A 109491-nucleotide genomic window follows, 5' to 3' on the forward strand; every position below is an offset into this window, starting at 1 on the left:
GGGCCCTGCGCGGCACCGGCGACCCGCGCACCCTGGACCAGCTGCGCTGCGACCTGGCCACCGAGGCCCTGCTGCGCAACGCGCTCACCACGAGCAGCGTCGCCCCTCCGACCACCGAGGCCACGACAGCGACGGGGTCCTCGAAGACGCCCGGGGCCGCCGAGGCTGCCGAGGCTGCCGAGGCCGCTGCCGAAGATACTGCCGCTGTCGACGTCGATGGCATCCCGGCGCCCGCGCCCGTGCCCTTCTCCGGAGTCGCCGCAGCCCGGGTGTGGCTGGTGGTGCCGTTCGAGGTCGCCACCGGCGCCTCCGACACCGGCTGCGAGCTGCCCGGGCACGGCTGGGTCACCGCCGCCCACGCCCGCGAGATCATGACCCGCCCCGGCTCCGTCTGGCACACCCTGCCCGTCGACATCGCCACCGGGGCGGCGATCACCGGCCCCACCACGGCCTACCGGCCCACCCGGGCGATGGTCGAGCACGTCCGCGCGGTCGACGGCACCTGCCGCGGCCCCGACTGCCACGTCCCCGCCACCCGCTGCGACCTCGACCACGAGACCCCCTGGCCTGTGGGCGAGACGTCCGTGACGAACGTCTTCGCCAAGCACCGGCTGCACCACAACCTCAAGACCCACCACATCTGGACCAGCACCCAGATCGCGCACGACGGCGGCCTGCAGTGGACCACCCTCACCGGCCGCACCTACACCACCTACCCCAAGAACTGGCGTGAAGGACTCGACCCACCTCCCCGTGACCCACGAGCCGGCGCGGACCCGTCACCGAGTCCCACTGAGGGAGAGGAACACTCGTCGCACAGTCGTCGGGCTCGCCGAGCCGCGGACGACGACCCGCCACCGTTCTGACGCGCGGTCGAGCAGCGCGCTGGGCGCGAGTGCGCTCCCGACCGCACGAACCGGTCGGGAGCGCACTGCGCCTGGGCAGGCATACCCGCACAGGTCCGGGAGCCACAGTCGGCTGCTCAGTCGGTGTCAGACAGGGCAGCCGCGTCCGGCACACCGAGGACGATGCGCGTGCCGGGCGGGGCCGACTGCACGAGCCGCAGCGCAGCCGTCTCGGCGCGTGCCGCCTCGAGCTGGGCACGCCATCGCGGCTGCTTGCCCGCCCCGCCTCTCAAGGGTGACGCGTCGACGCGGCTGGGCGCGAATGGTTTTCGGGTGCACGCTCGCCCGGGGCCTCGTCAGCGGTGCTGGCTCGCGACGTGGTCGCGCGCTTTCCTGAGCCACGCGCTCCGCTCGCCGGACGGCATACGGGCAGGAAGGCTTCGGTACGCCTTCATCTGCCGGGTGCCCATCATGAGGGTTCCCGATCCGGGCACCGCGTCGAGCTCGGCGAGCGCGTCGGGGCTCAGCTTCACCCCGATCTGCTCGCCCATGGCCACGGCGAACACGTGGCCGTCGACGAGTGCGGCGAGCGTGCCGAACATCGGCCGCAGCTCGACGGAGCCGTCGTCGCCGACGAGCTCGCGCAGCTCGTCGCGCGCCGCGTCCTCACCGGTGGACACCCGGTCCTACCTCTTGGGCTTCTTGACCTTGGGTGGCAAGGTGGCGACGTGGTCGCGCGCCCGGTCGACCCAGGCTGTGCGGGCCTTGTCGTCGATGTCCGCGGGCAGCGACAGGTAGCCGCCCATCGGCCGCTCGGCCGGGCCGAACGGTCCACTGCCGGGCAGGGCCCGCAGCTCGTCGAGCCCCGCAGGATCGAGCTTGACCCCGACGTTCTCGCCGAAGAGCCCGGCGAACATGTTCCCGTTGACGAAGGCACCGAGGCTGCCGAACATCGGCTTCACCTCGACGCCCGGAGCGTCGTTCACGAGGGACCGGAAGTGGGCCTTGGCCTCGTCGCTGTGCTTCGGCATCTGCATGGCTCCATCACACCACTCGCCGCCGACGGGCGTCAGAGATCGAGGTCCGCCCACACGGCGGCGTGGTCGGACGCTGCGTCCTGCTCCCGCGTCAGCGTGGGGTACATCGGCCATCGCCCCGAGGCCGTCCACACTCCCTTCCGATGCACCCCTGCGGCGGTGATGCGGTCGAAGAGGGCGGGTGAGCACAGGATGTAGTCGATCTTGTTGCCCTTGTTGGCGGTCCCGTAGGTTCCCGGCCAACCGCCGTCGTCGAAACCGGCAAACGCCGACACGTCGCGCAGGTCGCTCGGAGTCGCCGCGACGCCCGTGCCCCCGGCCCCGAGGAGCGGCGACAGCGGGTCACTCGTCGGGGTGTCGTTGAGGTCGCCGACCACCGCGACGAGATCGTGCCCCTCGGCACGGCGCTGCTCGTAGACCTCCCGGATGCGCTGCGCCTGTCGCTTGCGCCGCACGTTGGCCTCGGACCCCCCGTAGCCCTTCGACTTGAGGTGGTTGACGAGCACGAGCAGCCGGCGGCCGCCGGGCAGCGCCAGCGTCAGCTCCGGGCAGTCCCGGCTGAAGACCGGGCCCGCGAGGTCGGCGTCGTCGACGTGGCTCACGATCCCGGTGATCTCGATGTCGCCGCGGGTGAGCAGGCCGACGTCGATGCCGCGCTCGTCGTTGCCGTCGATGAGCATGACGTGGCCGTACAGACGCCCACCGAGTGCGGCCAGCTGGTCGGCGTTGAAGTGCTTGAGCGCCCACCGGTCCTCGGCCTCGACGACGCCCAGCACGTCGGCCTGCAGGTCGTGCACCACCTGGGCCGTGTGCCGCACGGCGAGGTCTGTGACCGTCTCGCGCTCGAGCTCGAGCCAGCCGATCCAGTCGCCGCGCCCGTCGGCGACGACGGTGACCGTGCCGTCGCGGGAGCGGCTCACGAGACGTCCGCGGTTCTGCCTGAGGCGCACGTAGGCCGCGTCGTCGGATTCCGCGAGCCCGAGCTCCCGGAGCAGGCGCACGATCGCCCGCTTGTCGTCAGCCGAGTACGCCTGCTGCTGAAGGATCTTCGTCAGCTCGGTGTACGCCTCGAGAAGTGTGCGGTTCGTCTCCCAGTCGTTCGACGCGAGCAGTCTGGCCCGGTCGAAGAGGTTCTCGACGTTGTACGAGGCGAGTCGCATGGTCCAACCGTCCCGCCTCAGGCCCTCGGGCGCGACTCCGACGCGTGGACGACGAGGAGGAAGACGGCCGCCACGAGCGCCGTCACGCCACAGATCGCCCACACCGTCATGTAGCCCGCGAGCGATGCATGCGCCGTGGCCTCCGCGTCGACCGACCCCGTCGAGGCCAGGGCGATGGCGAACACGCTCGAGGCGAAGGCGCCACCGATCGTCTTCGTCGTGTTCGTCATCCCGGTCGTCAGGCCCGTGTGGGTCGGTGGCGCCTGCGCCGCCGCGGCCGTGGGCAGGCCGGCGACGAGGGCGCCTGACCCGAGACCTGCGACCATCATGTTCGTCAGGGTCTGCGCGAGCGTGTCGTGGAACGGCAGGAACAGCAGGTAGCCGACGGCCACGAGCACAGCGGCGACGACCATCGCGAGGCGCGTGCCGACCCGTCGCCCGAGCACGTGCAGCAGCAGGGCACCGACCGCCAGGGACAGCACGTAGCCGCCGATGATGATCGACACCCGTCCGGCGCTCGCGCCGAGCCCGTAGCCCGTCACCGCCGGGTCGGTGCGCGCGAACGTGGACAGCGGGATCTGCGCGCCGAGCACCGAGACACCGAAGAGGAAGGCCGTGGCCTGGACCGGCCACTGGCCACGAGCCGACATGATGCGGAGGTCGACGAGCGGCCACGAGCACCGGAGCTCCACCCGCGCGTACGGCACGAACGTCGCAGCGCCGAGCAGCATGACGACCCATGGCCACACGTTGCCCGGACCCTGGATGCGCACCATGACGAGACCGGCCATGACGAGCCCGAGGGCCAGCGTCAGCAGCGCGAACGCCCGCCAGTGCACCCGCCCCTGGCCGAGCCCCGGGGCGTCCTCGACGCCGAACCAGATCGCGGCGAAGGCAAGCGTCACGACCAAGGCCGGCAAGGCGAGGAGGCCTGTCACGCCGAGCGACTCGGCCAGGGCGCCACTCGTGAGGGCACCCGCGATGACACCGAGCTCGAGGCCGGCGACGAGCAGGCCCGCAGCTCCGCGCACCCTGCCCTCCGCTCCCCCGGTGCGGCTGTGGATGATGGCGACCTCCATCGGCAGCCACACGACGTAGAAGCCCTGGATGGCCCAGGCGACGAGGAACGTGCCGAAGCTCGGCGCGAACGCCACGCCCCACGACGCGACCGCAGTGACGACGGTCGACAGGAGCAGCACCTTCCGATGGCCGACCAGGTCACCGAGCCGGGCGAGCAGCGGCACCACCAGGGCCGACACGACCAGCTGCGCCGCCTCGAACCAGTTGACGTCGGCGTCCTTGATCGACAGGTGCCGGGCGATGTCGGTGAAGATCGGCGTGTAGTAGCCCTGCAGCACGCCACTCGCGAGCTCGACGCAGATGAGGAAGCCGACGACCTTGGCGATCGGGCTGCGGGCCATCGCGCGTGCGGCGTCGGTGACGACGGTGCTGTCAGACATGCGGATCCTGTTCTCGTGCAGAGTGTTCGGGATGTCAGAGCTGCTCGATGAGGCGGCGGTACCACGCGATCCCGTCGACGAGGTCGACCACTCCGATGCGTTCGTCGACGCCGTGGATCGAGGCCCGCTGGGCGTCGCTCATGCGGAACGGGGTGAACCGGTAGACGCGCGGCCAGACGCGGTGGAAGTGGCGCGAGTCCGTTGCCGCGAGCATCACGTAGGGCACCGCCACCGTGCCGGGGAAGACGTCCGTGACCGTCGACTCGAGGAGGGCGTATGCCGTGTCGTGCGTCGGTGACACCGGGCTCGGTTCGTCGCCGCTCACCAGCGAGACCTCGACGTGGTCGTCGTCGACCGTCCGGCGGATCCGCTCGATCGCACCGTCGACGGTCTCGCCCACCATGACCCGCATGTTGACGTGCGCCCGGGCCGTCGCGGCGATGACGTTCGCCCCGGGCGAGCCGCTCAGCTGCGTCACCGCGACGGTCGTCCGCGTGAGTGCGGCCGTCTCGTGGCCGAGCCGAGGCAGGACGCGGGAGAGCAGCGGACGCAGCCGGCGCGCGTTGCCGAAGACCGCGGCATACGGCATACGGGCGTGGGCGCCGGCGCGCTCGAGCATGTCGACGGTGGCGTCGGGAAGGTGGCTGGGGAAGGGCTTGCGCTCGAGGCGGAGGATGGCGCGAGCCAGCCGTGAGGTCGCGCCCATGCGACGCGGCGCGGAGGCGTGCCCGCCGTCGCCGCGCGCGACGAGGTCGACGTCGACCGTTCCCTTCTCGGACACCCCGATGACGGCCATCGGGGCGTCGACGCCGGGGAGCGCCCCTGGACGATCGCACCACCCTCGTCGATGACGAACCAGGGCTCGACACCCCGCTCTCGCAGGAGCGCCACGGCGTCCTTCGCGGCGCGCCCCGAGACCTCCTCGTTGCAGCCGAACGACAGCCACACGTCGCGGCCGGGCACGACCCCGTCTCCGATCAGAGCCTCGACGGCTGCGCACGTAGCGACGAGTGACCCCTTGCAGTCGAGCGCCCCACGGCCCCAGACGAACCCGTCGTGCAGCTCGGCCGCGAACGGCGGGTGCGTCCACGCCGACGGGTCGTCGACCGGCACGACGTCGAGGTGCGCCATGAGCACGACCGGCGCATCACGAGCGCGCCCCGGCCACCGCACGAGCAGCGCGTCGCCGCTGATCCGCTCGACCTCGCACGAGGCGTGCAGCCGCGGGAAGCGCTCGCTCAGCTCCGTGATCATGGCGTCGAAGACCGCGCGGTCCTCCTTCGCGGGGTCCCAGTCGGACACGGTCGGGATGCGGATGAGGGCGCGCAGCGCCTCGACGGCAGCGTCCCCGGTCATGTCCCGGAGCGTATGCCACCCTGACCGCATGGACTATGGGCACGAGCTGCAGTTCGGGGTGTTCGCGAGCCCGGATGCCTCACGCGTCCACGCGACGCTCGAGCTGGCGCAGCTCGCCGACGTGCTGGGCCTCGACCTGTTCACCGTGCAGGACCACCCGTACAACGCGAAGCACCTCGACACCTCGACCCTGCTCACGGCGGTCGCCGTCCGCACGACCTCGGTCCGCGTCGCGGCCAACGTCGCCAACCTGCCACTGCGCCCGCCGGTCGGGCTCGCCAAGCAGGTCGCGACGCTCGACGTCCTCAGCGGCGGCCGGGCCGAGCTCGGTCTGGGGACGGGCGCCTTCTGGGACGCGATCGTGGCGTCGGGCGGCGAGCGCCGGTCACCCGGGGAGGCCGTGGACGCTCTCGTCGAGGCCATCCACATCATCCGGGCCGCGTGGGGACAGAGCCCCGACCAGCCCGGCGCCCGCTCGGTCACGGCGCTCGGCGAGCACTACTCGGTCAAGGGCATGCACGCCGGGCCGTTCCCCGTGCACCCGGTCGAGATCTGGCTCGGCGCCTACAGGCCGCGCATGCTCCGTGTGACCGGGCGGCTCGCCGACGGCTGGCTGCCGAGCCAGGGCTACGCGGAACCCGAGTCGCTGGCCGGGCTCAACGCCGCCATCGACGAGGCTGCCGACGCGGCCGGCCGCGGACCGCAGGCGATCCGACGGATGTACAACGTCTTCGGCCAGTTCGGTACGGGCAGCGGCTTCCTGCGCGGCACCGCCGACGACTGGGCCGAGCAGCTCGCCGGGCTGAGCCTCGACGCCGGCATGAGCACCTACGTCCTGGGCACCGACGATCCGGACCTGCTGCGCCGCTTCGCCGGCGAGGTGGCACCGGCGGTGCGCGAGCTCGTCGACGCCGGACGAGCCCGGCGCGCCAGCAGCTCCGGGCCGACGCGGGTGACGCCCACGTCGCTGTCGACGCCGGAGAGCACACAGTCCGCCACCGGGACCGATCGTCACCCCCTGGCGGTGCGTGCGACTCCCGACGGCCCCCGGCTCACGGCGCAGCTGCCCTGGCGCGAGGACGACCGTCCGGTGTCCGCGAAGCCCGACGAGGCGGCCTACACGGCGGCCGAGCAGGCGGTGCCGCAGCACCTCGTCGACGTGCACGACCACCTCCGCGGCGAGCTCGCCCAGCTGCGCGACATCGTCGGGCAGGTGCGTCGTGGCGCGCTGTCGACGGGCGCGGCGCGGTCGGTCCTCAACACGATGGCCATGCGGCAGAACAACTGGACGCTCGGCGCCTACTGCGAGACCTACTGCCGGCTCGTCACCGGGCACCACACCCTCGAGGACCGCAGCATCTTCGTCCACCTCCGCACGGCCGAGCCCGAGCTCGGGCCGGTCATCGACCGGCTCGAGCAGGAGCACCACGTCATCGCCGACGTGCTCGAGCAGGTGGACGAGGCGCTCGTCGGGCTGGTGGGCACCGATGGCTACAGCCACGCCGGCGAGGCCGCGCTCGACCAGATCGAGCGCGCCCTCGACCTGCTCACCGACACGCTGCTGTCACATCTCGCCTACGAGGAGCGCGAGCTGCTGCACCCCTTGGCGCGCAACGGATTCGGCTGAGCTGCCGGCGAGGCGGGTCAGGCCGACCTCGCGGCCGCCCCGTGCTCCAGGGCCTCGACCACCGCGCCGCAGAAGTCGGGCAGGTCGTCGGGCTTCCGACTGGTGATGAGGTTCTCGTCGACCACGAGCGGCTCGTCGACCCACTGACCGCCCGCGTTGCGGATGTCGGTCTGCAGGCTCGGCCAGGACGTGAGCCGGCGTCCCTTGAGCACGTCGGCCTCGACGAGCGTCCACGGCGCGTGGCAGATCGCCGCGACCGGTTTGCCCGACGCCACGAACTCGCGAACAAGCGCGACAGCGTCGTCGTGCGTGCGCAGGTTGTCGGGGTTCGCGACGCCGCCGGGCAGCACCAGCGCGTCGAAGTCGTCGGCCTTCGCGTCCGCGACGGTCACGTCGACCGGCTTCGTGTCGCCCTTGTCGAGGTGGTTGAACATCTGCACCTCGCCGCCCTCCGGGCTGACGAGGACCGCCTCGTGCCCGGCGTCGGTCACCGCCTTCCACGGGTCGGTCAGCTCGACCTGCTCGATGCCCTCGCTCGCGACGAGGAATGCCACTCGCTTGCTCACGTCGTCCTCCTGGTGCCGCCTCGGCGGGCGGATGGTCGGGGTCGTGGCGGCGTCGGCCGCCACCTTCGGCCCCTACCCGAAGCACCCCGGTTGCATCACCTGTCCGCGAGGCCCCGACCCGACTATCGTCGGCCCATGGCCGGGACCCTCGTCGTCCAGCTCGCGCCCGACGTGTGGCGCATCCCCCTCGTGCGCGACTTCGTCAACGGTTTCATCCTGCGCGACGACGACGGCCAGGTGACGCTCGTCGACATGGGCGTCAAGAGCTCGGGACCCAAGGTGATGGCCGCGCTCGCGGTCATCGGGTCGGCCCCCTCCGACGTGACCCGGCTGCTGCTGACGCACGCCCACCCCGACCACGCCGGTGGTGCCGCGCACGTGGCCCGCGAGACCGGCCGCGCGTTCACGCTGCACCACGACGACGCGGCATACGCCATGGAGGGGTCCTCGCCCCCACGCGACCGCAGCTTCCTGCTCGGCCGGCTCGTCGACCGCCTCTCGCGCCCCGGCCGCGACTTCGAGCCGGTCCCCGTCGAGCGCGAGCTGGTCGACGGCGAGGTGCTCCCGGTCGCGGGCGGGCTGCGGGTCGTGCACACGCCGGGGCACTCGCCCGGGCACGTCTCGCTGCTGCACGAGGACTCGCGGCTGCTCATCACCGGCGACGCGATCTTCAACGTGCGCGGTCTGCGCTGGCCGGTCAAGGCCTTCTGCACCGACTTCCGGATGACCCAGCGCACGGCGCACGTGCTCGGTGAGCTCGACTACGAGGTCGCCGCGTTCACGCACGGTCCCGAGCTGCGCGACCGTCCCCGCGAGGCGATCCGCCGGTTCCTCGCCCGGCACCGCCCGGACTGAGATCCACAGGACGTCCACAACTGTGGACAAAGGTTGGACGACAGGGATCGGGCCGGACGGGTACGTCGCGGTCGTGACGAACTTCGGATACACCCTGATGACCGAGCAGAGCGGCCCCAAGGACCTCGTGCGCTGGGCCGTGGGCGCCGAGCAGGCGGGCTTCGACTTCGAGGTGAGCAGCGACCACTTCTCTCCCTGGCTCACCGAGCAGGGTCATGCCCCGTACGCGTGGGCGGTGCTCGGCGCGGTCGCCCAGGCCACCGAGCGGGTCGAGCTCATGACCTACGTGACGTGCCCGACCATGCGCTACCACCCGGCAGTGGTGGCGCAGAAGGCCGCGACCCTCCAGCTGCTCGCGGACGGGCGGTTCACCCTCGGGCTGGGCAGCGGCGAGAGCCTCAACGAGCACGTCGTGGGCGACGGGTGGCCCGGAGTCGACACCCGGCAGGAGATGCTGCGCGAGGCCATCGAGGTCATCCGCAGGCTGCACTCGGGAGACCTCGTGACCCACCACGGTGAGTACTTCGACGTCGACTCGGCCCGCATCTGGGACCTGCCAGACCTCACCGTCCCCATCGCGGTGGCCGTGAGCGGCGACGCCTCCATCGAGCGCCTGGCCCCCCTGGCCGACCACATGATCGCCGTCGAGCCCTCGGCCGACCTCGTGTCGGAGTGGAACCGCACCGACGGTGCACCGCAGGTCGGCGGCGAGGCGCGCGCGGTCGGCCAGATCCCGATCTGCTGGGACCCCGACGAGAGCGCCGCGGTCCAGCGCGCGCACGAGCAGTTCCGCTGGTTCGGCGGCGGCTGGTCGGTCAACTCCGACCTGCCCACCCCCAAGGGCTTCGCGGGCGCGACGCAGTTCGTGCGTCCCGAGGACGTCGCGTCGTCGATCCCGTGCGGACCCGACCTCGACAAGATCGTCGATGCCGTACGCGTGTGGTGGGAGGCCGGGTTCACCGACGTCGCGCTCGTCCAGGTCGGTGGGGACGCCCAGGAGCGCTTCCTCGACGAGGCGGCGGGTCCGCTCCTGGAGAAGCTGCGCGCTGCCGCCGGCTGACGCCTCAGGCAGCCCTCAGGCGGCCGCGGCTCGCTCGGCCAGCAGCCGTTCGCGCCGCTTGGTGATGTCGGCGCACTCGAGGCACACCTCCTCGGGCACGAGCCCGATGCGCATCAGCCCGGAGAAGAGAAGGCACCCGACGCAGATGCCGAAGATCGACTCGAGTGCCGGGAAGACGACCATGACGGCCCCGATGGCGATGACCCAGCCTGCCGCGACGGACGACCCGGTGGTCAGGCTGACGATCCAGAGCACGGTCGCGGCGACCGTCATGAGGGCACCGATGGTCGCCGCGAACCGCTTGGGCGGACCGGCCGTCGGACGCTGCTGCGCGGCGACGGCGGGTCGGATCCACCGCTGCACGAGCCGGGCGACCGGGCTGGCCTTGGGTCCGAGCGCTGCCCGCAGGGAGAAGTCGACGGCGAGGACTGCGTACAGCCACCACTGCCCGGTGGCCAGTGCGATGACGCCGACGACGAGGACGACCGCCGCGATCAGCCGGACGGTGACGTCGTCGACCACGGCGGGGAAGCGGGAGGAGCTCATGCAGACATTATTGACTGCATAAGGGTTGCTTATGCAAGGGCTCCATGTTCCGGACGGGACCCCGCTCGCGTGCGACGTGCGTGCACGAGGTGCTCGCCCAGGTGGAAGAGCAGGTCGAGCGCGGTCTTGAGGCCCATGAGGAGCGCGACCACGCCGAGGTCGTCGGCGGTGCGACCGTGGGGTCCGCCCAGCAGGAAGAAGCCGGTGATGACCGCGACGTGCAGCGCGATCATCCGCGGGTACGGCGCCGCCATGGCCCAGCCCGGGCTCACGGCCCCGCGCTCGCCGCCGCCCAGCCAGTGTAGCCCCAGCGAGAGCAGGTGGCTGAGCAGGATCGCCCCTCCGGCCGCCACCCAGTCCAGCAGTCCGCCACGCACGCCCGAGAGGCCGGCGAGCACGGCGGCGAAGACGCCGTGGACGAGGGTGAAGAGCCCGAAGTGCAGCGCGAAGAAGAGCGCGAGCGCCGGGTCGCCGGTCACCCACGTCTTCGCTGCGAGGGTCGACTCGAGGCCGCCGAAGTCGCCCCGGCGCCCGCCCGGGCCGCGCAGGAAGGGCCGACGGGCCGGGCGGCGGGCCGTGAGGATGCGCATCGTCGTGGCGAACCAGATGACGACGTTCTCGAACCAGTAGACGAGCAGCACGTCACCCATGCCGAGCCGTCCCTCCACCACCGCCCAGACGGGCAGGAGGTTCGCGCCGACGAGCATCAGCCCGCTGACGAGACGGGCCGCCGGCGCCGGAAGCCGTCGGCCCAGCCGGGCCATGAGCTCGACACCGAGGATGCGCAGGAGGGCAGTCACGGGCGCCCATCGTGCCAGAGCACGGGGCGCCCGTCCTGCCGGGGACGATGTCCGCGACTCTGCTCCTCAGCGGCTCCGCAGCACCCGCAGGGCGGCCACCGCGCACACCACGAACATCGTGGCGCCGACGCCGGCGACGACGTTGAGGCTGGTCGAGAACGCTGCCTGCGCGGCGGTGACGAGCTCACGGGCTGCCGCGGCGGGCAGGGTCGTCGCTGCCTGGACGGCGCCGGCGAGGGAGTCGAGGGCGGAGGTCGTGGCGTGGCCGGCGTGCGCGGCGGCATACGGCTCGAGCTGGCCGCGGTAGACGAACGTCGCGAGCGAGCCGAGGCCGGCGACGCCCACGGCGATCCCGAACTCCGCCGACGTCTCGGACATCGAGGCGACCGAACCGGCGCGCTCGGGCGGGGCGGACTGCATCATGACGCCCATCGTCAACGTCGAGGGGACCATGATCCCGAACGAGGCCAGGCACATCCCGAAGACGAGCAGCCCGAGCCCGGCAGCCGCGCCGACCTGCGTGTAGAGCGTCAGACCGGCGGCGCAGACGAGAAGGCCGAAGGCCATGCTGCGGGCGGTGCCGAGCCGACCGGCGATACGGGCCGAGGTCGACGAGCCGAGCAGCAGCGCGATGTTCGCCGGGAGCATCCACAGGCCGGCGCCGAGCGGCGAGAGGCCTGCGACGAGCTGCAGCCACTGCGAGCCGAGGAAGGAGACACCGGCCATGACGACGCCACCCACGAGCATGATCGCGAGGGCGGTCGAGAAGGCGCGGCTGCGGAAGAGGGCCAGGTCGACGAGCGGGTTGGCGATGCGGCGCTGGCGGCGCACGAAGACGATGGCCATGGCCAGGCCGACGCTCACGGTGGTGAGCGCGACGGTCGTGTTGCCGCCCCGGGCGATCTCCTTGAAGCCGTAGATCACGGGCAGCGTCGTGGCGAGCGAGAGCACCGAGCTCGCGACGTCGACCTTCGTGCCGGCGTGACGCTCCGACTCGGGCAGGACGCGGCGTCCCACGACCACGAGCAGCACCATGAACGGCACGCCGAGCAGGAACGCCGAGCCCCACCAGAAGTGGGCGAGCAGGACGCCGCCGACGAGGGGACCGACGGCCATGCCGCCCATGAAGCACGAGTACCAGACACCGATCGCGGTCACCATCTGCTTCTCGTCGCTGAAGATCGTGCGGATGAGGCCCATCGTCGAAGGCATCAGGGTGGCGCCGGCGATGCCGAGCACGGCCCGCCAGAAGATGAGCTGGCCGGGGCTGCTCGCGTATGCCGCTGCAGCGCTCGCGACACCGAACGCCACGGCTCCGGCGAGGAGGAGCCGCTTGCGACCGATGCGGTCGCCGACGGCGCCCATCGTCACGAGGAAGCCGGCGAGGACGAAGCTGTAGATGTCGAGCATCCACAGCTGCTGGGTCGTGCTGGCGCCGAGGTCGGCGGACAGCTCCGGCAGTGCGAGGTAGAGCACGCTGACGTCGAGCGACAGCAGCAGTGCGGTCAGGGCGAGGACACCGAGCGCGAGCCACTGGCGGCGCGACGGCGTGCTGGCGGGGGCGGAGGTGGCCGGGTGGGCCGTCTGGGGCTCGGTGATCGTCGTCATGCCCCTACGTCGAGTGGGCACCCCACGCTTCGACACGACCGCGGGAAGAGCTCGAAAGGTCAGGGAAATCCCGTGTCGGCCCCACGGCATACGCTCGGGGCATGGCTCTACACATCGGTGCGCACGTCCACCAGGAAGACCCGATCGCCGAGGCGAAGGCGCGTGGGGCGTCGCTCTCGCAGTTCTTCCTCGGCGACCCGCAGAGCTACAAGGGGCCGGTCATCCGCTACGCCGGTGGTGCGGAGGCGCTCAAGGCCGACGCCGAGGCGGCGGGCATCGACCTCTACGTGCACGCGCCCTACCCGATCAACGTGGCGAGCCTCAACAACCGCATCCGCATCCCCGGCCGCAAGCTGCTCCAGCAGCACCTGACGGCCGCGGGCGAGATCGGCGCCAAGGGCGTCATCGTGCACGGGGGCCACCTCGGCGCCGACGAGGACGCTGCGAAGGGCTTCGACAACTGGCGCAAGTGCATCGACGGGCTCGACCTGCCCGTACCGCTGCTCATCGAGAACACTGCGGGTGGGGACAACGCGATGGCCCGCCGCCTCGAGGCCATCGCCCGGCTGTGGGACGCCATCGGCAGCGCGTCGGGCAGCGACCAGGTCGGCTTCTGCCTCGACACTTGCCACGCGCACGCGGGCGGCAACGACCTCGGCACCGTCGTCGACGAGGTGCGCGCCATCACCGGCCGCATCGACCTCGTCCACGCCAACGACTCGCGCGACGAGTTCGACTCCGGGGCCGACCGGCACACGAACTTCGGCTCCGGCCACATCGCGGGCGACGCGCTCGCCGGGGTCATCCGCGCCGCGAACGCGCCGGTCGTCTGCGAGACCCCGGGGGGCCTCGCGGGGCAGACGAGCGACATCACCTGGCTGCGGTCCCAGATCGGCTGATTTCCTGACCGACTCTTTACCCCACAGGCGCCCTCCGGCACCTAGGTTCTTCAAGGGTTGCGCGCGGTCCGTCAATGACGCCGGTCCGCGCGTTCTCCTGTCACGCGTGCCGCGTCCCGCCATCCCCTCCTCGGTGGCGGGCCGCGGCCTTCGACCGCCTCCCCACGGGCACCTACGTCGAGATGGAGTCGTTCGAGGGCACGGTTCGCCTGCCCATCGACGGCACGCACCGCACGGACTTCGAGCACGACCTCGGCTGAACGCCGGACGGGCCGCGTCCCGGGGCACCTCCCGGTACGCGGCCCGTCGGGCTCGGCGGCGCGAGGGGGCGTGTCCCCCGCGCCGCGCCTCCGACTACCCGACGGTGACGGTCAGCGTGCTGAGCACGTCGGACCGCGAGTCGGAGACGAGCACCCGCACCGCGTAGGTGCCGGCGGCGGCCCACGTGTGGGAGCCCTTGACCGTCGCCGTGCCGTCGGGTCCCGCGGTGACCGTGGCGTCCTCGGTCACCGTGCCGTCGCCCCACTCGACCCTGGCGGTGTAGCCGCCCGAGGCCGGGACACCACCCCCGGCGGTGCCCAGCGTGACGTCCGCAGCCCGACCAGCCGAGGCCGTGGCATCGTCACCACGGGTGACGCCGAGGGCCGAGCCGTTGTCGGCGACCGCGAAGACGTGGATCCGTCCGGCCGTGGCCGGGTCACCCGTCTGCGTCGGCAGCGTGATCGACTCGACCGTCTTCCCTGCCGGCACCGTGAGCGGTGCCGTCGCGAAGAGCTTGGCGCGGCAGCTGTCGGTGCCCGTGCCGTTGAGGCGGAAGGGCATCTCCACCGCGACCACGTTCCCGAACTGGGGCGAGCCGCACCAGTCGCCGTACTGCACCTTGTAGCTCGTGGTCGAGCCGTCGGTGAAGCGGACGGTGGCGGTCGTGTCCTGGTTCTTCTGCGTCGCCGTGCCGATGAGCGAGAGCTGGGTCGCCCCCGGGGCCAGCGTCACCGGCAGGGTCTGGCCCGAGCCCGTGGCGTTGTCCTTCTGGCCGACCGGGATGCCCGGCATCGAGAACCTCAGCTCGGTGCCCGGGACGGTGAGCAGCGTGCCCGGGACGCCGCCCGCTGCGGCCAGCGCCTCGCGGGAGAGTCCCGCGCGGTCGCCGTCGCAGGGGACGGAGTCACCCACGTTGCCGAAGCACACGGAGTCGAAGCCGGCGGCATACGCGGGCACGGACGCCTGGTGCACGGTCGCGGCGCCGAGTGCGGAGCCGCTGCCGTTGGCCGTCGTGACGGTGACCTTCGGCCGGTACGGGCCGGGCTCGCTCCACGTGTGGGTGCCGCGGATCGTGAACGAGCCGAGGTCACCGGCCGCGATGACGCCCTCGGACGTCGTGCCGTCACCCCAGGCGATCGTCGCCCTGGCCGTGGCCGACGGGTCCTGACCCTGGCCGACGCCACCCGAGAAGGTCGCGACGGTTCCGGTCCAGGGCGTGTCCTCGGACGTCTCGAACGCCTCGGCCGCCGAGACCTTGATGCCGGTGTTCTGGGCCTTGGACCCGTCGGTCAGCAGCTCGACCTCGGAGAGGTTGGCGGCCGCGCCGCCGACCGTCGCCGTGACGACGAGGCGGTAGGTCGTGAACGTGTTCGTGTGCGCGATCTCGAACGGACGCGTCTGCACCCGCCACGGGAAGACCTGCCCCGTACGCGTGTCCAGCGTCTGCCACGTGGCCCCGCCGTCCTTGCTGCCCTCGAGGCGCCAGGCCGACGGGTCGCCGGCCTGCGGACCCGACGTGATCGTGTACCAGGTGGCCCGCTGGCCCGTGCCCGAGAGCGTGAAGCCGACGGTCGGCGTGGCCGACGTGAAGGTGGTCGACGTGCGCGACGTGTTGTCGAAGAGTGCCTTGGCGTCCTGGCCCGACGCGACGTCGGTCGCCGTCGCGGTGCCGCGGCCGGGACCGGTCGCGTCCTTGAGCGGCGCGGGCGCCTCGGTGCCCTGCGTGATCGACGGCGGGGCGTCCTGCGCCCGCGAGCCGAAGTCGGACGGCGAGTCGGCCATCGCGAAGTCGACGGTCGTGGGTCCGGCGATCTCGCTCTGGTTGATCGAGACGCTCTTGTGCTTCTGGCCGTTGACCGTCACGCCCTGCACGTAGATGTTCTGCTCCGAGTTGCCCGGCGCGTTGACGACGAGGTCGCCCTGCGTGCGCTTGACCGTGACCTGCTCGAACTTCGGCGACCCGATGGCCCAATTCGGCGAGCCGACCTGGAGCGGGTAGATGCCGAGCGAGGAGAGGACGTACCAGGCCGACATCTCGCCGTTGTCCTCGTCGCCCGGGTAGCCCTGGCCGATCTCGCCGCCCACGTAGAGGCGGCGCATGATCTCGCGCACCTTCTCGGCCGTCTTCCACTGCTGGCCGGTCCAGTCGTACATGTACGCGATGTGGTGCGAGACCTGGTTGCCCTGGCCGAGCTGGCCCATGCGGACGTCGCGTGCCTCGAGCATCTCGTGGATGACGCCGCCGTAGCCGCCGGGCTTCGTCGCCGTCTCGGGCGTCGAGAAGAACGTGTCGAGCTTCTTCGCGAGCGCTTCACGGCCCCCGTAGAGGTTCGCGAGTCCGTTGCCGTCGTGCGGCGCGTGGAAGGCGAAGTTCCAGGCGTTGGTCTCGGTGTAGTCGCCGCCCCAGTCCTCCGGGTCGAAGTCGGTCGGGTAGCTGCCGTCGGCCGCCCGGCCCTGGAAGAAGCCGACCTTGGGGTTGAAGAGGTTGCCGTAGTGCGTCGAGCGCTCGAGGAAGTACTTCGACTCCTCGACGAGCTGAGCGCGCCGGTTCTCCGGCGTGGCCGGGTCCTTGGCGAGCTTCGCCGCCATGGTGCCGATGCCGAAGTCGTTGACCAGGCCCTCGAGACCCCACGACACGCTCTCCCCGGTGTTGGTGCTCGTGTAGCCGAGGAAGGTGGACGTGTCGAGGCCCTTGCGGCCCACAGCACTCGACGTCGGGAGCACCGTCGCGTTCTTGACGGCGGCGTCGTACGCCCCGAGCGGGTCGGGCAGCTTGACGCCCTTGACGTACGCGTCGGCGAACGCCACGTCGGAGCTCGTGCCCGTCATGAGGTCGGCGTAGCCCGGTGAGCTCCACCGTGCGACCCAGCCGCCGTCGCGGTACTGCTGGACGAACCCGTCGGCGATCTCGGCCGCCACCTCGGGGTAGAGCAGGCTGTAGGCCGGCCACACCGTCCGGTAGGTGTCCCAGAAGCCGTTGTTGACGTAGATCTTGCCGTCCTTGACGGTCGCGTTCGTCGTCGTCGCGGTCGCCGAACCCGACTTGGCCGCAACGGGGCTCGCGTACTGGTAGCGCGGGGCAGCAGCAGTGCCGGTGTTCTCGAACTGGCTGTTGGGGTAGAGGTTCAGCCGGTAGAGGTTGGAGTAGAGCGTCGTGCGTTCGGAGTCGTTCGCCCCCTTGACGTTCACGACACCGAGGCGCGTGTTCCACGCCTGCTTGGCCGCGCTGCGCACGGCGTCGAAGTCGCGGTCGGCGAGCTCGAGCGCGTGGTTCTTCCTCGCCTGGTCGAGCGAGATGAACGACGTCGAGAGCTTGAGCACGACCTGCTTGTTGCTGCTCGTGTCGAAGCTCGCGTAGCGGGTCCCCGTGTGGCCGTTCGGGGCGGTGCCGACGGCCGAGGCCGAACGGTCGAACGTGCCGTAGACGAACATCCGGCTCCGGCCCGCGGACAGGCCGCTGCCGTTGTCGACCCACCCGGTCATCGTCCCGGTGGGGGCGTCGACGGTGAAGGTGCCGTTGTCGTCACGCGTGTCGACGACGAGGCTGCCCTTGGCTGCCGAGGCCGGGAACGTGAACCGGTAGACACCACCGTGGTCGGCGGGCGCCGTCTCGGCCGTGAGCCCACCGGCGAGGACGGCCTTGTAGTAGTCGGGGCGCGCCACCTCGGTCGCGTGGTCGAAGGCGAGGCCACGGCCCGACGCGCTTCCGGTCGGGGTGCCCGTCGCGGCCGACGGCATGACCGACATCTGGTTGCGGTCACCCATCCACGGGCTCGGCTCGTGCGAGATCGCAAGCCCCTGCAGCACAGGCAGATTCGCAGAGTTGTTCTGCGACTGGTAGTTGTACTCCCACGACTGAGAGTTCGCGTCGGTCACCGGGGTGAAGAACGTGAAGCCGTTCGGCACCGCGCTGATCGGCAGGTTGTTGCCGCGTGAGAAGCCGCCCGACGCATTGGTGCCGCGTCGCACGTCGACGTAGTTCGTCAGGTCCGAGCCGTCGACGACGGCCGGGTCGCCCTGGACGGCGATGTCGTCGACCCAGCCGCCGAAGCGGGTGTCCTTGGTCGCGCCGCCCGTGTTGTCGTAGCCGACGAGCACGCGATCGATCGTCTTGCCCGCGGCGACCTTGCCGACGTCGAGCGAGACCGCGTTCCACTGGTTGGCGTAGAGGATCTTGCCCTTGCCCTGCCCGCTCGGGCTGGCGGCGACGCCGTGCTGGTCGTCGGCGCCGAGGTCGGAGAGGTAGGTGCCGTCGGTGAACCTGAGGTCGAGCGACGCGTACGTCGACGGGTACTCCAGGTCGCCGGCGACCATGTCGGGGAAGATCTTGTAGCTCAGCTGCGTCTTCGCCGTCACCGGCAGGTCGACGTCGAAGAGCCGGTTCCACGCGTAGCCGCGGCCGTCCGCCGTGTGGCCGCCCGAGTAGCGCAGCGCCTTGACGCCCGTCCACCCGACGAGTGGCTTGATGTTGAAGCCCGAGATGGGGCCGGAGCCGACGACCGTCTTCATCGGTGAGGCCGGGCCCGAGCCCGTCGAGCCGTCGGAGAGGTCCCAGTCGGCGAGCTGGACGATGCCGCCGGAGTGCACCGCCGTCACGTTGAGGCGGTAGTACGCGTACGTGCCCGGCGTCGTCACCTGGAACGTGCGAGTGGCGAAGCGGCCCGGGAAGTCGATGCCGGTCTGGCGGTCGAGGTCGGTCCACGTCGTACCGTCGGTCGACCCCTGGAGCGTGAAGTCCTTCGGGTCGCGCTCGGGTGCGTCGTTGGCCGACGTGAGGGAGTAGCGCACCGCCTTGGCGGGCGCACTGAGCTGGTAGCGCACCCAGGCGCTCGAGGCGAAGGCGAGCCACTTCGAGTCGGGGTTCGCGTCGGCGAGGTTCGCCGAGACCTCGCCGGGGCTGTTCTCGGCGCTCGCGGTGACACCGGTGACCGAGCCGAGCAGGCTCCCGTCGGCGCTCGCGGTGCCGGACACGTTCTGCTGCCGCGCACCGCCGGCGCCGACCTCCACGGTCGAGAGCTCGGGCTGCGGCTGACCCGACTCGAACGACGTCGAGAATTCGCCTGCCGCTGGGCCTGCGGCAGGTGTGATGAGAGCTGGTGATGCGGACGCGTCGACCGCGCCCGCCTGGGACGGGCCTGCGACCACTCCTGCGGTCGAGGTCGCCAGGACTGCCAGGGCGATGACGCCTCTGCGGATCCCGGATCTGTGGGGCATGGGTTCCTCCGTGCTCGTCGTTGAGCGGTGCTGTCGCAAGCTGGGATGGGGGTCGGGTCCGGCTGGTCCTCGGGCCGGCTCCGACCCGGCGAGACTCGCCGCCCACGACAAAGGGCGTCAACAGGGCGAAGCGTTCTTGTCCGGTGAGGACATCGAATCGGACAGAACAGCCAGTCCGGTCGGTCGGACGGGCACCACACGTTGCCTTTTGCCGCGGCCACTGGTCGGATGGCAGCCATGACAGCGTTGTCTGACCACCGGACAGCCATCCGCCCGACGATGGCCGACGTCGCAGCCGAGGCACACGTCTCGGTCAAGACCGTCTCGCGCGTGGTCAACCACGAGCCGGGCGTCCGGCCGGACACCGCAGAGCGGGTCCGCGCCGTCATCGAGCGACTCGGCTTCCGCCGCCACGACGGCGCGCGGATGATGCGCCAGGGGCGCACGTTCACCATCGCCCTCGTCGTCGAGGATCTCGCGAACCCCTTCTACTCGCAGATCGGGGCGGCCGTCGAGCGCGAGGCCCGCATCCGCCAGCACCAGCTCATCACCGCCTCCGCCGAGGGGTCCCCCACCCGTGAGCGGGCCGTCATCGAAGCCCTCATCAACCGTCGGGTCGACGGCATCGTGGTCGTGCCGGCCGACGAGAGCGCGTCGTCCGACGCCGCCGTCGAGGCGAGCCAGACCCCCATCGTCTACATGGACCGCCCGGTGCGCGGCACCCCGCGCGACACGGTGCTCAGCGACAACCACGGCGGCATCCGCAGTGCGGTCGAGCACCTCGTGGCGCACGGCCACCGGAGCATCGCCCTCTTCGGTGACGACCCCGCGTTCTGGACCGCGCGGCAGCGCCGGGAGGCCTTCGTGGCGACCCAGCAGTCGCTCGGGCTGCCCGGCCCCCCGCGCGTGTCGATGGGACCCCACTCGCCGGCCTCCGTGCGCGAGACCCTGACCCTCTGGACCGAGACGAGCGACCCGACGACGGCCGTCATCACCGGCAACAACCGGATCACCATCGCGCTGCTCCTGGCGCTGCGCGACCTGCGCCGGCCCCTGTCGCTCGTCGGCTACGACGACTTCGAGCTCGCCGACCTCGTCGACCCGCCCGTGACCGTCGTCCACCAGGACCCGGCGGCCATGGGGCAGAAGGCCGCCCAGCAGCTCTTCGCCCGGCTGCTCGGCGACGAGTCACCGGCGCAGACGGTCGTCATGCCCACGCGCCTCGTCGTGCGCGGCTCGGGCCTGCGGCGGAGCACCACGACCCGATGACCACGCCACCGAGCCCCGCCACCGATCCGCCGAGGAGCACCACGAACGTGTCAGCACCGACCCGCCTGCCGCTCAACACCCCCCGCCGCTTCTACCGCGGCGGCGAGCGGATCCTCGCCTTCCGCGGGCTCGAGACCCCGGCCGACTTCGACGGTCACCGGCCCGAGGACTGGCTCGCGTCGACGACGCGCCTCTTCGCCGAGGGCGGCGACGGGGTCACCGTGCTCGCCGACGGCACGTCGCTGCCCGAGGCGCTGGCCGCCGACCCGGACCACTGGCTCGGACCCGACCACGTCGCGACGCACGGCGTGGAGCCGGGCCTGCTGACGAAGCTGCTCGACGCCGGCGAGCGCCTGCCGGTCCACTCCCACCCCGACCGCGCCTTCGCCGCCGCGCACCTCGACTGCGAGCACGGCAAGACCGAGGCCTGGATCGTGCTGGGCGCCGAGCCCGGCGCCAGCGTCTGGCTGGGCTTCCGCGAGGAGCTGCCGCCCCACGAGCTGTCTGCCCTCGTCGAGGCGCAGGACGAACGGCTGCTCGACGCCCTCAACCGCATCGAGGTCCGGGCCGGCGACACGGTGCTCGTGCCCGGTGGCCAGCCGCACGCCATCGGGGAGGGTGTCTTCGTGCTCGAGCTGCAGGAGCCGACCGACCTCTCCGTCATGCTCGAGCACCGTCGCTTCGGTCTCGAGGAGGCGCACGCCTTCCTCGGGCTCACGGTCGACCGTGCCCTCGAGAGCGTCGACCGCGGCCCGCTCACCGAGGAGGGCCTGGCCACGCTGCGCCGTCGGTGGACCGACGTCTCGGGCGTCGGCCACGCGCTGCCCGAGCGGGCGACCGAGTTCTTCCGGGCCGAGGTGCTGAGCGCGACGCCCGGCGCACCCGCCGTCGGCGCGGCGTCCTTCGCCGTCGTCGTCGTCGTGGCCGGCGCCGGCACCCTGACCACCACGGGGGCGGATGCGACATCGCCCCGCTCCACCGAGGTGGGACGGGGCGACGTACTGCTCGTGCCCTACGGTGCAGGCGCCGTGCAGGTCGACGGTGACGTCACCGTGGTGCGCTGCATGCCCTCCGCCTGACTACTCGGAGGTGCGGTGGTTGAACGCACGGATCGACAGCGGCGCGAGGATGACCGTCAGCAGCACCGACCACAGCACCGTCGCGAGCACCGGGTGCTGCAACGGCAGGGCCGAGTCGGGCGGCAGCGGCACCGTGTTGCCCCACAGCTCGCGCATGGCTCGCACGAGCGAGCTGATCGGGTTCCACTCGGCGATGGTGCGCAACCAGGCGGGGTTCATGTTCGCGGTCGGCGCGAACGTGTCGGCGAGGAAGGTCAGGGGGAAGATCGCCGTGAACATCACGCCCTGCACCGCCTCGGCCGTCTTGAGCCGGGAGCCGGCGAGGATGCCGATCCACATCATCGCGAAGCCGAAGAGCAGCAGGAGCGCGAAGCCCAGCAGGCCCTTGGCGAAGCCGGTGTGGATGCGCCAGCCGATGAGCAGACCGGTGACGGCCATGACGACCGTGCCGATGCTCGAGTGGATGAGGCTCGAGATGCTGCGCCCGATGAGCACCGAGGAGCGCGAGATCGGCAGCGACCTGAACCGGTCGACGATGCCCTTGTTGAGGTCGTTCGTGAGGCCGATGGCCACGACGAAGCAGGAGAACGCCATCGTCTGCGCCATGATGCCCGGCAGCAGCCACTCGCGGTAGTTGACCCCGGCGTTGATCGACCCGCCGAAGACGTACGCGAACAGCACGACGAACATGATCGGCTGGAACGTGACGTCGGCGAGCATCTCGGGCATCCGCCGGATGTGCTTGATGTTGCGCCAGACGTGGGTGCGCACCTGCTTCCACATGCCGGGCGGCTCGATCGTCAGCCGGGCCGGCTGCGTCGCCACCGCCTCGCGGACGGTCGTGCCGCTCATGACCGACCTCCCTTCGCGCCGTCGACGACCCGGTCGGCGTCCGTCTCCTCGTCGGCCTCGTCGACCACCTCGGCCTTGCGGCCGGTGAGGTGCAGGAAGACGTCGTCGAGGCTCGGGCGCTTGAGCCCGAGGTCGTCGAGGACGATCTCCGACCCGTCGAAGACGCTCGCGATGCGGGTCACGTCGGCGAGCCCGTCGGCCGGTGCCGTGAGCTGCCGGGCGCTCTCGTCGACGTGGACCTCTCGGACGTGGGAGGCGAGCAGACTCCTGGCCGCCTCGAGCTGGTCTGCGTGCGAGACCGTGACGACCAGCGCCGCCTTGCCGGACTGGTCCTTGAGCTCGAGCGGCGTGCCCTCGGCGATGATGCGGCCGTGGTCGATGACGACGATGCGGTCGGCGAGCTGGTCGGCCTCCTCGAGGTACTGCGTCGTGAGCAGCAGGGTGGTGCCCTCGCGGACGAGACCTCGGAGCACCTCCCAGAGCTCGACGCGGCTGCGCGGGTCGAGGCCCGTCGTCGGCTCGTCGAGGAAGAGCACCCGTGGCGCGGCGATGAGGCTGACGGCGAGGTCGAGCCGGCGGCGCATGCCACCGGAGTAGTCCTTGACCACCTTGTCGCCGGCGTCGGAGAGCGAGAACCGCTCGAGGAGGTCGTCGGCGGCCGCACGGATCTCGGCCCTTCCGAGGCCGTAGAGCGAACCCATCAGGCGGATGTTCTCGCGGCCGGTGAGGAACTCGTCGACCGTGGCGGCCTGGCCGGTGAGGCCCATGCTGCGGCGGACCGCCTCGGGGTCGCGGGTGACGTCGAAGCCGGCGACACGGGCGGTGCCGCTCGTCGGGGTCGTCAGGGTGGTCATCATGCGGACGGTGGTCGTCTTGCCCGCGCCGTTGGGACCGAGCAGGCCGAGCACGGACCCACGGGGGACGGAGAAGGAGACGTCGTCGACGGCGAGCATGTCGCCGAAGCGTTTGACGAGGCGCTCGGCCTCGATGGCCGGGCCCGTGGACCGGTCGTGCGCCGCGCGCACGTCGGAGGTGATGGTCATGTGAGGGCTCCCCGAGGAGTGGGTGCAGATGTGAGCTGCGCGTGCGTGGATGCGCACGTACGAGCGTAGGTGGCGACACCGACAGCGTCACCGACTCATGTGAACGCCGTCAACATGTTTGGAGACGTCAGGCGACCGCGACGTTCGCCCACGGCGCTCGTTCGCCCACGGCGTACGGCCTCGTCGTCGGCAGCGGGACGAGATCGCCCCGGCCCGTGCGACGCTGGGAGCACGCACCGAGATCGGAGACGGCCATGACCCAGATCGTTCCCCGCACGCCCCTGCTGCGCGAGGTCTACGGCCGCCTGCTCCGCGGCCTGCGCACCCGGCAGGGCCGCACCCTCGCCGAGGTCGCCGCGCGCGCCGGCATCTCGGTCGCCTACCTCTCCGAGGTCGAGCGCGGTCTCAAGGAGCCGTCGTCCGAGGTGCTGGAGGCGATCTGCATCTCGCTCGGCTCGAGCATCATGAGCCTGCTCGGTGCCGCCCACCGCGACCTGCGCGACCTCGCGGCCGACGGCGCCACCGGCGGCCGGGTTCTCGACCTCACGTCGCGGGTCGGCTCGAGCCTCGCATCACCCGCTGACGCCCCGAACCCGCACGGAGCGGCGATGACGACCCGCATGGTCGTCATCGCCGCCTGATCGAGGACTGCTCACCCGGGACGGCTCAGTCGACGAGGCTGCCCCCGGTGTTGTTGCCGACCACGCCGTCGACGACGAGGCCCACCTTCGACTGGTAGGACCGCACGGCCGTCTCGGTGGCGGGCCCGAAGGAGCCGTCGACCGTCAGCGAGTAGCCGGCGTCGACGAGCTCGCGCTGCAGGCCCGTCACGGCCTCACCCGCGCTGCCCTGCCGCAGCACCGGCAGGATCGAGTACCACGTGTTGTCGCCGACGACACCGTCGGCGGACAGCCCGTGGGCGGCCTGGTAGCCGCGGACCGCCGACTCGGTGCCCGAGCCGAGGACGCCGTCGGCGGCGACCGTGCGTCCGGACGCCCGCAGCATGTACTGGAGCGTGCGAACGGCCGGCCCACCCGCTGGGTCGTGGCGCACGTGCCACAGCGCTCGAACTTCTGCATGAACACGGTCGTCGCGCTGCTGACCGAGCTCGCGCTGCGCAGCTCGTACCAGGTGAAGTCGAGCTGGGCAGCCAGCGCGTAGCGGCTGCGCCCCGACAGTCCGGCGTACCAGACCATGTTGTCGCGCGAGTCGGTGTCCCAGCGGCCGCCCTCGCTCCACTGGGCGATGCCCACGCCGGGCCCGCCGGGCTGGTCGGCGTACGGGTTGGCGCGGCGACGACACCCAGCACCGCGACCGCGACGCCTGCGACCAGTGCCGCCGACCCACGGCGGGGCGTGCTGCTCTTCACCGGCTCACCAGCCGGCGCACGCGTCGGCGTCCCAGGCGATGCTGGAGCGGATGTCGACGTGCGCGTGGTCGTCGTGCGCCGGGTAGCCCGGGCCGAAGATGCCGCCGAAACCGGTGTAGCGGGCCTGCTCGGCGATGCTGCAGATCGACGTCGCGCTGTCACCGGGCACGAGGTCGAGGGCGCCACCGTCGAGGTGCACGCTGTTGCTCGCTCCTCCGACCGACGCGTTGCACGCCGGGTCGCGGAAGCCGGACGTCACCTTCAGCGGGTGGTCGCCGAGCTGGTGGCGCAGCGCCTCTGCGCGCCACAGGGCCCGCTTCATGTTCTCCTTCTGCGCAGCCGTGCCGGTGAACCCCTTGCCACAGTTGTAGCTCGCCTCCGCATAGGTGAAGTGGACGGGCGAGCAGTCGGGGTCCTGGAGGGCGTAGATCTTCGAGAACGTGGCCGGGCCGGCGACACCGTCGGCCCCGAGGCCGTACGCGCGCTGGAAGTTCGCGACGGCCGTCTGGGTCTGTGGACCGTAGGAGCCGTCGACGCCCATGACCTGCCCGCGCGGCACCCAGCCCGCGACGCGGACCTGCAGCTGCGTGACGTCGCTGCCCGACGCACCCGGGCCGAGAGTGCGTGGCCACGAGTAGCACTCGTCGGCGTGGGCGGCGGGGGCCGTCGCGGTCACGGTCGCGGTGGCGACCCCCAGACCGCCCAGCACGAGCGCGATCGCCGCAACGACGTGGGTGAGCTTCCTCCTGCGCATGCGATGTCCCTTCGTGAAGTACCGGGGCCTGCACGAAAGAGACTGTCCGAGTTGCCCCCCTGCCGCTCGTCGAGCGGATGGGGAGGACTCCCCGTGGCTAGACGGGCTGGGCCTCCGAGGCCCGCTCGATGACGTGGTCGACGAGACCGAACTCGACGGCCTCGTCCGCGGTCAGCACCTTGTCCCGGTCGGTGTCGAGACGCAGCTGCTCGATGCTGCGGCCGGTGTGCCGGCTCAGCACCTCCTCGACCTGCGAGCGCACGCGCAGCAGCTCGTCGGCCTGCAGTGCGAGGTCGCTCACGGTTCCCTGCCCTCCCGCGGAGGGCTGGTGCAGCAGCATCCGCGAGTGACGCAGGGCGAACCTCCGGCCCCGCTCGCCGGCGGCGAGCAGCACCGCCGCAGCCGACGCCGCCTGGCCGAGGCAGTACGTCGCGACCGGCGTCGGCACGAACTGCATCGTGTCGTAGACCGCCATGAGCGCCGTGAACGACCCGCCCGGGCTGTTGACGTAGAGCGACACCTCGCGGTCCGGCGCCACATCGGCCAGGTGCAGCAGCTGGGCCATCACGACGTTCGCGACGCCGTCGTCGATCTCGGTGCCCACGAAGATGATCCGCTCCTGCAGCAGCCGGCTGTAGATGTCGAAGCTGCGCTCCCCGGCCGGGGTCCGCTCGACGACGTAGGGGATCGTGTAGCTGCTCACCGCAGACCCACCTTCCGTTCGACACCCACCGGGCGCACGTCGGCCAGCGCGGTGACGACATGGTCGACGATCCCGTACGCCCGGGCCTCCTCCGCGCTGAACCACCGGTCGCGCTCGCTGTCCCGAGTGATCTGCTCCACCGTCTGGCCGGTGTGCTCGGCCTGCAGCTCGTTGACGCGCCGCTTGACGGCCTTGAGGTTGTTGGCCTGCACCTCGACGTCCGCGGCCGTGCCCTGGATGCCGGCCGACGGCTGGTGCATCATGATGCGCGCGTTGGGCAGGGCGAACCGCTTGCCCGGGGTGCCGGCGCCGAGCAGGAACTGACCCATCGAGGCCGCGAATCCCAGTGCGAGAGTTGAAACGTCGTTGGGGATGACACGCATCGTGTCGTAGATGGCGAGGCCCGCGGTGCCCGAGCCTCCGGGGCTGTTCACGTAGAGGCTGATGTCGGCGCGCGGGTCGCGCGCAGAGAGCAGGAGCAGCTGGGCCGTGATCCGGTTGGCGATCGGGTCGTCGACCTCGGCCCCGAGGACGATGATCCGCTGGTGGAGCAGCTGCATCGACAGCTGGTCGTCCAGCAGCGCGGGTGTGAGCGTGTCGGTCATGCAGCCAGCGTCCGCCGGTGCGGCGGCATACGGAATCTTGCTCTGCCGCGGGCAGATTCGCCGACAGCGAATGCCGTCCCGCTCATATCGCGTGGCGCGCCGGCGCCCGCTGCACCACGATGGCGGCATGGCCGGACAGAAGTACCCCGACATGTGGGTCGACCCCGAGGAAGACCCGCGATCGCAGGACGCGGTGCTCGGCGACGAGCGCTCCACCCTGCTCGACTACCTCCGCAGCTACCGCCTGACGCTCGAGCTGAAGTGCTCTGGCCTGACCCCGGAGCAGCTCGCGACACGCTCGGTGCCGCCGTCGACCCTGTCGCTCCTCGGACTGGTCCGTCACCTGGCCCAGGTCGAGCAGAGCTGGTTCCGCCGCGTCATGGCCGGGGAGGACGTGCCGTACCTCTACCGCACCGCCGACGACCGCGACGCCGACTTCACCGGCGCCGTGGCCGACGAGGCGGCCGTGCAGGAGGCGTGGGCCCGGTGGCGCGAGGAGGTCGCCAACGCCGAGGCGTTCGTGGAACGCGCCGAGTCGCTCGAGCTCATGAGCCTCGACCCGAAGAACCCGATCCAGCTGCGCGAGGTGCTCGTGCACATGATCGAGGAGTACGCCCGGCACTGCGGTCACGCCGACCTGCTCAGGGAGTGTATTGACGGGCGCACGGGTCAGTAGCCGACCCCCTGCTGCGGCGAACGTCCGACCGGCTCGGCGCGCTCCGCGAGCCCGGCGCGGGAGGTGAGGCTGACCGCCGCCCAGACGGGGACCGCAAGTGCGGCGAGCAGGTAGGCGTTGCCCAGGACGTGCTCGAGCGGGGTCCACGAGTACTCGCGCCCCTGGCCCCAGGGGAGCCACAGCATCGGGCGGCCCACGAACACCGCGGCCCAGGCGACAGCCGCCCACCGGGCGCGCTCCCACAGGACGAGGGCGACCGGCACAGCCCACACCCAGTGGTGCGACCACGAGATCGGCGACGCGACGAGGCCGGCCAGTGCGGCCAGGCCGGTGGCGAGCGGCCGGTCACCGCGGTGCCACCAACCCCGTGCGACGAGAAGGATCGCAGCTCCGAGGGGGACGGCGACCGCGAGCCACAGCACGGTCGACGGCCGGCCGTCGAGCAGTCGCGTGAGCGCGCCGTACACCGACTGGTTGTGGGCCAGCGCCGGCGGCCCGATCCGGCCCGCGTCGACGAGGCCGTCCGTCCAGTACGACGTCGCCCAGCCGGGCGCGGCGAGGAAACCGACCGCGACCGTCGCACCGAAGGCCAGCAAGGCGCGTCGAGCGGTCTCACGACGGCCGACCACGACGAGCAGCACGACGAAGACGAGGGGGGTCAGCTTCACCCCTGCCACGAGGCCGAGCGGCACCCCGGACCAGCGGCGGTCCGGCCGGAGCAGGTCGAGCAGCACCACCGCCATGACGAGCACGTTGACCTGACCGAACGCGACGTTCTGCCAGACCGGTTCCATGGCCAGCGCGCCGGCGCAGACGGCGGCCGCCAGCCAGCCGGGGGTCGACCGCCTTGTCGTCGTCCGACGCACGAGCACGACGACCGCCGCGAGCGCCGCCGTCGACGCCCCGGTCCAGACGGCTGCGGCGACCCATGCCGGAAGGAGGGCCAGCGGCACCATCACGAGCCCTGCGAACGGCGGGTAGGTGAACGTGAGCGCGGTCACCGGGTCGCGGGGCGGGGTGGACGGCATACCGTCGAGGACCGCCCGACCGGTCTGCTGGTAGACGTGCAGGTCGGTGAAGCCGCCGTGCAGCCCACCTGCGACGGCCGCGACGGCGACGAGCACCGCGACCGGCGCGGGACCGTTCAGCAGGCGGGACCATCTCACCGGAGCGTGCGCCAGCACACTCGAATCGTACGCAGGCACGGGGCAACCGGATGACATGATCGGACGCATGGATGCCGACGCCGTCGTCGTGGGAGCCGGCCTTGCCGGCCTCGTCGCCACCGCCGAGCTCGCCGACCGCGGCAAGCGTGTCGTGCTGGTCGACCAGGAGGGCGAGCAGTCGCTCGGCGGTCAGGCTTTCTGGAGCTTCGGCGGTCTGTTCCTCGTCGACAGCCCCGAGCAGCGCCGGATGGGCATCAGGGACAGCCTCGAGCTCGCCACCCAGGACTGGATGGGCTCGGCACAGTTCGACCGCGACGAGGACTTCTGGCCGCGCAAGTGGGCCGAGGCGTACCTCCACTTCGCCGCCGGCGAGAAGCGTTCGTGGCTCCACGAGCAGGGCCACCGCCTCTTCCCCGTGGTCGGGTGGGCCGAGCGGGGCGACGGCCGCGCCGACGGGCACGGCAACTCGGTGCCGCGCTTCCACATCACGTGGGGCACCGGCCCCGGCATCGTCGAGCCCTTCGAACGACGGGTGCGCGCCGCCGTCGCGAGCGGCCTCGTGACGCTGGCCTTCCGCCATCGGGTCGACGACCTCGTCCTGACCGGTGGCGCCGTCACCGGCGTGCGCGGGCGGGTGCTCGCGACCGACCCCGTCGACCGCGGCCGGCCGAGCAGCCGCGAGGAGGTGGGTGACTTCGAGATCAGCGCACAGGCCGTCGTGGTCACGAGCGGTGGCATCGGCGGCGACCACGAGCTCGTCCGGCGCGCCTGGCCGGAACGGCTCGGCACGCCGCCCGCTCGGATGGTCGCCGGCGTGCCCGCGCACGTCGACGGCCGGATGCTCGGCATCGCGCAGCAGGCCGGTGGGAACGTGATCAACCCCGACCGCATGTGGCACTACACCGAGGGCCTGCGCAACTGGGACCCGGTCTGGGACAACCACGGCATCCGCATCCTGCCCGGCCCGTCGTCGTTGTGGCTCGACGCGCGCGGGCGGCGCTTCCCGGCCCCGTACTTCCCCGGCTTCGACACCCTCGGCACGCTCGGTCACATCATGCGCACCGGCTACGACTACTCGTGGTTCGTGCTCACTCAGAAGATCATCGAGAAGGAGTTCGCCCTCTCCGGCTCGGAGCAGAACCCGGACCTCACCGGCAAGGACGTGCGCCAGGTCCTCGAGCGTGCCCGCGGCGGGGCGCCGGCGCCGGTCGACGCCTTCATGCGCAAGGGCGAGGACTTCGTCGTCGCCCGCTCCCTCGAGGAGCTGGTGCGTGGCATGAACGCGCTCACGGGCGACGCCCTGATCGACCTCGAGTCCCTGCGACGCACGATCGTGGCCCGCGACAACGAGGTCGACAACGACTTCACCAAGGACGCCCAGCTCACCGCCGTGCGTGGAGCCCGGAACTACCGCGGCGACCGGCTGATCCGCGTGGCGAGCCCGCACCGGCTGCTCGATCCCAAGGCGGGCCCGCTCGTCGCCGTTCGCCTCAACATCCTCACCCGCAAGACGCTCGGCGGCCTCGAGACCGACCTCGCCGGCCGTGTGCTGCGGCCGGGCGGCGAACCGCTGCCCGGCGTCTACGCGGCCGGGGAGGTGGCCGGCTTCGGCGGCGGCGGCATGCACGGCTACAACTCGCTCGAGGGGACCTTCCTCGGCGGCTGCCTCTTCAGCGGGCGCACGGCAGGACAGTCGGTGGCCGCGGCTCTGTGACGACAGTGCTCGGAGGGGGCTTGACGCCTCACCCCCTGCGGAGCTAGAACTGGGAACACAGCACGAAGTTGAGCGGTTAGCACTCAAGAAAGGTCATGCGAGATCGGTCAGCCCGATCTCCCGTTCTTCCCAGGAGTACGCCATGAGCACCACCACCTACGACCCCTTCCGGAACCTCGACCGCACCTTCGACCGCCTGTTCGGTGAGGGCCTGCGTGGCCAGGCCGGTGGCGCGGGAACCGTCATGCCGATGGACCTCTACCGGTCCGGGGAGTCCTTCGTCGCGCACATCGACCTGCCGGGCGTCGACCCCGCCAGCATCGACATCGACGTCGAGGACCGCACCCTGACGGTGCGCGCACAGCGCAGCGCGCCCGAGGCCGAGGACGCGCAGTGGCTCTCGCGCGAGCGCCCGTCGGGCACGTTCGCCCGTCAGCTGTCCCTCGGTCGGGGCCTGGCCCTCGACCGCATCGAGGCCGACTACCGCGACGGCGTCCTCACGCTGACGATCCCGGTCGCCGAGGAGGCGAAGCCGCGGCGCATCAGCGTCTCGCACGCGGGCTCGTCGACCGACGGCCGCCGTGAGATCGAGTCGTCCGACAGGCAGGGCTCAGACGCGCAGTCGGCCTGAGCCGGCGAGGTCATCCGCAGTCGCACGAGTGGGCCCGGCGGTCACCGCCGGGCCCTCCGTGCACCGCTCGGCCGAGGTGGCCATGACGATGACGGCGAGGCCGAGGGCCGCGAAGCCGGCGCCGACCCAGAGCGGCGAGGTCCACCCGAGGCCGCCGGCGATGGCCAGGCCCGACACCCAGACGCCGAGGAAGTTGCCGAGGTTGAACGCGGCGATGTTGGCCGACGACGCCATCGTCGGGGCGCCCGCCGCGTGGGCGAGCACCCGCATCTGGAGTCCGGGCACGGTCGCGAACCCGAAGAAGCCCATCGCCAGCAGCATGGCGGCTGCGCCCACGGGGCGCTGCGCGAGCAGGGCGAACGCCACGAGCGAGGCGCCGAGCGCCACGGTGAGCAGCACCAGGGTGCGGGTGAGGGCGCGGTCGGCCCAGCGCCCGCCGAGCAGGTTGCCGGCGAAGAGTCCGACGCCGAAGAGGACGAGCAACCACGGCACCGCCGACTCGTCGAAGCCGGTGACCCGCGTCAGCAGCGGTTCGACGTACATGAACGCGCCGAACATGCCGCCGAAGACGAGCACCGTCATGCCGAGTGAGAGCCAGACCTGGCCGTTGCGGAAGGCCGCGAGCTCGGCGCCCAGCCCACGCGTGGAACCCGTTGGCCCGTCGGCCGCAGCCGCCCCGGAGGCGTGGTCGCCGGCATCCGGGACGAGGCCCGCGATGCCACCTGCGGCGACGACCCCGACTGCCGCGATGAGCGCGAAGGTGGCGCGCCAGCCCCACTGCTGCCCGACGAGGGTGCCGAGCGGCACGCCCAGGACGTTGGCCAGGGTGAGACCGCCGAACATGATCGAGATCGCGCCGGCCTTGCGGTCGGCAGCGACGAGAGAGGCGGCGAGCACGGCGCCGATGCCGAAGAAGGCGCCGTGGGCGAGTGCCGCGACGACGCGACCGGCGAGCAGGACGGCATACGCCGGCGCGATCGCCGACAGGGTGTTGCCGACGACGAAGAGCACCATGAGCAGCAACAACGCACGCTTGGGGCGCCACCGCCTGAGCAGGGGCGGCAGGGCCACGGCGCCCACGACGACCGCGAGGGCGTAGCCGCTGATGAGGTGGCCGGCAACCGGGATGCTGACCCCGAGGTCGACGGCAACCGTGCTGATGAGTCCGGCGATGACGAACTCCGTCAGTCCGATGCCGAAGCCCCCGAGTGCGAGGGCGATGAGACCGAGTGGCATGGGTTCCTGGTCCTTCCGAACAGGGCGATGCCGGGGCGAGCCTCGCTGCTTTCGCCGGTATGCCGCGTGTGCAACTACTTGACCTGAGGGAAGTTAGTTGCAGACGCGGCATATTGCAAGCGCGCACTACGATGGGAGCATGGGAATCGCAGACACCGCCGTCGAGGTGCGTGCTTCCGGGTGGCGCACGCTCGCCGCCCTGCACGGGCACATCGAGGCCGCGCTCGAGCGCGAGCTCGTGCGTCGACACGGGCTGTCCGTGGTCGAGTTCACCGTGCTCGACGCCCTCTCACGCCAGGACGGCTGGCACATGCGGATGTCGCAGCTGGCGCGGGCCGCGGCGCTCTCCTCGTCGGCCACCACCCGCCTCGTCAACCGGCTCGAGGACCGGGGGCTGCTGAGACGGGTGCTCTGCGCCGACGACCGGCGCGGCATCTACACCGAGCTCACCCCGGCCGGTCGCCGGCTCCACGCCGAGGCGAGCCCGACCCACGACACCGTGCTGGAGGAGTCGCTCGACAGCGCGGGCGAGGTGCCCGAGCTGGCAGCGCTCGTCGCCTTCCTGCACGGTGCGTGACGGCGCAACCCGTCGGCCTCGACTCAGAGCCGACCGCGGACCGGCGTGCGCTCGACGGGGTCGCCCTCGTCGGGCATGACCATCTCGGCGCGGACGCCGAGCAGGCGCACCTCGCGCTCGGGGTCGAGGGCGGCGGCCAGGGCCACGGCTGCCTCGACGACGTCGTCGCGCTCCGATGTCGGAGCGGCCAGCTTGCGCGCCTTCGTCTGGGTGAAGAACGGCGCGTAGCGCACCTTGAGGGTGACCCGGAAGACCGGGCGGCCCTCCTTGGCGGTGTCGTCGAAGGCCTGACCCGCGAGCTCGCGCACAGCGTCGCGCACCTCGTCAGGCGTGGTGAGGTTGCGCTGGTAGGTGGTCTCGCGGCTGTGCCCACGCGCGATCCACGGGGTGTCGTCGACGACGGCCGACCCGATGCCGCGGCCCAGCTGGGAGTACCAGACACCCATGCGCGGCCCGAACTCGCCGACGAGCACGGCCTCGTCGGCGCCGGCGAGCTGACGCACGGTGTCGATGCCGTGACCGGCCAGCCGCTTCGAGACCTTGGACCCGACGCCCCAGAGGTCGATCGTCGGCCGGTCGCCCATGACCTCGAACCAGTTCTCCCGCGTCAGCCGGAAGACGCCGCGCGGCTTGCCGAAGCCCGTCGCGATCTTGGCCCGCACCTTGTTGTCGCCGATGCCCACCGAGCTGTGCAGGGAGGTCTCGTCGAGCACCGCGTCGCGGACCCGCTGTGCGAACTCCTCGGGGTCGTCGGCCTGCACGCCGAGGAACGCCTCGTCCCAACCCAGCACCTCGACGACGACGCCGAAACCGCGCAGCGTCTCCATGACCCGCTCGGACGCCTCGGTGTAGGCAGGCGCGTCGACGGGCAGGATGACGGCGTCGGGAGCCTTGCGGGCTGCCAGTCGCAGGGGCATGCCCGAGCCGACGCCGACCCTCCGTGCCTCATAGCTCGCGGTGGACACGACGGCCCGCTCCGTCGGGTCGCCACGTCCGCCGACGATGACGGGCTTGCCGGCGAGCTCAGGTCGTCGCAGCACCTCGACCGCGGCGATGAACTGGTCGAGGTCGACGTGCAGCACCCAGTGGGCGGGCCCGGCGCTCATGCCGCCATTGTGCCCGCGCGCGCCGACAGGTGGTGGCGGGTCAGCTGCGCGACGGGCGGTCGCGCTTCGCAGGTCGTCGCGGGGGGCTGCTGACCGGCTTGCCTGCGCGGAAGGTGTAGACGGCCGGCGCCTCGACGGCCTCGGCGGCCTCGGCGGTCTCGGCCGTCTGGGCGGTCTCGGTAGGCGCGACGGGCTCGACGGACTCGTCGCGGGTCGCGGCGGCAGCATCGACGTCGTCGTCACGACGGACGGGCCCGGCAGCGGCGTCCTGCTCACGGGCGGCGAGCACGATGCCGTGGAAGAGCATCGCGGCGGCCAGCACGGTCAGCCCGAACGCCCCGACGGCGAGCGGCACACCGGTGTGGGCACCCCCGAGCTCGGAACGGAGCAGGTGCAGGACCCCGGCGGCCGCACCCACGACCGCGGAACCGACGAACCAGACGATCGTGCCCCGGGTCATTGAATGCGCCACGAGGTCACTGTGGCACACGCGACCCGCGTCGGCGCCGAGGCCGGCTGGTCGGGTCTCGTCAACGTGTCGTCAACGTGGCGTCAGCGGCTCGTCAGCGGTTCGCGAGGGCCTCGTCAGCGCCCGGACGCGGCCGGCGTGCCCGACTTCGCGGCGGTCTTCGCGGCCTTCACCGTCGCCTTCGCAGCCTTCGTCGCGGCCTTCTTCTCGGCCTTGGCCTGCGCCTTGACGGCGAGCGCTGCGACGGTGGACTCGGCCTTCGCGACCCTCGTCACAGCCACCTTCTCCGCCTTCTTCACGGAGCTGAGAAGCGCCTTCGAGCTGGCTGCGGAGCTGGCGCCCCGGACCGGCGACGTCGCGTCCGTGGCGCCCTTCGTCGCTCCTTGGACCACAGCCCGCGACTCGCGGGCGTGAGCTGCAGCAGCCTTGGCCGCCTTCTCGGCAGCCTTGGCCGCCTTGTCGGCGGCCTTCTGCGCCGCCTTGTCGGGGGCCTTCTCAGAGGTCTTGTCGGTGGCCCTGTCGATGACCTTGTCGGTGCCCTTGCCAGAGCTCTTGTCGGCGTTCTTGCCGCCGCTCTTCCCGGCGTTCGCGCCAGAGTGCTTGCTGGTCGCCTTGACGTCGTCGACCTGGTGGCCGACCTTCTCACCCTTGCCGTCGGACGCGGCGGACTTCGGGCTCAGCGCATCGAGCGAGAGCGTCAGACCCGTAACGTCGGAGACGGCAGACAGCGTCGCCGACGGCGCCTGCACCGACGGGGTCGCCACGTGCGGGGCGACCGGACCGGCCGAGGCGCCGGCCGACGGGCTGGACGACGCGCCCGGGTGGGTCGCCGACCCAGTGGTGTCGCCCGACGCGGGCACGGCGGCATACGCGGTCTGCGTGCCGACGGCGAACGGGGAGCTGACGGGCACGCCACCCGCCATGTCGGCTGCGGGACGTCGCTCGTGCGCGGTGACAGAGGGCACGATGAGCGCCGTGACGGCGGCGCCGAGGAGCAGGGCCGCGCCCCGCTGACCGCCGACCGCCGACAGCGACACCTGGCCACGGACGATCGCGGCGATGGCTGCGAGCAGCGTCGAGACGCCGATGACGACGAGTCCGGCGGTGAGGCCTCCCACGAGGCAGCTGAAGGCGACGAGCCCGCCGATGACCGCGAAGCCGGACACCGCCCCTTCGGGAAGTCGGCGGGGGTCGGAGTCGGCGAGCAGGTCGACCGGCTCGGCGGCCAGCAGGCCGGGCCGGGCCGGGAGCGTGAACGACGGCTCCTCGAGCACGGCGAAAGCGGACATTTCGGACGTCACGGGGACAGTGTGGACGATCGGGGGCTCGACGTCACGTCGCGACTCGTCGCCGCCGCCCGCACCCCGTCCCGGACGCTCGTCGCGGAGAGTGCGCGAAGGAGCTCCCGCGGCGGCCCAGAGCTGCCAGCCACGCGGCGGGACGGGCCAGGACGGGTCGGGCAGCCACCGGTCGACGTCGCCCGGCGCAGCCCTACCAGGGCTCACCGGTCCGCCGTGCGTGGGTGTCGGGCTCGTGGTCACCGGACTCACTTCTCCTGCGTCAGCGTGGCCGCTCCGTCGAGTGGGGCCTCTCATAGCAGAACAGTACGGTGCAGAGTCACGTTTTGTACCGCAAATGGTAAAAGGCAGGCAAAGTGGCCGTTTCGCCGGCCCGGACGTGACCCGGCGCGACGAGCCGCTCGCCGTCCTTGATCCGTTGCCGGAGACCTCGACGCCGGGGGCTACCTCGTGCCCGCCTGACCCTGCTCGGCCGGCTCGGCCGGCTCGACCGGCTCGGCCGGCTCGACCGGCTCGACCGGCTCGACCCGCTCGGCCACGGCACCTGCCGGCACCGCGTGCAGCTCGCCCGCCAGCCACGCCGGGGTCTGGTCGGAGAAGTGCGCGTCGCGGGAGTCGCCGCTCGCGCCGAACGGCACCACCCAGCGGCTGGCGTCGCGGTCGGCGAGGTCCCAGACGTAGCGCGCGACCGGGCCGCCGTAGCAGCGGTCGGTCACCCCGGGCGCGCTGGCGGCCGCGAGCACGCAGCCCTTGTCGCCGCCGACGGGATCGCGCGGCACCGACGGGCCGCGGTCACTGACGTCGAGCGCGTGCAGAGGGTCGAGCCAGTGCCGGTCGCCCCAGACGGCGCCCGGGTCGTACTGTCCCGCAACGCTCTCGAGGGCCGCGCGGACACCTTCGGCGACGTCGATGCCGCGCTCGGGGCCGAGTCGTGCCATCGAGTGCCAGCCGGCCCCCACCTGGGCCACGACACCCGTCCAGGCCGCGAAGACGGGCGAGTGGCCGCTCGGCTCGAGCATCGGCGCGAGGGTGGGGTGGTGGCAGAACCACCGCACCAGGGCCGTACGCCACCGGGCGAAGACCGCGGCGCCGTGGCTGTCGGGATCGCTGTGACCGTCCCACGCGAGCAGCACGGCACGCACCTCGGCGGCGCGCCCGCTGACGTCGGCGGCGTCGACGAGCTCGCGCATCAGGTCGGCCTGGCCGTTGCGGGTGTCGACGTGGATGGCGGCGCAGTCGTCGACGGTGAGGTCGGTGCGCGACCCGATGAGCGAACGGATGCGCTCGGCCCGGAAGGGTGTCGCGTACTCCACGCCGAGGCCCCCGCCGCTCGCGCGGTCGTTGGCGCTGACCATGACGTCGGGCACGTCGACCGCGGGCCCCCGACGGTAGCCGTGCCACACGTGCCTCGGGTCCCAGGCAGGCAGCGGCAGCACCATGCCTGCCTCGTCGCGGTCGGGCACGCGGCCGACGACGAGGTGGCGCATCCGGCCGGTCGTGTCGGCGACGAGCGCGGAGTTGACCGGCTCGACCCAGCGCGACAACGCCCGCTCGACGTCGTCGACGGTGCGGGCTCGCAGCAGCGGCAGCAGGGCTCCGAAGCCGAGGTCGGCCTCGACCTGGGTGGGCGTGCGCAGACTGTAGGGCGGGGGTCCGGCCGCCGGCGGTGCGTCCGCGCGGTCGTCGCCCTCCAGGTCCGCGGCGGCGGCCCGTTCGAGCTCGGGCTCGAGACCGGTGACGACGGGCCCTCGTGCCGTGACGACCACGGGCACGTGCAGCTCCCCCTCGCCGCGCACCCGGATCGTCTCGGTCGTGTGCTGCGTCGGCTCCCAGCCGTCGGGGCCGCGGGCCTCGAGCACGGGGATACGATCGGGACCCGCCCCGTGCCGCAGCCTCTCGAGCGTGAGGTCCTGGTAGTCGGCCATCGCGTTGGTGATGCCCCACGCCACCGACCCCGTGTGCGCGAAGTGCTGCACACCGGGCACGCCGGGAAAGGTGAAGCCGACGACGTCGAACTCGGGGCACGCCAGCCCCACCTGCTGGTAGCACCCGGGCAGCTCGATGGTGCGGTGCGGGTCGCCCGCGATGAGCGGCAGGCCGCCGGCCGTCCGGGCGCCGCCGATGACCCAGGCGTTGCTGCCCGAGCGGTCGACGCCCTCGGCGTGCAGCAGCGGCAGCACGTCCTCGCCGAGGCGATCGGCGACGTGCCCGTTGAAGAGCTTGGCCGGGAAGGTGCCGAACAGCAGGTGGATGCCCCAGAACACGCCGAGGGGTGTCCAGGGCGCCCACGGGCGCGGCGCGGCGGCATACGCCTCGAGCCCCAGCGCCTCGACCTCGGGCGTGCCCGTCAGTCCTTCGGCGAGGGCTTCGTCCACACCCTCGACGTATGCCGTCAGCCACGCCTGCGTCTCGTCGTCGAGCCGCTCGAAGCAGCGCCGGACGGTGGCCTCGAGCCGGACCTGGCGGGCGAAGCGGTCCCAGGGGACTCCGTCGGCGCCGACGTACTCCGCAGTGCGGCCCTCCATGCGCCAGCGGTGGTGCTCGACCTGCCAGGCCCGGTCGAGCGCGGTGACCCGGCCCTGCAGGCGGGCGAGCTCCATCACGTCGCCGGCGCGCAGGTGCGGGACGCCGAGCGCGTCCCGGGTCAGGCCGGCGACGGGACCTCCGGTCACGTGGCCTCCTTGAGCCGGCCCCAGCCGTGCCACCGGTCGACGTCGACGACGGCCGTCACGCGAGCGCGGTCGCGCACCCGGTAGGGCTGCCCGGTGTAGTGCGTCGCGATGCGGTCGATGTCGGCGAGTCCGGGGTCGTCGCGCAGCTCGGCGACGCGGCCCTGGAGGCTGACGTGCGTGATCCAGTTCTCGGGGTCCATGGCGCTGAGGCTCACCCGCGGGTCGGCGCGCAGCCAGTCGAGGCGCTTGCGGCCGGCGTCCATGTTGACGACGATGCGACCGTCCTCGAAGAGGTACCAGGTCGGCACCGAGACCGGCTGGCCGTCAGGGCGCACGCAGCTGATCGTCGCGTAGTTCGGTCGGCTCAGGAACTCGGCGACCTCGGCGGGCAGCGGACCCCGGCCCGCCGTCACCGGTCACCCGACGGCTTGCCCTGGATCGCGCGGAAGAAGGCGTCGGAGAGCCTGCGGAACTGGTGCGCCGTCAGCGTGATCGGGTCACCGACCGACAGCCCCAGCACCGTGCGCTCGGGGTCGAGGGCGATCTCGGGGTCGGCCATGACGGTGCCGCCGTTCTCCATCAGCGACCGCGCCAGGACCCGCACCTCGTCGAGGGCGTTCGTCGAGGTGTCCTTGCCGGGCCGCACCCGGTGGACGAAGAAGGCATCGAGGACGATGAGCATGTTGTTGAAGTACTCGTACTCGAGGGACTCGAGCGCCCCCTCGAGGGCCGAGACGTCGGCGTCGCCGTGGTCACGGGACGCCTGGGCGACCTCGCGGAACATCGCGACCTGCGTCTCGACGCGAGAACGACAGGCGTCGACGTAGTCGGGCTCGTACTCCCTCATCCCCAGCATGGGTTCAGCGTAGCGATCGGGCGGCGGCGTCCCGGCGACTAGGTTTGGGGCATGGCAGCCCGTGAACGGAACGTGCTCGGCGGTGAGCTCGAGCCGTGTGGCACCGACCCGGTGACCGGCTTCTACCGCACCGGCTACTGCACGACCGGGCCCGAGGACCGCGGCAGCCACACCATCTGCGTCGTTGTCACGCCCGAGTTCCTCGCCCACCAGCGCAGCGTCGGCAACGACCTCGTCACCCCGCGGCCGGAGTGGCGCTTTCCCGGCCTCACACCCGGCGACACCTGGTGCGTCGTCGCGATCCGGTGGCTGCAGGCGCACCAGGACGGCGCGGGCGCACCGGTGGTCCTCGCCGCCACGCACGAGCGCGCACTCGAGGTCGTGCCGCTCCAGCTGCTCCAGTCGTATGCCGCCGATGTCCCGGACGACCCGAGCTCCCTTCTCTGACATGGGCGCTCACGGCCTGCCCCGTCTCGAGGCGGACTGCTCGCGGTGCTTCGGTCTCTGCTGCGTCGCTCTGCCCTTCGCCCGGTCGGCCGACTTCCCCGTCGACAAGTCCGGTGGCGAGCCGTGCCGCAACCTGCTCGCCGACCACCGCTGCGGCATCCACGACCGGCTCCTCGAGGGTGGCTGGCGAGGCTGCGTGACCTTCGACTGCTTCGGTGCGGGCCAGCAGGTGTCGCAGGTGACCTTCGGAGGGGTCTCGTGGCGCGACGCCCCCGGCACCGCCCCGACGATGTATGCCGTCCTGCCCGTCATGCGCCAGCTGCACGAGATGCTGTCCCACCTCCTCGAGGCGGCTGCCCTCGATCCCGACCGCAGCACGGAGGTCGCACTGGCCGGCCTCGTCGACGAGGTCGGCGCGGCCACGAGAGCCGGCCCCGAGAGCCTCCTCGCGGTCGACCTCGTCGAGCTTCGATCGCGCGTCGGCGAGCTCCTCCGCACCGTGAGCGCCTCAGTGCGCGAACGGCATCGGCGACGTGACGGCATACGCGCGCAGTCACGCCGGGTGCGTCGGGTCGGTGCAGGCGCCGACCTCGTCGGCGCCGACCTGCGGGGCCTCGACCTCCGGGCGACGGACCTGCGCGGCGCGCTGCTCATCGCCGCCGACCTCAGGGGCGCCGACCTGCGCTGGGCCGACCTGCTCGGCGCGGACCTGCGCGACGCCGACCTGCGCGGCGCGGTGGTCGACGGCGCCCTCTTCGTCACCCGGCCGCAGCTCGCGGCTGCGCGCACCTGACTGCGCGATTGGCGCATTCGCTCGCGCGCGGGCCGGGGACGCCCCACAATCGACCCACAGTCACCAATTGTCCCGTCGAACACCGGAGTCGACCGTGCGCCGAGCCAAGGCCGCAGCCAGCGTCGCTCTCCCGGCTGCGCTCGCACTGGGGCTGACGGCGGCCCTCACCGCCTGCACGACAGGCAAGCCCGACGTCGAGCTGAGCCAGGTCGCCGGGTCCGCGGTCACGGGGACACCCGTGCCGACGCAGACGGTCACGGTCACCGAGATCGACACGCGCACCGTCACCGCGACGACGACGGTCGTGCACGCGACGACGACGACCGTGGTCGCCACACCCACCGTCACCGTCACAGCCCTTCCCCGACCCAGCCTGACGACGAGCACCGTCTTCAACCGCGCAACGGCCCTCGCCGACTACGCGAACCTCGTCAACGACGTGCGCGTCCTCGACCGAATCCCGTTGTCCGGCAATGCGGCTGCACTCCAGCTCGATGCCGTGACCCAGCATCTGGCGAGGCTCGGCGCCAACGGCCCGCCACCCGGGCTCGACGCGCCCAGCTACTACGGGCGGCTCCTGTCGCTCGGGCTGTTCGCCCGCGCCGGTGCCGACGAGGCGGCCGCCGGGTCGCCCGTCGCCTCGAACCGGTACGCCGTCATCCGCCAGGAGACAGGGGTGCTGCTCTCCCTCGTCAACGGGGCGCTCTCCACGACGTTCACGCTGCCGCCTCCCGTGCCGCGGCCCACCACGACTCCGTAGCGCTGTCAGGCGCCACCGAGCTCTACCGCGGCGGCGGCGGCTCGGCGTGGACGTGCCGGCTCAGGCGCGAGTGCGACCTCGGGGCCGGCACCCGCGACCAGATCGCGCGCTGCAGCGCGAGGGTGACCCAGCCGGCGAGCGCCATCCCCGTGATGTTGACGACGAGCTGCAGCACGCTTCCCCGGACCTCGCTCCAGGCGCCGAAGGCGAGACCGAGGGCGACGTTGCCGGCGGCCGGGATGGTCGTCACCGAGATGAAGACCCCGCTGAGCCCGGTGACCCTCGCCGAGGTCAGGGACAGCACGCCCGCGACCGCGGCCAGCACGGCGACGACGAACGACCACTTGTCCGGCGTGTAGATGAACGCCGTCGCGGGGCGGTGGCCGGTGACGTCCTCGAGGGTCACCCACCCCAGCGCCCGGCCGGCCAGTGCGGCCACGCACGTCACCGCGATCGCTACCGCGAAGCCGACGGCCAGCGCCCGGGCAGCCACCGCCAGCAGCAGGGGCCGCCGCCGCACCAAGGCGACACCCAGCGCCGCGATGGCGCCGAACTCCGGCCCGAGGACCATCGCACCGATGACGAGGATCTGGGTGTCGAGCACGATGGCGATGCCGGCGATGAGTGTCGCGAGCGACATGAAGGAGAGGAAGGTCCAGTTCAGCTCGCTCTCCTCGTAGGAGCGCTGGGCGACCTCCGCCCACACGACGGCGTCCGCGCTGCTGCCGGGCGTCTCCTCGTCGGCCTCGAAGCCGGCCCTGGAGATCCAGGTGCTCACGGGCTCGAGCTGCAGGGTGCCACCCTCCTGGACCCCGAGGTCGCGCAGTCTCTCGACGATGGCGTTGGCACCCTCGCGGGCGACGTCGGCCTGGACGACGTCGCCGACCGGGCGCAGCGCAGCACCTCTCAGGACGGACAACGTGCTCACGGCCGAGGAGTCGGAGAGGACCTGCGTCACCCGGTCGGTGAGCTCGCTCGGGATCGTCACGGTCAGTCGGAGCATGCGCGCCAGTCTGCCGCCGGCGTGGCACGTTTGACAGGACGGCGCGCGCGACACGACAGTGACATCTGAACATCCGGTCAGATGAAGCGGGAGACCATGAGCACCGTCACCGGCCTCGACGCCTGCGCCACCCCGTGCGTGCACCCCGAGAAGGTGGCGCTGGCCACCGACAACGCCCCCGGGGCCGACGAGCTGGCCCGGGTGACCAGCGTCTTCAAGCTGCTCGGCGATCCCACCCGGGCGCGCCTGCTCTACGCCCTGCTCGAAGCCGGCGAGCTCTGCGTCTGCGACCTGGCGGCAGCCACCGGCACGGCGGAGACCACTGTCTCGCAGGCCCTGCGGCTGCTGCGCGCCTCGGGTGTCGTCACCGGCCGCCGCGAGGGCCGCAACATCTTCTACCGTCTCAGCGACGCCCACGTCCGCCTGCTGCTCGACGTCACGCGCGAGCACGCCCTCCACGACGGGGGCACCCGGCCGTGAGCCACGGCCACGGGCCCCGCGGCACCGAGGGCGCGCACGCCGGCGGCCGGCACCGCTGGCGCCTCGCCGTCGCCTTCGGCCTCGTCGGCGCGTTCTTCGGCGTCGAGCTCGTCACGGGCCTCGTCTCCGGCTCGCTGGCCCTCCTCTCCGACGCCGGCCACATGGCGGCCGACGTCGTGACGCTCGGCGCCGCGCTCGTCGCGACCCGCATCGCCACGCGCGCCGACACGACCGGTCGGCGCACGTTCGGGTCCTACCGCGCCGAGGTGTTCGCCACGGGCCTCGCGGTGCTGCTCATGCTCGGCGTCGCCGTCTACATCGTCGTCGAGGCACTCGGGCGCATCGGTTCGCCGGCCACGGTCGCCTCCGGCGCCATGCTCGTCGTCGGCTCCATCGGTCTGGTCGTCAACGTCGTCTCCCTGCTGCTGCTCCGCGGCGGGTCGCGCGAGAGCCTCAACGTCAAGGGCGCCTACCTCGAGGTCGTCGCCGACACCGTCGGGTCGATCGGGGTCATCGCCGCCGCCCTGATGGTGCGGGCCACCGGCAGCACGTACTGGGACACCGTCGTCGCGCTCGCCATCGCGGCCTTCGTGGCCGTGCGCGCAGTCGGGCTCGGCGGCGAGGTCGTCGCCGTGCTCGGGCAGCACGCACCCTCGGGGATGGAGCCCACCGCCGTGCTGCAGGCCCTGGGCGAGGTGCCCGGCGTCACCGAGGTGCACGACCTCCACGTCTGGACGCTCACCTCGGGGATGGATGTCGCCACGGCCCACCTCGTCACCTCTCGAGCCGATGCCGGGCCCGAGGTCCTCGAGGCAGCGAGCCGGATGCTGCGTGAACGCTTCCACGTCGCACACGCGACCCTGCAGATCGAGACCACCGACCGAAGCCGGTGCCAGGGAGCCGACTGGTGAGCACCCCCTCGCTGCCGGTCTTCTCGTTGCTTCCGCCTTCGCGGCGGGCCGCCCTCGTGCGCCGGGCCCGGCTCCTCGCCCTGGCCTCGGTCGCCTACAACGTCGTCGAGGCGGTCGTCGCGATCGCGTCCGGCCGCGTCGCCGACTCGACGGCCCTCGTGGGCTTCGGGCTCGACTCGACCGTCGAGGTGCTGAGCGGGCTCGTGATCCTCTGGCAGTTCCACCACCCGGTGCCCGAGGAGCGCGAGCACCGGGCCCGTCGCCTCATCGCCATCTCGTTCTTCGCGCTCGCGGCCTACGTGACGGTCGAGTCGGTGCGCGCCCTCGTGGGGCGTGAGCAGCCCGACACCTCCGTCGTCGGCATCGTCCTCGCCGCAGTGTCCCTGGCGGTCATGCCGTTGCTGTCGCACTGGCAGCGCCTCACCGGCCGCGAGCTCGGCTCGGGCGCCGTCGTCGCGGACGGCACCCAGACCCTGCTCTGCACCTACCTCTCGGCCGTGCTCCTCGCCGGCCTCCTCGCCGACGCTCTCCTCGGGTGGTGGTGGATCGACGCCCTCGCCGCCCTCGTCATCGCCGGGGTCGCCGTGCGCGAGGGCCGCTCGAACTGGCGGGGCGACGCCTGCTGCTGACTCCGACTCCTTGACGCCGTGACCCCCGGACGAAAGGGTGACCATCCGTGACACTCCGGGCCGAGACCTCCCCCCTGCTCCGCGGGCGCCTCGCCGCAGGCACCGCGTTCTTCGTGCAGGGCCTGCTCTTCATCTCGCTGACGACGCGGCTGCCGCAGATCCAGGAGAGGTGGGACCTCGACGAGCTCGCCGTGAGCGGCCTGCTGCTCATGGTCGTGCTCCTCGCAGGCGTCGGCTCGGTCGTGGCCGAGGTGGTCGCGGCACGCACGTCGAGCGCGGTCGTCGTGCGCGTCGGACTCGTCGCTGCGACGCTCGGCTTGGGGCTGCTGCTGCTCGCGCCGACGTTCGCGGTCTTCGTCGCCGGGCTCGCCGTCTACGGCCTGGCGCTCGGCCTCGTCGACGCGTCGTCGAACATGCAGGCCGTCACGGTCGAGCACCTCTACCGGCGTCCGATCCTGCCGTCGTTCCACGCGTTCTGGACCGCGGGCGGCGTCCTCGGCACCGTCGTCACGCTGGCGACCGTGGCCGTGGACCTCGGCCCGGGCTTGCTACCGCTGCTCTTCTTCCCGCTGGCCGCCCTCGCGGCACCGTTCGTCCGTCGCGACCGGCTCGCCCGGGTCGACGCCGCGATCGACGTGCCGTGGCGGCGCATCGCGCTCCTCGGCCTGGCGATGGTGCTCTTCTACATGGTCGACACCGCAGCGACGACCTGGGGCCCGGTCTACCTCAAGGGCGCCCTGGACGCCCCGAGCGGGCTCACCGCGCTCGCGACGCTGCCCTACCTCGTCGCGACGCTCCTCGCCCGCGCGGTCGGCGACGGTCTCGTCGACCGGCACGGCGCGGTGTGGCTGCTGCGGGTCAGCGGTGTCGTCGCCGCGGCCTCGCTGGCCGTCATCGTCTTCGCGCCCACGTGGTTCGTCGCCGTCATCGGTTTCACGCTCCTCGGGGGTGCCGTCGCGACGATCGCTCCGCTCAGCTTCTCCGCGGCCGGCGCCATCGCGGGCGGCGAGGACGACTCCGCCGGCGAGCGCATCGACCGCACCGACCAGGTCGTGGCCCGGTTCAACCAGTTCAACTACGTCGGAGCGCTGCTCGGCGCCGTGCTCACCGGCGCGGTCGGTGCCGACGACCTGCGCATCGGCTTCGCCGTGCCGATGGTGCTCATCCTCGGCATCGTCCCGCTCGCGTCGCAGTTCGCGATCATCCGCCGGCGTGGGGCCGCGGTCGAGACCCACTGAGCACGCCTCTCAGCACTGCGAGCGCGGGGGTGATCTCCCCCTCGCGTATGCCGCCGACGCCGAAGGCGAGCCCGTGGCGGGGCCGTTGCTCCACGTGCCTCGGCGACAGCGGGTCGACGAAGACGCCTGCCGCGAGGGCGTCGTCGGCGATGGCGACGTCGTCGAGCCGACCGTCGCGCAGGAAGGTGCAGACGTGCAGGCCTGCGGCGGACGGCACGACCTCGACCCAGTCCTCGAGGCCGGCGAGGCCCTGCAGCAGCTCCTCGCGGCGAGCCCGGTAGACCTTCGTCGCCCGCTTCACGTGCGCGGCGTGGTGGCCCTCGGCGAGGAAGTCGGCAAGGGCTCGCTGCGTCACCGCGTCCCCGTCCCACATCGTCACCCGCTTCGCCTCGCGCAGCGCCGCCGTGAGCGAAGCCGGCACGATCGCGTAGCCCACCCTCAGTCCGGGCAGCAGCGACTTCGAGAACGACCCGACGTAGACGACCCGGCCGTCGCGGTCCAGGCTCTGCAGCGGCTCCAGAGGCCGGTCGGCGAACCGGAACTCGCTGTCGTAGTCGTCCTCGACGACCACCGCGTCACGCCGGACCGCCCACTCCAACAGAGCGATCCGTCGCGCACGAGACATGGCGACACCCGTGGGGTGCTGGTGCGACGGGGTGACGTAGACGAGTCGGGCGGCTTCGGGCAGCGCGTCGACCACGATGCCCTCGCCGTCGACGGGCACGCCACGCACGGTGGCGCGGTGGGTCTCGAAGAGCCGTGCGGCGGCCGTGTAGCCGGGGTCCTCGACCGCGACGACGTCGCCCGGCTCGAGGAACACTCGGGCGACGAGGTCCAGCGCCTGCTGCGCGCCGGCCGTCGTCACCACGTCGTCGGCGGACGCGGCGACGGACCGCGACAGCCCGGCATACCGCGCGATCTCGGCCTCGAGGCGGCTCGGGCCACCCTCGTCGTACGTGTCGGCCGCGAGTCGTCCGCGCCGCAGGGTGCCGCTGACGATGCGACGCCAGGTGGCGAGCGGGAAGAGGGCCGCGTCCGGCACGCCCACGGAGAAGTCGTAGGACGCGCCTGCCGGCACACGTGGTGGGGCGGACGGCGAGCGCCACAGGTCCGAGGGGGTGACGGCTCCCGGACGCGTCCGCCTGCCCCGAACCACGCCCGAGGAGCGGGCCGGGGGCACGCAGCCGGTCGCGACGAAGGTCCCGGCCCCTCGCCGGCTCTCGAGCAGCTCCTCCGCGAGGAGCCGGTCGTAGGCCGCCGTCACCGTGCCCCGTGAGACGCGCAGGCTCGCTGCCAGCTCACGGGTCGCCGGCACCCGGTCCCCGCCGGCGAGACGCCCGTCCAGCACGGCCTCGCGCAGCTGCGCGTAGATCTGGGCGGTGAGGTCGCCGGAGCCGGCAACGCCGACGTGCATGTCCACGCGGCCAGCGTAGAGTGGCCCAAACAGGCGGGCAAGAAGTGGACCTTCTGACCGGTCCACTCCGACGGAAGTCTTGGGGCATGGCCACGCCCGTCCACCCCGCCCTCGAGACCCGCAGCCTCTCGCGCGCCCCCAGCCTCACCGTCGCTCAGGGTGGGGCCCTGTCGGTGGGCGCCGTCCTCGGCACCGGCGTCATCACCCTCCCCGCGCTCGCCGCCGAGGTCGCCGGTCCGGCATCGCTCGTCGCCTGGGCGGCGCTCGTGCTGCTGTCGATCCCACTTGCCAGCACGTTCGCGGCGCTCGGCGCACGCCACCCGGACGGCGGAGGCGTGTCGACGTACGTGCGGCGCGCGTTCGGCGACCGAGCCGCCGGCGCCGTGGGGTGGTGCTTCTACTTCGCCGTCCCGGTCGGGGCGCCGCCGGCGCCGATGATGGCCGGCGGCTACGTGGCCGACGCCGTCGGTGGAGGCCGCGCCACCACGGTCGCGGTCGGCTGCGCCCTCATCCTCGGGACCGGTCTGATGAACCTCGCCGGGCTGCGCTTCTCCGGACGCGTGCAGCTCGGCCTCGCGAGCGTGCTCGCCCTGCTCATGACCGCGACGATGGCGTTCGCCCTCCCCCACGGCAGCACCGACTCGCTGACCCCGTTCGCGCCCAACGGCTGGGGTGCGGTCGGGACGGCCGCCGCGGTGCTCGTCTGGGGCTTCGCGGGCTGGGAGGCCGTCGCGTCCCTCGCCGGCGACTACCGAGACCCCGGCCGCGACGTCACGAGGGCGACGACGATCGCCGTCGCCGTGGTGGGCGTGCTCTACCTCGGTCTCGCCACGACGAGCGTGCTCGTGCTCGGCCCGGCGACCGGCCACAGCCAGGCGCCGCTCTCCGACCTCATGGCGATCGCCCTCGGCGAGCAGGCCCGGGTCGTGACCGCGGTCGTCGCCGTGCTGCTGACGGTCGGTGCCATGAACGCGTACTTCGCGGGCGGCTCACGGCTCGGCGCGGCACTGGCGCGGGACGGCGCGCTCCCCCGCTGGCTCGCGGCCGGCGGCGGCGCCGGGCAGGTGCCGCGTCGCAGCATCGCTCTCATCACGGGCATGTCGGCGCTGTCGGTCGCGGTCTCCGTCGCGCTGGACCTCGGCCTGACCCCGCTCATGCTCCTGGCCACCGGGTGTTTCACGCTCGTCTACGTCCTGGGCACGGGCGCCGCGCTGCGCCTGCTCCGACGAAACACCGCCGGCTGGTGGACGGCCCTCGTCGCGTTCGTCTCGGTCGTCGCGCTCCTGGTCGTCAACGGGGCGCACGCGCTCTGGGCGCTCGGCCTCGTCGCGCTCTCGCTCGCCTACCAGCACGCCGCCCGACCAGGGGTTCCCAGCACTGCCCCCTAGACTTCGCCGCCGTGACGACGCAGCGCGCAGAGCGCACGCCCCTGATGCGGTGGTTCCTCGACGCCGAGGAGCCCGATCCCGGCGGCTACTACGAGCGCGAGTCGGAGGCGCAGGAGCAGGACCACGTCCAGCCGTGGTGGCGGGTCATGTGCCTGACCGGTGTCGACTACTTCTCGACGCTCGGCTACCAGCCCGGCATCGCCGCGCTCGCCGCCGGCGCCCTGTCGCCCATCGCGACGCTCGTCCTCGTGCTGATCACGCTCTTCGGCGCCCTGCCGATGTACCGGAGGGTCGCGGCGGAGAGCCCGCACGGTGACGGCAGCCTGTCGATGCTCGAGCGCCTCCTGTCGTACTGGCCGAGCAAGATCCTCGTGCTGTGCCTGCTCGGCTTCGTGGCGACCGGCTTCGTCATCACGATCACGCTGTCCGCCGCCGACGCGAGCGCCCACCTCATCGAGAACCCCTACCTCAAGTCCGCGCTGTCCGGGCACCAGGTGGGCGTCACGCTGACCCTGCTCGTGCTGCTCGCGGGCATCTTCCTCAAGGGTTTCAAGGAGGCGATCGGGATCGCCGTCGTGCTCGTCGTCGCGTACCTCGGCCTGAGCGCCGTCGTGCTCGTCCGCGGCATCGTCGAGATCGGCAACCACCCCACCGCCTTCGGCGACTGGGTCGATGCGATGACGGCGGCGCACTCCGCCCCCTTCGGCATCGTCGGCGCCGCCCTGCTCGTCTTCCCGGCGCTCGCGCTCGGCCTGTCCGGCTTCGAGACCGGCGTCGTGGTCATGCCGCTGGTCAAGGGCGACCCGTCCGACACCGCGGAGGCGCCGCTCGGCCGCATCCGCAACGCCCGCAAGCTGCTGACGACGGCCGCCCTCATCATGAGCGTGCTGCTCATCGGGTCGTCGCTCGTCACGACGCTGCTCATCCCGCACCAGCAGTTCGAGCCGGGCGGGCAGGCGAACGGTCGCGCCCTGGCCTACCTCGCCCACGAGCTGCTCGGGGAGGGCTTCGGCACCGTCTACGACGCGTCGACCATCGGCATCCTCTGGTTCGCGGGCGCCTCCGCCATGGCAGGCCTGCTCAACATCGTGCCCCGCTACCTGCCCCGCTACGGCATGGCTCCCGACTGGGCGCGGTCGACCCGGCCGCTCGTGCTCGTGCTGTCGTTCATCGCCGCGGTCGTGACGCTCGCGTTCAGCGCCAACGTCGACGAGCAGGCGGGAGCGTATGCCACCGGCGTGCTCGCGCTGATGACCTCGGCGGCGATCGCGGTGTTCCTCACCGAGCTGCGCCGGGGGCATCGGGGCGCGGCCGGGTTCTTCGCGGTCGTGAGCGCGATCTTCGTCTACACGATCACGGTCACCATCGTGGAGCGTCCCGAGGGCCTCGTCATCGCCCTGGTCTTCATCGCGCTCATCGTCGTGATCAGCGTGTGGTCGCGCATCGTGCGCTCGACCGAGCTGCGGGTGCAGCGGGTGGTCTACGACGACGGAGCGAAGGCGATCCTCGACGACGCGGCGCTCGGCCCGCAGCCGCTGCGGTTCATCGCCAACAAGATCAACGCCGGAGACCGCGAGGAGTACCGCGCGAAGTCACTCGACGTGCGGATGCACAACCACCTCAACGCGCGTCAGGGTGCGATCTTCCTCGAGGTGGAGATCAGCGACGCGAGCGACTTCGCGACGACCGTGCACGTCACCTCGGCCGTCGTCGGTGGCCACTACATCCTCCGCGCCACCGGGCCGTCGGTCCCCAACGTGCTGGCCGCCGTGCTGCTCGACGTGCGCGACCGCGTGAGCAAGCCGCCGCACATCTACTTCGAGTGGAGCGAGAAGGCACCCGGCCAGAACGTGCTGCGCTTCCTGCTGGCGGGCGAGGGCGACATCCCGCCCCTCACGCACGAGATCATCCGCCGTGCCGAGCCGGACCCCGCCCGGCGGCCGCAGGTGCACGTCGGAGGCTGACGAGCGCGGCTGACGAGCGCGGCTGACGAGCGCGGTGACGATGGCGCCTCAGCCAAGCTGGGTCCAGCTCTCCGGCGTGGTGCGGTAGACCCGGGACTGCCCCTCGTACCACTTCTCCATCACCCCGAGGTCGTGGAGCCCGAGACGCCCGCAGACGGCCTGGGAGGCCGTGTTGGTCGTGTGGGTGATCGCGTAGATCTCCGGAAGGCCGCCGGCCAAGCCGTGCGTGATGACGGCCGCCGCGGCCTCGGTGGCGTAGCCGTGGCCCCAGGAGTCGGGGTGCAGGTGCCAGCCGACCTCGACCTCACCGTCGTCGGCGTTCGGCAGTGTCAGCAGGATGACCGAGCCGGCCACGACCCCCGTCTCGCGCACCTCGACAGCCCAGAAGCCGAGCGGCGGGGCCTCGCTGCGACGGTGGTAGCGGTCGATCCGCTCGTGCGCCTCGTCGAGGTCGTTCATGAGCACCGGCTCACCGTCGCCGAGCCACTTCACGACCTCGATCCGGCTCTGGATGTCGAGAACCCGGTCGGCCTCGTCGTGGGACCAGGGGCGGATGCGCAGGCGGGACGTCTCGAGGTGCATGCCGCCACGCTCGCACCACCGCGCCCACCGAGTCCACGCCTTTCCTCGCTCTGCGTTGCCTCGCCGAGCGACTCAACCTCGACGACGGTCACGAGTGCGTCACCACGCGAATCAAGGCAGAGTCGCCGCGGAGGCAGCGTGCATTGCCGGCGGCTGCTCGCTCGTCCACAGCCCCCGCCCGGCGGCGCTGGGTGTCCACAGGTTCGACGACGACCGACGCACTGGCGTAGGCCTGCTGAGCCAGCGTGGCCTCGCCGAGCGGCTCGGGGTCCCACAGAGTCGTATCGCCCGACTCGAGACCGGCAACCACGGCATCACGCTCGAGGCCGTCATCGCACTCTTCCGCACGCTCGGCTTCAGCGTGGGCCTCGACCACCCGTTCCCATGCGCGTCGAGCGACGAGGTGCATCCCTGCTGCTCGGACTGGGAGAACGACGGCGCCGTCGGGCTCGTCGACGCGGCCTTCCGCGCCTTCCCGGCACATGCGAGGGTGGCGCCGGGCGTCCCCAGCTGGTGGGGCGACCGTCACGGCTGGGGTGGGTCCGACGGCAGGGAGCTCTGGTGGCATCGCGACCACAGGACGGCGCCCGAGCTGTCGGCACGGCAGGATGGCCGCATGTCCGACAGCGAGCTGGCAGCGACGCCAGGCAACGACGTGGCCGCCGCCTACGCAGCAGTCCGTCCCCAGGTCGAGTCCCACACCACCCTCTTCGTCGAGATGGTGAGGGCACTGCTCGACGAGGCAGGGATCAACTACCTCACCGTGAGCGGCCGCACCAAGACCGTGGCCTCCTTCGCCGCCAAGGCCGAGCGCCGCCGCGACGGCGAGCTGCTCTACCCCGACCCGCTCAACGACATCACCGACCAGGTCGGCGTCCGGGTCATCACCTACGTCCACGACGACGTCGCCGCCGTCGCCGAGCTGCTGGCGGAGGAGCTGGCCGTCCTCGACGACCGAGACATGGGCCTCGAGACGGCACGCTCGGGCCGCTTCGGCTACGCGAGCCGGCACCTGCTCGTCGCCGTCGACGCCAGCCGCACGATCCCCGCGGCGTACGAGGGCCTGCGCCGGCGCAGCGCCTCCGTGCAGATCCGCACCGTGCTCCAGCACGCCTGGGCCGAGTTCGAGCACGACATCCGCTACAAGGGCACCGTTCCCGAGGAGCACGCGCACGACCTCGACCGGCGCTTCACGCTGGCAGCCGGTCTCATCGAGCTCGCCGACCGCGAGTTCTCGGCCATCCGCGACCGCCTTCAGATGGCGCTGCCGGCCACGCCGCCGGACGCCGCGGTCCAGGACCCCCGCATCAGCTCCCAGGACCTCGCGAAGTTCCTCGCCACGAAGTACGCCGACGCCGGCTGGTCGCGCACCGACCACTACGCCTGGGTGTCGGGCCTGCTGCTCGAGCTCGGCATCACCTCGATCGAGCGCCTGGCCGAGGTGATCGCTCCCGTCGACGACACCGACGTCATCAGCCGGATGGGCTACAAGTACCCACCCGGCGCCGTCCGGCGGCTCGACGACGCCCTGCTCGCGACGTTCGGCCACCGCTACCTCGACCTCGCGGGCAACGCCCACCGGCGAGCCTCCCTCGAAGCCCGTCTCGAACGGCTCGGGAGGGCGTGAGAGCACGAGTTGCGCCGACGTGTCGATTCGCGGGGGCCGAGTTCGTCAGGATGATGTGGCGAGGGTCGCCGCACCGCGCACCGCACATCGCACACCTGAGCAGAGAAGGAGCCGGCCATGGCCGACACGTACGCATACCTGATCCACGAGGGCGACTGGAACTCCGACGCCTGGTTGAACGGCGGGCAGAACGGCGCACCGCCCGCCGACGGCGCCCCCGCCGGCAAGGACCCGAACGCGACGACGACCGAGGAGATGGACTCGAGCTTCCCCGAGCACGCGGCCTTCCAGAAGGCCGTCGTCGACCTCGGCGCCCGTCTCGTCGGCGGCAACGCACTGCAGAACTCCCGCCACGGCGGCACGGTCACCCCCGGGTCGGGCGACCGCAAGGTCGAGGACGCCGTCTACACCGACGGCCCGTTCGCCGACACCTCCGAGGTCATCACCGGCTTCTACCTCGTCGAGACCGACGACGAGGACACCGCGCGCCGGATCGCGGCCCTCGTGCCCACGGGCGGCCACATCGAGTGGCGCAAGGTCTTCCCGACGGGGATGTGAGTGCCGCTCGGGTCGGGTGGGTTCGAGGAGGCGTGGCCGCGCATCGTGCGCGCCCTCGCCTCCTTCACCGGGAGCCTCGACGACGCCGAGGAGTACGCCGCCGAGGCCGTCGCCCGCGCCGCCGCCCACGAGCGCTCCGGCGGACCCGCCATCGAGTCGTATGCCGCTTGGTGCACCTCCGTCGCCAAGCGCGCCTGGCTCGACGACGCCCGCCGCCGCTCGGTGGAGCGGCGGCTCGCCCCCGAGCTCGCCCGTCCCGACGCCGATCCCGTCTCGGACCCGGTCACCGACCGCATCGCCATGGACGCCGACGACCTGTCCGCCCACGTTCTCGAGGAGCTGGACGACCGCCTCGCCCTGCTCTTCGTCGCCTGCGACGAGGCCATCTCGCCCGCCTCGCGGATGGTGCTGGCCCTCCGTGTGGTCTGCGGTCTCACCATCTCCGAGATCGCCGGTCACCTCGGCGTGCAGGACACCGCCGCGGCTGCGCGCCTGACCCGGGCCAAGCGCGCCCTGTCGGAGGCCCGCGGCGCCTTCCACGTGCCTGACACCGCCGAGCGCGCACGCCGCCTGCCCGTCGTGATCGCCTGCGTTTCAGGCATGTTCACGGTTGCGCACCGCACCGTGCTCGACCCGGCCGACGCACTGGCCGACACCGGGCGCCAGGCGCTCTCGATCGCCGACGCCCTCGTCGCGGCCTATCCCGACGACACCGAGGTGCGCGGGCTGCGCGCCGTCATCCGGCTGGGACTGGCCCGACGGCCGGGGCGAGTCGCTGCCGACGGCACCGGCCTGGCCCTCGACGAGGTCGACCGACGCCGTTGGGACGCAGGGCTGCTGGCGGCGGGCCTCGACGACGCCACGCTCGCGGCCCGGGGCGACGGACGTTTCGCCCTCGAGGCGGCCATCGCCGGCCTGCACTCGGGCGCACCGACGTTCGAGCGCACCGACTGGCCGCGCATCGTCCAGCTCTACGGTGCGCTCGAGCAGCGCTGGCCCTCGCCGTCGGTCCGGGTCGCGCGGCTCGTCGCCACGGCCCAGGCCCAGCTCGCCACGCCTGCCCGCGAACCGGATGCCCTGGTGGAGGTGGAGCGGGAGCTCACCTCCCTCGAGACGCACGCTCCGGCATACGCGAGCAGGGACGCCTCCCTCGCTCTCGCCGACCTCGAGTGGCGCACCGGCCGGCGGGAGCACGCCTCGGCGCGCTACCGCGACCTCGCGGAGGTCGTCGCCGTGGAACCGCTCCGCCGGTTCTGCCTGAAGCGGGCCTGCCTCACTCTCCCGTGACGCCGTCGACGTTCTCGCGCAGGAAGTCTGCGTGCCCGTTGTGGCGGGCGTACTCCTCGATCATGTGCAGCAGGATCCAGCGCAGCGTGAACTGCTGGTTCTGCTTGCGGTCCAGCCTGGCCGACCGGAAGTCCAGGCCGCCCGCCGCGAGCGCCGCGTCGATGTCACGGCGGGCCTGCTCGACCGACTCGTCCATGATCCGGCGCAGCTCCTCGGGGCTGTCGTCGGCGGCCGAGGTCATCTCCCAGTCACGGTCGGCCTCCCAGTCGGCGCCGGCCCACGGTTCGGGCATCGGTCGTCCGTGCAGCACCTCGCCGAACCAGCTCGCCTCGTTCAGCGCGACGTGCTTCAGCAGCGCGCCCAGGGTCAGGGTCGAGGGCGGCAGCCGCTGACCCAGCTGCTCCGCCGACAGCCCCTCGGTCTTCAGCCGGAGGGTGTCGCGGTGGTAGTCGAGGAACGCGACGAGTGTGGTCGCCTCGTCTGCGGCGAGCGGCGGGTCGGTGCGCGAGGTCGTCATACCGACCGACGCTAGTGTCCGCCGGCTGGAAAACGCCTGCCCTTTACGACCGGCCGGGCGCACACTGGACCGGTGCCGACGTCGAGTCAATGGGTCGCGTTCCTCATCGCGTCGATCCTCTTCATCCAGGTCCCGGGCCCCAGCCTGCTGTTCACCATCGGTCGTGCCCTCACGGTCGGCCGGCGCGAGGCGCTGCTCTCGGTCGTGGGGAACGCCATCGGCGTCACCACCCAGGCGGTGCTCGTCGCGGTGGGCCTCGGCGCCATCGTGGCCGCCAGCGTGACGGCCTACACCGTCGTCAAGGTGGCGGGTGCGGCCTACGTCATCTGGCTCGGCATCCAGGCGATCCGCCACCGGCACGAGGCCCGCCAGGCGCTCGAGAAGCAGGTCTCGGGCAGGCGCGGGCACGCACTGCGCATCGGGATGGTCGTGGGGCTCACCAACCCCAAGACGATCCTCTTCTTCGTCGCCTTCCTCCCGCAGTTCACCAACGCCGCCGCCGGCCACGTCGCCGTGCAGATGGCGGTGCTCGGTGCGGTGTTCGGTGCCCTGGCTGTCTGCAGCGACAGCATGTGGGCGTTGCTCGCCGCCCGCGCGCGGGAGTGGTTCGCCCGCAAGCCCGCCCGGCTCGACACGCTCGGCGCCACCGGCGGCGTGATGATGGTCGGCCTCGGCGCGACGATGCTGGCCACCGAGTAATCCCCACCACCGTCAGCCTTCTCTGTTTGACTTGCACCGTGGCAGCCCCTCAGGTCACGACGTTGGGTGACGACCCGTCGACGCGGGTCCGCGACCACGAGCGCGCGCTCGCGGACGTCCGGCGGGCGTATGCCGCCCTCCCGCCTGACCAGCCGGTGCGCCTCGCGAAGCGCACCTCCAACCTCTTCCGCGTGCGCAGCGCCACCGGCGCACCCGGCCTCGACCTGTCGACCCTGAGCGGGGTCGTCGAGGTGACTCCCGGCGTCGACGGCCGCCCGGCGACCGCGCGCGTCGGCGGCGTGACGACCTACGAGCAGCTCGTCGACGAGCTGCTGCAGCTCGGCTACGTGCCGCTCGTCGTGCCGCAGCTGCGCACCATCACCATCGGCGGTGCCGTCACCGGGCTCGGCATCGAGGCGGCGTCGTTCCGCAACGGTCTCCCGCACGAGTCGGTGCTCGAGATGCGGGTGCTCACCGGTGCCGGCGAGGTCGTCACCGCGACACCCGACGGTGAGCACGCCGACCTGTTCCGCACCTTCCCCAACTCCTACGGCTCGCTCGGCTACGCCCTCGACCTCGTCATCGAGCTCGAGCCGGCGCGGCCCTACGTCGCGCTGCGCCACGAGAGGTTCGACTCCGTCGCGGCGCTCGTCGACGCGGTCGGCACCGTCATGGAGGCGCACACGTGGGACGGCGACCGGGTCGACTTCGTCGACGGCGTCGTCTTCGGCCCCAGCGAGTCCTACCTGACGCTGGGTCGCTGGACCGACCACCTCGAGGGCCAGGCCCGGCCCAGCGACTACACCGGCGAGCAGGTCTTCTACCGCTCGATCCAGCAGCGGCGCACCGACGTGCTCACCGCCCACGACTACCTCTGGCGCTGGGACACCGACTGGTTCTGGTGCAGCCGGGCCTTCGGCGCGCAGAACCCGACGATCCGACGCCTCTGGCCGCGGCACCTGCTGCGCAGCGACGTCTACTGGAAGATCGTCGCCTTCGAGAACCGCCACCGTGTCATGGGGCGCATCGACCGGCTGCGAGGCCTACCCGACCGCGAGCGCGTGGTGCAGGACGTCGAGATCCCGCTCGACCACACGGCCGAGTTCGTCGACTGGTTCCTGCGCGAGGTGCCCATCGAGCCGCTCTGGCTCTGCCCGATCCAGCTGCGGCGCAACGGCGCTGCGGCCTCCGACCGCGACGGAGCCACCGACGGCGACGACACCCCGTGGCCGCTCTACCCGATGGCGCGCGACGAACGCTACGTCAACGTCGGCTTCTGGTCGTCGGTGCCGATCGCGCCGGGCGCCGTCGAGGGCGACGTCAACCGGCGCATCGAGGCCGAGGTCACCCGGCTCGGTGGCCACAAGTCGCTCTACTCCGACGCGTACTACGACGAGGCCACCTTCCGGCGGCTCTACGGCGGTGACGGCTACACGCCCGTCAAGGACAGGTACGACCCCCGGGGACGACTCCCCACCCTCTACGAGAAGGCGGTGCAGGCTCGATGACCATGACCGTGGGACAGGCATTCGACCTCGTGTTCGGCCCCGACGCCCCGGTGCGACTCGTCGCCTGGGACGGCTCGACCGGTGGCAGCCCCGACGGGCTCGTGATGCGCATGACGAACCCCGACGCGCTCAACCACTTCCTCACCGGAGGCTCCGAGCTGGGCCTGGCGCGCGCGTACCTGCTCGGTGACCTCGTCATCGACGGCATCGACGAGGCCGATCCCTACGACGTGCTGCGGCTCGTCAGCGACGGCCTCCCCATGCGGCGCCAGAGCGTGCGCGAGGCGGCCGAGCTCGCGCAGTTCGTGGCCCACCACCGGCCCCGCACGCCGCGGCTGCCGCGCGAGGAGACGCCGAGCCAGCTGCACCGGATGGCGCGCGGGCTGCGGCACGCGAGGGGCCGCGACGCCGCGGCCATCAGCCACCACTACGACGTCTCGAACACCTTCTACGAGCGCGTCCTCGGCCCCTCGATGACCTACACCTGCGCGTGCTTCCCGACCGAGGGCGCCTCGCTCGAGGAGGCACAGGCGTACAAGTACGACCTCGTCGCGCAGAAGCTCGGCCTGCAGCCCGGCATGCGCCTGCTCGACGTCGGCTGCGGCTGGGGCGGCATGGTGCGGCATGCCGTGAAGCACTACGGCGTCACGGCCATCGGCGTCACGCTCTCGCGCGAGCAGGCTTCATGGGCGCAGGCGGCGATCGCGGCCGACGGCATCGCCGACCGGGCTCAGGTGCGGCACGGCGACTACCGCGACGTCACCGAGCGCGGCTTCGACGCCATCAGCTCGATCGGGCTCACCGAGCACATCGGCGTCCGCAACTACCCGTCCTACTTCCGGTTCCTGCGCGAGCGCCTGCGTGACGAGGGCCGCCTGCTCAACCACTGCATCACCAGGCCCGACAACAGGCACGACGGACTGCCCTCGCGCGGCTTCATCAACCGCTACGTCTTCCCCGACGGCGAGCTCACCGGCAGTGGTCACATCGTGCGGGTCATGGAGGACGAGGGCTTCGAGGTGCGCCACCACGAGAACCTCCGCGAGCACTACGCCCGCACCTGCGCCGCGTGGAACGCCAACCTCAGCAAGCACTGGGACGAGTGCGTCGAGCTGGCCGGGCTCGGCACCGCCCGCGTCTGGGGCCTCTACCTCGCCGGGTCGCGACTGGGCTTCGAGCGCAACGGGATCCAGCTGCACCAGGTGCTCGCGTCACGCACGAGCACCGAGGGCAGGTCGGGCTTCCCGCTGCGCCCGCGCGTCGAGCCGAGCGAGGCCGGTCAGACCGGTCGGACCGGTCAGACCCGTGGGGACGGTCGGGACGGTCAGGCCGACGCCTAGCCCGAGCCTCCGAGATCGACGTCGTAGGCCTCGTAGACGAGGTCGCCGCCCTTCTGCCGGTGGCGCACCAGCCGCCCCACCAGCACGGTGAGCTCCTCGCGGAAGACCGGCAGGTCGGCCATCGTGCCGCCGTGCTCGAGCACGGCGAGGTAGCCGTGGATCGCCTCACGGAGGTCCTGGTGCTCGGCGAGCAGCCGGTTCACGCGGCCGGCGAGCCGTGGTGCGTTGTGCCGGGCCCGGTCGTAGATGCCGCCGGGACTCTCGGTGAGGGCGACGTGGTCGTCGAAGTCGTGGGCCAGCTCGGCCAGCGCGGCGCGCACGCGCTCTCGCCACATCCCGCCGCGGGCGATCGGGGCCTCGAGGGCCAGGTCGACGGCGGCCACCGACTCGCGCAGCTCCGAGCGGTGTTGGCGCACCTGCTCGAGGTGTCGGGCGAGGTCGGCCGGGGTGACGACCGGCGGCTGGTCCTCGACGGGCACAGGGGCAGGCGCATCGGAACGGGCCACCTCGACGAGGGGCGGGCTCGGGGCATTCGGCTGCAGGTTCATGGCTCGACCTCCGTGTCCCCCATGGTCCCGCCGGGTGCCCGGTTCGTCCAGAGCTCGGGAGTGGTGACCCGGCCGACCTCAGGCGAGGGAGAGGAAGAGCTTCTCCATCTTCGCGACGTCCATCTGCTCGGCGTCGGGGTTGGCGAGGCACTCGCGCAGGCCGGCCGCGATGACCGCGAAACCGGCTCGGTCGAGCGCCCGTGAGACCGCCGCGAGCTGCGTGACGACGTCGGCGCAGTCGCGTCCTTCCTCAATCATCCGGACGATGCCGCCGATCTGCCCGCGGGCGCGGTTGAGGCGGCGAATGACTGACTGCATCTCGTCGAGGTCGAGCTCCACGGCATACTCCTCCAAGGCCTCGGCGACGCTGCCGATCATACCCGGGCCCGTATGCCGTGCGCCACGATCGCTGGAGCCGCCCGGCGCTCAGCCCGAGCGCGGCGCGTACATGATGACGGCCACGCCGACGAGGCAGACCAGCGCTCCCGCGACGTCCCAGCGGTCCGGCCGGAAGCCGTCGGCGACCATGCCCCAGGCGAGCGAGCCGACGATGAAGACGCCACCGTAGGCCGCGAGGATGCGTCCGAAGCTCGCGTCGGGCTGCAGCGTGGCCACGAAGCCGTAGACGCCGAGGGCGACGACGCCGGCCCCGGCCCACAGCCAGCCCCGGTGCTCGCGCACGCCCTGCCAGACGAGCCATGCACCGCCGATCTCGGCGAGGGCGGCGAGCACGAAGAGGGTGATGGAGCGGGCGACGGTCACGGGATGTCCCCGGCGGCGCGGCGCTCGTCGTCGCTGCGCAGGATGCAGAACTCGTTGCCCTCGGGGTCGGCCATGACGACCCAGCCGCGGCCGTCGTCGGTGCGGCAGTCCTGTTCGACGGTGGCGCCGAGAGCGAGCACCCGCTCGACCTCCTCGTCGCGCGGCCGGTCGGTGGGGCGCAGGTCGAGGTGCACGCGGTTGCGCACCACCTTGGCGTCCTCGACCTCGATGAGCAGCAGCCGGTGCGACCCGTCGGGCGAGAAGATCATGCACTCCTCGTGACCCGGCTCGTTCGGGTCGTCGGGGTCCTCGTGGTAGCCGAGCAGGTCGGCCCACCAGACCGACTGCTCGTAGGCGTCGAGGGCGTTGATGGTCGTGTGGGACAGGGCGAGGGCCATGCGCCACATCCTGCCGGGGGCGTGCTCGGCCGGACCACCCGGTCGGCCGCCGCCCGCCCGCGTCAACCCCGGTTGACGCGATGCTCGTGGCGACCTACCGTTGTCAACACAGGTTGACATCAGGAGCGAAGACCGGGGTGACGATGGAGGTCGAGGACATGCTGAAGCTCGCACGGGCCACCGGCGACGACGACCCGCGCGCGGCCCTCGCGGCGGCACGCGAGCTGCGCCGCGAGGCCGACCGCACCGAGGCGACCGTCGTGCGCCGGGCACGGCTGCAGGGCCTCTCCTTCGCCGAGATCGCCGAGGCCCTCGGGGTCAGCCGCCAGGCCGTGCACAAGAAGTACGGCCGTCGCTGACCTCCCCGGGCCGTCGAGGCCCGGCCCTTCCGACCCAGCCCTCCCGACCTAGCCCTCCCGGCGCAGCACGACCACGGTGTCGAGCGCGACCCGCTGACCGCCGTCGGTCTCGACCGGGCGCTCGCGGATGCCGGACTGCTCGACCGTGACCGGCAGGCCCTCGACAGCCTCGAGCACCTCGTCGGGGTCGTAGAGCACGGCGCGCTCGCTGGGACCGCCCCAGCCCTCGGCGAGGTTGCGCCCTGCATGGCCCACGACGACCACGCGCCCACCCGGGCGCAGGGCCGCGACCGCGACACGGAGTGCCTGGCGCCACTCGGCCGCGGGCAGCTGGAGGTAGCTGAGCAGGACGAGGTCGTACGAGGCGGGGTCGCCGGGCGCCGGGAGCGTCGCGTCGCCCACCAGCGGGGTCAGCCGGTCGACGTCCGCCCCGAGCCGGTCGGCCGCCAGCGAGCGCATCCGGTCGACGGCCACCGAGGAGTAGTCGAGCGCCACCACGGACCAGCCCCGCTCGGCCATCCAGATCGCGTTGCGCCCCTCCCCCGCGGCCAGGTCGAGCGCATGGCCGGCCGTCAGCGGCCCGATGATCTCGGCGACGAACCGGTTCGGCTCGACCGACCACACGAGGTCGTGCGCGGCATACCGCTCGTCCCAGGCCATGGCGTCCACTGGCTCTCCTCCCGACTGGTCGGCCGCCCCGTGACGACCGCGAATCCCATTGTGGCGCGGCGCGTCTCGTTCGTCACGATCACGCGACACGACCTGTGCCGCAGCGTAACGTTGACGGTGGAAGGGGAGTGCATGATGAACGTCCTCATCGTCCACGAGTCCATGTTCGGCAACACCGCGGAGATCGCGGCCGCCATCGCCGCGGGGTTGCGACGCGGCAGACCGTCGGGCGACGAGGGAGTCACGCTGGTGCACGTCGGCGACGCGCCGCTCACCATCGCCGACGACGTCGACCTGCTCCTCGTCGGCACCCCGACGCATGCCTTCGGCATGACCCGTCCCCAGACGAGGCGGGACGCCACGTCGAAGGGCGCCGCGCCGTCTCGTCACGGCGTGCGCGAGTGGATCGAGTCCCTGACACCCCGCACGGACCTTCCGGTCGTCACCTTCGACACCCGAGTGCACGTGCGCATGCTTCCCGGCTCCGCAGCCCGCAGTGCAGCGAAAGCCTTGCGTCGCAAGGGCTTCGAGCATGCTGAGCAGGGCGAGACTTTCTGGGTGGAGGGCACGCCCGGACCCGTCGTGGCGGGCGAGGTCGAGCGGGCCGAGCACTGGGGCGCCGAGCTCGCCGCCCGCGTCTCGCACGGCGTCTCGTGACCGGCTGCCCGCGGGTGACGCGTCAGTCCAGCGAGGCCAGCCACGGCTCGAGGTGACCCAGGACCGCCGCAGGCGCCTCGAGCTGCGGCGTGTGCCCGATCCCGTCGAGGTATGCCGTCTGCCAGGCCGGGTTCAGCCGCGCGGTGCGCTGGGCGGCCCCGACCGGCACGAGCCGGTCGCGGGTGCCGTGCACGAGCAGGACCGGCTGCCTGATGCCGGCGATGAGGGCGTCGTAGCGCCGGGGCCGGCGCAGCATCGCGAGGATCGAGCGCGCGGCGCCGAGGAACTCCGACTCGGAGATGCCGTGCTCGCGGCGCCAGGTGACGAGCCGCACCCCGGCGTCGATGACATCGGGGTCGGCCCGGCTCGGGTCGGCGAAGCAGAGGTTGACGGTGCCGAGCACCCGCTCGCGGTCGCTGTAGCGGGTGTTGAGGCGGCGCACGAAGCGCTCACCGACGCGCGGGACGGCATACAGCCCGAAGGTGAGCGCGACCTGCGGGTCGGGGCGCAGCCCCGGCGTCGGCAGGGACGGGTCGACGAGTGCCAGTCCGGCGACCTGCTCGGGGCGCCGGTCGGCGAGCAGGAGCGAGACCATGCCACCCATCGAGTTGCCGACGAGCACCACCGGGCGGCCGAGCACCTCATGGACGAAGCGGCTGAGGACGGCGGCGTTGTGGTGCACCGTGGTGGGCCGCCCGCCGGCCGGGCTCAGCCCGAATCCGGGCAGGTCGAGGGCGACGACCCGGCGCGTGCGGGCGAGGGCCGGCGCGATGCCGACCCAGTTGAGGTGCGACCCTCCGAGGCCGTGGACCAGGACGACGGGTGGGCGTCCTTCCGCGCCGACCTCGGGGCCGCCGAAGTCGACCCAGTGGACGGGCCCGTCGACGTCGAGCGTGTGGCTGCGGCCGCCCCAGGGAGCGGCGAGCCCGAGAGGTGCCGTGGCCGGCAGGGTCGTCATGACCGCACGGTAACCCCTCCGCCGGCGCCCGGTGGCCCTTCAGTCGCCGGCGCGGGCGCGCTCCGTCGCCGCGGCGGCTCGTGCCTGGAGGTGCCGGGCCTCCGGCGCGTTGGCGCTCAGGCCCGCAGCCCGGGTCCACTCGGCCGCGGCGTCGCCCCACCTGTCCACCCGTCCGAGCAGCTCGGCCCGAACGACGTGGAAGGGCGTGTAGCCGTCGAGGGCGAGCCGGTCGAGGTCCGCGAGGGCGCTCTGCGGCCCCGCCACCTCCGCGACGGCGACGACCCGGTTGAGCCGCACGACGTCGGTGGGGGCGAGGCGCAGCAGGTGGTCGTAGAGCTGCACGATCTGCGCCCAGTCCGTGTCGGCGGCACGGGCGGCGTCGGTGTGCACGGCGCCCACCGCTGCCTGGAGCTGGTAGGGCCCGGGCGCGCCCCGGCGCAGGCAGCGGCGCACGAGGTCATGTCCCTCCGCGACCATCGCGGCGTCCCACAGCGACCGGTCCTGGTCTGAGAGCAGCACGAGCTCGCCCGCGGCGTCGGTGCGGGCCGGGCGGCGGGCCTCCGTGAGTAGCATGAGGGCGAGCAGGCCCGTCGCCTCGGGCTCGTCGGGCATCAGCTCGACGAGCACGCGGCCGAGCCGGATCGCCTCGGAGGCGAGGTCGGGTCGCCCGAGCTCGTCGCCCGACGTCGCCGTGTGGCCCTCGTTGAAGACGAGGTAGATCACGGCGAGGACCGCCGCGAGCCGACCCGGCAGGTCGGCGTCGCGGGGCACCCGGTACGGGATGCCGGTGTCGCGGATCTTCTTCTTGGCCCGCACGATCCGCTGTGCCATGGTCGCCTCGGGCACGAGGAACGCATGGGCGATCTCGGGAGTGGTGAGACCGCCGAGCAGGCGGAGCGTCAGCGCCACTCGCGCCTCGGGCGACAGCGCCGGGTGGCAGCAGGTGAAGACGAGCCGCAGGCGTTCGTCCTTCACGGGTCCCTCCTCCCGCGGTTCCGCAGGGGCGTGGACGACGAGGGCCTGCTCGTGCCGGGCCTCGCGTGTCGACTCCCGCCGCAGGCGGTCGAGGGCCCAGTTGCGCGCGGTCGTGATGATCCAGCCAGCGGGACTGGGCGGCATACCTTCTCGGGGCCACCGCTCGACGGCCACGGTGAACGCGTCCTGGACGGCGTCCTCGGCGAGGTCGATGTCGCCGAGCCTGCGGATGAGCACGGACACCGCGCGGCCGTGCTCGGCACGGAAGACGCGCGCGATGTCCGCACCGGTGACGGCACGGGGGGCACCCGCGGCACTCGGGGCACTCGGGGCACTCGCGGCACCCGGCGCACCCGGTGCGCCCGGGTCACCGGACTGGTCGCCCACCACGTCAGCGGTCGGTCGGCTTCTGGCCCGGGTCGGCCTGGTCCACGAACGGACGCACCTCGACGGGCAGCCCCGTGGCGCCGGCGATCCGCTCGGCCCACCCGAGCACCGCGTCGTAGTCGTCGGAGCGCACGATCGTGAAGCCGCCGAGGTGCTCCTTGGCCTCGGCGAAGGGCCCGTCGGTGAGCACGGCGTCGGCGACCGGGTCGGGCTTGCGGATCGTCGTGGCGCTCGCCTGGTCGCCGAGGCCGCCGGCGAACACCCAGCTGCCGGCCGCCCGGATGTCGTCGTTGACCACCTCGAGGTCGGCCATGACGCGGCTGAGGTCGAGGTCCTCCGGCGGCGGGCCGTCGGGCGAGAACAGGCTGATCAGGTAGGTCTTCATGGTGGTCTCCTCCTGCCGGTTTCACCGGCCGGTCGTGGCGGATGGTGGAGACCGCACCGTGCGTGCACCCTCCACCCTCTACACGAACGCGACCCGCGCCGATCGACCGCGCGGGCGGGACGGCAGGTGCTCAGGTGCGTGGGCGCTGCTCGACGAGCCCGACGGTGTTGCCCTCGGAGTCGACGACGAACGCCATCCACTCGTCGGTGCCCGCGGGGCCGAGCGTGTCGTCGTCGTGGCCGAAGATGACGTGCGGCTCGCTGCGCACCTCGACGCCGGCGGTCCGCAGGCGATCGACCGTCGCGTCGATGTCGTCGACGCCGAGGTAGAGCAGGGCGCTCGGCGCGCCGACGTCGAGCAGGAGACGCACGCCGCCGACGTCGAAGAAGACCAGGCCCGGCGGGTCGTAGGTCGCGAGCGGCTCGGTCCCGAGCAGGTCTCGGTAGAAGGCGGTGGCCCGACCGAGGTCCTCGGCGCGCTGGGCGATCTGGACGAGTGCCATGCCCCGACGGTAGACCCGCGTCAGTCCTTGGTGCTGCTGAACGCCGCGTCGAAGGCCGCCTCGGGGCGCTCGAAGTTGAGCGACCGCACGTACTCGAGCGCTCCGGGGGCACCGACGAGGCGGTCCATGCCGGCGTCCTCCCACTCGATCGAGATCGGGCCGTCGTAGCCGATCGCGTTGAGCGTGCGGAAACAGTCCTCCCACGGCACGTCGCCGTGGCCGGTCGAGACGAAGTCCCAGCCACGCCGCGGGTCGCCCCACGGCAGGTGCGAACCGAGACGACCGTTGCGGCCGTTGCCGACCCGCTTGCGGGTGTCCTTGCAGTCGACGTGGTAGATCCGGTCCTTGAAGTCCCAGATGAACGCGGCCGGGTCGAGGTCCTGCCAGACCATGTGGCTCGGGTCCCAGTTGAGCCCGAAGGCGTGGCGGTGGCCGATCGCCTCGAGGGTGGCGACGGTGCTCCAGTAGTCGTACGCGATCTCGCTCGGGTGCACCTCGTGGGCGAACTTCACACCCACCTCGTCGAAGACGTCGAGGATCGGGTTCCAACGGTCGGCGAAGTCGGCGTACCCGGCCTGGATGACCTCGTCGCCCACCGGCGGGAACATCGCGACGTACTTCCAGACCGCCGAGCCGGTGAACCCGATGACGGTGTCGACGCCGAGCCTCGCGGCGGCACGCGCCGTGTCGGCCATCCGCTCCGCCGCGCGCTTGCGCACGCCCTCGGGGTCGCCGTCGCCCCACACCGACGCGGGCAGGATGTCCTGGTGGCGCTGGTCGATGGGGTCGTCGCACACGGCCTGCCCGACGAGGTGGTTCGAGATGGCCCAGACCTTCAAACCGTGGCGCTCGAGGATCGCGCGGCGCCCCTCGACGTACCCGTCCTCGGCGAGCGCGCGGTCGACCTCGAAGTGGTCGCCCCAGCAGGCGATCTCGAGGCCGTCGTAGCCCCATTCCCCTGCCAGCCGGCACACCTCCTCGAAGGGGAGGTCGGCCCACTGTCCGGTGAAGAGGGTGATCGGTCGGGCCATCGGGGGTCTCCTTGCTGCTGTGGTCTGCTGCTGTGGTCTGCTGCTGTGGTCTGCTGCTGTGGGCTGCTGGCTGGGTCTGCTGGTGGTTCAGAGGGGGGTGGTTGCGGCGACGGCGACGCCCGCGGCCTCGAGCACGAGGTCGTGCACGTCCGCTGCCGCCACGCTCTCACGCCGTAGACCCGGGTCGGAGGTGATGACCACCGGCCCGTCCACCGGGTCGTCGGGCAGGCGCCCGTGGCTGCCCCGCACCCACCTCGGGTCGAGCGGCACGACGCGCATGGCGTACCGGAGGCCGAGCTTCTTGCGCACGAGGCTGAGCCCCGCGCGCGCCTTCGCCGAGCGGTCGGCGGGGTCGAAGAAGAGCTCGGCCGGGTCGTAGCCGGGCTTGCGGTGGATCTCGACGCCGCGCGCGAAGTCGGGAGCCCGCTCGTCGTCGAGCCAGTAGTAGTACGTGAACCACGCGCGTGGGTCGGCGACGAGCACGAGGTCGCCCGAGCGCTCGTGGTCGAGGCCGTATGCCGCCTGGCCGGCCCGGTCGAGCACCTGGTCGACGCCGGGGGTGGCCTCGAGCAGCGTCCGCACCTCGTCGAGGCGCCCCGCGTCCCGCACGTAGACGTGGGCGACCTGGTGGTCGGCGACGGCGAAGGCCGTCGAGGCCCACGGGTCGAGGTACTCCATGCCGGCCTGGCTGTGGACCTCGAGCAGCCCGGCGCGGCGGAGCACGCGGTTGACGTCGACCGGGCGGTCGACGGCAGTGATGCCGTACTCGCTGACGACGAGCACGCTGACGCCGAGCCGCTCGGCGTCGTCGAGGAGGGGCCCGAGGACGTCGTCCAGCTCCCGCGCTGCCGCGCGGGCCTCGGGGGACTCCGGCCCGAACCGCTGCAGGTCGTAGTCGAGGTGCGGCACGTAGGCGAGGGTGAGGTCGTGCTCGGGCAGGAGCAGCCGGGTCGCCTCGACGATCCACCGCGACGACGCGATCGAGGCCGTCGGACCCCAGTACTGGAAGAGCGGGAACGCCCCGAGCCGGTCGGTCAGCCTGTCGTGCAAGGCAGCCGGCCGCGTGTAGCAGTCCGGCGACTTGCGACCGTCGGCGTGGTAGACCGGCCGCGGCGTCACGATGGAGTCGACGTCCATGCCCATCGCGTACCACCAGCAGACGTTCGCGACGCGGGCGACGGGGTGGGCCCGGCGCAGGGCGTCCCACACCTTCTCGCCCTCGACGAGGGCGTTGTGCTGCCGCCAGAGGAACACCTCGCCGAGGTCGCGGAAGTACCAGCCGTTGCCGACGGCGCCGTGGTCGACCGGGGGTCGGCCGGTGAGCATCGTCGACTGCACCGAGCAGGTGACGGCGGGCAGGACGGTCTCGAGAGAGGACTGCCAGCCCGCGGCCGCGAGCCGGGACAGTCGCGGCATGTCGGCGAGCGCGCGCGGCGTGAGGCCGACGACGTCCAGCAGCAGGACCTTGCGGGGAACAGTGGTGGGCTGGTTCATGCGGTCTCCTTGAGGCCGAGGTCGATGAGGGTGTCGCGCAGCCAGGCGAGCTCGCCGGCGATGCTCGTGGCGAGGGCCGCGTCGTCGGTCGGGCGCACGCCCTCGGGGACGACCGACCACGTGTAGGTCTCGACCTCGAGATGGTCCGTGCGGGCGGTGTCGCCGCCGACGAGGACGGCCAGGGACTCGCGCAGGTCCGAGGTCGTCGCGGCGAGCGGTGGCTCCGGCGCGTGGTCGAGCGGCACGTGGAAGTGCACCCGCCACGGCTGCTCGACGCCGCCCGGTGCCGGCTCGAGAGGGCGGCGTCCGCGGAGGGCGTCGCCGAGGTCGTCGCGTGCGCGGAGCTGGCCGTGGGTGCCGTCTGCGGCGGGCGACCCTCCGGCCCGCACCTGGTGCAGGAAGCGGTCCTCGTCGAAGGCGGCGAGCGCCTCACGGGTCGCCGGGTCGTCGGGGTGCTCGACGTGCAGGGCCGCCGAGACCTGCGCCTTGACGACCTGCCGACCGGCCGCGGCGAGTCGGGGCACGGCGACTGCGGCGTCCTCGAACCCCACGGCGAGGTGGCACAGGTCGAGGCAGACCCCGAGCACGTCCTCGTCCCAGCCCGTCATCCGCTCGACGAGCTGGGTCGTCGTCTCGATGACGCAGCCCGGCTCCGGTTCGACGGCGACACGGATCTCGCGGCCGGTGCGGTCGCCGAGCGCGTGCAGGTGGTCGGCGAGCCGGTCGAACTGCTCGGCAGCGAGCACCTGCCGGTCGCCGAACCACGGGTGACGCCATCCGAGGGGCAGGGTCGAGATGCTCCCGCGGGCGGCGTCGTCGGGCAGCAGCTGGGCGAGGACGTCCGCGAGGTCGGTGGTGTAGGCGAGGCGGGCGGGCTCGGTCCAGTCGGGACGGTAGACGCGGTGCTTGACGACCTCCTCCTGGAAGCCGCGGTACGGGAACCCGTTGAGCGTCACGACCTCGAGGCCGCGCGAGTCGAGGGCCGTCCGCAGCCGGTCCACCTGCCGCGGGTCACCGGCGAGCTCGCGGGCGACGGGTGAGCTCAGCCAGAGACCGAGGCCGAGCACGTGGGAGCCGAGGTGCCGGCGTACGGGCAGGGCGAAGCGGTCGAGCTGTCCGATGATCGTGTCGAGGTCCTCCCCGGGGTGGACGTTGGTGCAGTACGCGACGTGGACGGTCTGGCCGTCGGCGTGCAGCAGGCGCACGGCTCACTCCCTCGCGCCGCGGAGCACCGAGTTGCCCATGAAGGTGGCAGCCGCTCCCACCAGCTCGCGCTGCTCGTCGTCGGGTCCCGCGGTCTCGGGCAGCTCGAGCCGGCCGCTCTGGGCGTAGAACTCGACGGGGTTGCGCCACAGCACGCGGTCGACGTCGTCGGCGGTGAAGCCGCCCTCGAGCAACGCCTCGGCCACGCGCACCGTCTTGAGCGGGTCGCTGTTGCCCCAGTCGGCGGCGGAGTTGACGATCATCCGGCCGAGCCCGTGGCGGCGCAGGATCTCGACCATCCGGTGCTCGTCCATCTTCGTGTCGGGATAGACGGAGAAGCCCATCCAGCACCCGGACTCGGCGACGACGTCGACCGTCACCTCGTTGAGGTGGTCGACGAGCACGGCACCGGCGTCGAGATCCGACTCGCGGACCACGTCGAGGGTGCGTCGCGTGCCGGCGAGCTTGTCGCGGTGCGGCGTGTGCACGAGGGCGGGCAGCTCGTGCTCGACGGCGAGCGCGAGCTGCGCTGCGAAGACCTCGTCCTCCTCGGGGGTCATCGAGTCGTAGCCGAGCTCGCCCACGGCGACGACGCGGTCCTTGGCGAGGTAGCGGGGCAGCACGTCGAGCACCTCGCGGCACCGGGCGTCGTTGGCCTCCTTGGGGTTGAGGCCGATCGTGGCGTGGTGCGCGATGCCGTACTGGGACGCGCGGAACGGCTCCCACCCGAGGAGCGCGTCGAAGTAGTCGCAGAAGGAGCCCACGGACGTGCGGGGCTGCCCCAGCCAGAAGGAGGGCTCGACGACGGCACGCACGCCGGCCGCGTACATGCTCCGGTAGTCGTCGGTCGTGCGGGAGGTCATGTGGATGTGGGGGTCGAAGATGCGCACGGGTGCTCCTCAGTCGGCGGGGTGGGGGACGGTGTCGGCCAGGGCGAGAACGGTGAGGGCATCGGCGGGGACGGTGCGCCCGGCGGCCTCACGTTCGGCGGCGTAGTCGCGCACCATCCGCGCGAGCTCTGCGTCGGCGCGCTCGGCGAGGCCGGCGACCTGGTCGACGGCGATGCCCGTGAAGAGCACCTTGAGCACCGCCTGCCGCCACGCGTCGTCGTCGAGGTGTGTCGCGGCATACGGCCCCAGCGCGGCTGCGACAAGGCGGGTGTCGTTGGTACGCAAGGCGTCTCGGACGATCGGAAGCGCCGAGTCACCGATGGCGTTCGACCGCCCGGGCGCGTCGAGCTCGGCCAAGGAGAGCAGCACCGCACGCCGTTCCGCCGCGTCTCCCTGCTCGTAGAGGCGACGCACGACACCCACGACGTATGCCGTGTCGCCGGGCACCGTGAGCAGCAGCGCCTTCCGGGCTGCATCGCCGTCACGGGCCTCCCGGGCGGCCGTGCGTGCAGCCGCCGGGAAGTGCCGCTGGATCGACCCGGGGTCGAGGGCCACCTCGCTGAGCATGCCGTCGATCGTCCGGACCGGCTCGGTGGTCGGGCTCATCGGCGAACCTCCTGAGGTCGTCGCGTGGTTCGGGTCTGCGCCTGCAGCTCCGCGGAGCGGAGGAAGTCGAGGCCGGCGGCGGCCAGCGTCGGCGCGGCGTGCGAGTGGCGGGGCAGCTCGACCGCGACGAGCCCGTCGAACCGGATGGCAGTGAGGGCCGCGAGGACGGGTGGGAAGTCGACCTCACCGTCGCCGAACGGCAGGTGCTCGTGCACGCCGCGGCGCATGTCGTCGATCTGCACGTTGGCGACGAGGTCGCCGGCGTGGAGCACGCACGCGGCGGGGTCGGCGTCCTCGGTGCACCGCAGGTGGCCGACGTCGACCGTCAGGCGCAGCCGCTCCGGGTCACCGAGGCGGCGGCGCAGCTCGACGACGTCGGCGATGCGCTCGACGAACATGCCGGGCTCCGGCTCGAGCGCGAGGTCGACGCCGTGCGCCTCGGCGAGGGGCAGCAGCCGCGCGACACCCTCCTCGACACGGGACCACAGCTCCCCCCGGGTCGCTGCGGCGGGCGCGATGCCGCTCCAGAACGAGACGGCCGGGGCCCCGAGGTCTGCTGCGACTCGAATCGCCCTCTCCAGCAGGTCGATCCGCTGATCACGGCCATCGTCCGAGACCAGGGTCGGCTCGTGCTTGCGGCGCGGGTCGAGCACGTAGCGCGCACCGGTCTCGACGACGACGCCGAGACCGTGCCCCGCGAGCAGCTCGCCGACCCGGCGCGTGCGCCCCGGCAGGTCCGGCGCGAAGGGGTCGAGGTGGGCGTGGTCCAGCGTGAGCGCGACGCCGTCGTAGCCGAGGTCGGCCAGCACGGCGAGCGCGTCGGGGACCCGGTGGTCGGTGAAGCCGTTGAGGCCGTAGCCGAAGCGCAGGCTCATGTCGCCGACACCCGCCTCATCGCCAGCCGCCCGAGGGGCACGGATGCCGCGAGGGCCACGGCAGCCGCCGGCCGGCCGCGGCCTGCGACGAGCGAGCCCTGGAGGGGCACGAACCCCCGGATCCCGCGCCCCGTCGCCCGGCGAACCGTCGCCGCGTCGGGCGACCGGACGGCAGCGAGCTGGGCCCGCAGGACGTCGCGCGCGTACCAGGCGGCCATCGCGGTCGAGAGTGCGACTGAACCGACCGGCCGCAGTCGCGCCGCGCCACGTGACGGGGCCGCGCCGGCTGTCGCGCGGGTCGCGAGCGCCGCCCGGACGGGGCCCAGGACCGCGCTGGCGGTGGCGACCGCGGCGGTGCCGATCGCCACGGCCCGCGCGGTCGACGCCGAGCCACCGTGCACCTCACCCCGGCTCAGCGCGGTGACGCCGGCCGTGTGCGCGCCGACGAGAGCCGCCGGCAGGAGCGCCCGGCGGACCCCCGCGAGACCGCCGGCACTGGCGCCGAGGGCGACGTCGAGGGCTCGGGTCGAGGCCATCGTGGCCACGCCGACGGCGCCGTCCTTGGGGCCGAGGTCGTAGGCCCACACGGCGGCCGCCAGCAGCGCCGCCACGGTGGCGCCGGACCGGCCTGCCGCCAGGCCTGCCACCGCGACCCCGCCGAACGTCAGGCCCGCAGCCACGCCGAGCGCCGTGCCGGCCGGCACGCGTCCGGACGGGATCGGCCGCTCGGGGCGCTCGGTGGCGTCGACGGCGCGGTCGGCCCAGTCGTTGAGCGCCATGCCGGCCCAGTAGAGGCACGTCGAGGCCACGGGCAGGGCGGCCGTTCGGGCGCCCGCCGGCCAGCCGGCGCTGGCGGCGCCGGCCAGGGTGTCGCCGGGGACGGTGAGCGCGGCCGGCGCGCGGACGAGCTCGACGAGGTCGCGGAGCCGGGTCACGACGCCGTCGCCCACTGTGTCAGGATGCGGTGCTGCTCGAAGAGGCGGTGCTCGCGGGAGTCGACGGGGTCCTTGAAGAAGAAGCCCAGGGCCGTGAGGGGGCCGACCTCACCGCGCCGCAGGGCGAGGTCGGCGAGGCGGGCCAGGTCGATGACGAGCGGCGCGGCGAGGCTCGAGTCGCAGCCCTGCCACGTGAACTGCATCGACATGCGCGTGCCGAGGAAGCCGGTGAAGGTGAGGTGGTCCCACGCCGTCTTCCAGTCGCCCAGGTCGGCGATGTTGTCGATGTGCACGGGTCCGTCGACGGGGTGGCCGAGCATCTCCTCGAGGCCGCGCGCCTTGCTGCGGGCCTTGCTCTCCATCGCCTCGGGATCGGCCAGCGTGGCGCCGTCCCCGCCGCCGAGCAGGTTGGTCCCCGCCCAGGAGCGCACCCGCAGCGAGCGGGCAGCGAACATCGGTGCGAGCACCGACTTGACGAGGGTCTCGCCCGTCTTGCCGTCGCTGCCTCCCCACGGCACTCCCGCCCGCTCGGCGAGCTCGACGAGGGCGGGCAGGCGCGCGCCCGTCGAGGGGGTGAAGTCGATGAAGGCGGCGCCGGCGGTGAAGGCCGCGGCGGCGTACACGGAGCTCGGCGGCAGCGGGGACTCCCCTGCGGCCCAGGCGGACTCGAGGGCGTCGAGCGAGGCGTGCGCCGGGTCATCGGCCGCCACGGGCTCGGTCGAGCTCACGTTGACGACGACGACGCGGCTCAGCGACTCGGCCTCCGCGAAGGCGCGGATGTCGGCCGCGAGGCGGTCGACCGCTTCGGGCTGGGTCTCGCCGCCCGGCCGGTGACCGAGGCGCAGGCGACTGCAGGCACGGTCGAGATCGTCGGTGACGAGACCGAGCGCGGCGTGCGGGATGACCCCTGCGTCGGCGAGCTGGGCGGCCCGCTTGACCAGCGCCACCTCGGAGACGTCGTGCCCGCCGATGACGATGCGGTCGAGCGGTACGAGGTCGGCGCCGGCGAGGTCGGGATGCTCGGTGACGAGGCCGTCGAGGGCGGCGCCACCCGCTGTGATGAGGGCCAGGCCCGTCGCCACCGTGGTCGCGACGGAGCCACGGGCCCCGACCAGCCAGAGTCCGGTTCGGTCGTCGGTCATTTCGCTCTCCTTCGAGCAGGGTTCGTGGGTCGTGGGGAGGGGAGGTCCGGGTCTTCGTGGGTCCGGTGACCCGGCGGCGGGGCGATGGGCCGTCCCGCCGCCGGGCACCGGCTCGTTGGGTCAGCGCAGCGAGGCGATGACCGCGTTCGCGTCGCGCCGCAGGGCGGCGGACGCCGTCGGGTCGGACACGTTGGTGGCCGACTGGGCGAGCGAGACGAACTCCTGCAGCTGCGAGACCGCAGCCGCCGGGCGTCCGCCTGCCACGTGCTTCGCCGCCTGGTCGAGGCGCTTCTCGAGGGCCGGCTCTCCCGTCCTCGTCACGAGACCCGCACGCGACAGGCGCTCGGTGAGGGCGGTCAGCACGGGTAGCGACGTCGTCGTCGTGAAGCCGGTCGACGTGGCGCGCACGTTGCCCGCCCTGTCCTTGGCCGTGACGACGAGGGTGTGGCTGCCGAGCGACAGCTTCCACAGCTCGAGCGGCTTGTCCGCCGCGACCGGGCTGCCGTCGACGGTCGCCGAGACGGCGTCGATGCCGCTCGTCGCGTCGGCGGCCGTCCAGGTGACGTCGCCGGAGTTCGCGACGGTGGACCCGTCGGTGGCTCCGGACACGGCCACGGTGGGCTGCGACCTGTCGGTCCTCACCGTCACGGAGCCCACGGTGGAGACGTTGCCGCCGTTGTCCGTGGCCCGGTAGAGCACCGTCGTCGTGCCGTCGGCCGAGAGCGTCAGCGCGGTGTTCGCGTTGACCCACGTCCTGCCGCCGTCGACGGAGCGCTCGCGCGAGGCGACGGTGCCGTTGTCGGTCGCGGTGACCGTCACCGTGACGTTGCTCGTGTACCACCCGTTCGCGCCGTTCGGCGTGGCCGGGTTGAGGGTGGCCGACACCGTGGGCGGCGTGCGGTCCGCGACGCCGTCACCGACGAAGGCCAGCGAGTCGAGCACGACCCCGCCCGTCGAGGTGACGAACAGGCGGCCGGTGCCGGTGGGCCTCGACGCCAGGGTCGCGGCCGTGTCGGTCCAGCCGGCGCCGTCCACCGCGATCGTCGCGAAGGGCGTCGCCGTGGGCGAGTTCCAGCGGAGCGAGAGGGTGCCGGTGCCGGAGGTGCGGGCGGAGACGCCCTTGATGCCGGCCAGGTTCGCCGGGTCCCAGGCGAGGTGGTCGCCAGCGTCGAACGAGGTGACCTTGCGCAGGCCGCTCGCCGTGTCGTCACCGACGACCTCCACGCCCGAGGTCACGTCGGCCCACTCGGCCTCCTGCTTCTTCGGGTTGAGCACGAGCTGCTCGGTCGTGGTCGCCGCCGGCACCCCGGAGTGCCCGTTGTCGGTGTAGGTGATGACGACGACGCCGAAGATGTTCTCCGTCTCGCCGTGCTGGGTGGCGTCGGCCGGGGTCGGGATCGCGAACTGGCAGCCCGTGCCCTGGCTGAGCGGGTGCGCGTGCGCGTCGTGCCCGAGGCCGAAGGTCCACGAGACGCGCGAGCACACGGTCGCGTCGCCGTCCTCCGGGTCGGAGGTCGTGACCGTGAACGGCACGGCCTGGCCCCAGTCGAAGAACCCACCGTTCGGCGGCGTCGTGATGTTCACCGTCGGAGCGACGTTGCCGACGCTGACCGACGTGCTCGTCAGGCCACGACGTCCCTCCGGGTCGGTGACCCGAAGTCGCGCCGTGAACTTGCCGAGGTCGGTGTACGTGAACGACGCCTTCGCGCCGGTCGCGTCGAAGGTGCCGTTGCCGTCGAAGTCCCACTCGTACGTCAGGGCACCGCCCTCGGGGTCGACGGAGGCGCCAGCGTCGAACGCGACGGTGAGCGGCGCGTTGCTGCTGCTGACCGGGCTCGCCGAGATCTTCGCCTGCGGCGCCTTGTTCCCCGGGCTGTAGTCGATGCGGTAGAGGCCCGCGTCGGGGTTGGCCCGGAAGAAGCCGTCGCCGTAGTCGAGGACGTAGAGCGAACCGTCCGGGCCGAACTCGATGTCGATCGGGCTGTCGGTGATCGGCTGCCCGTTCGTCTCGAGGGCCGTGTTCGGCAGGAAGTTCGTGATGTGGTCGACCGGGCCGTTGGGCCACTGCACGTCGAACACCGCGAGGTAGTCCTGGGAGAACTCGGCGAAGAACGCCTTCTTGTCCCAGTACGCCGGGAACTTCGTCGTCGACGGGTTGGCGGCGTCGTAGTGGTAGACCGGTCCGCCCATCGGGCCCTGGCCACCGGCCGGGGAGAAGTCGGTCAGCTCGGGCCACGGCTGGTGCGTGTTGTTGTCGCCGTAGTAGAGCGTGGCCGGGGTCGCCGGAGGCAGGACCGCCAGACCGGTGTTCCATGTCGAGTTGTTGCGAGCACCGGCGGCGCAGTCGAAGAACGGTCCGGGCGTCGCGGTCTCGAAGTTCCACTCGTTGTAGTTCTTCGCGTCGGCGGTGCAGTACGGCCAGCCACCGTTGATCGGGCGGTCGATGGCGGTCGTCTGCCACTCGACGTAGCCCATCGGGCCCCGCTGCGGGTCTGGCGCGCCCGCGTCGGGACCGTAGTCACCCCATGTCACGGAGTTCGTGGCCGCGTCGACGTCCATCCGGAACGGGTTGCGTACGCCCATGGCGAAGATCTCGGGACGGGTCTTCGCCGTGCCGGGTGCGAACAGGTTGCCGGCGGGGATCGTGTAGGACCCGTCGGCCTCGGGGTGGATGCGCAGGATCTTGCCGCGCAGGTCGTTCGTGTTGCCGGCGCCGCGACGCGAGTCGAAACCGGGGTTGAAGCCGGGGGCGTTGTTGTTCGGTGCGAAGCCGTTGGCACCCGGTGCGCTCGCCGGCGTGTTGTCGCCGGTCGAGAGGTAGAGGTTGCCGTTGGCGTCGAAGTCGACGTCACCGGCGACGTGGCAGCACTGGCCGCGCTGCGTCTCCACCTTGATGATGACCTGCTCGGACGCCAGGTCGAGCTTGCCGCTGGCGTCGTCCCACCTGAAGCGGCTGAGCTGGTTGTAGCCCTTCCACTGGTCCCAGTAGGAGGCGTCCGCCCCGGCCGGCAGGGTGTTCGGCGCCGACCCGGTGGGCGTCGACGCCGGGTAGGGCGCCGTCATCGTGCGCGGCGCGTAGTACAGGTAGACCCACTTGTTCGTCGCGAAGTCGGGGTCGAGCGTGACGGTCTGGAGGCCGTCCTCCGAGTTGTTGTAGACGGGGAGCGTGTTGACGACCTTGGTGACGCCGGTGTCGGGGTCGACGAGGCGCACGTCACCGTTGCGGGCCGTGGTGAGCACGCGGCGGTCGGGCAGCACCGCCAGGTCGATCGGCTCACCGGTGTCCTTGGTGAGGGTGATCTTCTCGTAGTTCGACCAGTCGAGCGCGGGCTCGTTGCCGTGGTCGACACCGTCGTGGGCGGTGGCGGGTGACGCGAGGACCCCGCCGAGGGTGGAGAGGGCGAGCACGGCGGCGGCTGTTGCCGAAACCGCCCTCTGCGCTCTGGAGCGACTTGTAGCATTCATCGGTACGTCCTTCTTGACAGAGACGGGCGAGCCGGTCCCCGGGGAGCGCGCCGCTGCAACGGCCATGCACTCCCCGGGGGTCCGGCGTACTGCGTGTTCCGGCGGTTCGGTCGTCAGCCGCGCAGGGCGGCCATGTTGTCGTAGCTGATCCGCGCGAACTCCAGCGACTGGCCGGGGTTCGCCGCGCCGCCGGGAGCGGTGTCCTGCTCGTACATCGGGTTGTGGTAGCCCTTGGCGCCGGTCGAGCTGAGGAACGTGCGGTAGTCGATGTCACCCGTGCCGAAGGGCACCATCTCGTAGCCGTTCGCCAGGTCGGGCCGTGCGTCGCCGTCCTTCGCGTGGAAGAGCGGGAAGCGGATCGGCTGCTTCTGCACGACGCCGAGCGGGTTGAAGACCGACGTGACAGCCGTGCCGTCCGGCGCCGTGTACGCCGTGTGCTTGAACTTCGCGACGTGCGCCCAGTAGATGTCCATCTCCAGGTAGACGTTGGCCGGGTCCGTGTTGGCGAGGAAGTACTCGAGGCGCCGGATGCCGGACGAGCGCGTGGGGCGGCCCTGCGCGTCGAGCGGCCCGCTGTCGAGCAGGAAGCTGTACGCGATGTCGTGGTTGTGCGTGTAGAGCTTGAGACCGTGCGAGGCGGCCCTGGCGCCGAGGGTGTCCCAGCGCTCGGCGGCCGCGGCCCAGTCGGCCACGTAGGCCGAGCTCGTCGGGTCGGAACCGGTGCCGATGTGCTGCATGCCGAGGATGTTGGCGACCTCGCACGCGGCGTCGAACTGCGCGAGCGTCGTGTCGTTGATGACCGACGGGATCGTGCCGTGGTTGCCCTCGGCCTCGAGACCGTTGTCGTCCAGCCACGCGCGCAGCTGGTACGCGCCGGCGACGTTGTTGACGTTGCCGCCGGGTGCGTTGGCGTGCTGGCTGTAGCCGGCGAACTCGACCTGCTTGTAGCCGATGCGCCCGAGCTCCTCGAAGACGGCCTTGAACCCCGACGCGTACGGGCTGGTGCCCGGGTCGCGGGAGATGGCGTCTCGGACGGTGTAGAGGATGATGCCGCGCTTGCCGGGCGGCACCACCACGCCGTTGGCGGCGGGAGCCGCGGCGGCGGTTCCGGCACCGGCGACGGTCACGGCCGCGGCAGCGGCCATTCCGGTCGTGGCGGCCATGAACTGGCGGCGGTTGAGGCCGAGTCCCTTGGCGAGTTCCAGCGGATTGACGTCGTTGTCGTGCATGAGGCTTGCTCCTTCAGGGATGACAGAGACTTGCCGAGCGGGGTTGAGCCGAATCTCCTTTCGGGACGAACGAGGACAGCAACCTCCGCTTGGTCAGGACAGTGCCGAGGTCGAGACGCGGGCCCCGTCGACAGGGGTCCAGGACCCCGACCGCTCCGCGCTCGCCTCGACGGCCGACAGGATCCGCTGCACCTGGAGCCCGTCGGAGAAGGTGGGCCGGGGGTCGGTGCCCTCGGCGATGGCGGTCAGCAGGTCGACCGCCTGGTGGGTGAAGCCGTGCTCGTAGCCGAGCACGTGGCCGGGCGGCCACCAGGCCGCCACGTAGGGGTGGCTCGCCTCCGTGACGAGCACTCGAGTGAAGCCGGCGTCGCGCGAGGCGGCGCGGCCGTCGAAGACGTGCAGGACGTTCATGTCCTCGAAGTCGAAGGCCAGTGAACCGTCGGTCCCGTTGACCTCCAGGCGGATCGCGTTCTTGCGGCCGTTGGCGAAGCGGGTCGCCTCGAACGTCGCGAGGGCGCCTCCGCTGAGGCGTGAGACGAGCACGGCGGCGTCGTCGACGGTGACGGGACCGGTCGTCGCGGCGCCGTTCGAGGCGGCCGTCGCGCTGATGCCGCCGGTGCCGAGCGACGCGGGGTCGGCCACGGGACGCTCGCGGACGAACGTCTCGGTGAGCGCCGAGACCCCGGTCAGGGTCTCGCCGGTGACGAACTGGGCGAGGTCGACGATGTGCGCGCCGACGTCGCCCAGCGCCCCCGAGCCGGCGCGCTCCTTCTGCAGCCGCCAGGTGAGTGGCGACTCGGGGTCGACGAGCCAGTCCTGCAGGTACGCCCCGCGGACGTGGAGGATGCGCCCGAGCCGTCCCTCCGCGACGAGCTGACGCGCGTACGCGATGGCCGGGACCCGACGGTAGGTGAAGCCGACCATCGAGCGGACCCCCCGCTCGCGGGCCGCCTCGGCGGCCCGGACCATGGCCTCGGCCTCGTCGACCGAGTTGGCGAGCGGCTTCTCGCAGAGCACGTGCTTGCCGGCCTCGAGCGCGGCGACCGCGATCTCGGCGTGGGTGTCGCCGGGCGTGCAGATGTCGATGATGTCGATGTCGTCACGCTCGAGCAGGCGCCGCCACTCGGTCTCGACGCCGGCCCAGCCGAACCGGTCCGCGGTGTCGCGGGCGGCGGCCTCGTTGCGTCCCGCCACGGCGACGAGCCGCGGGGTGGCCGGCGCGTCGAAGTAGCTGCGCACGTTGCGCCAGGCCTGGGAGTGGGCCCGGCCCATGAAGGCGTAGCCGATCATCCCGACCCCGAGGGTGGGCGTGCTGGGTGTGCTCATTGACGTCCTCGCATCTGAACGTGGTGGTGCGACTGGTGGGACCGTGGCCGGCGCCCGCGCTGCGGCGTGTGGCAGCGCGGGCGCAGACCGTCAGGACTCGAAGCCGAGCGGGAGGTACTGGTCGACGTTGTCCTTGGTCACGACCGGCGCGTTGAGCACGATGCGGCGCGGGACCTCGACCTGGACGAGGTCGCCGATGCCCTTGTTCTGCGCGATGAGCCGCGCGAGCTTGATGCCGTCGGCCGCCTGCGTGGGCGGGTAGAGGACGGTGGCCTCCATCTTGCCGTCCTTGATCCAGCGCATCGCGTTGGACGATCCGGCACCACCGATGAACGCCATCTCGTGGCGGTTCGCCTGGTCCAGAGCGGCCATGACGCCGACACCCTGGTCGTCGTCGTGGTTCCAGAGGATGTCGATCTTCGGCGCGGCCTGGAGCAGGTTCGCCGCCTGGCGGTTGCCCGACTCGACGGTGAACTCGGCGGCCACGCGGTTGTCGACCGTCTGGCCGCACGCCTTGAGTGCGTCTGCGAAGCCCTTGCTGCGGTCCTGCGTCAGGGGCAGGGCGTCGATACCAGCGATCTCGGCGATGACGGGGTTGCTGAGGCTCTTGTCCTTGACGACCTTGCACGCGTACGTGCCGGCGGAGACGCCCATGCCGTAGTTGTCGCCGAGGATCGTGGCACGCGCGGCGAACGGGCTGGAGAACTCACGGTCGACGTTGATGACCGGGATGCCGGCGTTCATCGCCTTGGTCGCGACCTCGGTGAGGGCGGCGCCGTCGGTCGGCAGCAGCACGATGGCGTCGACCTTGTCGTTGATGAACGTCTCGATCTGGCTGATCTGCAGGCTCGCGTCGTTGGTGCCCTCGGCGGCCTTGAGCTCGACGTCGGTGTGCTTCTTCGCCTCCGCGAGGGCCGAGCTGTTGATGGCGGCGAGCCAACCGTGGTCGGCCGCGGGGCCCGAGAAGCCGATGGTGACCTTCTCGCCCGGGGCGTCGTTGTCGCTCGCGGCCTTGGCGCCACCGGCCTGCTGTGTGGAGGCAGCGGGGGTCGTGACCGGGTCGTTGCTGGTGCACCCCGCGGCGAGGAGCGCCGTGCTGAGGGTGATCGCCAGGACGGCGACGCGCGTGGTCGGACGGGACAGGGATGCGGACACGCTGACTCCTATGTGAGCGACGAAGTGGTGCGGGGGTGAGTGCTGCTGGGTGAGGCGGAGATGCCGTGTGAGGTGCTGCTGTGTGAGGTGCTGCTGTGTGAGGTGCTGCTGTGTGAGGTGCTGCTGGGTACTGCCGCTGGGTCTGCGGCTGGTGCTAGGTCGACCGGGTGCGTGAGACCCGCTGCTGGAGCAGCACGGCGGCGACGATGATCGCCCCCTTGGCCACCGCCTGCGTCGACGTGTCGAGGTTGTTGAGGGTGAAGACGTTGCTCAGCGTCGTGAAGATGAGGACGCCGAGAACGGTGCCGACGACCGTGCCGCGACCGCCGGAGAGCAGGGTGCCGCCGATGACGACCGCGGCGATGGCGTCGAGCTCGTAGAGCTGGCCGTGGGTGGAGGTACCGGTGGTCGTGCGGGCCATGATCATGACCGCTGCGATGCCGCAGGCGATGCCGAGCAGGACGTAGAGGTACATCGTCTGGCGCTGCACCCGGATGCCGGCGAGGCGCGCGGCCTCGGGGTTGCCGCCGATGGCCAGGGTGCGCCGGCCGAACGTGGTGCGGTTGAGCAGCACCCAGCCGGCGGCCGCGACGAGCGCGAAGACGATGACGAGGACCGGGACGCCGAGCACGCTGCCGCCGAAGAACTCGATGAAGCCGCGGTCCTTGACGATCTGGGTGCGGCGCTTGGCGATGAGCTCGGCGAGGCCGCGGGCCGCCGCGAGCATGGCGAGAGTGACGATGAACGGCGCTATCCGGCCGTAGGCGACGAGCACGCCGTTGACGAGGCCGCACCCGGCGCCGACCGCGACGGCGGCGAGGACCATGACGGTCCAGTGGTAGTTCTCGGCCATCGCCTGGGTCGCGACGGTCGTCGCCCAGACGGACGAGAGGGCGACGATCGCGCCGACGGACAGGTCGATGCCGCCGCCCGAGATGACGAAGGTCATGCCGACGCTGACGACGCCGATCGTGGCGCCCAGGCGCAGGATGGTCAGGGCGTTGTCGGGGCTGGCGAACCGGTCGCCGGCGGTGACGATGCCGACGACGACGAGCAGGACCAGGGCCACGACCAGCCCCGCGCTGCGGCCGGCCGGGCCGCTGAGGAAGCCGGTCAGGCCCCCCTGCCGGTTCGCGGCCCGGGCTGCGGCGCCCCCGACGGGCGGCCCGGCGAGAGCCTCTCCGGATGCCTGGTCGGCCTTCGTGACGTCGGCGCTCATGCCGCGTCTCCCTTCAGGATGATGTCGAGGACGGCGTGCTCGTCGAGCTCGTCGGCCGGACCCTCGTGGCGGACGGTGCGGTCGGCGAGGACGAGCACCCGGTTGGCGAGCCCGAGGACCTCAGGGATCTCGCTGGAGACGACGACGACGGCGACGCCCTCGTCGGTGAGTCGGCGGATGAGGCCGTAGATCTCGGAGCGCGCTCCGACGTCGACCCCGCGCGTGGGCTCGTCGAGGAGCAGCACCCGGCAGCCCCGGAGCAGCCAGCGCGCGAGGACGACCTTCTGCTGGTTGCCGCCCGAGAGGGTGCGCGACTCGCGGTGCACACCGCGCGGGCGGACGTCGAGCGACTCGAGGAGCTTCTCGGCCTCCTCGACCTCGGCGGACCCGTCGAGCAGGCCGCCGTGTGAGAAGCGCGGCAGCGTGGCCAGGGTGATGTTGGAGGCGAGCGAGGCGCCGAGCACGAGGGCCTGGCTCTTGCGCTCCTCGGGGCAGAGCCCGATGCCGGCAGCGACGGAGGCGGCCACCGAGCCGGCGCGGACGGCCTTGCCGTCCACCCGGACGGTCCCCCCGGTGGCCTTGCGGGCGCCGAAGATCGTCTCGACGATCTCGGACCGGCCCGAGCCGACGAGACCGGCGAGCCCGACGACCTCACCGGGTCGCACGTCGAACGACACGGGCGCGAACTCTCCTGCGCGGGTGAGCCCCTCGACCCGCAGCACCGGCTCGGCGTCGACGTCGATCTCGGGCTTGGGCGGGAAGACGTACTCGATGGAGCGGCCCGTCATGAGCCGGATGAGCTCCTGCGTCGGCGTCGTCTTCGCATCGAGGCCCGTCGAGACCGTGCGACCGTCCTTGAGCACGGTGACGCGGTCGCCGATCTCACGGATCTCCTCGAGACGGTGCGAGATGTAGACGACGGCCACGCCCTGCGCCGTGACCTCGGCGATGACCCGGAAGAGCTGGTCGACCTCGCCGGCGTCGAGCACGGCCGACGGCTCGTCCATGATGATGAGCCGCGCGTCGCGCGACAGGGCGCGGGCCATGCTGACGATCTGGCAGGCAGCCGCCGAGAGGGTGCCGACCTCGGCCGACGGCGAGATCTCCGGGTGGCCCAGCCGGGCGAGCAGCGCGGCGGCCTCGCGACGGGCGGTGAGGCGCTGGGAGAAGCCGAACCGGGCGGGCTCGTGCCCGAGGAAGATGTTCTCGGCGACGGTGAGGCCCTCGACGAGGTCGAGCTCCTGGTACATCGTCGCGATGCCGAGGTCCATGGCCGCCTGCGGGTGGTGGAGGGAGACCTCCTCACCGAGCCACTCGAGCGTTCCCTCGTCGGACTGGTGGACACCGGCGAGCACCTTGATGAGGGTGCTCTTGCCCGCGCCGTTCTGGCCGAGCAGGCAGTGCACCTCGCCGGGCAGGACGTCGAGGTCGACACCTCCGAGTGCCACGACCCCGGGAAAACGCTTGACCACATTGGTCATTCGCAGCAGTGCTGGGTCGGCTCCATCTCGCCGTCGAGATTCCATGCGTCACACCGTTGCCCACTTTTGTCGGCCCGTCAAGCAAAAGTTTTGTCTGTGGACACGCAAAGTCGAATGGCTGGCATACGTAAGTTGCCTGTGCTTGACTTCGGGGATGCGTCCCGAGCCAGCGTCCGCGTATGCCGTGAGCGGAGCGGGCGAGCTGCTGCAGCTGCTCCGCGACGAGACACCGCGAACCCGCGCCGAGCTCGCAAAGCTCACCGGCCTCGCCAGGTCGACCGTCGGCGCCCGCGTCGACGCCCTCCTCGCGACCGGACTGCTCGCACCCAGCGGCGAGGCGGCGAGCACGGGCGGCCGCCCGCCGGTGCGCTTCGCCTTCAACCCCGAGGCGCGGGTCGTCGTCGGCGCCGACATCGGCGCGACGCACGGACGGGTCGCCCTCACCGACCTCAGCGGCCGACCCGTCTGCGAGATCGGCGAGCCGCTCGACATCACCGACGGCCCTGCGGTCGTGCTCGACTGGCTCGTCGCGACGACCCACCGGCTGCTCGAGCAGGCAGGTCGTCAGCCCCGCGAGCTCATCGGCATCGGCATCGGCGTGCCGGGCCCGGTCGAGCACTCGAGCGGCCGCCCGATGCGACCGCCGATCATGCCCGGCTGGGACGGCTACGACGTGCCGGCCCACGTGCGGCGCGAGTTCGACGTGCCGGTGCTCGTCGACAACGACGTCAACATCATGGCCCTGGGTGAGCACGCCATGGCCCACCCCGACGTCGAGCACCTGCTCTTCGTCAAGGTCGCCACCGGCATCGGCGCCGGCATCATCAGCGGCGGCCGACTGCACCGCGGGGCCGTCGGCGCCGCAGGCGACCTCGGCCACGTCGCGGCGCCGCACGCGCCAGACGTGCTGTGCTCCTGCGGCAATGTCGGGTGCCTCGAGGCGGTGGCCAGCGGTCCGGCGATCTCCAAGGCCCTCAAGGAGATCGACGTCCTCGCCGCCTCCAACAGCGACATCGTCGACCTCGTGCGCGGCGGCAACATCCCGGCAGCCCTGGCCGTGCGGCAGGCCGGCCGCACCATCGGCGAGGTGCTCGCGACATGCGTGAGCCTGCTCAACCCCCAGGTCATCGTCATCGGGGGCTCGCTCGCCCAGGCCGGCGAGAGCCTCATCGCCGGCGTGCGCGAGGTCGTCTACGGCCGCTCGCTCCCCCTCGCCACGGGGGTCCTGCAGATCGTCGCCGCCACCACCGGCGTCCAGGCCGGCGTCATCGGCGCCGCGACCATGGTCATCCAGCACGCCCTCACCGCCGACCGCGTCGACCTCGCGATCGCCCAGTCCGCGTCCTGAGTCTTTGGCTCGAGCCTTCGGCTCGAGCCTTTGGCTCGCTTCGCTCGCGTGTCCGGCGCTCCGCTGCGTCCCGCCTTCCCTCCTCGGCTCGCTCGCTGCGCTCGCTTCGCTCGTCGGTCCAGGCGCGACGCGCGTCGGACCCACCCCCACAATGGTGGACATGACCGAACACCGGCCCGTCGACACCTGGCTCACCGACATGGACGGCGTCCTTGTCCACGAGGAGGACGCGATCCCGGGCGCCTCCGACTTCATCGAGGCGCTCAAGGCCTCCGGCAAGCGCTTCCTCGTGCTGACCAACAACTCGATCTTCACGCCCCGCGACCTGCGGGCACGCCTGCTGGCCAGCGGCATCGACGTGCCGGAGGAGGCGATCTGGACCTCCGCCCTCGCGACGGCGCAGTTCCTCGCCGACCAGAGGCCCGGCGGCACCGCCTACGTCGTGGGCGAGGCAGGCGTCCTCACCGCGCTGCACGACGTCGGCTACGTCATGACCGACCGCAACCCCGACTACGTCGTGCTGGGCGAGACGCGCACGTACTCGTTCGAGTCGATCACCCGCGCGATCCGCCTGATCGACAAGGGTGCCCGGTTCATCGCGACCAACCCCGACCCGAGCGGCCCGAGCCCGGCGGGACTGCTGCCGGCGACGGGGTCGGTGGCCGCGCTCATCAGCACCGCGACCGGTCGTCAGCCGTACTACATCGGCAAGCCCAACCCGCTCATGATGCGCAGCGCCCTCAACCGGCTCGACGCCCACTCCGAGACGACGATCATGGTCGGCGACCGCATGGACACCGACATCATCTCGGGCCTCGAGGCGGGCCTGCGCAGCGTCCTCGTGCTCACCGGCTCGACGTCACGCGCGCAGATCGAGCACTTCCCCTACCGGCCCTCCCGGGTCGTGGACTCCGTCGCGGACCTCGTCCGCCTCGTCGCCCACGAGCCCGGGGGCACCGAGTGAGGTTCGGTGCGATGTCTCGTCAGGGCAGGTAGTCAGGGCAGGTAGTCAGGGCAGGTAGTACGTCGGGTTCGGCAGCTTGACCGCACGGTCGGCGCTTCCACCGACCAGGTCGCTGAACTGGTCACCGAGGTTGGCGACGACGTCGTAGCCGAGGTCCTGCTCGATGTGCGCACGCGTCGTCGACTTGTACTCGGTCGTCGTGCACGTCGGGTAGGCCTTGCAGTGGCCCTGCATGTAGGCGGGCGGGGTCTCGCTGCTGCGCCACTTGGTGAAGTAGAGGTCGCTCGTGAACTGCGGGTAGCCCTGCTCGTGGAGGTTGGCGATCGTCGCCGCCTTCTGGCCGTTGTTGCGACCCGTGAGGCCGATGACGGCGCAGCCCGAGTCGGCGACCGCCTTGACGAGGGAAGGCATCCCGGGCGTCGCGGGGAACAGCTTGTTCTGCACCCAGTAGTCCTGGCGGGTCGGGTTGAAGACGAACTTCATGTCCGCGACCTCCATGTCGTAGGTCCACAGGGTCGTGTCGTCGGCATCGAACACGACGGCCGGCTTCGTGCCCTTGCGGACGCCCTGGCGGCACTCGCTCTCGAGGCGCTGGGTGTTGCGCTGCTCGAGCTCGGCGAGCTCGGAGACGTAGGGCGAGCTCGTCCTGTTGGCGAGGCCGGTGCCCGGGTCGCCATAGTAGGTCGCGATCGTCTTCTTCACCGAGTCGATGTTGGGGATGCCCTCGCCGCTCTCGGTGCGGCCGCTCGAGCCGTCGGGTGCCATCGTGAACTGCGTGCGCGGCGCGAGCTCGGGCTCGTCGACCCCCGGCAGGTTCGGCGACGGGAGGTAGTACGTCGGGTTGGGCAGCTTCACTGCGGCGTCGGCATAGCCACCCTGCAGGTCGCTCCACTGGTCGCCGACGTTGAGCACGATGTCGTAGCCGAGGTCCTGCTCGATGTGCTTGCGCGTGCCGGCCTTGTACTCGACCGTCGTGCACTTGGCCGCGGCACAGGTGACGTAGGCGGGAGGCGTCGAACCGGCCCACTTGGTGAAGTACGTGTCGGGGGTGAAGGCGTTGTAGCCGACGTCCTTGAGGTTGCCGATCGTGGCGTCCTTCTGGGCGGCGCCGCGGCCGGTGAGGCCGAAGACGGTGAAGCCCATGGCCTGCGCGTCGTTGACGAGGGAGACCATCGAGGGCGTGGCCGGGAAGAGCTGGTGCTGCACCCAGTAGTCCTGGCGCGTGGGGTCGAAGACGAACTTCATGTCCGCGACCTCCATGTCGTAGGTCCACAGGGTCGTGTCGTCGGCGTCGAAGACGAGTGCGGGCTTCTTGCCGGCCGCGACGGCGGCGTCGTACTTCGCCTGCAGTCCCGCCCGGATGTCACTCGTGAGGTGCTGCATCTCGGTGACGTAGGGAGAGGCCGTGCGGTTGGCCAGGCCCGTGCCCGGGTCGCCGTAGTAGGCCGCGATCGTCTTCTTGACCGAGTCGATGTTGGGGATGCCGGCGCCCCCTTCCGTGGCGCCGCTCGAGCCGTCGGGCGCCATGACGAACTCGGTGCGCGGGGTCAGGGTCTGGTCGTGGCGGCCGCCGGAGTCTCCGTGGGCCAGGGCTGGTGCGGCGCTGCCGACGAGGAGCGAGCCGACGATCGAGCCGGCTGCTGCGACGACGAGGCCCGCGGTGCGGGGCGTGGGACGCCTCATGGGTCACCTCTGGGTTGTTCTGTGCGGGGTGGGCCGCTCGACCGTAGTGCCGCGGCCCACCCCGTGGGAGGTTGACGCAGACCCGCACCCCCATTCCCATGCAGTTGGCATGATCTTCACAGACTTCACCCAGACAAGGACCGGCTCACCCCAGGTGATGGGTCTCGGCGAGGGCGTAGACCGGGGTGTCGAGACCCTCGAGGCGTGCCTTGAGCTGGAGTGCGAGGTAGCGCGAGTAGTGACGCGACTGGTGCAGGTTGCCGCCGTGGAACCACAGGTGGTCCTGCTGCGTGGGCTTCCACATGTTGCGCAGCTCGCCCTGCCACGGGCCCGGGTCCTTCGTCGTGTCGGAGCCGAGGCCCCAGCACCTGCCGACCTTGTCGGCGACCTCCTGGCTGATGAGGCGCGCGGCCCAGCCGTTCATCGAGCCGTAGCCCGTCGCGTAGACGACGGCGTCGGCCTCGATCTCGGTCCCGTCGGCGAGCACGACCGCGCGTTCGGTCAGGTGGTCGACCTGACCGCGGACGAGCCGGATCGCGCCCTTGGCCACGAGCTCGGAGGCGCCGATGTCGATGTAGTAGCCGGAGCCACGCCGGAGGTACTTGAGGAACAGGCCCGAGTCGTCGTCACCGAAGTCGAGGTCGAAGCCGGCCGCCTCGAGGGCTGCGTAGAAGTCGGCGTCCTGCTGGCGGATCGCGTCGAACGCCGGCCGCTGGAAGTCGGGGAGGATCTTGTACGGGATCGAGGCGAAGACGAGATCCGCTGTCTCGTGGTCGATCCCGTTGGCGACGGCCTCCTCGGAGTAGAGCGGGCCGAGCACCGTCTCCATGAGAGAGTCGGACTTGACGATGTGCGTGCTCGAGCGCTGGAGCATGACCGGCTCGGCACCGTTCTGCCACAGGTCGGCGCAGATGTCGTGGGCCGAGTTGTTCGAGCCGACGACGACGACCGTCTTACCGGCATACCTCGCCCCGCCGGGGTGCTGGCTGCTGTGGTGCTGGTCGCCGGCGAAGACGTCCTGTCCGGGCAACGCCGGCACCAACGGTATGCCGCTCATCCCCGTCGCGAGCACGAGGTGGGTGGGTGTGAGCACGACCTCGCGGCCCTCGCGGGTGAGGTGGACGGTCCACGTGCCGGTGCCCTCGTCGTAGCACGCCGACGTGGCCTCGGTGTTGCTCCAGTAGTCCAGCTCCATGATCTTCGTGTAGCTCTCGAGCCAGTCACCCATCTTGTCCTTGGGCGTGAAGACCGGCCAGTGGTCGGGGAACGGCAGGTAGGGCAGGTGGTCGTACCAGACCGGGTCGTGCAGGCAGAGGGAGTGGTAGCGGCTGCGCCACTGGTCACCCGGCCGCGGGTACCTGTCGACGACCAGGGCCGGCACACCGAGACGCTTGAGCCGGGCGGCGAGGCCGATGCCGCCCTGGCCGCCACCGACGACGAGGACGTAGGGCTGGGCGTCGACGCCGTAGGACTCGACCTGCTGCTGACGCCTGTCGAGCCAGTTCTCGGTCGAGACGTTGACACCGTGCTCGGCGCCGCGGACGCGGGCGCGGCCGGACGGCTCGGGGTGGTCGTTGAGCGCCTGAGCGCTCGTGAGGAGGGTCCACGCCAGACCGTCACGCACGCGGACCAGGCCCTTGCCGGTGAACGTCGCGTTGCCGAACGTGAACCACGCCTCGTGCACCCCGTCGGCCTCGGACTCGCTCGTCGCCGCGAGGTCGCCCGGCCAGGCGGCGCGCTCGACCCCTGCGAGCATCGCGCCGATCTGCTCGCGGCCCTCCGAGGTGTGGATGTTCCACGTCACGCTGACCAGGTCGCGCCAGTAGCTCTCGTCGGCGAAGAGACCGGTCACCCGGTCGACGTCGCCCGACGCCAGTGCCTCGGAGAACCGACCGAGCCAGTCGGTCGCCGTCAGCTGCTCACCCATCGCCAACTCCTTTGTCCACGTGGTGGGTTCGATGGAGCGACGCTAGGAGCGCACGGCGAGCGCCGACAGGGTTGCAGAACGTTGCAGGCCCCGCGGTCAGCGCGGGTGGGCCGTTGCGGTGAGGCGGTAGGGGCGGCTCTCGAGGAGGCCGCCGAGGCGCTTGCGCAGCCGCGACATCTCGGCGCGGATCGTCACCGGGGTCGTGGCGCCCGCGAGCCGGGCCATCAGCGCGCCGGTGTCGAGCCCTTCGGGGTGCTCGACGAGCAGGGCCACGATCTCGGCGTGCCGCTCGCTGAGCGGGATCTCGACGGTCGCGGCGTCAGATCCGCTGCCGGTCCTGACGACCACCCGAGCCGACGGACCGCGCACGACCTCGACCGTCGTCGCGACCGACCGCTCCTCGTGGAGCACCCAGCCGCCGGCGATCTCCTCCGCCCGCACCTGCCCGATCTCGGGCACCCACACCGACCCGGCGTGCAGGCTGCCCGGCACCCAGACCCGCTCACCCACGCCGAAGCCTTCCGCCCTGGCCACCCACCCGTGACGGTCGACGACGACGAAACGCCCCGAGCCGGCATACGCCTCACTGGCGCGGGCGACCCGGCGCAGGTCACGGTCGTGCTCGCCCGCGAGCGTGTCGACGGCCTCGCGCACGGCCATCGTCACGAGCATGAGCGTGTGCGGGTGCGCGGTTCGGAAGGCGCCGCTCAGCGTGACGACGCCGAGCGGCGTACGCGCGCGGCGGTCGGTGACGGGGGCGCTCGTGCAGACCCAGGCGTGCTGGTCCTCGCGAGCGTGCTCGGGCCCGAAGATCTGCACCGGGCGACGCTCCTCCATGGCGGTGCCCAGCGCGTTGGTACCGACATCGCCCTCGCGCCAGCGGGCTCCTTCGACGAAGCCGAGGCCGTCGCTGCGGCGGCGCACCGGCGACGGGCCGAACATCCAGAGCGGGTAGCCCTCGTCGTCGCTGATGACGAGCTCGTTCCCGGCCTCGTGCGCGAGCGGCAGCAGGCGCTCCTTGAGGATCGGCACGACGGAGGCGAGCAGGGCGGAGCGCTCCCGGCGGGAGGCGAGCGCGGCGTCGGAGATCGGGGACGAGTGCCTGTCGCCCTCGGGTGTCTGGCGCAGCCACGACCTGGCGACGACGCCACGCGCCCCCGCCGGCACCTCGTGCGTGTGCGCCCAGGCCCGGTGCAGACGCAGCAGGTCACGCGCCTTGGCTGCGGGGTCCTCGAACGCAGTCAGGGCCGCTTCGAGTCCGGGGGCTGGGGACATGCGCACCTCTGCGGGTCACGGCTGCGGGTCACGGCTTCCCGTGATGGTGGCACGGCTCGCGCCGGAGCGGTAGGGAGGTGTTCAGCCCCGACCGAGCAGGCGCGCCCACCAGGAGGGACCCGTCTGTCGAGCCGCCGCGGCCGCCGCCTCACGTTCCTCACGGGCGCGGCGCCGCTGCGCCTCACGCTCCTCACGCAACGGACGCCACCGCTCGACCATCTCGTCGACGTCGAGCGTCTTCGCGAGCAGCGGTGGCAGGTTGCCCACGGCGGGACGCAGCCGGTCGGCGAGGACGCGCTTGTTGTAGTCCTCGACGATCTCGCGCACCTGCTCCTCGGTGCGCACGTCGGTGAGGGACTCGGGATAGCCGGCTGCCTCCTTCCGCAGGGCGAGCGCCCCGGGCAGCGCGCCGCCGAGGTCGAGGTTCTCGCGCTGGGCGAACCGCTTGACCCACCAGTCCGGGTCGTCGGCGTCGCTGAGGTCGAGCGGCTTGCCCGCACCGGGCAGGTTGTCGAAGTCGCCACGCTCCTGGGCCTCGCGGATCTGCTTCTCCACGGGGCTCTCCCAGTACGGCTGGCCGGCCATGCCCCTACGCTAACCGAGGCTTCGGCCCGACCGAGGACGCGCACACGGGCGGGAGCGGCCCGCGCTCGCGCATCCTGTCGCCATGACCCAGCCCGCCGACGAGCAGCAGCACCGGCGCGGCGAACATCCCGAGCAGCACCACCGCGTCGGCCGGGGGCAGCGAGCAGCCGGCAACGCACGCGTACTCAGCGCGAACTCCCGGCTGCGCGCCCAAGTGCACGCCGGCATGGTGCGGGGTGCAGACGCACAAGCCTGCCGTGCCGAGCGGGCGCGCAGTCGAGGACTGCGCGCCCGCGGTCGGGTCAGGCGCGGGTGTTGGAGCTGCGCAGCCAGGTGCCCGCGGCAGGGACGTAGCCCTCGAGGGTCGAGGGCAGCGACACCCGGGTGTTGCAGTCGATCACCGAGTAGTGCAGGTGGGGCGCCGAGGCAGCGCCGGTGCTGCCGGACCAGCCGATGATGCGTCCCTGAGGCACCCAGTTGCCCGGCTCGTAGAACGACCGGTTGAGGTGGGCGTACTGCGTGCACTGGCCGTTGGGGTGCCGGATGATCACCTCGATGCCGTTCTGCCAGTACGGCGACCAGTTGGAGATGACGATCGTGCCTCCCTGGGTGGCCGCGACCTCGTAGTTGGCGGGCAGCGCGAGGTCCCAGGCGTACCGGTTGTAGGCGTCCGTGTGGGAGTAGCCGCCCCAGTTGCCCTGGCTGACCACGTAGCTCTCACCGGCCGGGTAGGGCGCCTCGAAGTAGCCGGCGGCCGTGGCGGACGTCGCGCCCGTGAAGACGGTCGTGGCGGCGAGCGCCAGAGCGCCGAGGACGACTCCGACCCTTCGGGTCAGCGTCTTCTTCGCGCCGCCCCTGCGGGCGAGGGCTGTGCTTCCGATCATGTCCTTGGTTCCTTTCAGTGGGTGGTGTGGACGTGCTGGTGGTTCGTCGTGCTGGTGGTGCGTCGTGCTGGTGCGTCGTGCTGGTGCGTTGTGCTGGTTCGTCGAGCTGTCGCGGAGGCGAACGCAGCCGTGTCGTGGGCGCGGTCACCATGCGTAGCCCGGCGTGCCGGCGACGAGGTACGCGAGCCGGTCGACCGGGATCCAGTACCGTCCGCGGCCGTCGAAGTCGGCCGGGTCCGAGATGCGCACCGTCCGGTAGCGCGTGTCGTAGCCGTCGACGACGAAGTAGTGCTCGATGGGGTGGGCGACGTCGTGGTACGGGTACTGGTGGGCCGGCGCGTAGACGTAGGCGACGACGGCGTAGCCGCCGTCGACGTCGGTCACGACGTTGCGCCACAGCCGGTCGATGTCGGTGCTGCTGATGGCACCGCCGTTCCAGGGGATCACCGTGGTCTCGTAGGGCGCACCCGTGTGGCTGCGCAGTGCCGCGGCGACGATGGGCGTGGGGCCGGTTCCCTCGGTCGTGGTGCCCAGCTCGCGGGCGAGGGCGGTGATGCCGGGCGAGACGCCACGGAGGGCGAGCGCCATGTGCACCGACGTCGGTCCGCAGTAGTAGCCGTTCGGCTGGGCGCTGTAGGGCGTCGGCACGTAGTGCTCGCCGTCGACCGACACGGAGCCCGGAGAAGAGACCTGGACCGGGCCGTGGCCGCCGGTCGTCGGGACCGAGAGGGTGTGCGTGAGGGGACGCGTGTCGGCGGGTGCGCTGGCGGCGGCCGCAGCGGATGGGGTGACCATCGCTGCGACGACCGCCAGGACGGCGGCTGTACGGAGCGTGAGGGCGCGCATCGGGCCTCCGGATGTCGGGGTGGGAGGCCCAGTCCACCCAGCGGCATCGGGTGCGGCAATCCTTCAAGTGTTCGGCTTGATCGAAGGCCGACGAGGCGGTGGGCAACGCGGCATTGGCGGACCGCGCTCCGCGCTCCGGTGGCGAGGTCCGGTGCGGCGTGCGAATCTGGCGCCACCCTGCTCTGAACGTCGCCATCAGAAGGAGCGGTGCCATGCTGCGTTACGAGCTGACGCCCACGGACGTGACCACGTGCAGGTTCGGCATCTCGCCCCTCAACGAGATGTGCCTGTCGCTGCGCAGCCTGCGGGCACCGAGGGCATACGCCCCCCGGGTCGCCGAGGCGTACGTGTCCAGGCCCGAGTCGCGGGGGCACCGGGAGATCCTGCTGGCGCTGGTCAACGACGACTTCTCGACGCCGGATGTCATCAACCCGCGACCCGAGAGCCCGTCACCTCGCCTCAGGGAGGAGATGCGGTCGGTCGCGGCGGCACCGGCTGCGGTGCTCAGGGACGAGCTCGAGCGTCTGTGGCCGCACGAGGTGCCGGCCGCCGTGCGCGGCGGCTCGGCCACGGTGCTGGCGCGGGTCCTCGAAGCCCTCGAGTCCTACTGGACCCTGGCCTTCGCCGCCTTCTGGACCGGCCATCGCAGCCTGCTCGAGGCGGACGTGCGCCATCGCGCCCACCGGGTGGCCGGCTTCGGGCTCATGGACGCCCTGTCCGAGCTGCACGAGAGCATCACCGTCGACGACCTCAGCCTGTGCGCGCACAGCCGGGTCGGCCCGTCGTACTCGGCGGCGGTGAGCGGCCGCCGCCTCGTCTTCGTGCCGTCCCTCTTCACGTTGGCCGCGTCGCACCCCAACGCCGACACGGCCCTGCCCATGGTCATCTACCCGGCGCGAGGGCAACGCCAGTCGGTGCAGCCCGTGGCACCCGTCAGCGCCGTCATCCTGCTCGGTCAGGCGAAGTCGGACCTGATGGCAGCCCTCGTCGAGCCGCGGACCACCACCGAGCTCGCGGCACTGCTCGGCAAGACCCCCTCGGCCGTCAACCAGCAGCTGCACGACCTGCGCCGGGCCGGCCTGGTGCGCAGCGCCAGGGCCGGCAAGTCGGTGCTCTACTCCTGCACCCCCTCGGGGCGCGACCTGATGCGCCGCGCGGGATTCACAGCCGGGCGATGACCTCGTCGAGCATCGCTTCGGTGAGCTTGCCGGTGAAGGTGTTCTGCTGGCTCACGTGGTAGCTGCCGACGAGGCGCACCCGGCGCCCGGCGCCGGTCACGAGCAGCGCCTCCGCCCCGTGGCCGAAGCGCGGCTTCGGCACCGGCACCGCCCAGCCCCGGCGACGGGCCGCGCCGAGGGCTGCGTCCCAGCCGATCGCCCCGAGGGCCAGCATCGAGCGCAGCCGCGGCTCCGCCAGCTCGAGGTCGCGGTCGAGCCAGGGCGCACAGGTCGCCTTCTCCTCGGTGGTCGGCTTGTTCGCCGGCGGCGCGCAGCGCACGGTCGCGACGATGCGCAGGCCGGTCAGCGTGAGCCCGTCGCCCGACGAAACCGACGTCGGCTGGCTCGCGTAGCCGGCGCGGTGGAGGGCGGCATACAGCCAGTCGCCCGAACGGTCGCCGGTGAACATCCGTCCGGTTCGGTTGGTGCCGTTGGCCGCCGGGGCGAGCCCGACGACGAGCACCTCCGCATCGGGGTCGCCGAACGACGGGCCGGGACGCCCCCAGTACGGCTGGTCGGCGAACGCTGCCCGGCGCCCGCTCACGGCGACGGACTCGCGCCACTGCACGAGGCGCGGGCAGGCACGGCACACGCTGACGCGCGCATCCAGCTCGCGTATGCCGTCCGCCTGCCTCGCGAGGAGCACCACCTCTGCCGCGCTGGTGGCCACCGGCGTGTCCGCGGTCGCCGGGTCACCCGGCCAGCCGGTGCCCGGCGGCACGGGCGAGCGGAAGAGCCCACCCGTGACCGGGTGCTGCGCCGGGTCGGGCATCGGTGCCGATCGTGCCGGCGACGGGTCGGGCGGATCGGCGCTCATGCGCCAACGTTAGGCGCACCAGGGTTTCTCAGGGCTTGGTCTTGATGGGAGTGCCCTTCGGGTCGAGCACCCACCACACGCCCTTGACGGCCTGGCCGCTGACGTCGCCGGCCTTGGTGTCCTTGAACCAGTAGTAGAGCGGCCACCCGTTCAGGGTGAGCTGCTTCTTGCCCTCGGGGGTGTCGATCGAGGCGACCGTGCCCGTGACGCCGGTCAGGGTCGGAGCCGACGCGCCCATCATGGCCTTCGGCCAGGCGACGAGGCACTGGCCCTCGCAGGCGCTCTTCGGGCCGCCCTTGGTGTCCTTGTCGAACATGTAGAGGGTCATGCCCTGGCTGTCGACGACGATGGTGCCGAGCGACGAGCTGGCCGTCTTCAGCTCTGTCACGTCGGGGTGCACCATCGGGGTCGGCGCGCTGGACGACGACGATGACGACGACGACGACTCGGAGGATGTCGCGGACGACGACCCTGCTGCGGGCGACGAGGCGGCCGGCGTCGTGGTGGTGGGTGTCGACGACCCGCAGGCCGCCGAGAGAAGAAGGACCGTGCCGGCGAGGGCCGCGGTGCTGAGGGATCGGGCTCGCATCATGTCTACCTCCTCGAGGGGGACGCCGGACGTGACGTCCGAACGCGGAAACGACTGTTGGCGTGAGACGGTTCACGTAGAGCCCACGTGAACGGTTCACGGTGTCCGGACGTCCTTGACTGAGGCAGGCGTCCGGGGCCCCGTGAGCGCAGCGAGAGGAGGTGGGGTGAGGTGCCGCTCGACGAGGACGCGGTGGCGGAGATCTACCGCGAGCACGGACCCATGCTCCGGCGGGTGGTCTGGCGCGCAACGAGCGATGCGAACCGTGTCGAGGACATCGTCCAGGAGGTGATCCTTCGCGTGTGGAAGCAGGCACCCGAGGCCGACAACCTGCGCGCGTACCTCATCACCACCGCCCGGCACCTCATCGTCGACCAGCACCGCGCCGCCGGCCGCCGTCCCCAGGAGGCCACCCTGACCGAGATCGCCGAGCGCGACTCGGCCCTCGACCAGGCGCTCGACCAGGTGCTCGTCGAGGAGGCCCTCGGCCGACTCCAGGACAACCACCGCGACGTCGTACGGTGCCTCTACTACCAACGACTGTCCGTCGCCGAGGCATCGGTGCGACTCGGGGTGCCGGAGGGCACCGTGAAGTCCCGGGCCTACTACGCCGTGCGCAACCTGCGCGTGATCCTCGACGAGATGGGAGTGACCAGATGACCACCGGATCAGACGACCTGCACGTGCTGCTCGGCGCGTACGTGCTCGGTGGCCTGTCCGACGACGACCACCGCGCCTACAGCGAGCACCTGCGCACGTGCAGCCAGTGCCAGGCCGAGCTGGGCCAGGTATCCGGCCTGCCCCGACTGCTCGACCTGGCGGGTCCCGAAGGTGGTCTACACCTCGTCAAGGCCCCGCCGGGGGCGCCCATCCCGCTCATGAAGGAGCCCGACGACGAGCGCGTGTCGACCCTGCTCACCGAGGTGGGCCGGCGGCGGCGGCGCCGCCGCACCCTGGCCTCGGTGCTCGGCGCAGCGGCCTCGGTGGCCCTCTTCGCGGGCGGCGCCTGGCTCGGCCCCTCGATGCTCCAGGCGACGACGACCGCACCGCCGACGACCCACGTCACGGCCTGGGCGCCCGGCAGCGCGGCGTCGGTCGACGTCGCCCTCGTGACGCGTGGCTGGGGCACCCAGCTCGACCTCGAGTGCTCGGGCCTGCCGGCCGGCAGCCCGCTGACGCTCTGGGTGGTCGACAACTACGGCAAGGAGTACGCCGCAGCCTCGTGGCGAGCAGGCGGCTCGGGCTACACGAAGCTCACCGGCTCGACGTCGGTGCCCACCTACGAGATCAAGTCCGTCGAGGTGCGCACCAGCATGGGGAAGGTCGTGGCCTCGGCGCGCACCTGACCCTGCCAGGCACTGCGTTGGCACTGCGTTGGACTGCGTTGGCACTGCGGTGGCATGCCCGGGCCCTGCGCTGTCACTGTCGCGCGAGCACGCTTGAGGGCCCGGCTCGCGACTGATCAGGTCTGCGACTCCGGGCCCTGAGTGGCGGTTAACGTACCTCAACGGGCCAGCCGCCCAAGCGTTTCGGGTTGGTGCGGGGCCCGTCCCCCCGGCCCCGCACCCATCCCCTGTCACTCAGAGACGTGGGGGCCCGGGTTGATACACGCGCAACACCCCAAACCGGTCAGGGCGCGGGCGGTTCGGCTGCCCGAAGGCAGGCGGTGGCGGGGACGCCCCTCAGCCGCGTCGGGTCGCGCGGACCACGACGTCGTGCAGGGTCATGCCGTGGCCTGCCGTGCGGGTGTGCTCCGACGCCGTCTGCACCTCCCACTGCGCGGGGTCGAGCCGCGCCGTGATGTCGGCGAGCGTCACCGTGGCGTGCGCCGGGGGGCCGTCGGCGTCGGGCGCCCGACCGTGTCCGTGTCCGTGTCCGTGTCCGTGTCCGTGTCCGTGTCCGTGTCCGTGCCCACCCTCACCGTCATCCCGGTGGAGGTGGCCGATGACGAGGAACGAGCCGCCCGGCGCGACCCACGCCGCGATGCGGTCGTAGAAGTCGAGCTGCGGGGTCGTCGGGTGCGCGTAGCTCGTCGTCACGAGGTCGTACTGCCGGTCGGGCGTCCACGTCGTCAGGTCGGCCTCGACCCACTCCACCGAGCCGTCCCCGTCACTGCCCTGCTCATGGGCAGCGGCCCGGCCCAGCGCCTCTGCGGCGATGTCGACGGCCGTGACGGCCCAGCCGTGCGTGGCCAGCCAGCGCGCGTCACCGCCCTCACCACAGCCGGCGTCGAGCGCCGTCCCCGGGCCCAGCACGCCGGCCTCGCGGACGAGGTGCGGGTTCGCCGGGGCCGGCTCGGCACCGGCCCGCCCCTCTTCCCAGTGCCGAGCCCAGTACGCCTTGTCGAACTCGGCCCCGTCGTCAGCCCCGCTCACCGCACCACCCCCAGGAGGTATGCCGCGAGCTCGCGCGGGTGTGACAGCGCCGCGAGGTGTCCGCCCGGCACCAGGTCGAGGTCGACTCCGAGGCGCTCGCGGGCGACGCGTCGCTGGAGGTCGACCGGGAAGAAGCGGTCACCCTCCCCGGCAACCGCGTGGATCGGCACGTCGGGCCACCGCTCGAAGTCGCACGGGGTCTCGAACGCCCGGTCGACCTCGGGACGCTGGTGCCCCTCCCCCGAGGCCGCTACCTCCGGGTCGACGTCGTGGAGGAAGTACACGTCGAGGTCGACCTCCTCGGGGTAGCCGCCGGCCCGCGCGGCAGTGACCCGGGCCGCCTCCGAGCCGACGGCGTCCCACCACTCGCCCGCCGTCTCGCCCGGCAGGGGCACCATGGCGTTGAGCAGGACCACCGCGGCGACAGGCCGTCGCGCTGCGACCAGGGGCACGGTGAAGCCGCCCATGGACTGTCCGACCAGCACCACGTCGTCACGCCCGTCGACCGCCGCGACGACCCGGGCGGCATACTCGGGCAGCCCCTCGTCGGGGTCGTCGCCCGGCAGGTCCACGGCCACGGCCTCGTGGCCGGCCTGCTCGAGGAGCGGTACGACGCGGTGCCAGACCCAGGCGGCGCCGCCCGCGCCGGGGACGAGGGCGTAGGTGGTCACCGCCCCCACGCTAGCCCGCGCCCGGGCCCTCGACTCGGGGCCGGGCACGTGCGATCGTGACGGCATGGCTGACGACGTCTCCATCCAGCACCACATCAAGTCGCTCATCGACGAGGAGCACGAGCTGCGATCAGCGCTGCAGGCCGGCTCGATCAGCGTCGACGACGAGCACGCCCGGCTCCGCTCCCTCGAGGTCGAGCTCGACCAGTGCTGGGACCTGCTGCGCCAGCGCCGCGCCAAGCGCGAGTTCGGCGACGACCCCGACACGGCGGAGGTGCGCTCCGAGCGGACCGTCGAGGGCTACACCGGCTGACCTGCACGCCGGACCCGCACGCCGCGACCTGCACGCCGGACCCGCACGCCGCGACCGGGGCACGCACGACGAGGCCCCGGCCGCGGTGGGTTGCGGCCGGGGCTCGCCGGGCACTCGGGTGCGGGGGGGGGTCACACCCTGGGGGATCTGAGTGCCTGCCTTGGGTCCTCGTCGGGGCGCTCTCAGATGGTGAGGCCGTACCCGAACGGGAGCAACGGGTCGTCATAGCCGGGGACGTCCTCGCCGTGCGCGCGCACCTGGTCCATCGACCGGGGCAGGTCGAAGGGCAGCCGCCCGACGGGCGCGATGGTGCCGGTGATGGCGTCGAGGAGGGCGTCGTCGCTGCTGCCGTAGCTGCCGACGACCGCCGACGCGATGTCGAGCAGCGGCGTGACCACCGCGGGCCGGTCGAGCACGACGTCGACCACCAGCGGGCAGACGGCGGCGATGCGCTCGAGTCGCGCGAGGAGCCCCGGCGGGAAGTCGAGCGACCCCTGGTGGAACCACGACTCGAGGAACAGGTCGGAGCGCGGGTCGAACGGTGCGGTCAGGCGCACCACCGCGACGTCGGCGTCCTCCGGCCGCTCGACGAGCTTGCCGTGCTTGACGACCGCCTCGGGTGACACGCGCTCGGCGTAGATGCGCAGCCCCTGCTCGAGGGGCAGGCGCCCGCCGTCGTTGCACAGCACGGTCACCGACCGGGCCTGCGCGGCATACCCCTCGTCACGGAAGTCCTGACGCCCGACGGTCCTGGCTGCTGCCTCCTCGTCGACGAACGGGTCGTCGAAGAGGCCGAGCCGGAACTTCACGGCGAGGATGCGCCGCGCGGACTCGTCGACGCGCGCCTCGGTGACCCGACCCTGGGCCACGAGGTCGAGCAGGATCTCGACGCACTCCTCGCCGCCGAACTGGTCGGCGCCGGCCTCGAGGATCAGCTCCATCCGGCCGTGCGGGTCGAGGTGTTCCACGCCCCACGCGCGGGCCGGGAGCACCTGGTCACCGACGTGGTTGTCGTTGACGAGCTCCCAGTCGGTGACGACGACACCGTCGTAGCCGAGCTTCTCGCGGAGCAGGCCGGTGACGACCTGCTTGTTGTAGCCGAACCCGATCGGCTCGATGGTCTCGCCGTCGATCTCGAGGTCGATCGGCATGCCGTAGTACGGCATGATCCCGGCCGTGCCCGCCTCGATGATCGGCGGGAACGGCTTGAGGTGGTCGGCGAACCGCCCACCGGGGTAGACCTGCTCGCGGCCGTAGGGGAAGTGGGCGTCCTCGCCGTCCTTCTGCGGGCCGCCGCCCGGGAAGTGCTTGCTCGTGCACGCCACACTGCCCGGCCCGAGCGAGTCGCCTTGGAAACCCTTGAGGTACGCGACACCGAGCTCGGTCACGAGGTCGGGATCCTGGCCGAAGGTGCCGGCCTGCCGGGCCCAGCGGGGCTCGGTCGCGAGGTCGAGCGTCGGGTGCAGCGCCGCCCGGATGCCGACCGCGGCGTACTCCCGGCGCGCGACGTCGGCGAACCGGCGTACGGCCTCGGCGTCGCGCAGCGCCGCGAGCCCGAGCGGCTCGGGCCACTGCGAGAAGGCCCCCGCCGAGAAGGAGACGCCGACGTTCTCGATGAACGCGTGGCGCGGGTCGGTCGACACCGTCACGGGTATGCCGTGTGGCGTGCGCTCGGCGAGCGCCTGCAGCGCGTTGCTCCACCGGGCCGCCATGCGCGGGTCGTCGAGGGCGTGCACGTTGAAGTGGCTCAGGTGCTTCTCGAGGACGACGGTGCTCGTCGGCGACTTGCTGATGTTGCCGGGCTGCTCGAGGACGGAGCCGTCGGCCCCCGCCTCGATGACCGTCTGGAACATCAGGCCGACCTTCTCCTGCAGGGAGAGCCGGCCGAGCAGGTCCTCGACCCGTGACTCGACGTCGAGCCGTGGGTCCTCGTAGGGATCCATCCGACCGTTGCCGTTGAGGTCCCGGTACTCGACTCCGTCGTCCGTGGTGCTCAGCTCGGGGCGCACGGGTGCCGCCTTTCGTCGGTGGGTGTCTCGTTCGGAGGTGGGCCCGGTCAGACCGGACTCGCGCCGAACTCCTCGATGCCGATGACCGGCTGCAGCGCGTTCCGGACCGCCGGGGTCGAGAAGGCGCGACGGATCACGTTGTCGCCCAGCACGTTTCCGGCGGCGCCCATGATCATCGCCTGGTCGAGCGACAGGTAGCGCCGCGCCACCGTGCCGGACTTCACGGCGATGGCGTCGAAGAAGCCACCACGGCCGTAGGACTCGAAGTCGGCCTGGATGCCGGCGAGGTTGGTGAACGCCTGGGCGGGCTCGTGCTGCATGGCCAGGAACGACGCGTGGGGGGTGACGACGCCGTCACCGTAGGTGGGCCTCGGGTTCGTCGCCGGGCGACAGGTGCCGAAGCCGGGATCGTAGTTCGTGCTCTCCTGGTCGGACATGTAGCCGGTGGGGTTGAGCCCGAGCGCGTCGACGCCGTACTCGCGGTAGCCCCCGGCGGGGTTGCTCGAGGGGCTGAAGCCCCAGTAGCCGTAGCCGGCCTCGATGAGCCCGTGCTCCCGCTGGGCGCGCACGTGCAGCACGTGGTTGCGGCCCCAGGACTTCGGCGCCCAGGCAGCCTCGTCGACGAAGACGTCGGGCATGAGCTCCTCGAACATCGAGCCGCCCCAGCCCGGCACGATGTGCATGTCGCGGTAGGTGTACGCGCCCTCGTAGACGTCGATGCCGTAGTAGGTGCGGTTCTTGCCCACCGGCTGCATCTCGTGCCACGACCAGTCGCACGTGGCGGGGAAGGTGCGCCACATGGCGAAGTACTGCTTGGGCGGGATCTGGCCGGTGATGATGCCGAGGTAGCTCGTGATGCGCGTCTCCGACACGGTCGTGTCGTAGTGGTGCGTGGTGAGCCAGACGGGGTCGCCGCCGATGTGGGTGCCCTGGTAGGTGCCTCCGGGGCGGCCGTTCTCGTACGGGTAGAAGCCGCCGTGGATCAGGCCACCGGCCCGCACCTGGTGCGCCGGGTCGCTGTTGTCGTTGTAGAAGGCGTCCCAGCGCATGCGGTCGAAGATGCGCTTCGCCCACGGGCGGGCGGCGGCATCGGACTGCTGGACGACCAGGAGGGCAGCGCCGAGCCAGCCGTTGTCGACGCTCGAGCAGAAGGGCACGACCTTGTCGCCCGACCCGGGCCAGGTGTGCAGCGTCCTGCCGGTCGCCTCGTCGTACCAGTTGAAGTACATGCCGCTCGGCGTGTGGTGCTCCATCCCCTCGACGGTCCGCAGGGTGCGCACCAGGCGGGCCGAGGCCTCGCCACGGGTGATGATGCCGAGCTCCCGGGCGACGACGGTCGACCACAGGTAGCCACCGATGTTCGTCGGGGACGTGTAGCCGGAGCGGTCGCCGGCGGCGAGCGACTCGGGGATGTTGTCGGCCGGGAGGCCGGTCTTCGGGTCGGTCATGGCCACGAGGCTGCGCCACGTGTCTGCGGCCCACGTGTGCACGCGGCCCTTGTCGAGGGCGAGCGTCGGCGAGCTGCGGACGAACGCCGGGGCCGTCGCGGCGCGCGCGCCCGGGCTGGGCGCGAGGGCGAAGGCGGCGACCGAGGCCGCCCCGCCCACGAGCAACGAGCGGCGGCTCGGTGTGGAGATCTGCTTGGAGGAGTGCTGCATGGGGTGTGCTCCGTTCACTGGGGTCACTTGAGACCGGTGGTGGCGATGCCCTCGATGAAGCGCTTCTGGAAGATGAGGAAGACCACGAGGATGGGGACGATGACGACCGTGGCGCCGGCGAGCAGCAGACCGTAGTTGGTGCTGTTCTGTCCGGTCGAGTAGAGGGCGAGCGCCACGGGGAGGGTGTAGCGGTCCTCGGACTGGGCCACGACGAGCGGCCAGAGGAAGTTGTTCCAGCTGCCGAGGAAGGTGAGGATGCCGAGCGTCGCGAGCGCGGGACCGCAGAGCGGCAGGATGATCTTCCAGAAGATCCGCAGCTCGCCCGCGCCGTCGACGCGGCCGGCGTCGAGCAGGTCCTTGGGCAGCCCGAGGATGAACTGGCGCATGAGGAACACGCCGAACGGGCTGACGAGGAACGGCAGGAAGAGGCCGGGCAGGGTGTCGATGAGGCCGGCGTTCGCGACGAGCACGAACAACGGCACGAAGGTGACGACGCCCGGGATCATGAGCGTCGTCATCACGGCCGTGAAGATGAGCTTCTTGCCCTTGAAGTCGAGCATCGCCAGGGCGTAGCCGAGCATCGAGCAGAAGACGAGGTTGCCAGCGGTCACGACGACCGCGACGACGATCGAGTTGGTGAAGAACTGCCCGAAGCTGAGCTTGTCGAACAGCTGCGTGTAGTTGTCGAGCGAGGCGCTCTCGGGCAGCCAGGTCGGTGGCACCTGCCGGAGCTCACCCTCACCCTTGAAGCTGCCGAGCACCATCCAGACGAAGGGTGCGATGACGGCCAGGAGGGCGACGGTCAGGACCAGGTAGAGCCACCAACGGCCACCCTGGCTCGAGCCGACCATGCCGGAGCGGGGCCTGCCCCCGCGGCCCCGGGAGCGAGCCGGACCGGGCTTGCCGACAGGACGTGGTGCGGTGTCGACGGACATGTCAGGTCCTCTCTCGGAGCAGTCGGAACTGGAGAGCCGTGACGATCGCGATGACGACGAAGATGATGTAGCTCATCGCCGACGCGAGCCCGTAGTTGCCGAAGCCGAACTGCTGGTAGGTGTACATCGACAGCGAGATCGTGCTGTTCAGCGGACCGCCCTTGGTCATCACGAACGGCTCCTCGAAGAACTGCAGGTAGCCGATGGCCGTCGTGACCATGACGAACAGCAGGGTGGGGCGCAACAGCGGCAGGGTGACGTGGCGGAACCGTTTCCAGGCGTTGGCGCCGTCGATCGCGGCCGCCTCGTGCAGCTCGGCGGGCACGGCCTGCAGGCCCGCGAGGAAGATGATCATCGCCGTGCCGAAGTTGCGCCAGGCCGCCATGAGGATCAGCGCGGGCATCGACCAGTTCGGGTCGCCGAGCCAGTTGGGCCCGCTGATGCCGACCCAGCCGAGGACGGTGTTGATGAGGCCCCCCGGGTCCTGGAGCAGGAAGCGCCAGACCACGGCGACCGCGACGATCGAGGTGATGACCGGCATGTAGAAGCCGAGGCGGAAGATCGCGCGGAACCGCGTGATGCCCTTGTCGAGCGCGACCGCGGCGGCGAGCGCGACGACGAGCGTCAGCGGCATACCGACGAGGACGAAGTAGGCGGTGTTGCCGGCGGCCTTGCGGAACGTCGGGTCGGACAGCGCCTTCGTGAAGTTGTCGAGCCCGATGATGTTGACCGAGAAGGGCTTTCGCAGGTCACGCGCCCTGGTGTCGGTGATGCTCATGAAGAGCGACTGGACCACCGGCCACGCCGTGAAGGCGAGGAAGAGCAGGCAGAAGGGGATCGCGAGGATCCAGGCCGCCCGGCCCTCCCGGCCCCGGGCCGTGCCCCGGCGCCGGGAGTCCCCGCCACCTGCCCCCTGGGGCGACCTGTCGTCAGGTCGCCCCGGGGCCGCGGCCGGAGCTGGCGTCACGGGCCCGGTTGGGGACCCGGTCGTGCCGGTCTGGGCGGTCATGCGATCACATGCCCGTACCGATGGAGTCGGCCTGCTGCTGCGCCGTCTTGAGACCCGTGGCGGGGTCCTCACCGGTCTTGGTGATCTTCTCCAGCTCGGTGTCGAGACCCTTGACGGCCTGCTCCCACGTCGGGAACGAAGGCGGGGCCTTGGCGGTCTCGAGCTGCTTGCCGAAGACGGCGAGCTTCTTGTCGGCCGCGAGGGCCGGGTCCTGCCACGCGCTCTTGACCGAGGGCAGGTCGGTCGAGATCGTGTACCACTTCGACTGGACCTTGGGGTCGGCGAGCCAGTTGACGAACTTCCACGCGGTGTCGCGGTTCTTCGTGTTCTTGAAGACGACGAAGTTCGAGCCGCCGACGAACGACGAGGAGCCTGCCGAGCCGGCCGGGATCGGCGCGACGTTGTACTTGTCCTTGAAGCCGGGGCCGCCGACCTTCTCGACCGCGGACATCATCCACGGGCCGGAGATGAACATCGGGACCGTGCCCTTGGCGAAGTCCGGCTCGGTGGTCGGGGTCGCCGGGGCGCTCTTGTTGGAGATGCCGTCGGTGAAGAACGACTGGTAGTACTTCGCCGCCTTGAGGATCTGCGGGCTGTCGAAGTTGTAGGCCTTGCCGCCGTCCTTGGTGAGGTCGGCGCCGTCGGACCATGCGAACGGCATGAGGGTCTGCCACGAGCCCTCGCCGCCGGCCTGCAGGCCGATACCCCACTTGGCGCCGGCCTTGGTCTGCATGGCCTTGGCCATGTCCTTGAGGCCCTGCCAGTCGGTGGGGGCGGCGTCGAAGCCGGCCTTCTTGGCGAGGTCGGTGCGGTAGAAGAGCACGCGGGTCTCGACGTACCACGGGATGCCGTAGGAGGTGCCGTTCACCTCGGTCGTCTTCTGGGCGCCCTCGAAGAAGGCGGACTTGTCGATCTGGGCCGGCGTCGGGTCGAGGGCGTCGCTCGCGGCGAACTCGCCCATCCACGTCGTGCCGACCATCGCGACGTCAGGCGTCTTGCCCGCCGTGATCGCTGTCGTGAACTTGTCGTGGGCGGCGTCCCACGGGATCGCCGTCACCTTGACCTTGACGCCGGGGTTGGCTGCCTCGAACTCCTTCGTGAGCTTGGGGAGGTTGTCACCCTCGGCGCCCATGGCCCAGACGGTGATCTCGCCGGTGGCCTTGCCGGAGCTGACGGCGGCGCCCGTCTGGGCGGCGCCGGAGCCGGCGTTCTCGCCGTCGCGACCGCAGGCGGTCACGGTGAGGGCGGTGGCCGTCATGCACGCGACCGTGATGGCTGTGGTGCGTCTCATCGGTGTCTCACTTCCTTGTGTGCTCTTCGAGACGAGCGGGGGATTTCGGGGGGTGGAGGTGGTGGTACGAGGGGGCTTCGGGGGTGTTCGAGTTGGTCGAGTTGGTCGGGCTGTTCGAGTTGGTCGGGGGACGGAGGTCGGGTGCGCCCGGTGGGACGGGCGGTGGGCGTATGCCGTCAGGTCGCGCGGGCGGATGTGGTGTCGAGGGCCGCGCGTCGCAGCCGCAGGAGCCTCGGATGATCACCTGCGTCGGGAGGACGCGCGGCGCAGCGAGCAGCTCGGCCCCGTGGACCCGTTGGTGAAGACGTTCGGCCGCGAGCGCCCCGAGCTCACGGACGGGTTGGCGCACGGTGGTCATACCCGGGCGCACGTAGCGGGAGGTCATGACGTCGTCCCAGCCGACCACCGCGATGTCGCCGGGCACGTCGCGGCCGGCGTCCTGCAGATGGCTCATGATCGACAGGGCGAGCTCGTCGTTGGCGCACACGAGCGCGTCGGCGGTGATCTCGCCCGCGAGGATGCGCTCGGCGACGGCCTCGCCCTCGCCCTCGCGGAAGGGGACGCGCACCGGCTCGGCGGGCTCGAGGCCCTGGGCGCGGTGGGCGGCGACGAAGCCCGCGTGGCGGTCGCTGATGTCGGGTGCGCCGTCGGGGTCACCGACGAAGAGCAGGTGGCGGCGGCCGTGGCCGAGCACGTGCTCGGTGAGCTTCTGGGCGCTGTGGGCGTTCTCGGCCCCGACGCTCTCGATGCCGTCCTGAGGCGCCCCGGCGATGATGATCACCGGCTTCTTCCCGTGCAGTGCCTTGGCGACGGCCGGCGGCATGGCGGCCGAACCGAGCACGGCGATGGCGTCGACGTGGGTGGCCAGCTGCCGCACGGAGCGGGCGATGTCGGCCTTGCCCTCGGTGAGCATCAGCGTGACGCTCTGGCCGAGCTCCGCGGCGCGGGACTCGAAACCCATGAGCAGCTCGGAGTAGTAGGGACCGGAGAGCTCGGGGAGCACGAGGCCGTGGGCCTCGTGGTGTCGCACGGCGAGGCTGCGGGCAGCGCCGAGCGGCACGTAGTCGAGCTGGTCGACGGCGTCGAGCACCTTCTGGGTGGTCTTGGCGGACACGGTGCCGGCGCCCTGGAGCACGCGCGAGACCGTGGCGATGGAGACGCCGGCCCGCTCGGCGACGGAGTAGATCGTGGCCCCGTTGTGGGCGGCGGCGTGCGCCACGGAGACGCCGGGTGGGGTCGTCGCGCCGGCCTGGGCCTGCTTGCGTGCCGTTGCCACTGGAACCACCTCTCGCATCTCGTCGTCGAGTCGTCCGCGCTGCTGTAAGCGCTTACATGTGCCTTTCCCATAGTGCACACGTCGGCGGTCGGGCGCAAGACCCGACCCGCCACCAGGCGACTCGGCGCCAGACCGAAGGCCAGGCGGCGGCATACGCGAAGGGGCTGAACTTGCTTGTCCCACAAGCATTTTGGAAAGCGCGTGGGCGCCCGGTCCGCCGCGACACGCGCGGGAACCGGACGCCCGGAAAGTGCCCGAAAAGTGGACGAGTCAGTCCTGCATGAGACCGATCATGTTGCCGTCGGCGTCGGCCAGCGAGGCCGTTCGGCGGCCGCCGCCGACGTCCATCGGCTGCTGCGTCACCGTGGCGCCGGCCTCGACGAGGGCGCCGATCGTCGCCTCGAGGTCGTCGACCGACCAGAACGGAGTGGCCCCCTTGAGGCCCTTCCGGTGGCCGTTGGGGTCGAGGGCGAGCTCCTGGCCGTCGACGTTGTAGCCGACGTAGTAGGGCTGGTCGGTGTGTGGCTGCACTCCGAGGAGCGCGGTGAAGACGCTCTTGGCGGCGTCGAGGTCGGCGACGGGGTAGATGAGGGTGTTCACGGCGGACATGGGACTCTCCTTGGTTCTCTCTGGTTCTCTCGTTCCCGGTGCGGTGTCACATCGGGTGACTCCGGCTCGTCAGTGCTATGACGGACCACGACGCGAGGATGTGACACCGATGGACGACCAGAACCTGACCCGGGAGCAGTGGCTGGCCCGCGACTTCGAGGCGCACCGACCTCGCCTGCGCGCCGTGGCACACCGGGTGCTCGGCTCCTCGGCCGACGCCGACGACGCGGTGCAGGAGGCCTGGCTGCGCCTGCGCCGCAGCGACACGAGCGACGTCGCGAACCTCGGCGGCTGGCTGACGACCGTCGTCGGCCGGATCAGCCTCGACATGTTGCGGTCGCGCGCGTCGCGCCGGGAGGACAGCTGGGACGCCGGCCTCGCCGAGCTCACGGAGACCGAGCGGGCCGCCCACCCCACCGCACGCACGCCCGACCCGGCCCACGAGGCCGAGCTCGCCGACAGCGTCGGCGTCGCACTGCTCGTCGTGCTCGACACGCTCGGGCCGGCCGAGCGACTCGCCTTCGTGCTGCACGACCTCTTCGGTATGCCGTTCGAGCAGATCGCCGACATCATCGACCGCTCCCCCGCGGCCACCCGACAGCTCGCGAGCCGGGCCCGCCGGCGCGTGCGCGCTGCCGACTCCGGAGCGGAGGCCGAGCGGGCCGGGGCCGGGAGCGGCCCCGAGGGCCGACGCGAGCGCGCCGTGGTGACGGCCTTCCTGCACGCCGCCCGCGGCGGCGACCTCGGGACGCTGCTCGAGCTGCTCGACCCCGAGGTCGTGCTCACCTCCGACCCCGCGGCCGCAGCCATGGGGTCGCCCGTGCAGCTGGTCGGCCCCGAGGCCGTGGCCGGTCGCTTCAACGGCGGCGCCCAGTCGGCGCGCCTCGCCGCGTTCGACGGCGGCATCGGGCTCGTGTGGGCTATGCGCGGCAAGCCGAAGGTGGCCTTCCGGTTCACCGTTTCCGACGGACGCGTCACGGCGATCGACATGCTCGGGGACGAGGCCTGGCTCGAGTCCCTGGAGATCTACTACCTGCGCGACTGACACGTGCCCGCCGTAGGGTCGGGACCGTGGCAGACCGTATGCGTGCAGCAGTCGTTCTCGGGTCGGGCGGGGCACGGGGCTACGCCCACATCGGCGCGCTCGAGGTGCTGGGCGAGCGCGGCTTCGACGTCGTGTCGATCGCGGGCACGTCGATGGGCGCCCTCGTCGGCGGCGTCGCCGCGGCGGGAAAGCTCGACACGTACACCGAGTGGGCCCGCAGCCTCACGCAGCGCGAGGTGTGGCGGCTGCTCGACCTGACCCTGCCCGCAGGCGGCGGAGCGATCCGCGCCGAGCGGATCATCGCCAAGGTCGGCGAGATCCTCGACGGGGCGACCATCGAGAAGCTGCCGATCCCCTACACGGCCGTCGCGACCGACATCAACGCGCGGCGCGAGGTGTGGTTCCAGCGCGGCCCCGTCGAGCACGCGGTCCGCGCGTCGATCGCGATCCCCGGAGTCATCACGCCTGCGGTCATCAACGGCCGCGTGCTCGTCGACGGCGGGCTCATCAACCCGATCCCGATCGAGCCGACCGCTGCCGCCTCGGTGGACCTGACGATCGCCGTGTCGCTGTCGGGCATGCGGTCCGTCGCCGGGGCCGCACCCGTCAAGGAGTCGTCGGAGTCGGTGCCGCGCGAGGAGTGGACGAGCCGGCTGCGACGCAGCGCGGCCGAGGTGCTCGAGTCGGAGCGGTTCCGCGCGATCACGGGCCGCCTCGGCGGGCACCCTCGCGAGGCGGAGGTCGCCGAGGTCGGCGGAGATGTCGGCGGCGGATTGGGCGGCGATGTCGGCGCCGGAGTGGGCGGCGGTGTCGGCGCGGTGGTCGGTGCTGCGGTCGGGGACGGGGTCGTCGTGCCGCAGACCCCGACCGAGGCGTACGTCCTCGGGCAGGCCGACGTCGGGCTCGTCGACCTGCTCAACATGTCGTTCGACACGATGAGCGCGCTCATCTCCCGCTACCGGATGGCGAGCAACCCGCCCGACGTGCTCGTCACCGTGCC

At 72.0% G+C, this 109491-nt stretch carries 108 protein-coding genes and 4 pseudogenes (1 of these 112 only partly in view); 40 read left to right on the forward strand and 72 right to left on the reverse strand.

The window, feature by feature from the left end:
* Nucleotides 1-866: pseudogene (locus tag ACFQ2V_RS14825) on the forward strand (hypothetical protein); the annotation flags it as partial.
* A gap of 116 nt (nt 867-982) precedes the next feature.
* Here the strand turns inward: ACFQ2V_RS14825 and ACFQ2V_RS14830 are convergent.
* The 7 genes and pseudogenes from ACFQ2V_RS14830 to ACFQ2V_RS14860 all read right to left on the reverse strand — a co-directional run.
* Complete coding sequence (locus ACFQ2V_RS14830) at nt 983-1138, reverse strand: hypothetical protein (protein WP_386053618.1); 156 nt, start codon at nt 1136-1138, stop codon at nt 983-985.
* A gap of 63 nt (nt 1139-1201) precedes the next feature.
* Nucleotides 1202-1525: a TfoX/Sxy family protein gene (locus tag ACFQ2V_RS14835; protein ID WP_386053619.1), complete on the reverse strand. Its 324-nt coding sequence runs from the start codon at nt 1523-1525 to the stop codon at nt 1202-1204.
* Between the two features lie 6 nt (nt 1526-1531).
* On the reverse strand, nt 1532-1882 hold the full coding sequence (locus tag ACFQ2V_RS14840) for a TfoX/Sxy family protein (protein WP_386053620.1): 351 nt from the start codon (nt 1880-1882) through the stop codon (nt 1532-1534).
* 32 nt (nt 1883-1914) lie between these two features.
* Nucleotides 1915-3042 carry an endonuclease/exonuclease/phosphatase family protein gene (locus ACFQ2V_RS14845; protein ID WP_386053621.1) on the reverse strand — a complete coding sequence of 376 codons (1128 nt, stop codon included), beginning with the start codon at nt 3040-3042 and terminating at the stop codon, nt 1915-1917.
* A 17-nt stretch (nt 3043-3059) separates the two neighbouring features.
* Complete coding sequence (locus ACFQ2V_RS14850) at nt 3060-4502, reverse strand: MFS transporter (RefSeq protein ID WP_386053622.1); 1443 nt, start codon at nt 4500-4502, stop codon at nt 3060-3062.
* A gap of 34 nt (nt 4503-4536) precedes the next feature.
* Nucleotides 4537-5298, reverse strand: a complete 762-nt coding sequence (locus tag ACFQ2V_RS14855) for a M20/M25/M40 family metallo-hydrolase (RefSeq protein ID WP_386053623.1) — start codon at nt 5296-5298, stop codon at nt 4537-4539.
* Nucleotides 5299-5396: 98 nt separating this feature from the next.
* Nucleotides 5397-5888, reverse strand: a pseudogene (locus ACFQ2V_RS14860) (M20/M25/M40 family metallo-hydrolase); the annotation flags it as partial.
* Here ACFQ2V_RS14860 and ACFQ2V_RS14865 point away from each other — a divergent pair.
* Nucleotides 5887-7485, forward strand: a complete 1599-nt coding sequence (locus ACFQ2V_RS14865; RefSeq protein ID WP_386053624.1) for an LLM class flavin-dependent oxidoreductase — start codon at nt 5887-5889, stop codon at nt 7483-7485. The pseudogene ACFQ2V_RS14860 and the gene ACFQ2V_RS14865 sit on opposite strands and share 2 nt — an antisense overlap.
* A 17-nt stretch (nt 7486-7502) precedes the next feature.
* Here ACFQ2V_RS14865 and ACFQ2V_RS14870 read toward each other — a convergent pair whose 3' ends face one another.
* Nucleotides 7503-8051, reverse strand: coding sequence for a type 1 glutamine amidotransferase domain-containing protein (locus ACFQ2V_RS14870; protein WP_386053625.1), 549 nt, complete (start codon nt 8049-8051; stop codon nt 7503-7505).
* A 135-nt stretch (nt 8052-8186) separates the two neighbouring features.
* Here ACFQ2V_RS14870 and ACFQ2V_RS14875 point away from each other — a divergent pair, with 135 nt between their 5' ends.
* Together ACFQ2V_RS14875 and ACFQ2V_RS14880 are read left to right on the forward strand one after the other, a co-directional pair.
* Nucleotides 8187-8906: an MBL fold metallo-hydrolase gene (locus tag ACFQ2V_RS14875; protein WP_386053626.1), complete on the forward strand. Its 720-nt coding sequence runs from the start codon at nt 8187-8189 to the stop codon at nt 8904-8906.
* Nucleotides 8907-8979: 73 nt separating this feature from the next.
* The gene (locus ACFQ2V_RS14880; protein WP_386053627.1) at nt 8980-9966 is read left to right on the forward strand and encodes an LLM class F420-dependent oxidoreductase; all 987 of its coding nucleotides are present in this window, start codon (nt 8980-8982) and stop codon (nt 9964-9966) included.
* Nucleotides 9967-9981: 15 nt separating this feature from the next.
* Here ACFQ2V_RS14880 and ACFQ2V_RS14885 read toward each other — a convergent pair whose 3' ends face one another.
* From ACFQ2V_RS14885 to ACFQ2V_RS14895, 3 genes are all read right to left on the reverse strand, one after another.
* Nucleotides 9982-10512, reverse strand: coding sequence for a DUF4395 domain-containing protein (locus ACFQ2V_RS14885; protein ID WP_386053628.1), 531 nt, complete (start codon nt 10510-10512; stop codon nt 9982-9984).
* Between the two features lie 29 nt (nt 10513-10541).
* Nucleotides 10542-11312, reverse strand: a complete 771-nt coding sequence (locus ACFQ2V_RS14890) for a DUF6498-containing protein (protein WP_386053629.1) — start codon at nt 11310-11312, stop codon at nt 10542-10544.
* Nucleotides 11313-11378: 66 nt separating this feature from the next.
* Complete coding sequence (locus ACFQ2V_RS14895) at nt 11379-12920, reverse strand: MFS transporter (RefSeq protein ID WP_386053630.1); 1542 nt, start codon at nt 12918-12920, stop codon at nt 11379-11381.
* A gap of 101 nt (nt 12921-13021) precedes the next feature.
* Between ACFQ2V_RS14895 and ACFQ2V_RS14900 the strand changes: the two genes are divergently transcribed.
* Nucleotides 13022-13819, forward strand: coding sequence for a deoxyribonuclease IV (locus ACFQ2V_RS14900; RefSeq protein ID WP_386053631.1), 798 nt, complete (start codon nt 13022-13024; stop codon nt 13817-13819).
* A 74-nt stretch (nt 13820-13893) separates the two neighbouring features.
* Entirely contained in the window at nt 13894-14079 is a 186-nt protein-coding gene (locus ACFQ2V_RS14905; protein WP_386053632.1) for a hypothetical protein, read from the forward strand.
* 94 nt (nt 14080-14173) lie between these two features.
* On the opposite strand, the gene ACFQ2V_RS14910 is transcribed toward ACFQ2V_RS14905, so the two are convergent.
* Nucleotides 14174-19294: a GH92 family glycosyl hydrolase gene (locus ACFQ2V_RS14910; protein ID WP_386053633.1), complete on the reverse strand. Its 5121-nt coding sequence runs from the start codon at nt 19292-19294 to the stop codon at nt 14174-14176.
* Nucleotides 19295-19531: 237 nt separating this feature from the next.
* Here ACFQ2V_RS14910 and ACFQ2V_RS14915 point away from each other — a divergent pair, with 237 nt between their 5' ends.
* Together ACFQ2V_RS14915 and ACFQ2V_RS14920 are read left to right on the forward strand one after the other, a co-directional pair.
* Nucleotides 19532-20563: a LacI family DNA-binding transcriptional regulator gene (locus ACFQ2V_RS14915; RefSeq protein WP_386053634.1), complete on the forward strand. Its 1032-nt coding sequence runs from the start codon at nt 19532-19534 to the stop codon at nt 20561-20563.
* A gap of 47 nt (nt 20564-20610) precedes the next feature.
* Nucleotides 20611-21642: a class I mannose-6-phosphate isomerase gene (locus tag ACFQ2V_RS14920; RefSeq protein WP_386053635.1), complete on the forward strand. Its 1032-nt coding sequence runs from the start codon at nt 20611-20613 to the stop codon at nt 21640-21642.
* On the opposite strand, the gene ACFQ2V_RS14925 is transcribed toward ACFQ2V_RS14920, so the two are convergent.
* The 3 genes from ACFQ2V_RS14925 to ACFQ2V_RS14935 form a co-directional block, all read right to left on the reverse strand.
* A complete protein-coding gene (locus ACFQ2V_RS14925; RefSeq protein WP_386053636.1) occupies nt 21643-22494 on the reverse strand; it encodes an ABC transporter permease in 852 nt (283 codons plus the stop codon).
* Nucleotides 22491-23537 carry an ATP-binding cassette domain-containing protein gene (locus ACFQ2V_RS14930; protein ID WP_386053637.1) on the reverse strand — a complete coding sequence of 349 codons (1047 nt, stop codon included), beginning with the start codon at nt 23535-23537 and terminating at the stop codon, nt 22491-22493. The genes ACFQ2V_RS14925 and ACFQ2V_RS14930 overlap by 4 nt, the downstream gene beginning before the upstream one ends.
* A gap of 127 nt (nt 23538-23664) precedes the next feature.
* Nucleotides 23665-23793: a hypothetical protein gene (locus ACFQ2V_RS14935; protein ID WP_386053638.1), complete on the reverse strand. Its 129-nt coding sequence runs from the start codon at nt 23791-23793 to the stop codon at nt 23665-23667.
* Between ACFQ2V_RS14935 and ACFQ2V_RS14940 the strand changes: the two genes are divergently transcribed.
* On the forward strand, nt 23792-24178 hold the full coding sequence (locus ACFQ2V_RS14940; RefSeq protein ID WP_386053639.1) for a helix-turn-helix domain-containing protein: 387 nt from the start codon (nt 23792-23794) through the stop codon (nt 24176-24178). The two genes, ACFQ2V_RS14935 and ACFQ2V_RS14940, sit on opposite strands and share 2 nt — an antisense overlap.
* Nucleotides 24179-24203: 25 nt before the next feature.
* Here ACFQ2V_RS14940 and ACFQ2V_RS14945 read toward each other — a convergent pair whose 3' ends face one another.
* The 5 genes and pseudogenes from ACFQ2V_RS14945 to ACFQ2V_RS14965 form a co-directional block, all read right to left on the reverse strand.
* Nucleotides 24204-24590, reverse strand: coding sequence for a peptidoglycan-binding domain-containing protein (locus tag ACFQ2V_RS14945; RefSeq protein ID WP_386053640.1), 387 nt, complete (start codon nt 24588-24590; stop codon nt 24204-24206).
* 44 nt (nt 24591-24634) lie between these two features.
* A pseudogene (locus tag ACFQ2V_RS14950) lies at nt 24635-24790 on the reverse strand (phage tail tip lysozyme); the annotation flags it as partial.
* A gap of 120 nt (nt 24791-24910) precedes the next feature.
* Nucleotides 24911-25660 carry a D-Ala-D-Ala carboxypeptidase family metallohydrolase gene (locus ACFQ2V_RS14955; protein WP_386053641.1) on the reverse strand — a complete coding sequence of 250 codons (750 nt, stop codon included), beginning with the start codon at nt 25658-25660 and terminating at the stop codon, nt 24911-24913.
* Between the two features lie 97 nt (nt 25661-25757).
* Nucleotides 25758-26363 carry a ClpP family protease gene (locus ACFQ2V_RS14960; protein WP_386053642.1) on the reverse strand — a complete coding sequence of 202 codons (606 nt, stop codon included), beginning with the start codon at nt 26361-26363 and terminating at the stop codon, nt 25758-25760.
* Nucleotides 26360-26968, reverse strand: a complete 609-nt coding sequence (locus ACFQ2V_RS14965) for an ATP-dependent Clp protease proteolytic subunit (protein ID WP_386053643.1) — start codon at nt 26966-26968, stop codon at nt 26360-26362. The genes ACFQ2V_RS14960 and ACFQ2V_RS14965 overlap by 4 nt, the downstream gene beginning before the upstream one ends.
* Nucleotides 26969-27095: 127 nt before the next feature.
* Here ACFQ2V_RS14965 and ACFQ2V_RS14970 point away from each other — a divergent pair, with 127 nt between their 5' ends.
* A complete protein-coding gene (locus tag ACFQ2V_RS14970; RefSeq protein ID WP_386053644.1) occupies nt 27096-27644 on the forward strand; it encodes a DinB family protein in 549 nt (182 codons plus the stop codon).
* On the opposite strand, the gene ACFQ2V_RS14975 is transcribed toward ACFQ2V_RS14970, so the two are convergent.
* A complete protein-coding gene (locus ACFQ2V_RS14975; protein ID WP_386053645.1) occupies nt 27638-28810 on the reverse strand; it encodes a glycosyltransferase 87 family protein in 1173 nt (390 codons plus the stop codon). The two genes, ACFQ2V_RS14970 and ACFQ2V_RS14975, sit on opposite strands and share 7 nt — an antisense overlap.
* 67 nt (nt 28811-28877) lie before the next feature.
* On the opposite strand from ACFQ2V_RS14975, the gene ACFQ2V_RS14980 reads away from it, so the two are divergent.
* Together ACFQ2V_RS14980 and ACFQ2V_RS14985 are read left to right on the forward strand one after the other, a co-directional pair.
* A complete protein-coding gene (locus tag ACFQ2V_RS14980) occupies nt 28878-30524 on the forward strand; it encodes an FAD-binding dehydrogenase (protein ID WP_386053646.1) in 1647 nt (548 codons plus the stop codon).
* A gap of 142 nt (nt 30525-30666) precedes the next feature.
* On the forward strand, nt 30667-31155 hold the full coding sequence (locus tag ACFQ2V_RS14985) for an Hsp20/alpha crystallin family protein (RefSeq protein ID WP_386053647.1): 489 nt from the start codon (nt 30667-30669) through the stop codon (nt 31153-31155).
* Here the strand turns inward: ACFQ2V_RS14985 and ACFQ2V_RS14990 are convergent.
* Nucleotides 31135-32391 carry an MFS transporter gene (locus ACFQ2V_RS14990; RefSeq protein ID WP_386053648.1) on the reverse strand — a complete coding sequence of 419 codons (1257 nt, stop codon included), beginning with the start codon at nt 32389-32391 and terminating at the stop codon, nt 31135-31137. The two genes, ACFQ2V_RS14985 and ACFQ2V_RS14990, sit on opposite strands and share 21 nt — an antisense overlap.
* A gap of 139 nt (nt 32392-32530) precedes the next feature.
* Between ACFQ2V_RS14990 and ACFQ2V_RS14995 the strand changes: the two genes are divergently transcribed.
* Nucleotides 32531-32968, forward strand: coding sequence for a MarR family winged helix-turn-helix transcriptional regulator (locus ACFQ2V_RS14995; RefSeq protein WP_386053649.1), 438 nt, complete (start codon nt 32531-32533; stop codon nt 32966-32968).
* 23 nt (nt 32969-32991) lie between these two features.
* On the opposite strand, the gene ACFQ2V_RS15000 is transcribed toward ACFQ2V_RS14995, so the two are convergent.
* From ACFQ2V_RS15000 to ACFQ2V_RS15025, 6 genes are all read right to left on the reverse strand, one after another.
* On the reverse strand, nt 32992-34074 hold the full coding sequence (locus tag ACFQ2V_RS15000) for a DNA polymerase IV (protein ID WP_386053650.1): 1083 nt from the start codon (nt 34072-34074) through the stop codon (nt 32992-32994).
* A 40-nt stretch (nt 34075-34114) separates the two neighbouring features.
* On the reverse strand, nt 34115-34546 hold the full coding sequence (locus ACFQ2V_RS15005; RefSeq protein WP_386053651.1) for a hypothetical protein: 432 nt from the start codon (nt 34544-34546) through the stop codon (nt 34115-34117).
* Nucleotides 34547-34659: 113 nt separating this feature from the next.
* Nucleotides 34660-35844, reverse strand: coding sequence for a hypothetical protein (locus ACFQ2V_RS15010; RefSeq protein WP_386053652.1), 1185 nt, complete (start codon nt 35842-35844; stop codon nt 34660-34662).
* Nucleotides 35845-36284: 440 nt separating this feature from the next.
* A complete protein-coding gene (locus ACFQ2V_RS15015; RefSeq protein ID WP_386053653.1) occupies nt 36285-38513 on the reverse strand; it encodes a penicillin acylase family protein in 2229 nt (742 codons plus the stop codon).
* Entirely contained in the window at nt 38510-38926 is a 417-nt protein-coding gene (locus tag ACFQ2V_RS15020) for a PPOX class F420-dependent oxidoreductase (protein ID WP_386053654.1), read from the reverse strand. The genes ACFQ2V_RS15015 and ACFQ2V_RS15020 overlap by 4 nt, the downstream gene beginning before the upstream one ends.
* Nucleotides 38923-39369 (reverse strand): hypothetical protein, encoded by a 447-nt coding sequence (locus ACFQ2V_RS15025; RefSeq protein ID WP_386053655.1) that lies wholly within the window; start codon nt 39367-39369, stop codon nt 38923-38925. The genes ACFQ2V_RS15020 and ACFQ2V_RS15025 overlap by 4 nt, the downstream gene beginning before the upstream one ends.
* A 51-nt stretch (nt 39370-39420) precedes the next feature.
* On the opposite strand from ACFQ2V_RS15025, the gene ACFQ2V_RS15030 reads away from it, so the two are divergent.
* The 3 genes from ACFQ2V_RS15030 to ACFQ2V_RS15040 all read left to right on the forward strand — a co-directional run bounded on the left by ACFQ2V_RS15030 (nt 39421) and on the right by ACFQ2V_RS15040 (nt 41369).
* Entirely contained in the window at nt 39421-39816 is a 396-nt protein-coding gene (locus tag ACFQ2V_RS15030) for a DUF2237 family protein (protein ID WP_386053656.1), read from the forward strand.
* Nucleotide 39817: 1 nt separating this feature from the next.
* Nucleotides 39818-40609 (forward strand): pentapeptide repeat-containing protein, encoded by a 792-nt coding sequence (locus ACFQ2V_RS15035; RefSeq protein WP_386053657.1) that lies wholly within the window; start codon nt 39818-39820, stop codon nt 40607-40609.
* A gap of 67 nt (nt 40610-40676) precedes the next feature.
* Complete coding sequence (locus tag ACFQ2V_RS15040) at nt 40677-41369, forward strand: hypothetical protein (RefSeq protein ID WP_386053658.1); 693 nt, start codon at nt 40677-40679, stop codon at nt 41367-41369.
* Between the two features lie 22 nt (nt 41370-41391).
* On the opposite strand, the gene ACFQ2V_RS15045 is transcribed toward ACFQ2V_RS15040, so the two are convergent.
* The gene (locus ACFQ2V_RS15045) at nt 41392-42372 is read right to left on the reverse strand and encodes a DUF389 domain-containing protein (protein ID WP_386053659.1); all 981 of its coding nucleotides are present in this window, start codon (nt 42370-42372) and stop codon (nt 41392-41394) included.
* Nucleotides 42373-42468: 96 nt separating this feature from the next.
* Between ACFQ2V_RS15045 and ACFQ2V_RS15050 the strand changes: the two genes are divergently transcribed.
* The 4 genes from ACFQ2V_RS15050 to ACFQ2V_RS15065 are packed head-to-tail and all read left to right on the forward strand — an operon-like array spanning nt 42469 to nt 45630.
* Nucleotides 42469-42852: an ArsR/SmtB family transcription factor gene (locus tag ACFQ2V_RS15050; RefSeq protein WP_386053660.1), complete on the forward strand. Its 384-nt coding sequence runs from the start codon at nt 42469-42471 to the stop codon at nt 42850-42852.
* A complete protein-coding gene (locus tag ACFQ2V_RS15055) occupies nt 42849-43763 on the forward strand; it encodes a cation diffusion facilitator family transporter (protein WP_386053661.1) in 915 nt (304 codons plus the stop codon). The genes ACFQ2V_RS15050 and ACFQ2V_RS15055 overlap by 4 nt, the downstream gene beginning before the upstream one ends.
* Nucleotides 43760-44392, forward strand: coding sequence for a cation transporter (locus ACFQ2V_RS15060; RefSeq protein ID WP_386053662.1), 633 nt, complete (start codon nt 43760-43762; stop codon nt 44390-44392). The genes ACFQ2V_RS15055 and ACFQ2V_RS15060 overlap by 4 nt, the downstream gene beginning before the upstream one ends.
* A gap of 47 nt (nt 44393-44439) precedes the next feature.
* On the forward strand, nt 44440-45630 hold the full coding sequence (locus ACFQ2V_RS15065; RefSeq protein ID WP_386053663.1) for an MFS transporter: 1191 nt from the start codon (nt 44440-44442) through the stop codon (nt 45628-45630).
* Here ACFQ2V_RS15065 and pdxR read toward each other — a convergent pair.
* A complete protein-coding gene (gene pdxR / locus ACFQ2V_RS15070; RefSeq protein WP_386053754.1) occupies nt 45593-47044 on the reverse strand; it encodes a MocR-like pyridoxine biosynthesis transcription factor PdxR in 1452 nt (483 codons plus the stop codon). The genes ACFQ2V_RS15065 and pdxR overlap by 38 nt on opposite strands.
* An 86-nt stretch (nt 47045-47130) precedes the next feature.
* On the opposite strand from pdxR, the gene ACFQ2V_RS15075 reads away from it, so the two are divergent.
* Both ACFQ2V_RS15075 and ACFQ2V_RS15080 read left to right on the forward strand, forming a co-directional pair.
* The gene (locus tag ACFQ2V_RS15075; RefSeq protein WP_386053664.1) at nt 47131-48432 is read left to right on the forward strand and encodes an amino acid permease; all 1302 of its coding nucleotides are present in this window, start codon (nt 47131-47133) and stop codon (nt 48430-48432) included.
* A gap of 44 nt (nt 48433-48476) precedes the next feature.
* Complete coding sequence (locus ACFQ2V_RS15080) at nt 48477-50396, forward strand: amino acid transporter (RefSeq protein WP_386053755.1); 1920 nt, start codon at nt 48477-48479, stop codon at nt 50394-50396.
* A gap of 48 nt (nt 50397-50444) precedes the next feature.
* Here ACFQ2V_RS15080 and ACFQ2V_RS15085 read toward each other — a convergent pair whose 3' ends face one another.
* Nucleotides 50445-50978, reverse strand: coding sequence for a GNAT family N-acetyltransferase (locus ACFQ2V_RS15085; RefSeq protein WP_386053665.1), 534 nt, complete (start codon nt 50976-50978; stop codon nt 50445-50447).
* On the opposite strand from ACFQ2V_RS15085, the pseudogene ACFQ2V_RS15090 reads away from it, so the two are divergent.
* The 4 genes and pseudogenes from ACFQ2V_RS15090 to ACFQ2V_RS15105 form a co-directional block, all read left to right on the forward strand.
* Nucleotides 50977-51282: pseudogene (locus ACFQ2V_RS15090) on the forward strand (helix-turn-helix domain-containing protein); the annotation flags it as partial. The gene ACFQ2V_RS15085 and the pseudogene ACFQ2V_RS15090 overlap by 2 nt on opposite strands.
* Before the next feature lie 312 nt (nt 51283-51594).
* Nucleotides 51595-52605 carry a GTP pyrophosphokinase gene (locus ACFQ2V_RS15095; protein ID WP_386053756.1) on the forward strand — a complete coding sequence of 337 codons (1011 nt, stop codon included), beginning with the start codon at nt 51595-51597 and terminating at the stop codon, nt 52603-52605.
* A 117-nt stretch (nt 52606-52722) separates the two neighbouring features.
* Nucleotides 52723-53163, forward strand: a complete 441-nt coding sequence (locus ACFQ2V_RS15100; RefSeq protein WP_386053666.1) for a YciI family protein — start codon at nt 52723-52725, stop codon at nt 53161-53163.
* Nucleotides 53164-54450 (forward strand): DUF6596 domain-containing protein, encoded by a 1287-nt coding sequence (locus ACFQ2V_RS15105; protein ID WP_386053667.1) that lies wholly within the window; start codon nt 53164-53166, stop codon nt 54448-54450.
* Here the strand turns inward: ACFQ2V_RS15105 and ACFQ2V_RS15110 are convergent.
* Complete coding sequence (locus tag ACFQ2V_RS15110; RefSeq protein ID WP_386053668.1) at nt 54437-54967, reverse strand: DinB family protein; 531 nt, start codon at nt 54965-54967, stop codon at nt 54437-54439. The two genes, ACFQ2V_RS15105 and ACFQ2V_RS15110, sit on opposite strands and share 14 nt — an antisense overlap.
* Nucleotides 54968-55039: 72 nt before the next feature.
* On the opposite strand from ACFQ2V_RS15110, the gene ACFQ2V_RS15115 reads away from it, so the two are divergent.
* The 3 genes from ACFQ2V_RS15115 to ACFQ2V_RS15125 are packed head-to-tail and all read left to right on the forward strand — an operon-like array spanning nt 55040 to nt 58514.
* On the forward strand, nt 55040-55666 hold the full coding sequence (locus ACFQ2V_RS15115; protein WP_386053669.1) for a LysE family translocator: 627 nt from the start codon (nt 55040-55042) through the stop codon (nt 55664-55666).
* A gap of 38 nt (nt 55667-55704) precedes the next feature.
* On the forward strand, nt 55705-57174 hold the full coding sequence (locus tag ACFQ2V_RS15120; protein WP_386053670.1) for an FAD-binding oxidoreductase: 1470 nt from the start codon (nt 55705-55707) through the stop codon (nt 57172-57174).
* Nucleotides 57175-57176: 2 nt separating this feature from the next.
* The gene (locus ACFQ2V_RS15125; RefSeq protein ID WP_386053671.1) at nt 57177-58514 is read left to right on the forward strand and encodes a class I SAM-dependent methyltransferase; all 1338 of its coding nucleotides are present in this window, start codon (nt 57177-57179) and stop codon (nt 58512-58514) included.
* Here ACFQ2V_RS15125 and ACFQ2V_RS15130 read toward each other — a convergent pair.
* The 4 genes from ACFQ2V_RS15130 to ACFQ2V_RS15145 form a co-directional block, all read right to left on the reverse strand.
* Nucleotides 58511-59062, reverse strand: a complete 552-nt coding sequence (locus ACFQ2V_RS15130; RefSeq protein ID WP_386053672.1) for a hemerythrin domain-containing protein — start codon at nt 59060-59062, stop codon at nt 58511-58513. The two genes, ACFQ2V_RS15125 and ACFQ2V_RS15130, sit on opposite strands and share 4 nt — an antisense overlap.
* 78 nt (nt 59063-59140) lie before the next feature.
* Nucleotides 59141-59401 (reverse strand): metal-sensitive transcriptional regulator, encoded by a 261-nt coding sequence (locus ACFQ2V_RS15135; protein WP_386053757.1) that lies wholly within the window; start codon nt 59399-59401, stop codon nt 59141-59143.
* Nucleotides 59402-59488: 87 nt separating this feature from the next.
* Entirely contained in the window at nt 59489-59824 is a 336-nt protein-coding gene (locus ACFQ2V_RS15140) for a YnfA family protein (RefSeq protein ID WP_386053673.1), read from the reverse strand.
* Nucleotides 59821-60222, reverse strand: a complete 402-nt coding sequence (locus ACFQ2V_RS15145; RefSeq protein WP_386053674.1) for a VOC family protein — start codon at nt 60220-60222, stop codon at nt 59821-59823. Before ACFQ2V_RS15145 ends, ACFQ2V_RS15140 begins: the two co-directional genes overlap by 4 nt.
* Before the next feature lie 113 nt (nt 60223-60335).
* On the opposite strand from ACFQ2V_RS15145, the gene ACFQ2V_RS15150 reads away from it, so the two are divergent.
* Nucleotides 60336-60581 (forward strand): sigma factor-like helix-turn-helix DNA-binding protein, encoded by a 246-nt coding sequence (locus ACFQ2V_RS15150; protein ID WP_449343047.1) that lies wholly within the window; start codon nt 60336-60338, stop codon nt 60579-60581.
* Between the two features lie 48 nt (nt 60582-60629).
* Here the strand turns inward: ACFQ2V_RS15150 and ACFQ2V_RS15155 are convergent, their stop codons facing one another.
* Nucleotides 60630-61241, reverse strand: coding sequence for a class I SAM-dependent methyltransferase (locus ACFQ2V_RS15155; protein ID WP_386053759.1), 612 nt, complete (start codon nt 61239-61241; stop codon nt 60630-60632).
* 141 nt (nt 61242-61382) lie between these two features.
* On the opposite strand from ACFQ2V_RS15155, the gene ACFQ2V_RS15160 reads away from it, so the two are divergent.
* Nucleotides 61383-61907 (forward strand): flavodoxin family protein, encoded by a 525-nt coding sequence (locus tag ACFQ2V_RS15160; protein WP_386053675.1) that lies wholly within the window; start codon nt 61383-61385, stop codon nt 61905-61907.
* A 22-nt stretch (nt 61908-61929) separates the two neighbouring features.
* Here ACFQ2V_RS15160 and ACFQ2V_RS15165 read toward each other — a convergent pair whose 3' ends face one another.
* The 18 genes from ACFQ2V_RS15165 to ACFQ2V_RS15250 form a co-directional block, all read right to left on the reverse strand.
* The gene (locus ACFQ2V_RS15165) at nt 61930-62865 is read right to left on the reverse strand and encodes an alpha/beta fold hydrolase (RefSeq protein ID WP_386053676.1); all 936 of its coding nucleotides are present in this window, start codon (nt 62863-62865) and stop codon (nt 61930-61932) included.
* 39 nt (nt 62866-62904) lie between these two features.
* Complete coding sequence (locus tag ACFQ2V_RS15170; RefSeq protein WP_386053760.1) at nt 62905-64119, reverse strand: RNA polymerase sigma factor; 1215 nt, start codon at nt 64117-64119, stop codon at nt 62905-62907.
* Between the two features lie 112 nt (nt 64120-64231).
* A complete protein-coding gene (locus ACFQ2V_RS15175; protein WP_386053677.1) occupies nt 64232-64612 on the reverse strand; it encodes a YciI family protein in 381 nt (126 codons plus the stop codon).
* 130 nt (nt 64613-64742) lie between these two features.
* On the reverse strand, nt 64743-65114 hold the full coding sequence (locus tag ACFQ2V_RS15180; protein WP_386053678.1) for a VOC family protein: 372 nt from the start codon (nt 65112-65114) through the stop codon (nt 64743-64745).
* Between the two features lie 20 nt (nt 65115-65134).
* Nucleotides 65135-66145 carry a sugar phosphate isomerase/epimerase family protein gene (locus tag ACFQ2V_RS15185; protein ID WP_386053679.1) on the reverse strand — a complete coding sequence of 337 codons (1011 nt, stop codon included), beginning with the start codon at nt 66143-66145 and terminating at the stop codon, nt 65135-65137.
* 87 nt (nt 66146-66232) lie between these two features.
* Entirely contained in the window at nt 66233-67639 is a 1407-nt protein-coding gene (locus tag ACFQ2V_RS15190; RefSeq protein WP_386053680.1) for an alkaline phosphatase family protein, read from the reverse strand.
* Complete coding sequence (gene eboE, locus ACFQ2V_RS15195) at nt 67636-68844, reverse strand: metabolite traffic protein EboE (RefSeq protein WP_386053681.1); 1209 nt, start codon at nt 68842-68844, stop codon at nt 67636-67638. The genes ACFQ2V_RS15190 and eboE overlap by 4 nt, the downstream gene beginning before the upstream one ends.
* A 3-nt stretch (nt 68845-68847) precedes the next feature.
* A complete protein-coding gene (locus ACFQ2V_RS15200; protein WP_386053682.1) occupies nt 68848-69732 on the reverse strand; it encodes a TatD family hydrolase in 885 nt (294 codons plus the stop codon).
* A gap of 9 nt (nt 69733-69741) precedes the next feature.
* Complete coding sequence (locus ACFQ2V_RS15205) at nt 69742-70338, reverse strand: EboA domain-containing protein (protein WP_386053683.1); 597 nt, start codon at nt 70336-70338, stop codon at nt 69742-69744.
* Complete coding sequence (locus ACFQ2V_RS15210; protein ID WP_386053684.1) at nt 70335-71213, reverse strand: sugar phosphate isomerase/epimerase family protein; 879 nt, start codon at nt 71211-71213, stop codon at nt 70335-70337. The genes ACFQ2V_RS15205 and ACFQ2V_RS15210 overlap by 4 nt, the downstream gene beginning before the upstream one ends.
* Nucleotides 71210-72163 (reverse strand): SCO3242 family prenyltransferase, encoded by a 954-nt coding sequence (locus tag ACFQ2V_RS15215; protein ID WP_386053685.1) that lies wholly within the window; start codon nt 72161-72163, stop codon nt 71210-71212. The genes ACFQ2V_RS15210 and ACFQ2V_RS15215 overlap by 4 nt, the downstream gene beginning before the upstream one ends.
* Nucleotides 72145-73290 carry an inositol-3-phosphate synthase gene (locus ACFQ2V_RS15220; protein ID WP_386053686.1) on the reverse strand — a complete coding sequence of 382 codons (1146 nt, stop codon included), beginning with the start codon at nt 73288-73290 and terminating at the stop codon, nt 72145-72147. Before ACFQ2V_RS15220 ends, ACFQ2V_RS15215 begins: the two co-directional genes overlap by 19 nt.
* A gap of 120 nt (nt 73291-73410) precedes the next feature.
* Complete coding sequence (locus ACFQ2V_RS15225) at nt 73411-76698, reverse strand: PQQ-dependent sugar dehydrogenase (RefSeq protein ID WP_386053687.1); 3288 nt, start codon at nt 76696-76698, stop codon at nt 73411-73413.
* A gap of 170 nt (nt 76699-76868) precedes the next feature.
* On the reverse strand, nt 76869-77984 hold the full coding sequence (locus ACFQ2V_RS15230; protein ID WP_386053688.1) for a sugar phosphate isomerase/epimerase family protein: 1116 nt from the start codon (nt 77982-77984) through the stop codon (nt 76869-76871).
* A 93-nt stretch (nt 77985-78077) separates the two neighbouring features.
* On the reverse strand, nt 78078-79310 hold the full coding sequence (locus tag ACFQ2V_RS15235; protein ID WP_386053689.1) for a Gfo/Idh/MocA family protein: 1233 nt from the start codon (nt 79308-79310) through the stop codon (nt 78078-78080).
* A 90-nt stretch (nt 79311-79400) separates the two neighbouring features.
* Nucleotides 79401-80465: a substrate-binding domain-containing protein gene (locus ACFQ2V_RS15240; protein WP_386053690.1), complete on the reverse strand. Its 1065-nt coding sequence runs from the start codon at nt 80463-80465 to the stop codon at nt 79401-79403.
* Between the two features lie 154 nt (nt 80466-80619).
* Entirely contained in the window at nt 80620-81684 is a 1065-nt protein-coding gene (locus ACFQ2V_RS15245; protein WP_386053691.1) for an ABC transporter permease, read from the reverse strand.
* The gene (locus tag ACFQ2V_RS15250; protein WP_386053692.1) at nt 81681-83165 is read right to left on the reverse strand and encodes a sugar ABC transporter ATP-binding protein; all 1485 of its coding nucleotides are present in this window, start codon (nt 83163-83165) and stop codon (nt 81681-81683) included. The genes ACFQ2V_RS15245 and ACFQ2V_RS15250 overlap by 4 nt, the downstream gene beginning before the upstream one ends.
* 154 nt (nt 83166-83319) lie before the next feature.
* Between ACFQ2V_RS15250 and ACFQ2V_RS15255 the strand changes: the two genes are divergently transcribed.
* Both ACFQ2V_RS15255 and ACFQ2V_RS15260 read left to right on the forward strand, forming a co-directional pair.
* Nucleotides 83320-84513, forward strand: a complete 1194-nt coding sequence (locus ACFQ2V_RS15255; RefSeq protein ID WP_386053693.1) for an ROK family transcriptional regulator — start codon at nt 83320-83322, stop codon at nt 84511-84513.
* Nucleotides 84514-84664: 151 nt separating this feature from the next.
* The gene (locus tag ACFQ2V_RS15260; protein WP_386053694.1) at nt 84665-85477 is read left to right on the forward strand and encodes an HAD-IIA family hydrolase; all 813 of its coding nucleotides are present in this window, start codon (nt 84665-84667) and stop codon (nt 85475-85477) included.
* 45 nt (nt 85478-85522) lie between these two features.
* Here ACFQ2V_RS15260 and ACFQ2V_RS15265 read toward each other — a convergent pair whose 3' ends face one another.
* The 6 genes from ACFQ2V_RS15265 to ACFQ2V_RS15290 form a co-directional block, all read right to left on the reverse strand.
* Nucleotides 85523-87160 (reverse strand): HAD family acid phosphatase, encoded by a 1638-nt coding sequence (locus ACFQ2V_RS15265; RefSeq protein ID WP_386053695.1) that lies wholly within the window; start codon nt 87158-87160, stop codon nt 85523-85525.
* Nucleotides 87161-87305: 145 nt separating this feature from the next.
* The gene (locus tag ACFQ2V_RS15270) at nt 87306-89087 is read right to left on the reverse strand and encodes an NAD(P)/FAD-dependent oxidoreductase (RefSeq protein WP_386053696.1); all 1782 of its coding nucleotides are present in this window, start codon (nt 89085-89087) and stop codon (nt 87306-87308) included.
* Nucleotides 89088-89183: 96 nt separating this feature from the next.
* Entirely contained in the window at nt 89184-90362 is a 1179-nt protein-coding gene (locus ACFQ2V_RS15275; protein ID WP_386053697.1) for a helix-turn-helix domain-containing protein, read from the reverse strand.
* Between the two features lie 81 nt (nt 90363-90443).
* Entirely contained in the window at nt 90444-90947 is a 504-nt protein-coding gene (locus ACFQ2V_RS15280; protein WP_386053698.1) for a DnaJ family domain-containing protein, read from the reverse strand.
* A gap of 302 nt (nt 90948-91249) precedes the next feature.
* A complete protein-coding gene (locus ACFQ2V_RS15285; protein WP_386053699.1) occupies nt 91250-91831 on the reverse strand; it encodes a M23 family metallopeptidase in 582 nt (193 codons plus the stop codon).
* A gap of 144 nt (nt 91832-91975) precedes the next feature.
* Nucleotides 91976-92677, reverse strand: a complete 702-nt coding sequence (locus ACFQ2V_RS15290) for a C39 family peptidase (protein ID WP_386053700.1) — start codon at nt 92675-92677, stop codon at nt 91976-91978.
* A 212-nt stretch (nt 92678-92889) separates the two neighbouring features.
* Between ACFQ2V_RS15290 and ACFQ2V_RS15295 the strand changes: the two genes are divergently transcribed.
* Nucleotides 92890-93855, forward strand: coding sequence for an ArsR family transcriptional regulator (locus tag ACFQ2V_RS15295; protein ID WP_386053701.1), 966 nt, complete (start codon nt 92890-92892; stop codon nt 93853-93855).
* Here ACFQ2V_RS15295 and ACFQ2V_RS15300 read toward each other — a convergent pair.
* Together ACFQ2V_RS15300 and ACFQ2V_RS15305 are read right to left on the reverse strand one after the other, a co-directional pair.
* Nucleotides 93839-94711 carry a uracil-DNA glycosylase gene (locus ACFQ2V_RS15300; protein WP_386053702.1) on the reverse strand — a complete coding sequence of 291 codons (873 nt, stop codon included), beginning with the start codon at nt 94709-94711 and terminating at the stop codon, nt 93839-93841. The genes ACFQ2V_RS15295 and ACFQ2V_RS15300 overlap by 17 nt on opposite strands.
* Before the next feature lie 28 nt (nt 94712-94739).
* Nucleotides 94740-95039 carry a COG4315 family predicted lipoprotein gene (locus tag ACFQ2V_RS15305; RefSeq protein ID WP_386053703.1) on the reverse strand — a complete coding sequence of 100 codons (300 nt, stop codon included), beginning with the start codon at nt 95037-95039 and terminating at the stop codon, nt 94740-94742.
* Between ACFQ2V_RS15305 and ACFQ2V_RS15310 the strand changes: the two genes are divergently transcribed.
* The 3 genes from ACFQ2V_RS15310 (at nt 95038) to ACFQ2V_RS15320 (ending at nt 96646) form a co-directional block, all read left to right on the forward strand.
* Nucleotides 95038-95391: a hypothetical protein gene (locus ACFQ2V_RS15310; RefSeq protein ID WP_386053704.1), complete on the forward strand. Its 354-nt coding sequence runs from the start codon at nt 95038-95040 to the stop codon at nt 95389-95391. The genes ACFQ2V_RS15305 and ACFQ2V_RS15310 overlap by 2 nt on opposite strands.
* An 80-nt stretch (nt 95392-95471) precedes the next feature.
* Nucleotides 95472-95960: a sigma-70 family RNA polymerase sigma factor gene (locus ACFQ2V_RS15315; RefSeq protein WP_386053705.1), complete on the forward strand. Its 489-nt coding sequence runs from the start codon at nt 95472-95474 to the stop codon at nt 95958-95960.
* Nucleotides 95957-96646: a zf-HC2 domain-containing protein gene (locus ACFQ2V_RS15320; protein WP_386053706.1), complete on the forward strand. Its 690-nt coding sequence runs from the start codon at nt 95957-95959 to the stop codon at nt 96644-96646. The genes ACFQ2V_RS15315 and ACFQ2V_RS15320 overlap by 4 nt, the downstream gene beginning before the upstream one ends.
* A 336-nt stretch (nt 96647-96982) precedes the next feature.
* Here ACFQ2V_RS15320 and ACFQ2V_RS15325 read toward each other — a convergent pair whose 3' ends face one another.
* Both ACFQ2V_RS15325 and ACFQ2V_RS15330 read right to left on the reverse strand, forming a co-directional pair.
* The gene (locus ACFQ2V_RS15325) at nt 96983-97675 is read right to left on the reverse strand and encodes a class I SAM-dependent methyltransferase (protein ID WP_386053707.1); all 693 of its coding nucleotides are present in this window, start codon (nt 97673-97675) and stop codon (nt 96983-96985) included.
* Nucleotides 97672-98346 carry an alpha/beta fold hydrolase gene (locus ACFQ2V_RS15330; protein ID WP_386053708.1) on the reverse strand — a complete coding sequence of 225 codons (675 nt, stop codon included), beginning with the start codon at nt 98344-98346 and terminating at the stop codon, nt 97672-97674. Before ACFQ2V_RS15330 ends, ACFQ2V_RS15325 begins: the two co-directional genes overlap by 4 nt.
* 64 nt (nt 98347-98410) lie before the next feature.
* Between ACFQ2V_RS15330 and ACFQ2V_RS15335 the strand changes: the two genes are divergently transcribed.
* Nucleotides 98411-98659, forward strand: a complete 249-nt coding sequence (locus ACFQ2V_RS15335; protein WP_386053709.1) for a DUF2630 family protein — start codon at nt 98411-98413, stop codon at nt 98657-98659.
* A 182-nt stretch (nt 98660-98841) separates the two neighbouring features.
* Here ACFQ2V_RS15335 and ACFQ2V_RS15340 read toward each other — a convergent pair whose 3' ends face one another.
* From ACFQ2V_RS15340 to ACFQ2V_RS15370, 7 genes are all read right to left on the reverse strand, one after another.
* Complete coding sequence (locus tag ACFQ2V_RS15340) at nt 98842-100668, reverse strand: glycoside hydrolase family 3 protein (protein WP_386053710.1); 1827 nt, start codon at nt 100666-100668, stop codon at nt 98842-98844.
* A 47-nt stretch (nt 100669-100715) separates the two neighbouring features.
* Nucleotides 100716-102326, reverse strand: coding sequence for a glucoamylase family protein (locus ACFQ2V_RS15345; RefSeq protein WP_386053711.1), 1611 nt, complete (start codon nt 102324-102326; stop codon nt 100716-100718).
* A gap of 23 nt (nt 102327-102349) precedes the next feature.
* Entirely contained in the window at nt 102350-103261 is a 912-nt protein-coding gene (locus tag ACFQ2V_RS15350) for a carbohydrate ABC transporter permease (protein ID WP_386053712.1), read from the reverse strand.
* A gap of 1 nt (nt 103262) precedes the next feature.
* On the reverse strand, nt 103263-104270 hold the full coding sequence (locus ACFQ2V_RS15355; RefSeq protein ID WP_386053713.1) for a carbohydrate ABC transporter permease: 1008 nt from the start codon (nt 104268-104270) through the stop codon (nt 103263-103265).
* Nucleotides 104271-104274: 4 nt separating this feature from the next.
* A complete protein-coding gene (locus tag ACFQ2V_RS15360; RefSeq protein ID WP_386053714.1) occupies nt 104275-105561 on the reverse strand; it encodes a sugar ABC transporter substrate-binding protein in 1287 nt (428 codons plus the stop codon).
* 7 nt (nt 105562-105568) lie between these two features.
* On the reverse strand, nt 105569-106837 hold the full coding sequence (locus ACFQ2V_RS15365) for a LacI family DNA-binding transcriptional regulator (protein ID WP_386053715.1): 1269 nt from the start codon (nt 106835-106837) through the stop codon (nt 105569-105571).
* A 270-nt stretch (nt 106838-107107) separates the two neighbouring features.
* On the reverse strand, nt 107108-107446 hold the full coding sequence (locus tag ACFQ2V_RS15370) for a VOC family protein (RefSeq protein WP_386053716.1): 339 nt from the start codon (nt 107444-107446) through the stop codon (nt 107108-107110).
* A gap of 109 nt (nt 107447-107555) precedes the next feature.
* Here ACFQ2V_RS15370 and ACFQ2V_RS15375 point away from each other — a divergent pair, with 109 nt between their 5' ends.
* On the forward strand, nt 107556-108491 hold the full coding sequence (locus ACFQ2V_RS15375) for a sigma-70 family RNA polymerase sigma factor (RefSeq protein WP_386053717.1): 936 nt from the start codon (nt 107556-107558) through the stop codon (nt 108489-108491).
* A 26-nt stretch (nt 108492-108517) separates the two neighbouring features.
* Nucleotides 108518-109491, forward strand: the 5' portion of a protein-coding gene (locus ACFQ2V_RS15380; protein WP_386053718.1) for a patatin-like phospholipase family protein. 100 nt of this gene lie beyond the right edge of the window; the window shows 974 of its 1074 coding nt (coding positions 1-974); the start codon lies at nt 108518-108520; its stop codon lies off the right edge, out of view.

This window comes from Terrabacter terrigena, from assembly GCF_042676085.1.
Classification (GTDB): domain Bacteria; phylum Actinomycetota; class Actinomycetes; order Actinomycetales; family Dermatophilaceae; genus Terrabacter; species Terrabacter terrigena.

Excerpts from the sequence above, each read along its gene's own strand:
- ACFQ2V_RS14840 (WP_386053620.1), bottom strand. The coding sequence starts at position 1,882 with ATGCAGATGCCGAAGCACAGCGACGAGGCCAAGGCCCACTTCCGGTCC.
- ACFQ2V_RS14845 (WP_386053621.1), bottom strand. The coding sequence starts at position 3,042 with ATGCGACTCGCCTCGTACAACGTCGAGAACCTCTTCGACCGGGCCAGA.
- ACFQ2V_RS14850 (WP_386053622.1), bottom strand. The coding sequence starts at position 4,502 with ATGTCTGACAGCACCGTCGTCACCGACGCCGCACGCGCGATGGCCCGC.
- ACFQ2V_RS14855 (WP_386053623.1), bottom strand. The coding sequence starts at position 5,298 with ATGGCCGTCATCGGGGTGTCCGAGAAGGGAACGGTCGACGTCGACCTC.
- ACFQ2V_RS14865 (WP_386053624.1), top strand. The coding sequence starts at position 5,887 with ATGGACTATGGGCACGAGCTGCAGTTCGGGGTGTTCGCGAGCCCGGAT.
- ACFQ2V_RS14875 (WP_386053626.1), top strand. The coding sequence starts at position 8,187 with ATGGCCGGGACCCTCGTCGTCCAGCTCGCGCCCGACGTGTGGCGCATC.
- ACFQ2V_RS14885 (WP_386053628.1), bottom strand. The coding sequence starts at position 10,512 with ATGAGCTCCTCCCGCTTCCCCGCCGTGGTCGACGACGTCACCGTCCGG.
- ACFQ2V_RS14895 (WP_386053630.1), bottom strand. The coding sequence starts at position 12,920 with ATGACGACGATCACCGAGCCCCAGACGGCCCACCCGGCCACCTCCGCC.
- ACFQ2V_RS14900 (WP_386053631.1), top strand. The coding sequence starts at position 13,022 with ATGGCTCTACACATCGGTGCGCACGTCCACCAGGAAGACCCGATCGCC.
- ACFQ2V_RS14905 (WP_386053632.1), top strand. The coding sequence starts at position 13,894 with ATGACGCCGGTCCGCGCGTTCTCCTGTCACGCGTGCCGCGTCCCGCCA.
- ACFQ2V_RS14910 (WP_386053633.1), bottom strand. The coding sequence starts at position 19,294 with ATGCCCCACAGATCCGGGATCCGCAGAGGCGTCATCGCCCTGGCAGTC.
- ACFQ2V_RS14915 (WP_386053634.1), top strand. The coding sequence starts at position 19,532 with ATGACAGCGTTGTCTGACCACCGGACAGCCATCCGCCCGACGATGGCC.
- ACFQ2V_RS14925 (WP_386053636.1), bottom strand. The coding sequence starts at position 22,494 with ATGAGCGGCACGACCGTCCGCGAGGCGGTGGCGACGCAGCCGGCCCGG.
- ACFQ2V_RS14930 (WP_386053637.1), bottom strand. The coding sequence starts at position 23,537 with ATGACCATCACCTCCGACGTGCGCGCGGCGCACGACCGGTCCACGGGC.
- ACFQ2V_RS14940 (WP_386053639.1), top strand. The coding sequence starts at position 23,792 with ATGACCCAGATCGTTCCCCGCACGCCCCTGCTGCGCGAGGTCTACGGC.
- ACFQ2V_RS14935 (WP_386053638.1), bottom strand. The coding sequence starts at position 23,793 with ATGGCCGTCTCCGATCTCGGTGCGTGCTCCCAGCGTCGCACGGGCCGG.
- ACFQ2V_RS14955 (WP_386053641.1), bottom strand. The coding sequence starts at position 25,660 with ATGCGCAGGAGGAAGCTCACCCACGTCGTTGCGGCGATCGCGCTCGTG.
- ACFQ2V_RS14965 (WP_386053643.1), bottom strand. The coding sequence starts at position 26,968 with ATGACCGACACGCTCACACCCGCGCTGCTGGACGACCAGCTGTCGATG.
- ACFQ2V_RS14970 (WP_386053644.1), top strand. The coding sequence starts at position 27,096 with ATGGCCGGACAGAAGTACCCCGACATGTGGGTCGACCCCGAGGAAGAC.
- ACFQ2V_RS14980 (WP_386053646.1), top strand. The coding sequence starts at position 28,878 with ATGGATGCCGACGCCGTCGTCGTGGGAGCCGGCCTTGCCGGCCTCGTC.
- ACFQ2V_RS14985 (WP_386053647.1), top strand. The coding sequence starts at position 30,667 with ATGAGCACCACCACCTACGACCCCTTCCGGAACCTCGACCGCACCTTC.
- ACFQ2V_RS14990 (WP_386053648.1), bottom strand. The coding sequence starts at position 32,391 with ATGCCACTCGGTCTCATCGCCCTCGCACTCGGGGGCTTCGGCATCGGA.
- ACFQ2V_RS14995 (WP_386053649.1), top strand. The coding sequence starts at position 32,531 with ATGGGAATCGCAGACACCGCCGTCGAGGTGCGTGCTTCCGGGTGGCGC.
- ACFQ2V_RS15000 (WP_386053650.1), bottom strand. The coding sequence starts at position 34,074 with ATGAGCGCCGGGCCCGCCCACTGGGTGCTGCACGTCGACCTCGACCAG.
- ACFQ2V_RS15025 (WP_386053655.1), bottom strand. The coding sequence starts at position 39,369 with ATGCTGGGGATGAGGGAGTACGAGCCCGACTACGTCGACGCCTGTCGT.
- ACFQ2V_RS15030 (WP_386053656.1), top strand. The coding sequence starts at position 39,421 with ATGGCAGCCCGTGAACGGAACGTGCTCGGCGGTGAGCTCGAGCCGTGT.
- ACFQ2V_RS15035 (WP_386053657.1), top strand. The coding sequence starts at position 39,818 with ATGGGCGCTCACGGCCTGCCCCGTCTCGAGGCGGACTGCTCGCGGTGC.
- ACFQ2V_RS15045 (WP_386053659.1), bottom strand. The coding sequence starts at position 42,372 with ATGCTCCGACTGACCGTGACGATCCCGAGCGAGCTCACCGACCGGGTG.
- ACFQ2V_RS15050 (WP_386053660.1), top strand. The coding sequence starts at position 42,469 with ATGAGCACCGTCACCGGCCTCGACGCCTGCGCCACCCCGTGCGTGCAC.
- pdxR (WP_386053754.1), bottom strand. The coding sequence starts at position 47,044 with ATGCACGTCGGCGTTGCCGGCTCCGGCGACCTCACCGCCCAGATCTAC.
- ACFQ2V_RS15075 (WP_386053664.1), top strand. The coding sequence starts at position 47,131 with ATGGCCACGCCCGTCCACCCCGCCCTCGAGACCCGCAGCCTCTCGCGC.
- ACFQ2V_RS15080 (WP_386053755.1), top strand. The coding sequence starts at position 48,477 with ATGCGGTGGTTCCTCGACGCCGAGGAGCCCGATCCCGGCGGCTACTAC.
- ACFQ2V_RS15085 (WP_386053665.1), bottom strand. The coding sequence starts at position 50,978 with ATGCACCTCGAGACGTCCCGCCTGCGCATCCGCCCCTGGTCCCACGAC.
- ACFQ2V_RS15095 (WP_386053756.1), top strand. The coding sequence starts at position 51,595 with ATGTCCGACAGCGAGCTGGCAGCGACGCCAGGCAACGACGTGGCCGCC.
- ACFQ2V_RS15100 (WP_386053666.1), top strand. The coding sequence starts at position 52,723 with ATGGCCGACACGTACGCATACCTGATCCACGAGGGCGACTGGAACTCC.
- ACFQ2V_RS15110 (WP_386053668.1), bottom strand. The coding sequence starts at position 54,967 with ATGACGACCTCGCGCACCGACCCGCCGCTCGCCGCAGACGAGGCGACC.
- ACFQ2V_RS15125 (WP_386053671.1), top strand. The coding sequence starts at position 57,177 with ATGACCGTGGGACAGGCATTCGACCTCGTGTTCGGCCCCGACGCCCCG.
- ACFQ2V_RS15130 (WP_386053672.1), bottom strand. The coding sequence starts at position 59,062 with ATGAACCTGCAGCCGAATGCCCCGAGCCCGCCCCTCGTCGAGGTGGCC.
- ACFQ2V_RS15145 (WP_386053674.1), bottom strand. The coding sequence starts at position 60,222 with ATGGCCCTCGCCCTGTCCCACACGACCATCAACGCCCTCGACGCCTAC.
- ACFQ2V_RS15155 (WP_386053759.1), bottom strand. The coding sequence starts at position 61,241 with ATGGCCTGGGACGAGCGGTATGCCGCGCACGACCTCGTGTGGTCGGTC.
- ACFQ2V_RS15160 (WP_386053675.1), top strand. The coding sequence starts at position 61,383 with ATGATGAACGTCCTCATCGTCCACGAGTCCATGTTCGGCAACACCGCG.
- ACFQ2V_RS15165 (WP_386053676.1), bottom strand. The coding sequence starts at position 62,865 with ATGACGACCCTGCCGGCCACGGCACCTCTCGGGCTCGCCGCTCCCTGG.
- ACFQ2V_RS15175 (WP_386053677.1), bottom strand. The coding sequence starts at position 64,612 with ATGAAGACCTACCTGATCAGCCTGTTCTCGCCCGACGGCCCGCCGCCG.
- ACFQ2V_RS15180 (WP_386053678.1), bottom strand. The coding sequence starts at position 65,114 with ATGGCACTCGTCCAGATCGCCCAGCGCGCCGAGGACCTCGGTCGGGCC.
- ACFQ2V_RS15185 (WP_386053679.1), bottom strand. The coding sequence starts at position 66,145 with ATGGCCCGACCGATCACCCTCTTCACCGGACAGTGGGCCGACCTCCCC.
- ACFQ2V_RS15190 (WP_386053680.1), bottom strand. The coding sequence starts at position 67,639 with ATGAACCAGCCCACCACTGTTCCCCGCAAGGTCCTGCTGCTGGACGTC.
- ACFQ2V_RS15205 (WP_386053683.1), bottom strand. The coding sequence starts at position 70,338 with ATGAGCCCGACCACCGAGCCGGTCCGGACGATCGACGGCATGCTCAGC.
- ACFQ2V_RS15210 (WP_386053684.1), bottom strand. The coding sequence starts at position 71,213 with ATGAGCCTGCGCTTCGGCTACGGCCTCAACGGCTTCACCGACCACCGG.
- ACFQ2V_RS15220 (WP_386053686.1), bottom strand. The coding sequence starts at position 73,290 with ATGACCGACGACCGAACCGGACTCTGGCTGGTCGGGGCCCGTGGCTCC.
- ACFQ2V_RS15230 (WP_386053688.1), bottom strand. The coding sequence starts at position 77,984 with ATGCACGACAACGACGTCAATCCGCTGGAACTCGCCAAGGGACTCGGC.
- ACFQ2V_RS15235 (WP_386053689.1), bottom strand. The coding sequence starts at position 79,310 with ATGAGCACACCCAGCACGCCCACCCTCGGGGTCGGGATGATCGGCTAC.
- ACFQ2V_RS15245 (WP_386053691.1), bottom strand. The coding sequence starts at position 81,684 with ATGAGCGCCGACGTCACGAAGGCCGACCAGGCATCCGGAGAGGCTCTC.
- ACFQ2V_RS15250 (WP_386053692.1), bottom strand. The coding sequence starts at position 83,165 with ATGACCAATGTGGTCAAGCGTTTTCCCGGGGTCGTGGCACTCGGAGGT.
- ACFQ2V_RS15255 (WP_386053693.1), top strand. The coding sequence starts at position 83,320 with ATGCGTCCCGAGCCAGCGTCCGCGTATGCCGTGAGCGGAGCGGGCGAG.
- ACFQ2V_RS15260 (WP_386053694.1), top strand. The coding sequence starts at position 84,665 with ATGGTGGACATGACCGAACACCGGCCCGTCGACACCTGGCTCACCGAC.
- ACFQ2V_RS15265 (WP_386053695.1), bottom strand. The coding sequence starts at position 87,160 with ATGAGGCGTCCCACGCCCCGCACCGCGGGCCTCGTCGTCGCAGCAGCC.
- ACFQ2V_RS15270 (WP_386053696.1), bottom strand. The coding sequence starts at position 89,087 with ATGGGTGAGCAGCTGACGGCGACCGACTGGCTCGGTCGGTTCTCCGAG.
- ACFQ2V_RS15275 (WP_386053697.1), bottom strand. The coding sequence starts at position 90,362 with ATGTCCCCAGCCCCCGGACTCGAAGCGGCCCTGACTGCGTTCGAGGAC.
- ACFQ2V_RS15280 (WP_386053698.1), bottom strand. The coding sequence starts at position 90,947 with ATGGCCGGCCAGCCGTACTGGGAGAGCCCCGTGGAGAAGCAGATCCGC.
- ACFQ2V_RS15285 (WP_386053699.1), bottom strand. The coding sequence starts at position 91,831 with ATGATCGGAAGCACAGCCCTCGCCCGCAGGGGCGGCGCGAAGAAGACG.
- ACFQ2V_RS15290 (WP_386053700.1), bottom strand. The coding sequence starts at position 92,677 with ATGCGCGCCCTCACGCTCCGTACAGCCGCCGTCCTGGCGGTCGTCGCA.
- ACFQ2V_RS15295 (WP_386053701.1), top strand. The coding sequence starts at position 92,890 with ATGCTGCGTTACGAGCTGACGCCCACGGACGTGACCACGTGCAGGTTC.
- ACFQ2V_RS15300 (WP_386053702.1), bottom strand. The coding sequence starts at position 94,711 with ATGAGCGCCGATCCGCCCGACCCGTCGCCGGCACGATCGGCACCGATG.
- ACFQ2V_RS15310 (WP_386053704.1), top strand. The coding sequence starts at position 95,038 with ATGCCCTGGCTGTCGACGACGATGGTGCCGAGCGACGAGCTGGCCGTC.
- ACFQ2V_RS15305 (WP_386053703.1), bottom strand. The coding sequence starts at position 95,039 with ATGACCCTCTACATGTTCGACAAGGACACCAAGGGCGGCCCGAAGAGC.
- ACFQ2V_RS15320 (WP_386053706.1), top strand. The coding sequence starts at position 95,957 with ATGACCACCGGATCAGACGACCTGCACGTGCTGCTCGGCGCGTACGTG.
- ACFQ2V_RS15335 (WP_386053709.1), top strand. The coding sequence starts at position 98,411 with ATGGCTGACGACGTCTCCATCCAGCACCACATCAAGTCGCTCATCGAC.
- ACFQ2V_RS15345 (WP_386053711.1), bottom strand. The coding sequence starts at position 102,326 with ATGCAGCACTCCTCCAAGCAGATCTCCACACCGAGCCGCCGCTCGTTG.
- ACFQ2V_RS15350 (WP_386053712.1), bottom strand. The coding sequence starts at position 103,261 with ATGTCCGTCGACACCGCACCACGTCCTGTCGGCAAGCCCGGTCCGGCT.
- ACFQ2V_RS15355 (WP_386053713.1), bottom strand. The coding sequence starts at position 104,270 with ATGACCGCCCAGACCGGCACGACCGGGTCCCCAACCGGGCCCGTGACG.
- ACFQ2V_RS15360 (WP_386053714.1), bottom strand. The coding sequence starts at position 105,561 with ATGAGACGCACCACAGCCATCACGGTCGCGTGCATGACGGCCACCGCC.
- ACFQ2V_RS15370 (WP_386053716.1), bottom strand. The coding sequence starts at position 107,446 with ATGTCCGCCGTGAACACCCTCATCTACCCCGTCGCCGACCTCGACGCC.
- ACFQ2V_RS15375 (WP_386053717.1), top strand. The coding sequence starts at position 107,556 with ATGGACGACCAGAACCTGACCCGGGAGCAGTGGCTGGCCCGCGACTTC.